Below are 113,242 nucleotides of genomic sequence, written 5' to 3'. Positions count from 1 at the left end.
GAGCTGCGGCTGCACCCCGAGGAACCACGCCCCGGCGAGCACGGCTCCGATCGCGACGAGCGCGACGACGAACGAGAGGCGGTTGCGGTTCACTTCGACTGCTCCTGGGTGTACTTGCCGTCGAACGCCCGTTCCCCGAGGTGGACCTGGACCGTCGCGGTGTACCCGCCGGAGTCCTCCTGCAACGCGACCGACGTGATGGTCGAGTCGGCGTAGCCCTTGAGCTGCGACAGACGAGCCGTCCAGTCGGGTACCGAGGGGATGGTCGGACTCGACACGGTCAGCTGCATCGATGCGACACGGGCCTTCTCGAGCGGGACCGCCGACTGTGCGAACGCCGTGGTGACGTCAGCGGAGTCGATGGTCATCGAGGTGATGGCGACGCCGGCCGGCAGCACATTCTTGAGCTGGGACAGCGTGCCGTTCCAGTCGATCTCCGTCGACCCCCCGACGGTTCGTGCCGCCTCCAGGAGCTGACTGTCCTGTTCGACCTGCCGGACGTCGGAGAAACGTTGCTGCTGCTGCAGCAACGACGCCGTCTCGGCCTGCGCCGCGGTCAGTGACGATGCGGTGTCCAGCTGGTGGACCGCCGCTGCGCCGACGCCGAGTGCCGCGGCGGCCGCCGTGATGAGGACACCGAGCCACGCACGACGCGCGACGCCCCGTTCACGACGGTCGACGTGGACCTCGGAGGGCAGGAGGTCGACGCGGGGTTCACGACCGGCGATCGAGACCTGCGCGCCGCGAGCGCTCCGTCGGGGACGCTCCGGCCGTGCCGCACCGACCGCGTCGACGGGTCGCGCTTCTGTGACGGTCATGCTGCTCTGCTCCCTACTGCCAACCCGAAGGCGACCGTGATCGCATCGACGTGGTCGGCGACGTCGCCGGCCGGGATCGACCGCGCGAGTCCGACGCCGTCGAACGCGGCGCCCATCGTGACGGGTAGGCGCGTCTGCTCCGCCAGCGCCTCCCGCATGCCCTGCAGGCGGGTCCCGCCACCGGTCAGCACCACCCGGGTCACGGGTTCCGACGGCCGGGTGTTGACGAAGTAGTTGATCGTGTTCCGCAAGCTCGTCGTGAGTTCGTGGACCGAGGCCGTGATCACCGCGACGGCACGGGCGTCGTCCGGAGTCCGTGCCGATCCGCCGAGCCCGAGGTGGCGCTTCACGGCCTCGGCCTCGTCGAAGGTGATGTCGAGGGTCCCGACCAGCGCGCGGGAGATGTCGTTGCCCCCCATCGGGATGATCCGGACGAACTGCGGGATCCCGTCAGTCGCGATGACCACGCTGGTGGTGTCCGCGCCGAGCTGCACCACCGCCGCGGTTCCCGGGACACCCTGGCGCCCGAGCAGGACACGGGTGAGCGCGAACGGGATCATGTCGACCCCGATCGGGTTGAGTCCCGCGAGCTGCACCGCCTTGACGTTCGCCAGCACGGCGTCCTTGATGGCTGCGATCAGGAGCCCGTGGACGACGGGGCCGTTCTCGCTCTCCCCCTCGGACACGGGGTAGAAGTCCAGGATGGCGTCGCCGACCGGCACCGGGAGCATCTCCTGCACCTGGAACGGGAGGCTCTCGCGGATCTGTGCCATCGGGGCGAGGGGCACCGTGAGGTCTCGGGAGAGCACCCGTTGGTTCCCCATCCCCAGAACGACGTTCTTCGAGCGGAACCGCCCCGTCGACCACAGCTCGCGGAGGGTGGCCGCGACGGTGTTCGGTTCGAGGACCTCGCCACGGCTCACCGCGTCCTGCGGAGTGGGGACCTCCGCGAAGCGCACCACCGTCGGTCGTGCCTTGTCGGCGTCGACGACCTCGACCGCGCGGATCGACGACCCCGCGATGTCGAGGCCCACGATGCTCTTGCCCATGATGCTGCTTTCGTTGGAGGTGGAGTGGTGGTCGCTCAGGCGACCCCGAGGACCTGGAGGTACCCGGTCCAGAGGAGGTCCCCGAAGACGATCCCGAGCCATGCCCCCACCAGCATCGACGGCCCGAACGGCAGCCCGCCGCGCCAACGTGCACGGCCGGCGAGGAGGAGCGCGATCGCGACGGTACCGCCCACCAGGAACGCACCGAAAGCACCCACTGCGAGGGGTCCCCATCCGAGGTACGCGAGGACGAGGCCGAGGACCACGGCCAGTTTGACGTCGCCGAGGCCCATGCCGCCGGGGACCGCCAGCGCGAGACCGAGGTAGAGGGCACCGGAACCGAGGGCACCGATCGCCGCACGACCGAGAGCGGACCAGTCGCCGTCGGCAGCACTCGCGACGACGAGGAGCACCGTGAGGACGATCCCGGACGGGTAGACGATCGCGTTCGGGAGCGTGTGGGTGGCGATGTCGATCAGGGTGAGTGCGACGCTGATCGCCATCAGGTACAACAACGCGACGAGGATCACGACCTGCGCCACGGTGTCCTGTGCCGTCCCCGCAGGAGAGCGGCCCACGACCACGAAGGCGGTGAGCCCGAACAGGACCGCGGTGACGAGTTCGACGGCGGGGTACCGCGCGGAGATCGGCGCGGAACAGTCACGGCACCGTCCGCGCAGGACGAGCCAGGAGAGCACCGGGACGTTGTCGCGGCGTCGGATCGTGTGTCGGCACGCCGGACAAGCGCTCGGTGGCGAGACCACGGACTGGCCCGCCGGCACGCGGTGCACCACGACGTTGAGGAACGAGCCGATGAGCAGTCCGAACACGGCGGAGAGTGCGGGGAGTGCGGGCCCGAGCGCCTGGAGACCGGTCATCGGCACGCACCACCGGTCGTGGTCGCGCACGAGCCGCCGGCGGTGTACGCGGCCTGGACCTCGACCTGCGTCGTGACCCCGTACGAGGTCGACACCGGCTGCAGGAACTTCGGGGGTGCCGTCGTCAGCAGGCGCTGGTCGTAGACGTAGTTCTTCGAGAACCCGGTGTTGCCGGTCGTCGCGACCGCCCCTCGCCAGTTCTGCGCGATCGAACCGATGACCTTGAGGGTGCCGAGCTTCGAGCCGATGTCGTAGTTCTGGTTCCAGAACGTCCCCGCGTTGCTCGCGATCGCCGCCGACACGGTGATCGATTCGCCCGGAGACCGGTTCAGCAGACCCACGCCCGAGCTGTTGCAGCGCGAGGTGTCCGCCACGTACCCGACACCCCACTGGTAGGTCGTCGGGTACGAGGTGCAGCGGGCGGGGTTGGAGATCTCGACGGCGTTCTGGCCGACGAGCCCGAGCACGTCGTTCGTGGCGCTGACGTAGGTGATGTCGTCGGTGACCCACACGGTCCCGGATGCCGCGATCGTCATCGCACCGCTGAACGCCCCGCTGACGAAGACGTCTCCCGCCGTGCAGCTGTACGTGTCGGAAGCCGAACCCGTCTGGTACGAGGAACCCGACGATCCTCCGTTGATCCACTCGCCTGCGGCCGGGAACCCCTGCCCGTTGCTGAACGGCTGGTTGCTCGTGTTCGTCGCCGAACCGTTCGACCGCACGGTGACCGTGGTGGTGCAGTACGTGTTCGTGTACTTCGACGGGAAGGCCGCACCCCAGGCGTTCACGTTGTTCGACGCGGACGGGATGTCCTGCACGTACATCAGGTTCGAGGGGAGGGTCGGGATGGTGGCTCCGGCGGAACTCTGCAGATCCGAGACCGCCCCGCACAGCGCTGCGGCCTTCGCCGGGTCGTCCGCGGCGAGGACCGCCCCGCTCGAGCTGTTGACCTTGATCTGCGTGGCCCGGGACCACGGCGACCACACGGTCATCTTGCCGTTCCCGAGGAACTTCACGCGGGTCGGTCCGGTGTACATGCAGCCAGGCCGCGGAACGGTCGTGGGGAGGTCGGTCCGCGTCTCCTGCGACATGTTCGTGTTCAGCGCGGGCAGACCGAGGTACGGGACCGCGGTCGCTGCACCGCCGTTGAACGTCCCCGCGCAGGTGCCGCTCGACGGGCGCACGGTCGTGTCGTGCTGTTCGACCGACCCGTTGAACACCGTCGAGCACGCCGAGGTGAAGACGTCGTTGGTCCGGATCGGCCCGTTCAGGGTGTCGGTGCCGGCGAACTGCACCGCCGTGCACTTCCCGGCGACCGATTGCCACTGGTAGGCGGTCGTGCAATCGGTCCCGGTGAGCGCGGGGTTCGAGGACTCGTAGTTGGTGAAGTAGAGGTAGTTGATGAAGCCGTCGCCCTTGAGGTTGGCCACGAGCGACCGGACACTTCCCCCGGCCTTCCCGGTGACACGGACCCGCAGGACGCCCTTGCCGGAGTAGTCGGAGTTGTCGACCTCGTAGCGGAACCACTGGTCGCTCGAGCCGACGACCGGTGCCCAGTCCGAGCCGGAGTTGGTGAACGCGATGTTCTTGTCGGCGTTGACGAAGGTCGACCCACTCGACTTGCTGAACTGGGCGTTCGCGTTGCCGTAGAGCGCGTAGCCGTTGTCGTTCGAGAGCTTCGACTGGTAGTCGGCGAGTCCCGCGTACGCGGCCGCCATCGCGTTCTGGAAGTTGCGGTCCGACGCGGCCTTGACCGCCCCCGAGGTGGAGACGGCGATCATCGTCGCGACGAGCAGCATCATGACGGTGCCGAAGATGAGCACGTTGCCGAGGACCATGCCGCGCTCGTCGCGCTGGGCCCGCGCGAGGACCGCGCTGATGCGACGGATCATGATGAACCCGCTCCGATGCTGGTGCCGTAGACGACGTTGAAGAGGTACAGGGTGTTCTGCACGTGGGTGTTGCCGCTCGCACCGGCGGTGGTGGAACCGAGTTCCAGGTTCACGCGGACGGCTCGCACGTTGCCCAACTGCGCGGTCGCCAGTGTTCCGTCCGGCTGGGTCGCGAGTGTCTTGCCGTCGGCTCCGAGGTACGAGAACAGCGCGACACCGTCGCTCGTCGGCGAGGCGATCGGACCACCCACCACCAGGCTCCGCGCCGGGGTCTGGGTCGTCGCCGGGAAGGAGTAGAAGCCGTTCGTCGCCGTGCCGTCCCACTGGTCCACGACGAGGCGTTTCGCGTCGTTCAGTGAGTAGCGGATCTGCACGGGCTTGTCAGTGCTGTTGCCGTCGAGGTTGATGTACGCGAAGAACACCACCTGCGTCGGGGCCGCCCGGGTGACCGCAGCGGCGTAGGTGCCGTCCGACTTCGGCAACAGACTCGCGGCGTGCACGTAGCGCGTGATGGAGTTCATCGCGATCGACGCCGTCCGAGCGTTCTGGTCGGAGGACGTGTTCGTCACCCCCGCGCGCAGGGTGGCCGTGAAGAACCCGCCCACCGCGACGAGGATGATCATCGACACGCTGACCGCGACGAGCAGTTCGGACAGCGAGATCCCCGCCTGCTCGCGGTGGAGGCGTCGGAGGGCCCGCATCACGACGTCTGCCCGCGAGGGTCGAGGGTCAGGGTGTTGTCGTAGTTGATGAGCACCAGCGCGGTCTTCTGGTTCACCATGCCGTTGGTCACGGGCTTCACGTTCGAGGCCTTCGACGCGATCTCGTTCTTCGTCGTCGACCCGAACGTCGTTCCGGAGTAGAGCGTCCACGTACCGAAGGGCAGGGCGATGGTCGCGGTGTCCCCGGTCGAAACCGGGAACCTCATCGTCATGCCGGCGGCGCAGCCGGGGTCACCGGCGGCCGGGTTCGCCGACGAGACGGCAGTGATGTAGCGGTCCTTCACGCCGGTCACGGTCGCGACGCCCATCATCACGGAGGCCGACGACGGCTTCCCGGGAGCAGTGGCCACCGACGGCGGGCTCACACCGATCGCGTTGGCGGCGTTCGGTGTCGACCAGGACGAGGGGTTGGGACTGAGGCAGCTCGTCGCACTCCCGGTGCTGTTGGAGTACGGGCCGGCGTAGACCGTGTAGCCCGAGGCGAACGGGAACACCGGCAACGACGGCCGTGAACTCGAGGTGACGTTGAGCGAGGTGCTGGCCAGGTCCCACGGCTTGACGACGTCCAGCCCACCGGCAGTGCTCGACAGCGTCGTGGGCATGTTGGTCGGGATCATCGCCTTGGAGCCGGCTGCGTACTGCAGGGTCAGCTGGCTCGACTGGTCGTACACGAACGGGACCGGCGAGCTCGCGCCGGCGGTCACCGAGATCGGCGATTGCACGGACGGCTGCTGCTGGTTCGTGTCGATGCCGCCGGTGACGCTCGCAGAGACCGCGTAGTCGCCCTGCGACACGTTCACCGCGTACGAGCAGCCCTGTGCGTCAGTCGGGAGGACCGCCGCCGTCAGCGCTGCACCGCCACCGCCGCCGACGGGGGTGATCGTGATCCCGACACCCTCGTAGGGCGCTCCCGAAGCGGTGGTGACCGAGATGATCACGGTGCCGTACCCGGGATCGGTGACCGCGTCGCTCGGCGCGATCGCTGACGAGACCGATGTGGTGCTGGAACCGCCCCGCGGGTTCGGCCAGGTCACGGTCTCGACGACGCTCTTGTAGGCGAGCTTGCCGTTCGACGTCCCGCACGCGCCGGTCGCGCCGTCGCTCTGCACCCAGCTGACCTTCCGGTCGATGGCGTACTCGACGCCTCCGATGGTCTTCGTGTTGTCCGGACCGGCCTTGCTGAGGACGCGGAAGATCCCCCCGGTGGAGGCGGCCGCGGTCTGGCGGAGGGTGTCGATGTCCTGCGAGGCGAGGGCGACCGCGGTCTCGCGACCGCGATTGGTCTGCGTGAGCTGGAGGCTGTTCGCGATGCCGTAGGCGATCCCGATCGACATGACCGCGAACACCATCATGGCGACCATGACCTCGATGATGGAGAAGCCGGCTTCGGCGTCGTGCCGGTACAGCCGGTCGTGCAGTCGCTGGAACATGGTCACCTCCTCCTCGTCATGTGAGCAAACGAAGGGCGACCTGCCAACCGACAGGTCGCCCTCCTGGTGCGGACTACGCCGCGCCGCAGGCCTTCTCGACGACCGAGGTCGACTCGGTGATGCGGAAGGTCTTGCCCGTGGCCGACGTCTCCTGGATGCAGAACGTCGTGGCGCCGCTCACGGGGGTGGCGCCGTACTTCAGGTCCTTGGTGTTGTCGCTGACCGTCAGCCCGTACTTGCCGAGCTCGGTGGTGTCGGCGACCAGCTTCTGTCCGGTGGTGCTGCCGTCCGGGAGCTTGCCGCTTTCCGTCTGGTAGGCGATGACCGCGGTCTTCGCGTTCGCGAGGTCGCTCTTGACGGCCGAGTCCTTCGCGTTGTTCTGCACGTTCAGGTACACCGGGATGGCGATGGCGGCGAGGATGCCGATGATGATGACGACGACGAGGAGCTCGATGAGCGTGAAGCCCTTCTCCTTGTCCTCGAGGAGACCCTTGCGGCGAGCGTCGAGCTTGCCCATGAGAGCGAAGTACATGGTGGTTCCGTTCTTGGGGGAATGCGATGGGAGAATGTGCCGGGGAGTGCTCCGCCGCCGCTGACAAGAGTATTCAGCGGCGATTCGAGGCGGAATCCCGAGAACGGGGGGTCCGAGCCCTCGGAATTGCCCCCAGTAACGGGGGCGTCCCCTCGCGTTCCACCCCCGCACGAGGGGCGGCCCTTACTTCACCAACGACGTGATCTGGAAGATCGGCAGGTAGAGCGCGATGATCATGCCACCCACGACGACGCCCAGGAACGCAATGAGGAGCGGCTCGATCAGGGCAGTCAGCGACTCGGTCGTCGACTCGACTTCGGAGTCGTAGAAGACCGCTATCTTCTCGAGCATGATCTCCAGCGAACCGGCGTCCTCGCCGACGGCGACCATTTGCGAGACCATTGCCGGGAAAATGCTTTCCCGGGCCAACGGCGCGGCAATTGATTCGCCTTTTCGGACGTCTTCCGCAACGCGCTCGAGTGCTTTCTGGACCACGAAGTTGTTCGATACCTGGCCGACGATGGACAAGGCCTGCAGGATGGGGACGCCAGCGCCGATCATGTTCGAGAAGTTCCGCGCGAACCGCGCGATGACGATCTTGCGGGTCAGTCCCCCGAACACCGGCAGGCGGAGCATGATCGGGTCGCGGAAGCTCCGGAAGCGATCCGTGTTCTTGTTCGCCCGGAACCACAGCCAGCCGACGATCACGGCGACAGCGAGGACCGGTGCGAGCCAGCGCATCGCCTGCGACAGGGTCACCAGGACCTGCGTCGGCAACGGCAGCTGACCGCCGAGCGACGAGAACATGTCCTGGAAGATCGGGACGATGAAGATGAGCATGATCACGACGGCGGCGAGTGACATGCACAGCACGACCACCGGGTAGGTCATCGCCGACTTGATCGTCGAGCGGAGCTTGTGCTCCTTCTCGAAGTTCGTCGCGATGGAGTCCATGGCCTGGTCGAGGAACCCGCCGGTCTCCCCCGCACGGATCATGTTGATCATGATCGGCGGGAAGTCGACCGGGTACTTCGCGACGGCGTCGGAGAACGAGACGCCGCGCTCCACGTCGTCGCGGACCTTGCCGAGGATGTCCTTGAGCTTCTTGTTCTCGGTCTGGTCGGACAGGATCGTGAGGGCCCGCAGGAGCGAGAGCCCCGAGGTGAGCATCGTCGAGGCCTGCCGCGACATGATCGCGAGGTCCTTGAGCCCGACGCCCTTCTCGAACCCGGGGATCTTGATCTCGGTCTGCAGCCCGGTGCCGGCCTTCGCCTCGGTGATCGCGATCGGGGAGACGCCCATCCCCCGGAGACGCTGGACGACGGCCCCTTCGGACGCGGCGTCGAGGCGGCCCTTCACGAGCTTGCCGGCGCCGTCACGCCCGCGGTAGTCGAACGCGAGTGACATCAGTAACCTCCGGAGAACTTGTCGCCGAAGTCGATGCCGCTGGCGGCGATCGCGGCGGCCGAGGAGTCGGACGGGGACTCGACGCGCTGGACGAGCCGGTCGAAGCCCTCTTCGTCGTGCACCTTCTCCATCGCGGCCTTGCGCGAGATGGTGCCGACGTTGACCAGTTCGGCGAGGTTCTGGTCCATGGTGTGCATGCCGAGGTCACGGCCGGCCTGCATGGCAGAGGTGATCTGGTACGTCTTGCCCTCGCGGATGAGGTTGCCGATGGCCGGGGTGATCGTCATGATCTCGGTGGCGACGACCCGGCCGACGCCGTTGGCCTTCGGGACGAGGGTCTGGCAGACGACACCCTGCAGGGTGGCCGCGAGCTGGGTGCGGATCTGCCCCTGCTGGTGCGGCGGGAAGACGTCGATGACGCGGTCGATCGTGCCGGGTGCGCTCTGCGTGTGCAGGGTGGCGAACACCAGGTGGCCGGTCTCGGCAGCGGTGAGCGCGACGGAGATGGTCTCGAGGTCGCGGAGCTCACCGATCAGGATGACGTCGGGGTCCTGCCGCAGCACGTGCTTGAGCGCGGAGGCGAAAGAGCGGGTGTCGGCGCCGACCTCGCGCTGGTTGATGATCGACCGCTTGTGGTCGTGCATGAACTCGATCGGGTCCTCGACCGTCACGATGTGGTCAGCACGGCTCTCGTTGACCAGGTCGATGAGCGCGGCGAGCGTGGTCGACTTGCCCGAGCCGGTCGGGCCGGTGACGAGGACCAGGCCACGGGGCAGGCCGGCGAAGTCACCGACGTGCGCGGGGATCCCGAGCTGCTTGAGCGTCTTGATCCTGGTGGGGATGATGCGGAACGCCGCACCCCAGTTGGCGCGCTGCTGGTAGTAGTTCACACGGAAGCGGTACTCCGGCGACAGCGAGTACGCGAAGTCGAGCTCCTGGTCGTGGTCGAACTGCCCGGCCTGTTCGACGGACAGCAGCGTCTTGAGTGCCGCGATGACCTTGCCACGCGACCACGCGCCTCCGGGCACGGCCGGCCGGAGCGAGCCGTCAACGCGGACGGTGGGCGGGGCGTCGGCCGTGACGTGCAGGTCGGAGGCCCCCTGGTAGACGACCTGCGCCAGTGCCGTGATGAGGTCGGGGTCGGCGACCTCACGCGCGTGCCGGGCGAAGTCGATGTCACCAGCCGACGCAGCGGCGGGGGCGGGAACCGGAGCCGGTGCCACCGGTGCGGCGTGGTGGGCGCCGCTGTACGACATGGCCGGCAGCTGCTGGGTCGTCGGCTCGGCGTACCCGTAGGTGGCGGTCGACGACGGCACCGCGGCGGGCGGCGTCGCAGGAGCGGTGGCGGACTGCGCCACGGGCGCGGCGACCGGACCACCCACGGACCCGGTGACCGGGCTGGCCACGGGCGTGCCGGTGGGCGCGGGCCACTGCGCCGAGTCGTCCGTCAGGTCGTAGACCTGCTCGGGCGGGGCGGCAGCGGCCGCGGCCAGACGCGCGGCACGGCGGGAGCCGACCTCGGCGCCGGGGGTGCCGGGGTGCCATCCGGCGACGGGTTCGTCGCCGGGCATGGTGATGTCGTACACGGAGTCGGTCATCTGCTCGTCCTGTTCCCCGGTCACGCGACGACGCGCAGGATCTCGTCAACGCTCGTCATGCCGAGCTTGACCTTCTCGAAGCCGTCCTGGCGGAGCGTGAGCATGCCCTGCTGCTGGGCGACGCGACTGATCTCCGCGCTCGAGGCGCGACCGACGGCGAGCCGCTCGATCTCCTCGGTCACGGTCATGACCTCATGCAGCGCGATGCGCCCGCGGTACCCCGTGTTGGAGCACACCGCGCAGCCGACCGGGGCGAAGAACGCGGGCATCTCGTCGCCGGGGGCCAGGAACCCGAGCGCCTGGAGCTGCTCGATCTCGTACACGGCTGGCGCCTTGCACCGGTCGCACAGCCGGCGTGCGAGTCGCTGGGCGACGACGGAGTCGAGGGCGGATCCGACCAGGAACGGCTCGATGTCCATCTCGGTCAGGCGGGTCACGGCCGACGGCGCGTCGTTGGTGTGCAGGGTCGAGAGCACGAGGTGCCCGGTGAGCGACGCCTCGATCGCGATCTGGGCGGTCTCGTGGTCGCGGATCTCGCCGAGCAGCACGACGTCGGGGTCGGACCGGAGGATCGAGCGGAGCGCGGACGCGAACGTCAGGCCGGCCTTCGGGTTGACCTGCACCTGGTTGATGCCGGCCATCCGGTACTCGACCGGGTCCTCCACCGTGATGACGTTGATCTCGGGCTTCGCCACGGCGTTGAGGGTCGTGTACAGCGTCGTCGACTTGCCCGAACCGGTGGGACCGGTGACCAGGATCATGCCGTACGGCTTCGAGTAGGACCGCTGGTACGCCTGGAAGTTCTGCTCGAGGAGGTTGAGGTCCTTGAGGGTCAGCGAGGTGTTCGTGTTGTCGAGGATCCGCATGACGACCTTCTCGCCCCACACGGTGGGCAGCGTCGCGACGCGGAGGTCGATCTGCCGGCCGCCGTGCCGCACCGACATGCGGCCGTCCTGCGGCTTGCGACGTTCGGCGATGTCGATGTCGCTCATGATCTTCAGACGGCTGATCACACCGTTCTGGATGTTCTTCGGCGCCGGCGCCATCTCGTGCAGCACGCCGTCGATGCGGTACCGGATCCGGACCTCGTGCTCGCCCGGCTCGATGTGGATGTCGGATGCGTGGTCCTGGATGGCCTGCGACACGAGCAGGTTCACGAAGCGGACGATCGGGACGTCGTCGAGGGCACCGTCGGCGATGTCGACCTGCGCATTCGAGGTCGTCGACGCTTCTTCTTCCAGCGACGACGTGAGGTCGTTCAGTTCGTCGTCGGCGCGCAGGTACCGGTCGAGGGCAGCGACGAGGTCGCGCTCCTCGACCTGCAGCGGCTTGATCGTGCGGCCCGAGGCGGTGCGGGCGTCGTCGATCGCGAGCACGTTCGTGGGGTTCACCATCGCGAGGATGAGGAGGTCGCCCTCGAACCCGACACCGAGCACGCCGTGGCGACGGCAGAGTGCGGCCGGCAGGATCGACACGGCGGTGCCGTCGACCGGGTAGTCGCTGAGCGGCACGGTGCGCGAGTTGTTCGACGCGGCCCGCGCCGTGATGAACTGGGCCTCGCTCACGACGCCCTGGTCGACCAGGCCCCGGATCGCGCGCTCGTCGAGGTCCTCGTCGCCCGTCATCGCATCGAGGTGCTCGATCGGAAGCGCGCCGTTCAGGATGAGGATCTCGGACAGGGTCGCCATGAGTCCCGTGCCTCCTTGGACTCGCGCACGGCGAGACGTCGTCGGGTGATGCACCACCAGGGATGTGGCGCCCGACCACGCTACTTCTGGCGCCCTCGCCGACCGCAGTCCCAGAAAGAGGGGGCGGAGGGGGTCTGGCTGCACCCAGAACTGGGGTCCACGACCCGTTCGGCCCCGGTCAGAGGGACAACGCGGCCGTGACGTGGACCTCGCCCCGGGCGAATCCGAGGCGCTCGTAGATCCGGGCCGCGCCGCTCGGGTTCTCGGTGTCGACGTCCAGCACCGCAGCCGACAGCCCGTCCGCTCGCATCGCCGCGAGTGCAGCGCCGAGCACGAGCGGCGCCAAGCCGCGACCACGCGCCGAACGGACGACCCCCACCCAGTGCACGGAGCCGAACGCCCGTCCGCGTGCGGCGAACCCGTCCGGATCGACCTCGACGACGGCGAACGCGAGCACGTTGCCCAGGGGATCGACCACGAGTCGGGACAGGTCGAGCCGACTCTTCGGCGCGGTGAGGAAGCCCCGCCAGTCGGACGCGACCATCGGCTGCGAGCCCCAGTGGTCGCGGAAGGCGTCGTTCTTGGCGGCTCGCATCGGCTCGATGTCGTCCGGGGCCGCTCGACGGAGGACCAGATCATCAGGGAACGCGGGTATCGGGAGGTCGTCGACGGCATGGTCGGCGAAGACGAGCTCCATCTCGACCCAGTGCCGGACCGGCCGGAACCCGAGCCGCTCGGCGAGGGCGAGGACGGGAGCACCGGAGCGGCCTCCGACGTCGAGGGTCGCGGGAAGGTCGATGTCGAGCGCGGCGAGCCGTTGCCGCGCTCGACCGACCTGCCAGGCGAGGAGCCGGCGCCCGACGCCACGGCTCCGGTACCGGGGGTGGACGGCACCGCCGAGCACCGCCCGTGCCGCGGTGACCCGCGAAGGGACGTCGATGACGATGCCGTAGGCCTGCACACGTCCATCAGCATCGACGCCGACGACCGTGTCCTGATCGACGATGAGGCCTTCGGTGGACAACGAGCGGTCGAGGTCCGCTGTGGAGGGACGGGCACGAGGATCGTCGAGTGCGGCGGCAGCGACTGCGACCGCGTGCATGCCCACCAGGTCGTCACGCGACCCCGGGCGGAAGACGATGCCGCTCACGGGTGACGGCAGCTCGAGCTGGGTCGGGGCGGGGATCCGTTCGCGCAGCGTTGCCATCACCCCACCCTGCCATGCGGGTCGGACAGCGCGGCACCGCGGAATCCCTCTCGACGCACACCCCCACCCGGGCACATGATGAGTCATGGACATCACGAGCGTGACCGTGGGGTTGCCCGTCACCGACATCGAGGCGTCCTGCCTCTGGTACGGCGCGGTCTTCGAGCGCACCGAGCCGGATCTCGAGCCCGAGGACGGCGTCGCCGAGTACGAGGTCGGCGGCATCTGGATCCAGCTCTACGTCGACGAACAGGCCGAGGAGAACCCGGTCAGCGTCCGCTTCGGCGTCGACGACGTCGCCGCGCAGCACGCACGCATCGGCGCGCTCGGCATCGACATCGGCCCCGTCGAGTGCGTCGACGGGGCGGTCGACTGGTTCGACGTCCGCGACCCCGACGGCAACGTGCTGAGCCTGTTCTCGCTGGTCGACGAGACCGGTCGCGGTTCCGGCCGCGACAACGGCGCGGGCCGCGCGCTCTAGCCGCGACCCCACGGCGGACGGGAGGCCCGTGGCGGCCCCGCACCGCGCCTCCAGGCCGTCACCTGGTGACGACACGACGAAGGCCCCGCCTCCTTGCGGGGACGGGGCCTTCATGGGATCACATCAGGCTCAGTTGTACGTGCCCGGCGTGAAGTCGTCCGACGAGAAGCTGTCGAAGTCGACGAAGCTCAGGTCGGCGTCCGAGAACGACGAGTCGTCGGCGAAGATGCGGTTGGGGTACCGCTCCGCCTTCGCCTCTTCGGTCGCGTTCACGTCCACGTCACGGTACCGGCTGAGGCCCGTCCCGGCGGGGATGAGCTTACCGATGATGACGTTCTCCTTGAGGCCGACGAGGTGGTCCTGCTTGCCCTCCATGGCCGCCTGCGTGAGCACGCGGGTGGTCTCCTGGAAGGAAGCGGCGGACAGCCACGACTCGGTCGCGAGGGACGCCTTCGTGATGCCCATGACCTCCTGGCGAGCCGAGGCGGTCTTGCGACCCTCCTGCAGCGCCGCACGGTTCAGCGCGTTGTAGCGCGACCGGTCGACGAGCTCACCCGGCAGCAGGTCGGTGTCGCCATGGTCGACGACGGTGACCTTGCGGAGCATCTGGCGGACGATGACCTCGATGTGCTTGTCGTGGATCGGCACACCCTGCGAGCCGTAGACGTCCTGCACACCGTTGACCAGGTGCTTCTGGACCTCTCGGACACCCTTGACCCGGAGGACTTCCTTCGGGTCGACGGTGCCGGCGATGAACTGCTCGCCGAGCTCGACGTGCTGGTTGTCCTCGATGAGGAGCGTCGCACGCTTGAGCACCGGGTAGATGAACGGCTCGTCGCCGTTGTCCGGCGTGAGGATGATCCGACGACCCTTGTCCGTGTCCTCGACCACGACGCGGCCGGGGGCCTCGGCGATCGGGGACGCGCCCTTGGGGGTACGCGCCTCGAAGAGCTCCGTGACACGCGGCAGACCCTGGGTGATGTCGTCGGCCGAGGCCGAACCACCCGTGTGGAAGGTACGCATCGTCAGCTGGGTACCGGGCTCACCGATGGACTGGGCGGCGATGATGCCGACCGCCTCGCCGATGTCGACGAGGTTGCCCGTGGCGAGCGAACGGCCGTAGCACTTCGCGCAGACACCGACGGCGGACTCGCAGGTCAGGACCGAGCGCACCTTGATGCTCTCGACACCGGCCGCGAGCAGCTTGTCGATCAGCACGTCACCGACGTCCTCACCGGCCTCTGCCACGACCGTGCCCTGTGCGTCCACGGCCTCGGTGGCCAGGGTGCGGGAGTACACGGTGTTCTCGACGCGCGGGTCGCGGACGAGCTTGCCGTCGGCGTCCACGGTCGCGATCGGCAGCTCGAGGCCACGCGTCGTGCCGCAGTCGTCCTCGCGGATGATGACGTCCTGCGACACGTCCACGAGACGACGGGTGAGGTACCCGGAGTCCGCGGTACGGAGCGCGGTGTCGGCAAGACCCTTACGAGCACCGTGGGTGGCGATGAAGTACTCCGCCACGGTCAGGCCCTCGCGGTACGAGTTGATGATCGGGCGGGCGATGATCTCGCCCTTCGGGTTGTTCACCAGACCACGCATACCGGCGATGTTGCGGACCTGGAGCCAGTTACCACGAGCACCGGACGACACCATGCGGTTGATGGTGTTGTCGACCGGGAAGTTGTCGCGCATCTCCTGCGCGATCTCGTTCGTGGCCTCGGTCCAGATCTTGATCAGGTCGGCACGACGCTCGGAGTCGGTGATCAGACCCTTGTCGAACTCGCCCTGCACCTTGGCGGCCTGGACCTCGTAGCCCGCGATGATCTCCTTCTTGCGAGGAGGCGTCACGACGTCCGACAGGGCGACGGTCACACCGGAGCGGGTGCCCCAGTAGAAGCCGGCGTCCTTGATCCGGTCCAGCGCAGCGGCCGTCTCGGTCTTGGAGTAGCGCTCGGCGAGGTCGTTGACGATCGCGGAGAGCACGCCCTTGTCCGTGACCTTCTGGACGAACGGGTAGTTCGCCGGCAGGGTCTCGTTGAAGAGCGCACGGCCCAGGGTCGTCTCGAGCAGCACGGTGTCGCCCTGCTCGTAGCCCTCGGGTGCTTCACCCTCGGCGAAGTGGACACCCGTCATGCGGATCTTCACCATCGCGTTGAGGTGCAGCGTGTGCTGGTCGTTCGCCAGGATCGCCTCGGCCACCGACGAGAACGCACGGCCCTCGCCCACGGCGCCCTCGCGGACGGTCGTGAGGTGGTGCAGACCGATGATCATGTCCTGTGCGGGCAGGGTCACCGGGCGGCCGTCGGACGGCTTCAGGATGTTGTTCGAGGCGAGCATCAGGATGCGGGCCTCGGCCTGGGCCTCGACCGACAGCGGCAGGTGCACGGCCATCTGGTCGCCGTCGAAGTCCGCGTTGAACGCAGCACACACGAGCGGGTGGAGCTGGATGGCCTTGCCCTCGACGAGCTGCGGCTCGAACGCCTGGATGCCCAGACGGTGCAGCGTCGGCGCACGGTTCAGCAGGACGGGGCGCTCGCGGATGATCTCCTCGAGCACGTCCCACACCTGCGGACGCGAACGCTCGACCATGCGCTTGGCCGACTTGATGTTCTGCGCGTGCGACAGGTCGATGAGGCGCTTGATGACGAACGGCTTGAAGAGCTCCAGCGCCATCTGCTTGGGCAGACCGCACTGGTGCAGCTTCAGCTGCGGGCCGACGATGATGACCGAACGGCCCGAGTAGTCGACACGCTTGCCGAGCAGGTTCTGGCGGAAACGACCCTGCTTGCCCTTGAGCATGTCGCTCAGGGACTTCAGCGCGCGGTTGCCGGTACCCGTGACCGGACGTCCACGACGACCGTTGTCGAACAGCGCGTCGACCGCTTCCTGCAGCATGCGCTTCTCGTTGTTCACGATGATCTCGGGGGCACCGAGGTCGAGCAGGCGGCGGAGACGGTTGTTGCGGTTGATCACACGACGGTAGAGGTCGTTGAGGTCCGACGTGGCGAAACGGCCACCGTCGAGCTGCACCATCGGGCGCAGCTCCGGCGGGATGACCGGCACGACGCCGAGCACCATCGCGGCCGGCGAGTTGCCGGTGGCGAGGAAGGAGCTGACGACGCGCAGACGCTTGATCGCGCGGATCTTCTTCTGGCCCTTGCCCTCGGCGATCTGCAGACGCAGTGCCTCGGCCTCGGCGGCCAGGTCGAACGCCTCGAGCCGGAGCTTGATCGCCTCGGCGCCCATGTAGGCGTCGAAGTAGATCCCGAACCGGTCCTGGAGCTCGTGGAAGACGGCGTCCTCGGGCTTGAGGTCGCCCACCTTGAGGTTGCGGAAGTCCTCCCACACACGCTCGAGACGGGTGATGTCCTCGTCGAACGACTTGCGGACCTGGGACATCTCCTTCTCGGCGGTGTCCTTGGTGCGGCGCTTGACGTCGGCCTTCGCACCCTCTTCCTCAAGGGCTGCGAGGTCGTCCTCGAGCTTCTTGAGGCGGTCGGCGATGATCGAGTCGCGCTGGCCCTCGAGGGTCTTGATCTCGAGACGCATCTCGTTCTCGAGACCCGGCATGTCCGCGTGACGGCCCTCTTCATCGATGTCGATGATCATGTACGCCGCGAAGTAGATGACCTTCTCGAGGTCCTTCGGCGCCATGTCGAGGAGGTACCCGAGGCGCGACGGGACGCCCTTGAAGTACCAGATGTGCGTGACGGGGGCAGCGAGCTCGATGTGGCCCATGCGCTCACGACGGACCGAGGACTTGGTGACCTCGACGCCGCAGCGCTCGCAGACGATGCCCTTGAACCGGACACGCTTGTACTTGCCGCAGGCGCACTCCCAGTCGCGGGAAGGACCGAAGATCTGCTCGCCGAACAGACCGTCCTTCTCGGGCTTCAGGGTGCGGTAGTTGATGGTCTCCGGCTTCTTGACCTCGCCGTACGACCACTGACGGATGTCCTCGGCGGTCGCGAGGCCGATCCGAATGGCGTCAAAGGAAGTTGCTTCGAGCAATGTTCTTCTCTCTTGCTGATTCAGGCTTCGATGTACGGGCGGGATCAGATGTCGTCGACAGAGGACGACTCGAACCGCGAGGAGATGTTGATGCCCAGCTCCTCCGCAGCGCGGAAGACCTCGTCATCGTTGTCGCGCAGGCTGACCGCCTGGCCGTCGGCCGAGAGGACCTCGACGTTCAGGCAGAGCGACTGCATCTCCTTCATGAGGACCTTGAAGGACTCGGGGATGCCGGGTTCCTGGATGTTCTCGCCCTTGACGATCGCCTCGTAGACCTTCACGCGGCCGAGGATGTCGTCGGACTTGATCGTCAGGAGCTCCTGGAGGGCGTAGGCGGCGCCGTACGCTTCGAGCGCCCACACCTCCATCTCACCGAATCGCTGTCCACCGAACTGCGCCTTACCACCCAGCGGCTGCTGCGTGATCATCGAGTACGGACCGGTCGAACGCGCGTGGATCTTGTCGTCGACCAGGTGGTGCAGCTTGAGGATGTACATGTAGCCGACCGAGACGGGCTCCGGGAACGGCTCGCCGGAGCGGCCGTCGAAGAGCTGCGCCTTGCCGGACGAGCCGATCAGGCGCTCGCCATCGCGGTTCGGGAGGGTCGAGTCGAGGAGGCCCTCGATCTCACGCTCGTACGCACCGTCGAACACCGGGGTGGCGACCTTGGTGCCGGGCTCGGCGCTGTGCGCTGCCTCCGGCAGGTTCTCGGCCCAGTCCTGGATGCCCTCGACGTTCCAGCCCTGCTTGGCGAGCCACCCGAGGTGGATCTCGAGCACCTGGCCGAAGTTCATGCGGCCGGGGACGCCGAGCGGGTTGAGGACGATGTCGACGGGGGTGCCGTCGGCGAGGAACGGCATGTCCTCGACCGGGAGGATGGTCGAGATGACGCCCTTGTTGCCGTGACGACCGGCGAGCTTGTCACCCGCGGTGATCTTGCGCTTCTGGGCGATGTAGACGACCACGCGCTGGTTGACGCCCGAGCCGAGCTCGTCGTCGCCGTCCTGCGCGTCGAACACCTTGACGCCGATGATCGTGCCCTCTTCACCGTGGGGCACCTTGAGCGAGGTGTCGCGGACTTCGCGCGACTTCTCGTTGAAGATGGCACGGAGCAGACGCTCCTCGGCACTCAGCTCGGTCTCGCCCTTCGGCGTGACCTTGCCGACGAGGATGTCGCCGGGGCGGACCTCGGCACCGATGCGGATGATGCCACGCTCGTCGAGGTCGGCCAGCAGGTCCGGGCTGACGTTGGGGAGGTCACGGGTGATCTCCTCCTTGCCGAGCTTGGTGTCGCGGGCGTCGACCTCGTACTCCTCGATGTGGATCGAGGAGAGCGTGTCGTCCTTGATGAGGTTCTGCGACAGGATCATCGCGTCCTCGTAGTTGTAGCCCTCCCACGGCATGAACGCGACGAGGAGGTTCTTGCCGAGCGCGAGCTCGCCGTTCTCCGTCGCGGGACCGTCGGCGATGACCTCGCCCTGCTCCACGCGCTCGCCTGCGGAGACGATGACGCGGTGGTTGTAGCTCGTGCCCTGGTTGGAGCGGTCGAACTTGCGCAGGTAGTAGGTCTGCGTGCCGCCCTCGTCGAGCTGCAGGGTGACGGCGTCGGCCGAGACCTCGGAGACGACACCGGCCTTGTCGGCGGTGACGACGTCGCCGGCGTCGATGGCCGTGTAGCCCTCCATGCCGGTGCCGACGAGCGGCGACTCGGAACGGAGCAGCGGGACGGCCTGACGCTGCATGTTCGCACCCATGAGGGCGCGGTTCGCGTCGTCGTGCTCGAGGAACGGGATGAGCGACGTCGCGACCGACACCATCTGGCGCGGGGAGACGTCCATGTAGTCGACCTCGTCCTTGGCGACGAGTTCGACCTCGCCACCCTTCTTGCGGACGAGCACCTTGTCGTCGGCGAAGTGGAAGTCGTTCGTCAGCGGGGCGTTGGCCTGCGCGACGACGAAGTCGTCCTCTTCCGAAGCGGTGAGGTAGTCGATGGTCTTCGTGACCTCGCCGTTGACGACGCGACGGTACGGGGTCTCGATGAAGCCGAAGGAGTTGATCCGACCGAACGACGCGAGCGAACCGATCAGGCCGATGTTCGGGCCTTCCGGGGTCTCGATCGGGCACATGCGGCCGTAGTGCGACGGGTGGACGTCACGGACCTCGACGCCGGCACGTTCACGGGACAGACCACCCGGGCCGAGGGCCGAGAGACGACGCTTGTGCGTCAGGCCCGCGAGCGGGTTGTTCTGGTCCATGAACTGCGACAGCTGGGACGTTCCGAAGAACTCCTTGATCGCGGCGACGACCGGACGCACGTTGATGAGCGTCTGGGGCGTGATCGCCTCGATGTCCTGCGTGGTCATGCGCTCGCGGACGACGCGCTCCATGCGGGACAGACCCGTGCGGACCTGGTTCTGGATGAGCTCGCCGACGGCGCGGATGCGACGGTTGCCGAAGTGGTCGATGTCGTCCACGTCGAGGCGCAGCTGCACCGGCTCGCCGTCACGGACGCCGTCGATCGTGGTGCGCTCAGCGTGCAGCGACACCAGGTACTTGATCGTCGCGACGATGTCCTTGACGGTGAGCACCGAGTCGGACAGCGGGGCGTCCATGCCGAGCTTGCGGTTGACCTTGTAGCGGCCGACCTTCGCCAGGTCGTAGCGCTTCGGGTTGAAGTAGAAGTTGTCGAGGAGCGCACGCGCGGCCTCGGCAGCGACCTGCTCGCCCGGACGGAGCTTGCGGTAGATGTCCTTGAGCGCCTCTTCCTTCGTGAGGACGGCGTCCTTCTCGAGGGTCGACTCGATCGACGCGAAGCCCTGGAACTCGTCCATGATCTCCTCGCTCGTCAGGCCGAGGGCCTTGAGGAAGACGGTCACGGACTGCTTGCGCTTGCGGTCGATGCGCACGCCCACCTGGTCGCGCTTGTCGATCTCGAACTCGAGCCAGGCACCACGCGACGGGATGATCCGCGCCGAGTAGATGTCCTTGTCGGAGGTCTTCTCCTGCTGGCGCTCGAAGTACACGCCGGGCGAACGGACGAGCTGCGACACGACGACGCGCTCGGTGCCGTTGATGATGAACGTGCCGCGTTCGGTCATGAGCGGGAAGTCGCCCATGAAGACCGTCTGCGTCTTGATCTCACCCGTCATGTGGTTCATGAACTCGGCGTTGACGTACAACGGAGCGGCGTAGGTCTTGCCGCGCTCCTTGCAGTCGTCAATCGAGTACTTCGGGTCTTCGAGCTCCGGCGCGGTGAACGAGAGCTGCATGGTCTCGCCGAGGTCCTCGATCGGGGAGATCTCCTCGAAGATCTCCTCGAGCCCCGAGTGCAGCGCGAGGTCGGTACGACCCTGCTCCTGCCCTTCGGCGAGGCGGGCCTTCCAGACGTCGTTGCCGACGAGCCAGTCGAAGCTCTCCGTCTGGAGTGCGAGCAGATCAGGAACCGTGAGGGTGTCCGTGATCTTGGCGAACGAGAGTCGCGAGTGGTTGCGACCGTTCTTGGGGTTGGTGGATGCGTTGGGCGCAGCAGCCAAGGGTGTGACCTCCGGTAGGCCCCGTCGGGCCGACACTGACGAGCAGTGTGTAGGTGAGTGGATTGATCGCTCGGCGAACCCTGAGATGCAAGCCCTGCGACCACGCCGACGCGTGCCTGACGCGGAACGTCGGTGCACGTGTGGGATGATCTCCGTGAGCGGTACCCGCCGCCATATACGGGTCCGGCTGCACCAGGGCGAGATGAGTCTGTACATCTCAGAACTCGGTGGTTCTGAAGACTCTGCGTCGACCGCAATATGACGACACGGATGCCAGGGAGCGCGAACTGTCATCATAGTTCGCTCCGTGGCGCGCTGTCCAGTCCCGGCTTGACCGGATTCGGCAGTGGCGTGTATAAGCCGCCACACGCCGCTTCCATTCCCAGCTCAGCCGGGTCCCTGCTCAGCCGGGTCCCTGCTCAGCCGGGTTCCTGCTCAGCCGGGTCCCTGCTCAGCCCAGACGCTCGCGCTCGACGCGATCCGCGCCTCCCGGGCCGCCCGGCAGTCCGGCCAGCGCACGGAACGCGTCCTCCGGGCGACGCGTGCGGACGAACGTGACCCGGCCTCGGTCGTCCGTGAGCTCGATCCCGAGCCCCGGGGTGAGGATGAGCGCACGCACGCCGCGACGGATCCGCAGGCCGACGCCACCGTAGGTGGCCGCGTCCGCCTCGACCAGGCGGACGTCGGTGATCCGCCGGCGCGGGATGCGCCGCGGCGGGAGCGGACGGAAGTGCAGGGTCACGTGCCGCTCGGTGACGGTGAACCCGGCACGGGCGAGCAGGAGCAGCGACCCGAGGGCGACGGCGAGCAGGGCCGGCACCAGCAGGGCGACCTCCGGCGCGTCCCCCGGCCAGCCGAGCACGGCGGCGGACAGGCCGGCGCCGCCGACGAGCAGCGCCGTGCCGACGACCCGCATCCAGGTGGGTGCCGTCTCGCGGTCGGCGTGGAACGGCAAGGAGGAACGGGACGGCCGGGAAGCGCGGGACGGCCGGGAGGCCCGGATCACCCGGGTCGGTCGGGTGCCGGCCCGGCGGGCGTCCGGGGTGGTGGAACGAGCGGTGGGCACGCTCATGGTGTCGGCGGTCATGACGGAGGTCTCCTGCGGCGGATCAGCAGTGGTGCACTCGTCATCGGGTGCGGTGCGTTCGACGGCCAGCGCGCGCGGGTGGCCGGAGGGGTGACGCGCAGCAGCACGCCGACGACGCGCACGCTCGAGCGGTGGGGGCGCTCACGGGCACGTCGTGGTCACGGTGTCCGGGCGGACGCGTGGTGTGTGGGGCACACACGCATCGACGCTCTGGCGTCGTGACGACAGGCGCCAACGGTACGCAACGAGTCTTGGTGTCCGCTGGTTGTCCATGTGTACGCATTCACGTGTCCGCAGTGCGTCACCCGGGAACGACGGTGTGCTGCTGACGGTCAGCGCAGGACGCGGGCGACGGCCTCGGCGCGGGTCCGGACCCCGAGCTTCGCGAACACCTGGTTCACGTACGACTTCACGGTCGGCACCGTCAGGAACAGCTCGGCGGCGATCTGGGGGTTCGTCCGGCCGTCCGCGATGCGCTCGAGGACGTCCACTTCGCGCGGGGTGAGGTCCGGGAACCGGGCACCGAGCGACGGACCGGCATCGTGGAACGCAGGCGCAGCGGCAGCGGCACCAGCGGCGAGGCGCGCCACCAGCCGCGCCCCCACGGTCGCGTCGAAGGTCGACTGCCCGGCGGCCACCGCGCGCACCGCGGTCGCGATCTCCGCCCGCCCGGCGTCCTTCGTCAGGTAGCCGCGTGCTCCCGCCCGCAGCGCGGTGACGATGGAGTCGTCGTCGGCGTAGGTCGTCAGCACCAGGACCGCCACCCCGGGGTGCTCGGCGACGATCCGCTCGGTGGCGGTCGGCCCGTCGACCCCCGGCATCCGCAGGTCCATCAGGACGACGTCGGGTACGTGCCGGTCGACGGCGGCGATCGCCTCGGCACCGTCCGTCGCCTGCCCGACGACCTGCAGGTCGGGCACGAGTGACAGCACCGTGACCAGGCCGTCGCGGACGATGGCCTGGTCGTCGACCACGAGCACCCGGATCGTCATGAGCGGTCGTCCTCGGCGACGACCGCAGCGTCCGCGGTCTCCGCATCGACCGAACCGTCGACGGGCAGGTGCATGGCGACGACGAACTCGTCGTCGGAACGCTCGGCCTCCACCGTGGCCTCGCTGCCGAGTTCCGCGAACCGCTCGCGCATCCCGAGCACCCCCTGTCCACCGCTCGGCAGCGGGTTGGCCACGACGACGTCCACGGCCTCGCCGTCCCGGATCACGGACAGGGACACGGGGCGGCCGGGAGCGTGCCTGCGGGCGTTGCTGAGGGCCTCCCGGACGACCTGGACCACGGCGGCCCGGTGGTCGTCATCGAGGACCGCCAGGGTCGCGTCGCCCTGCACGACGACCTCGCCGCCGAACGAGCGGTGCGCGTCGAGCAGGGCCGTCAGGCCCGACGCGTGGTCGGCGGACGGACTGGAGGCACGGGTCCGCTCCGGCTGGTCGGGCTGCGGTTGGTCACGGAGCGCGTGCACCGCACGCCGCGCCTCGGCCAGGCCGTCCGCGGCCAGCGCGCGGGCCTCGCCGGCTCGGCGGGTGGCCTCGTCGACGCGGCCGGCCTCGAGCAGGGCCTCGACCGCGTCGAGCTGCAGCACCAGGCCGCCGAGCGAGTGGGCGAGGACGTCGTGGATGTCCCGGGACGCCCGCGACCGGTCGGCGAGGAGCCGTGCGCGCTGCTGCTGCCGCTCGGTCTCGCGAGCCTGCGCCGTCGTGATCCGGACCTGCCGACGACCGAAGCCGACGAGCACGCCGAGCAGCAGCCCGCCGCTCACCCCGAGGACGAACTGCACCGACGTCTGCTCGAGCGTCGCGGTGACGGCGACCACCACGACGGCGGCGAGCGCGGCGACCGCAGCCGTCCAGACCGGCAGGCGGAGGTCGGCGGCGAGGACGACGAGCCCGACGATCACCGGGACGACCAGGAGCGAGTCGGTCGGCACCACGGTGCAGGATCCGGCGGCGATCATCACGCCGGCTGCGGCGACGAGCACACGGGGCGTGCGTGCCCCTTCGCGGACGGCCCAGGCGGCGAGCGCCACGGCCCCGAGGACCCAGACCCACGCGGGGTGGTGGAGCAGGAGGCCGTTCCGCACGAACCAGAAGGCGACCACGGCGATCCCGACGGCGTTGAGCCCCCAGGAGACGACCGAGCGGGACCGGACCCCGGCGGGATCGGTCCGGTCCGGGTCGGTCGGCAGGCTCACCGCACCATCATGCCGCGGCCGGCGCCCTGGCGACGGTCGCCGCCGGTGTCCGCGCCTCCCCGGGGGATGCGCTGGTCGACGACCAGGGCGCGGGCGGCGCGGTTCAGGGCGAGCACGAGCAGGACCGTGCCGGTCGAGGTGAGCAAGTGCGCACCGAGGTGGCCGCCGAGCACGTCGAGCCCGATGCGGGCGGCGATGAGGACGATCCAGAGGCCGGCGCCGAGCCAGCCCGTGCGGGACTGCAGGGTGCGCCCCTCGTCGTCCGGCGTCGTGACGGTGCGGAACCGGGTCATGGCCCCCATCGCGAGGCCGACGCCGACGGTGAGCAGGGCCTCGAGGCCGAGGAACACGACGTCGGTGGTGGTGACGGTCGTCGTGGTCTGTGCGAGGACGACCGCGCCGACGACCGCCATGACGAGGGGGCCCCGCCAGATCCGCGCCGGGTCGAGGGACCGCCAGGTCGCCTGTCGGTACGCCAGGAAGCCGACGAGGGCGAGGCCGATGAGCACGTTCGCGAGGAGTTGGACCGACATGGTGTGCCTTTCGAGGTGGTCCGGCGGCGTTCCGCGACCGGTGAGATCAGCCTCGTTCCGGGCGCTCCGCTGGCACACCAACCACGGGTGGGGGCGCGGGTGGTGATCGCGGTGGTGTTCCATTGACGGCATGGCTGATGCGTTCGACGGGTTCCGGATCGGTGCGGGGTACTCGGTGGTGGAGCCGGACCGGCACCGACCGGGGTCCTTCACCCTGGTGGTGGACGGCACACCGCAGTCGCACGTGGACCTCGAGGACCCGACGCACCTGGCGTTCGAGTACATCCGGCGGATCGGGCACGCGATCGACCTGCTGCCGGACGGCCCGATCACGGCACTGCACCTGGGCGCCGGCGCCCTCACCCTGCCCCGGTACGTCGCGGTGACCCGCCCGGGTTCGCGGCAGCAGGTGATCGAGCTCGAGCGCGACCTGGTCGAGCACGTGCGCGAGGCCCTGCCGTTCCCCCGCGGCGCGTCGATCCGGGTGCGGTACGGCGACGCCCGGGAGGTCCTCGGCAAGCTGCCCGCCGGACTTCGCGGCACCGTGGACCTGGCGGTGGTGGACGTCTTCGGCGGTTCGCAGATCCCCGCCCACGTGACGAGCGTCGAGTTCTACCGCGAGGTCGCCGCGTTCCTGTCGCCGACGGGCATCGTCGCGGTGAACGTGGCCGACGGCGCCGGGTTGGCCTTCGCCCGCGGGCAGGCGTCGACGCTGCAGTCGGTGCTGCCGTCGGTCGCCGCGGTCGCGGACACCGGCATGCTCAAGGGCCGGCGGTTCGGCAACATCGTGCTGCTCGGGTCGCCGACCGACCTGCCGGCGGCGGACATGCCCAGGCGGTACTCGTCCGACCCGATGCCGGCCAAGGTCGTGCACGGTGCGGAGCTCCGGTCGTTCATCGCCGGGGCGCCGATCGTCACCGACCAGACGGCGGTCGCGTCGCCCGAGCCGAACCGGAGCGTGTTCGGGGGCTGACGCCCGCCCGAGGGCGTCGCCGGGGACGGACTTCGGGCACTCGGCGGGTCCGGCTGTCAGGATGGTCTGAACGACCGCGCAGGTGCGCGACCGAGCGATGGGAACCCTGATGACGAACGACGACCGGAACGACCAGGACCGGACGGGCGACGGCCAGGCGCCGCGCTGGGGCGACGCCCCGCAGCAGCAGCCCGACGCCGGTGCCCCGCGGTACGGCGAGCGGGTGGACCCGGCGCCGACCTCGACCCCGCAGTACGGCGAGCAGTACGGGCAGGGCCAGCAGCAGTACGGCCAGCAGCAGTACGGCCAGCCGTCGAGCACGCCGAGCTGGAACGACCAGCAGCGCCACGACCAGGGCCAGCACCACGACCAGCAGCCGTACGCCGCCGCGCCCGCGCACTCCGGTGCCCCGGCCTGGCAGAGCCACGACGAGCCGAAGCCCAAGAAGAAGACCCTCGGTGTGGTGGCGTTCGTCCTCGGACTCGCCGCGCTCGTCATCGGGGTCATCGGCGGGTACGTGATGGGATCGGCGCTCGCCAACAGCGACGCGATCAACAACCTCGTGCCGAGCAGTGGTGCCACCCCTGACCAGCAGGAGCTGCAGCGTCAGCTCATGAACGACCCGGCCGTCATCTCGCAGATCGGTGTCGGTGCGGTGATCGCCGGCGTCGCAGCGATCCTCGGGCTCTGGGCGCTCGTGCAGGGCATCATCGCCGCGGTGACCAAGCGTGGTCGCGGCTGGGGCATCTTCGCGATCATCCTGGCCGTCGTCGCCACGATCGCGACGCTCGTCACCTACGTCGGCGTGGCCGCTGCCGCCGCGGTGGGCGCCAACTCCTGATCGACCACTCCGAACGGCCCGTCGCGCTCCGGCACGGCGGGCCGTTCGTCGTCCCGGGGGCAGGCGCGGACGGCGGCACCCGCGCAACCTGAGCGCGTCGCACCGACCGCTCCCGGGAGACCGCGGCTACCCTCGAACCGATGTCCCTCCCGCCCGACGACCGCCAGCAGCCCGACCCGTCCGACCGTTCCCGTGAACCGCGCCACGCGGCTCCCGTGACGGCCGGAGTCAGCCCGGGCAGCACCTTCGCGCCCATCAGCCTGCGACCCGCGGTCGACGTCGACGCCGTGCACCAGCGGCTCCGTGACCTCGGCCAGAGCCGCAGCACCGACGCCCTCGCCGAACGGGCCGAGCTCCTCCGCCTGCTCGGTCGTCTGGACGAGTCGCTCGTCATCGCCGAAGAGGTGTTCCGCCTGGCGATGTTCACCGGGGAGCGCCAGGACAAGGTCGCTGCGCGGATCCGCCGTGCGCACGTCCTGCACGACCTCGGGCGGCACGACCGCGCCGCCGCCGAGGCCGCCATGGCCCGCGACACCGCCGCGACCGAAGAGTGGCCGGAACTCGAGGGCGCCGCGGCCGAGATCGAGGGCTGGTCGCTGTTCGAGAACGACCGCTTCGACGAGGCCCGCGCCGCACTCTCGCGGGCGTACCAGGCCTTCCGGCAGGCGGGGGCGCCGTCCGAGCGCACCGACGCCTTGCGCACCGCGGTCGAGGCCGCCATGCGGGCATCGATCACGAACCCGGCGGAACCGTCCGACCGGCCCCGGACGGCCCGCGAAGTCGCCGCCCGCCGCGCCGAGGACGACGAACCCACCACCCGTGTCGCCGAGCCGGTGAAGCAGGTCCCGCCGATCCGCCGCCGCGTGCTCGGTGCACCCGACGCCGCCCGGACCGAGGCCGACGACATCTGGGGCCGGATCGCGGCCCGGGCAGCGAAGAAGGGCCAGGCCGACCCGCGCGCCGAGCAGTGACGGCGCTCGAGACCGTCCGTGTCCGCGCGGAGGCGCTCATCGCCGAACACCTCGGCGCCGGGACCTGGGCGTTCGGGTTCGACCACGCCAAGACCCGCGCCGGCCAGTGCGACTTCGCGCGGAAGCGGATCACGGTGAGCCGCCACCTGGCCACCCGGTTCTCCGACGACGACGTCGAACAGGTCCTGCTGCACGAGGTCGCGCACGCACTCGCCGGCGCCCGGGCGGCACACGGACCGAAGTGGAAGCGCACCGCCGCGTCGATCGGGTACACCGGCTCCCGGCTGCACGACGGGCCGATCGCCAGCGAGCTCGCCCCCTGGATCGGCACCTGCCCCGCGGGGCACGAGCACTTCCGGTACCGCACGCCCACCCGTCCCCTGGCCTGCGCCCGCTGTTCCCGGCGGTTCGATGCCCGGAACGTCATCACGTGGCGGCGCCGGACCGCGGACGACGACGCGGCCACGATGGCGTCGACTACCGCATGAGGGGCCCGACGCACGGAGGCGCGCCGGTAACCCGTTAGCCTGGGCGGATGCACACGGGGCAGCACATCCGCACGGACGCCGGTTCCTCCTGGTTCTTCGACGCCGGACGGATCGCTCTCGACTTCGCGCACACGGGTGGCTTCGCCGACGACCCCGCCGGACGCCGACCGCGGTCGCAGCTCGGGGAACTGCTCGCGAGTCCGGCCGACCTGGACGAGTGGCTCAGCGAGCACACCGAGCCGATCGACGTCGGTGCCAGTGCCCGCGAGCTGCAGGACGCCCGTGCCCTGCGTGCCGCGATCGCCCGGCTCGCCGTGGCCGCCGCCCCCGCGCCGGCGAGCACCGCCGCGGAACGCACCGCCGTGGCGGCGGGCCTGCGTGCCGGAGCCGGCCGCACGCGCCCCGCGCCCGACGACATCGACACCGTCAACCTGTTCGCCGCCCTGCCGGACGTGCCCCCGAGCCTCCCGGGTGGCCGACGCCGCGCCGGAGCGAACCGGGTCCGCCTGGCGCAGGCCCTGTCGAGCGTCGCGCGCGACGCCGTCGCGCTCTTCACCGAGGTCGGCTTCGACGACGTCGAGGCCGACGGCCGGCCGACGCGGCTGAGCCGGTGCTCGGCCGAGGACTGCGGCCTCGTGTTCTACGACTCGTCGCGCGGTGGGACCCGGCGCTGGTGCTCGATGCAGCGGTGCGGCAACCGGGCGAAGGTCCGGGCGCACCGCGCCCGCCGCGCCGCGGAGTGAGCACGACCTGAGCACTGGGCGACCACGTCCGTCGCGTGATCCGGACGGTGTGGGGTCCGGGGGCGGTCGCGACACCCCGCTCACCTTCGCCGAGCGGTCACCAACCGTCGCCCGACGGCGTCGCAACCGTCAGGTTGCGACCATCCGACGCGTAGCAAGCGACGAGTCGCGACCAGCCACCGGCCGGGAGGCGCGTGGTGGCGCCGCCACGGGCCTCCTGTCCGCCTTCCGCGAGCGGTCACGACACCCCGCCCACTTCGGCCGAGCGGTCGCCGACCGTCTGCTGGCGGCGTCCCAGCCGACAGGTCGTGACCACCCGACGCACGCACGCACGAGCGGCGACCGGCCAGGACCACGACATGTCGAATAAAAAGATTCGGTCGGCCGAATCCTCTGGCAGGATCGTTGCATGACCGACACTGCCAGCCCCCGGCTCGACGAGCGCCCATCCGGTGCCCCGCGTCGTCGTGCAGCCGGGCTCACCCTGCTCGGACCGGCCTTCGTCGCGGCCATCGCGTACGTCGACCCGGGCAACGTCGCCGCCAACCTGACGGCCGGCGCCGAGTACGGGTACCTGCTGCTCTGGGTGCTCGTGGCCGCGAACGCCAGCGCCGTGGTGGTGCAGTACCTGTCCGCCAAGCTCGGGGTGGTGACGGGCAAGTCGCTGCCCGAACACCTCGGCCTGCGGATGCGGCGCACCCCGCGCCTGCTGTTCTGGGGCCAGGCCGAGATCGTCGCCGCCGCGACCGACATCGCCGAGGTCATCGGCGGCGCGCTCGCGCTCTACCTGCTCTTCGACCTGCCGCTCGTGGTCGGCGGGATCATCACCGGGATCGTCTCGATGCTCCTGCTGACCCTGCACAGCCGCCGGGGCACGCGCCTGTTCGAGACCGTGGTGACGGCGATGCTCGCGATCCTGACGGTGGGCTTCTGCGCCGGGCTGCTGTTCGCCCGGGTCACACCGGCCGACCTTGTCGCCGGGCTCGTGCCGCGGTTCGAGGGCGCCGGGTCGGTGCTGCTCGCCGCCTCGATGCTCGGCGCGACCGTGATGCCGCACGCGGTGTACCTGCACTCGGCGCTCGCCCGGGACCGCCACGGGGACGTGCCCGCCGGGCCGGAGCGTCGCCGGGTGCTCGTCGCGACCCGGTGGGACGTCGGGCTCGCGCTGATCGTCGCGGGCGGGGTGAACATCGCGATGCTCGTCCTCGCCGCGGCCACCCTGCCGGGCGTCGAGGGCACCGACTCCATCCCGGGTGCGCAGCGCGCCATCGCCGAGAACGTCGGCCCGGTCGTCGGGGTGCTCTTCGCCGTGGGCCTGCTCGCGTCCGGCCTGGCCTCGACCTCGGTGGGCTGCATGGCCGGCGCGGAGATCATGAAGGGCCTGTTGCACGTGCGGATCCCGCTCGTGGCCCGGCGCGCGATCACCCTGGTGCCCGCGATCGTGCTGCTCGCGCTGAACGCCGACGCGACGATGCTGCTCGTCGTCAGTCAGGTGGTGCTGAGCTTCGGGATCGCCTTCGCGATCGTCCCCCTGGTGGTCTACACGTCGCGACGGAGCGTGATGGGGACCGACGTGAACGCCGCGACCACCCGCGTGGTGGCGTGGGTGATCGCGGCGGTCATCGTGGCGCTCAACGTCGCACTGGTCGTGCTCACCCTGACCGGCTGAGGCGCAGCCGGTCAGGGACGGGCGGTCGTCAGTCGACGACCTGGACGTCCTTCCAGAACGCGACGTAGCCCGAGTAGTCCTTGCCGACGCGGTCGAACGACGACGGGATCGGCGTCGGGTACGACCACGCGCGGTCCTGCAGCGCCTGTCCGTCGACGTTCACCGTGAAGTACTGGGTGTCGCCCTTCCACGGGCAGTGGTACTGGGTGGGGCTCTCGGTGAAGAGCTCGGTCTTCACGCTCGACGGCGGGAAGTACCAGTTGCCCTCGATCTTGATGAGGTCCTCTTCGGGGGCCTCCGCGATCACCGTGTCGCCGACGACTGCCTTCATGGCGTTGCTCCTTCGCTCGCTGGTTCCGTGACGGGGCGAACGCTACGCGCGCTCCCCCGATTCCCGCAGGACGGTCAGGTCGGCGCCCGCGTCGAGCGCCGCGTGCACCTCGTCACGGCTCAGGACGGCGGCTCCCTCGGAGGCGCTGACCAGGTGCCGCACTGCGCGGCGCAGCCCCGTGTACGCCGCGCAGGCCGCGGCGGCCTCGGGTGAGGTGTGATCGATGCCGACCTCGGCGAGCGCGTCGACGACGGCTCCGGCGGCGAGCAGGTCCTCGACGGCGAAGTCGGGTGCGTCGGCGACGTCGACGGACTCACCCGCCGCCTCGGCCGCGTCGTCGAGGGCTGCGGTGTGGTGCAGCCCGGCGGCCACGATCGCGACGACGCACCGGTCACCGCGTGCGGCCTGGAGGCCCGTCACCCGTTCCGCGACCACCGCCGCGTTGCCGAGGTGGCCGAGCACGACCTCCGGACCCTGCGGCAGCTGGGCGGTCACGTTCCGCAGCGCGCGCCGCTGTGCTGCGGCGTCGGAGGTCGCCGGCAGGGCGTCGACCCAGACGAGCAAGTGGGCGCCGTGGGCGATCCGCGCCGCACCTCCGGGACCCCACGCGAACCGGACCTGGTACTTCTCCTGGGTGCGTTCTGCCACGTCCGTCACGATAGCCGCCCGGGCGATGCTGTCCCTCTCCACAGGGTCGGCGTCCGACCGGGTTCCGCCAGGGTCGGCGACCCTAGGATGCATGGTCATGGAGATCGCCCCCGTGCCCACCCTGACCGGCGACCGTGTGACGCTCGAGCCCCTCGGGCAGGAGCACGCGGAAGACCTGCGGGCGGCGGTCGCGGACGGCGATCTGTGGCGCACCTGGTACACCTCGGTGCCCGCCCCTGCACAGGTCGAGGCCGAGATCGACCGGCGGCTCGCCGAGCACGAGGCCGGCCGCATGGTGCCCTTCGCCGTGCGGGACCGCCCGACCGGCCGGGTGGTGGGTGCGACGACCTTCATGAACATCGACTCGGGCAACCGCCGTGTCGAGATCGGCAGCACCTTCCTGGCCAGGTCCGCGCAGCGTTCGGGGATCAACACCGAGTCGAAGCTGCTCATGCTGTCGCACGCGTTCGAGGCGTGGCAGTGCATCGCGGTCGAGTTCCGCACGCACTGGCACAACCTGCAGTCCCGGGCGGCCATCGCGGGCCTCGGCGCCAAGCAGGACGGTGTGCTCCGGAACCACGCGATCGGCCGCGACGGCACCCTGCGCGACACCGTGGTGTTCTCGGTGATCGCGTCGGAGTGGCCGGCGGTCCGCCTCTCGCTGGCCGAGCGGCTCCGGCGGCACGACCGCGCCGAGGGGTCCCGCCGTCGGTCGGCCCGGCACGCCTGAGTCGTCTCGCCTGCGTCGTCTCGCCTGCGTCGTCTCGCCTGACCGGGCGCCGTCGCTCACCGGGCCACGGCGCACCGTCCAGCCCGCGGGCGTAGCGTCACCGCCATGCACGTCGGCCTCCGGATCGTCCTCGATGCACCGGTCGACGCCGTGCGCGATGCCCTGCTGTCCCCGTCCGTGATGGTGGCGGTGACGAAGCCGTTCCTGGCGTACCGCTCGCGCGACCCCCGGGGGTTCCCCGAGCGCTGGGAGCCCGGGCACCCGCACCCGATCACCGCGGACGCCTTCGGGCTGGTGCCGAGCGGCGACACGCACGTCGACCTCGACCTGTACGAGGTACAGGGGGTCCCCGTGCAGCGCGACAACGGCGGCGGCACGTCCGGGTTGTTCGGGCGGATGACGATGTCACACCGGATGGCCGTCGTCCCCGCACCGGGAGGCCGCACCCTGCTGCTCGACCGCCTGACCTACCGGATGCGACCGGCCGTCCTCGGGCTCGCCCTGTGGCCCGGCATGTGGGTCATCTGGCAGTGGCGGGCGTTCCGGATGCGCGCCCTCGCGCCCACCTGGCGGACCGACGGCGAGTGACGTGACGCGGGTCGGGCCTCCCGTCCACCGCGGAGCGGGCGTAGCCTCGACCACGTGAGCCAGACGCGCCCCCAGGAGCCGACGACCGACGACCGCGTGCGCAGCACGCTGGCGACGACGGATTGGCGGCGGATGACGTTCGACCTGTACCGCCGCGTCCGCGCCACCCCGGACCCCCAGACGGCGCACGCGCTCTGGCGCGAGACCCGGGACGCGATGTTCGCGGAGCACCCGGCATCGCCGCTGCTCGACGAGGACGCCCGCGACTTCGAGTCCCTGCCGGTGCCGGACTACGACCCCGCGTGGCGGTTCCAGGTGCGCATCGAGGCCACGGAGCCCGCCGAGTTCGACTTCGAGACCGGCACCGACGGCATCGTCCACTTCGACCGGCTCGGCCTCGTGCGGGTCCCCGGGGTCGGCACGCTCGACGTCTGGAAGCACGGCGGCTACGCGGGCGGGGTGTTCGTCCCGGTCAAGGACGCCAGCGCCGGCAAGGCCCGCGGCACCTACGGCGGCGGACGCTACCTGCTCGACACCATCAAGGGCTCGGACCTGGGCGGCGACGACCTCGGGTCGCTCGTGCTCGACTTCAACTTCGCCTACAACCCGTCGTGCGCGTACGACCCGGCGTGGGCGTGCCCGCTCGCGCCTCCGGGCAACACCGTGCCGGTCCCGATCCCCGTCGGCGAGCAGTACGACTTCTAGGGTGGAACGCATGACAGGACTCGTCGCCCTCGACGTCGGTGGCCGCGTGCCGCCGTTCGAGCAGGTCCGATCGCAGATCGCCGCGCAGATCACCGCCGGGTACCTGGTGGACGGCGAACGGCTGCCGAGCGTCCGAGGGCTGGCGGACGAGCTCGGGCTCGCCGCCGGCACCGTCGCGAAGGCCTACCAGCTGCTCGAGGAGGCCGGGCTCGTGCACACCGCACGGGGCGCCGGCACCCGTGTGGTGCGACCGGCGGAGGTACCGGACGCCGTGGCCGAGGCCGCTCGCGCCCTGGCCGCTGCGGCCCGCTCGGCGGGGCTGTCGGCCGACCAGGCGGCGACCGCGTTGCGGGAGGCCTGGCCGGCGTAGCGCTGGCGGGCGCGGCTGGCTGGCTGGCGCTTCCGGGCGTACCTGGTCGTTCCGGGCGTACCCGGTCGGAAGTTCTGACCCGGTACGCCCGATTCGACCAGGCATCGCAGGCGTTCTGGGAAGAACCGTTCCGAGCGCTCAGCAGTGCTCGTACACGTACGTGTCGTCCTCCGGGGTCACCAGGTCACGGTCACGCAGGATCGTCATGGCCGGACGGCTCCCCAGCCCGCAGACCGACGCCCACGAGCCCTCGAGGGTGTCCGAGTACTCGACGTCGATGACCCGTCCGCCGTAGGCCTTCGTGTACGCGGCGCACTCCCGGTACTGCACGCACTCCTCGGCGAGGACGAAGTCGAACCCGGTCTGCTTCCTACCGGACGCCCCGAGCTGCGGGGTGTTCTTCTGCCCGACGGCCAGGCCGTGCCGGTGCCCCTCGGCGACGAGCGACTTCGCGAGCGCCAGGTTGCCGGCGCGGGTGAGCCGCTTGCCGCTCCGGGTCCACGAGTCGAGGTTGTCGAACTCCACCGCGTCGAACCCGCGGTCACCGCAGCGGGCGACGGTCTTCGCGAGCACCTTCGTGATCAGGGCACGCTTGGCCGCGGTCCGGGTGTCGAGGAGCATCTCGTCCGGCCACCCCGGGTCCGACACCGGTTTGCCCGCACGATCGCGGAGGATCGCCGACGGGTACGACTTCTTCCACGTGCTGGCGGCCTCGGGCTGCGTCTGGAACCCGTTGACGTAGCAGATGTTGTACTTGCCCTTCGCCGGGCGGTCGGTGCTGTCGCGCTCGACGATCGTCACGCCGGAGGGCGGGGTGTACCCGCCGCCGAGCTGGTAGTCCACGCGACCCGAGGTCGGCAGGTTGCGGTAGCTCCCGGCTGCGCTGGTCGTGGCGGCCTCGGCGCAGCCGGCGGTGCCGAGGACGGCCACCAGGGCCATCGCGGTGGTCAACAGGACGGATCGCGTGCGCACCCCGGAATCCTCGCACGCCACGGGCGAACGACCCCGCCCTCGCCGTTCCGGGGATGTGCACGCTATGCTGGTCGTACTCGAGGCGCCGATCGCCTCGTGCGTCGTACGGACGCCCCGAACTCCCGACCAGCTGTCTCCAGACTCCGGTCGATGATCGAGCACCTCACGAAGGTGCCCAGGCTTCTCTGCTGCGGCGACTGCGCCAGCCACATCCGTTGGCGCGCATCCCGCCCGCGCGCTGCCTCAGAGCGCGCCCACAGCCGGACTGCTCCGGCTCGAAAGGTCACCATGACCACCGAAGACATCCGTTTCTCCGACCTCGGCGTCCCCACGCCGATGGTCTCCGTCCTCGCCGACCAGGGCAAGGACATGGCGTTCCCCATCCAGGCGGACACCCTCCCGGACTCCCTGCAGGGCAAGGACGTCCTCGGCCGCGGCCGCACCGGCTCCGGCAAGACCATCGCCTTCGCGATCCCGCTCGTCGCCCGCCTCGCCGCCAGCGGCCGCAAGCGCCGCGCCGGCCGCCCCCGCGCCCTGGTGCTCGCGCCGACCCGTGAGCTCGCGACGCAGATCGACGTCGCCCTCGCCCCGCTCGCCAAGGCCATGGGCCTCAACACCACGACCATCTTCGGTGGCGTCGGTCAGGGTCGCCAGGTCGACGCCCTGCGCGGCGGCGTCGACGTCGTGGTCGCCTGCCCGGGTCGCCTCGCCGACCTCATGCAGCAGGGCCACGTGAACCTGGGCGACATCGAGGTCACCGTCCTCGACGAGGCCGACCACATGGCCGACATGGGCTTCCTGCCCGGCGTGACCAAGATCATGCAGGCGACGCCCGAGAACGGGCAGCGACTGCTGTTCTCCGCCACGCTCGACAACGGCGTGGACAAGCTCGTCAAGAAGTTCCTGCACAACCCGGTGATGCACTCCGTCGACGAGGCGAACAGCCCCGTCGAGGCGATGACCCACCACCTGTTCGAGGTCGCCGACGCCGACGCGAAGAAGCACCTCGTGAGCGCCCTCGCCTCGGGCAACGGTCGCCGCATCCTCTTCATGCGCACGAAGCACCACGCCAAGCGCCTGGCCAAGCAGCTCAGCAGCCAGGGGATCCCGGCCGTCGACCTGCAGGGCAACCTGTCGCAGGGTGCCCGTGAGCGCAACCTCGCGAAGTTCTCCTCCGGCGAGGCCCTGGTGCTCGTCGCCACCGACGTCGCCGCCCGCGGTGTGCACGTCGACAACGTCGAGCTCGTCGTGCACGTCGACCCGCCCACCGAGCACAAGGCGTACCTGCACCGCTCGGGCCGCACGGCGCGTGCCGGTTCGTCCGGTGACGTCGTCACGGTGACGATGCCCGCCGAGCGTCGCGACGTCGCGCAGATGATGCGTGCTGCCGCGATCAAGGTCACCCCGCAGCACGTCACGGCGACCTCCCCGGCCGTCACCGCGCTCGTCGGCGAGGTCGCTCCGATCCGCCACGTCGCCGAGGAGCAGCCCACCCAGCAGCGTCAGCCCAAGCAGCGCTCGGCCGAGTCCGCCGGTGACGGCGGCGGTCGTCGCCGTGGTCGCGGCGGTCGGTCTGGAGGCGCGGCGCAGCCCGCGCGCTCCGGCTCGGCTGGCGAGTCCGCCGGTTCGGCCGGGGGCCGTCAGGGCCGTCCGGCCCGTGGCGCGCGGACCGAGGGTGCCGGGCGCTCCGGTGCCGCGGCCGCCGGTTCGACCGGTGGTCGCCGCAGCGGCGGCAACCGTCGCTCGGGCAGCAGCGACGTCGTGCGCGGCGGCTCGTCGGCCGTGTGGTCGTCCGAGGGCGGCTACGCCGCGGGTCGGTCCGGCAACGAGTCGGGCGGCAACCGTCGTGGTGGCTCGCGCCGCGCCTCCCGTCCGGCCGGCGCTGCCGACCGCCACTGACCTGCGCGGTCTGAGTCCGCAAGACACCGGTGTTCACGTTTCGAACCCCCGCATCCCGGGGTGTGTTCCGTGAACACCGGTGTTCCGCGTCGGGGCTCGGGCGAACCTTGGCGGGGGCTGGGGGTGAGGGACTCCGACGGGCGTACGGTCTCACTCACCGGATGCCGCGCAAGCGGCTGACGGGGAACACGTCCGCTTCTGGAAGGAGTGCCTATGGCTGGCATCGATGACATCAAGAACGCCGCTGAGAAGGCGTCAGGCAAGGTCAAGGAAGCCACCGGCAATGCGACCGGTAACGACCGGCTGAAGGCCGAAGGCCAGACCGACCAGGGCAAGGCCTCGGCGAAGCAGGGCGTCACCGACGTCAAGGACGCCGCGCACGGCGTCGCCGACAGCTTCAAGGACGACAAGCACTAAGCCGGTTCGCGACCGCGCTGCGAAGCCCCCGGATCCGATCGGATCCGGGGGCTTCGTCGTGCGCACGGCGTGGACACCCCGGTCGGGTTAGTGCAGGGCGCCGACCGATGCCAGGCCGGCACGGAGCAGTGCGCCGCGGCCGCCTTCCATCTCGTCGGCGACGGCGTCGGACGCGGCTTCCATCGGGCTCATCCACGTGAGCTCGAGGGCGTCCTGCCGGGGTTCGCACGTCCCCGTGACGGGAACGACGTACGCCAGCGAGATCGCGTGCTGCCGCTCGTCGGTGTACACCGAGGCGCCGGGCAGCGGGAAGTACTCGGCCACGGTGAACGGCGTGGGGCTCGAGGGCAGCTGCGGGAACGCCATCGGCCCGAGGTCCTTCTCCAGGTGGCGGAACAGTGCGGTGCGGATCGACTCGCCGAACATCACGCGACCGGACACCAGGGTGCGGGCGATCGAACCGCTCGGGGAGACACGCAGCAGCACGCCGACCTCGGTCACGACGCCGAGGCCGTCGGTGCGGACGGGGACCGCCTCGACGTAGCAGATCGGCAGACGACGGCGGACGTTCGCGAGCTCCTCGTCGGACAGCCAGCCGGAGTCGGGATCGGGGGTGCGCAGCGAGGACATGCACCGTGTCTACCAGGCACGGCGGCGAGTTCGGCGGAAGGCGCGGGGGTTGGGGATGGTTACCGTTGTCCACATGATCGATGCGGACCTGGTGCAGTGGACACGGAGTGCCCCGGACCGGCGGGGGACACCCCTGCTCGTGGCGATGCACGGGGTGGGGTCGAACGAGCACGACCTGCTCGGGCTCGCCCCCGCGCTGCCGCCTGCGTGGACCGTCGCGTCGCTCCGGGCGCCGACGGCGTGGGGGCCCGGCTTCAGCTGGTACCCACTCGGCACGCCCGGCTCCCTAGCGCCGGAGGCGGTCGACGCCGTCGCCGCCGAGGTGCTCGACTGGATCGACTCCGTCGCCGCCGACCACCCGCGGATCGGCCTGCTCGGGTTCTCGCAGGGCGGCTCGATGGCGCTCCAGCTCCTGCGCGCCCGGCCCGCGGCGTTCGCGTTCGCGGTGTCGCTGTCGGGGTTCGTCGTGCCGGGCGTCTCGGACTCGCGGGACGAGGCCGTGTCGGCCGTGCGGCCGCGGGTGTTCCTCGGGCACGGCGACATCGACCCGGTGATCCCGCCCGAGGCCACCGCCCGGACGCAGGCGTGGGCCGCAGCCCACACCGACGTGACCGACCGCACCTACGCGGGCCTGCCGCACGCCGTGTCGACGGCGGAACTGGCCGACGTGGCGGCCTTCGTCGACGCCGGGTAGGCGCACGACGACGGACCGGAGGCCCGGTGCCAGCTGGCACCGGGCCTCCTGTCCGTTACGCGGTGACGTCCGTCAGTCGGCGAGGATCTGGAGCAGGTCCTTGCGGAGCTGGTCCACCTTGGCCGTGGCGGCCTTGGCCTGTTCCTCGGTCGCGGTGCTGCGGTACATCTGCAGGACGCCCATGGTCTTCCGGAGCGCCTCGAAGAACTCGCGCTGGGCGTCCGGGATACCCGGGGCCCCGTCGAGTGCCGCAGCGATCTCGTCGGCCTTGGCCTCGGTCTCGGCCTTGCCGGCGTCGGTGAGCTCGAAGAGCGTCTTGCGGCCGTCGCCCGACGAGACCACGAGGTCTTCGTCGACGAGCTGCTGGAGCGTCGGGTAGACCGAGCCGGGGCTCGGCTTCCAGGCGCCGCCGGTGCGCTCGGCGATGGTCTTGATCACGGCGTACCCGTTCTGCGGGCCCTCGGCCAGCAGACCGAGGATCGCGAGGCGGACGTCACCGCGGCGACGGCGTTCGCGGCCGAAACCGGGCCCGCCGAAACCGGGGCCGAAGCCCATGCCCGGACCGAAGCCGGGGCCGAACCCGCGGCCACCGAAGCCGCGGCCGCCGTGGTCGTGGTCACCGCGGTCACGGCCGGGGAAGCCGGCGCCGTGGTGCTGCCGCGCGCCGCCGAAGCGGGGGCCGCGCGGGCCGAACCCGCGCTGGTCGCGGGGGGACGTGTTGCTGTCGTCGTCATACGAGGGGCGCATGAGGAGTCCTTTCATCGTGCTGAGTCGGCTCGCGATCGGTCTGACCTGATCGTCTTCGTCGTATCGCGATGTGTTCACGATAGGTCGTTAACTATCGTTCCGTCAAGGGGTACGCGCGCCCGGCCTGCTGTCGGTGGTGGGGGGCAGGATGGGACGGACCATGACGGACGTCTTCGAGCGCTTCTCCCCCGCGACCACCGAGTGGTTCCGCGGCGCCTTCGACGCACCGACGCCGGCGCAGGCCGGGGCGTGGGACGCCATCTCGACCGGGCAGCACGCACTCGTGATCGCCCCGACCGGCTCCGGCAAGACCCTGGCGTCGTTCCTGTGGTCGATCGACCGACTCATCAGCGCGACGGACCGTCCGCCGGCGAAGCAGCGCACGCGGGTGCTCTACGTCTCGCCGCTCAAGGCCCTCGGCGTCGACGTCGAGCGCAACCTGCGGAGCCCGCTCGTCGGCATCACCCAGACCGCTCGGCGCCTCGGCACCGAACCGCCGGACGTCACGGTCGGGGTCCGCAGCGGCGACACCCCGTCGTCCGACCGCCAGAAGCTCCTGCGCCAGCCGCCGGACATCCTCATCACCACGCCCGAGTCGCTCTACCTGATGCTCACCTCTCAGGCGCGCGAGACCCTGGTCAACGTCGACACGGTCATCGTGGACGAGGTCCACGCGGTCGCCTCGACCAAGCGCGGCGCGCACCTGGCCGTGTCGCTCGAGCGCCTCGACGACCTGCTCGACAAGCCCGTGCAGCGTATCGGGCTGTCGGCGACCGTCCGCCCGCCGGAAGAGGTCGCGCGGTTCCTCGGCGGCCGTGCACCGGTGACGATCATCGCGCCGCCCGCGCAGAAGACCTTCGACCTGCGGGTCGTCGTGCCCGTCGACGACATGACCGAGCTCGGGGCGCCGCCGGTCGGCGCGGACGCGTCCGAGTCGCCGACGAACGGGTCGATCTGGCCGCACGTCGAAGAACGTGTCGTCGACCTGATCGAGGAACACCGCTCGACCATCGTGTTCGCGAACTCGCGGCGGCTGGCCGAACGGCTCACGGCGCGGCTCAACGAGATCCACGAGGAACGCGTGCTCGCCGCCGCCGGTGACGGCGTGCTGGTGCCGGCTGGGGCGTCCCCGGACGACGACGGGCTCCCCGCGGCGCGGGGCCGACCGCAGTCACCGGCCCGCACCTCGGCGCACGCCGTCGCACCCCAGGGGGCCAAGCGACCGCCGGCGCAGCTGATCGGCGGGTCCGGGCAGACGGGTGGCGGGGGCTCGGACGCCTCGGTCCCGGTGCTCGCCCGCGCACACCACGGCTCGGTGTCGAAGGACCAGCGCGCGATCATCGAGGACGACCTGAAGTCCGGTCGGCTGCGGTGCGTCGTCGCGACGAGTTCACTCGAGCTCGGCATCGACATGGGCGAGGTCGACCTGGTCGTCCAGGTCGAGGCGCCGCCGTCGGTCGCGAGCGGCCTGCAGCGCGTCGGTCGCGCCGGCCACCAGGTGGGTGAGATCTCCCGCGGCGTGCTGTTCCCGAAGCACCGGGCCGACCTGGTCAACAGCGCGGTCACGGTCGAGCGGATGGTCACGGGTCAGATCGAGTCGATCTCGGTGCCGGCGAACCCGCTCGACGTCCTGGCGCAGCACACCGTGGCCGCCGGGGCGATCGACACCCTCGACGTCGAGCACTGGTTCGAGCTCGTGCGGCGGAGCGCCCCGTTCAGCGGTCTGCCCCGATCGGCGTTCGAGGCGACGCTCGACCTGGTCACGGGCCGGTACCCGAGCGACGAGTTCGCCGAACTCCGGCCACGGCTGGTCTGGGACCGCGTGCACGGCACCCTGACCGGGCGCCCCGGTGCGCAGCGACTCGCGGTGACGAGCGGCGGGACGATCCCCGACCGCGGCATGTTCGGCGTCTTCATGGTCGGCGAGAAGGCGTCCCGCGTCGGCGAGCTCGACGAGGAGATGGTCTACGAGTCGCGCGTGGGCGACGTCTTCGCCCTCGGTGCGACGAGCTGGCGGATCGAGGAGATCACCCACGACCGCGTCGTCGTGAGCCCGGCGTTCGGGCAGCCCGGACGTGTGCCGTTCTGGAAGGGCGACGGCATCGGCCGGCCCGCCGAGCTCGGCCGGGCGACCGGTGCGTTCGTGCGCGAGGTCGAGGGCGCCTCGGACGAGGACGCCCGCGCCCGCGTCGCCGCCGGTGGACTGGACGAGCGCGCCGTCACCAACCTGCTGACCTTCCTGCGCGACCAGCGCGCGGCCACCGGTCACGTGCCGAACGACACCACGCTCGTCATCGAGCGGTTCCGTGACGAGCTCGGGGACTGGCGGCTCATCCTGCACTCGCCCTACGGCATGCAGGTGCACGCGCCGTGGGCACTGGCCGTCGCCGCACGGCTGCGCGAACGGCACGGCATCGACGGTGACGCGATGGCGGCCGACGACGGCATCGTCGTCCGCATCCCGGAGACCGATGCCGAGCCGCCGGGTGCCGACCTGTTCGTGTTCGAGCGCGACGACCTCGAAGCCCTGGTCACGGACGAGGTCGGCGGCTCGGCACTGTTCGCCGCGCGGTTCCGCGAGTGCGCGGCGCGCGCCCTGCTGCTGCCCCGACGGAACCCCGGGCAGCGGTCGCCGCTCTGGCAGCAGCGGCAGCGGGCCTCGCAGCTGCTCGAGGTCGCGCAGAAGTACCCGACGTTCCCGATCGTGCTCGAGACCGTGCGCGAGGTGCTGCAGGACGTCTACGACGTGCCCGCGCTGCTCGGGATCGCCGACGACATCGCCGGACGCCGGATCCGCCTGGTCGAGACGGAGACCGAGCAGCCGTCGCCGTTCGCCCGCTCGATCCTGTTCGGGTACGTCGCGGCCTTCATGTACGAGGGCGACACCCCGCTCGCCGAACGCCGGGCAGCGGCCCTGTCGCTCGACTCGACGCTGCTCGGCGAGCTGCTCGGACGTGCGGAGCTGCGCGAGCTGCTCGACCCGGCGGTCATCGCCTCGGTGGAGCGCGACCTGCAGCGGCTCTCGCCGGACCGCCGTGCCCGTGACGCCGAGGGGCTCGTGGACGTGCTGCGGCTCGTCGGCGCGCTCGACCTCGACGAAGCGGTCGACCGGAGCTGGCTCGCCGACACCGCCGACCGTCCAGCGGCCACCGCCGAACTGCGCAGCACGCTGCAGGTCCTCGAGCGTGACCGCCGGGTGCTCTCGTTCTCGCACGCCGGGGCGACGCGCTGGGCCGTGATCGAGGACGCCGCCCGTCTGCGGGACGCCCTCGGGGTCCCGCTGCCCATCGGTGTGCCCACGGCGTTCGTCGAGCCCGTGGCCGACCCCCTCGGTGACCTGATCGGACGCTACGCCCGATCGCACGGGCCGTTCTCCGCGCACGAAGCCGCCGGGCGACTCGGTCTGGGCATCGCCGTCGTGCAGGACACCCTGCGCCGACTCGTCGCCGACCGCCGGGTGGTGGAGGGCGAGTTCCGCCCCGACCGCCAGGGTGCCGAGTGGTGCGACGCCGAGGTCCTGCGCCGGATCCGCACGAAGTCCCTCGCAGCGCTGCGGCACGAGGTCGAACCGGTCTCGCCGGACACCCTCGCCCGGTTCCTGCCCGCGTGGCAGCACGTGCAGACCCCCGGGACCGGCGGTGGGCTCCGCGGCGTCGACGGCGTCCTGCAGGTGATCGACCAGCTCGCCGGGGTCGCCCTGCCCGCCAGCGCCTGGGAGACCCTGGTGCTGCCGTCGCGCGTGACCGACTACTCGACGAGCATGCTCGACGAACTCACCGCCACCGGCGAGGTCCTGTGGTCCGGCGGTGGCACCCTGCCGGGCAATGACGGCTGGGTTCGCCTGCACCTGGCCGACACCGCGGCGACGACGCTCGCCGAGCCCTCCGGCGACGAGACGACCGAGCTGCAGCGGGACGTGCTCGGGGCCTTGGCGGGCGGTGGCGCGTACTTCTTCCGGCAGTTGGGCCAGGCCGTGGGCAGCAGTGACGACCAGGCGCTCACCACCGCGCTGTGGGACCTGGTCTGGGCGGGGCAGATCACGAACGACACGTTCGCCCCGCTGCGCTCGATGCTCGGCGGCAAGGCGAAGAGCTCGAGTGCTCCGCGTGCTCGGGCCTACCGCGGCCGTCGGCGTCCGACGATGCCGACACAGTCCGGGCCGCCGTCGGTCGGGGGCCGGTGGTCCTTGCTGCCGCTGGCCGAGTCCGACTCGACCGTGCGGGCGGCCGCGACCGCCGAACAGCTGCTCGAACGCTACGGCGTCGTCACCCGCGGTGCCGTGCAGGTCGAGGGCGTCCGGGGTGGTTTCGCCGGGGTGTACCGGGTGCTCTCGCGCTTCGAGGAGTCCGGCCGGGCTCGTCGCGGGTACTTCGTCGAGGGGCTCGGTGCCGCTCAGTTCGCCACCGGCCCGACCGTCGACCGGCTGCGCACCTACGCCCGCGAACTCGGCGACGACGAGCGCGACGATCCGGACCGGAAGCGCGAGGCGCTCACGCTCGCCGCGACGGACCCGGCGAACCCGTTCGGGGCCTCGTTGCCGTGGCCGACGGGCGACGCCGATCCAGGCGTCGGGGCTGACGATGCCGCCGGGGCCGAGAGCACCCTCGGCAGCGGTGCGGCGAGCGGCGCGAAGACCACTCGGGGCCACCGGCCGGGGCGGAAGGCGGGCGCCCTCGTGACGACCGTCGACGGCAAGCTCACCGTGTACGTCGAGCGCGGTGGCAAGTCGGTGCTGACCTTCACCGACGACGCCGCCGACCTCGCTGCCGCGGCCGCCTCCATCGCCGGCATCGTCCGGACCGGGCTGCGCAAGCTCTCGGTCGAACGGGTCGACGGGGACTTCGTGCTCGAGACGCCGCTCGGCGGCGCACTCCGGGCCGCGGGGTTCACGGCGACCCCGCAGGGGCTGCGGCTCCGTGTGTGAGGCGAGCCGCGCCTCCCGGCAGCGCAGCGACCACGTGCCGGAAGTGCCCCGTGCCGTCCGGACGAGTTGCGGGCGCCCGTCGGAGGTGACCCGTGCCTGAAGGCGACACCGTCTACCGGGCGGCTCGCCGCCTGCACACGGCGCTGGCGGGCAAGGTCCTGACGAAGAGCGACTTCCGGGTCCCCGCGTTCGCGACGCTCGACCTGGTCGGCCGCACCGTCGACGAGGTCGTCCCCCGCGGCAAGCACCTGCTGCACCGGATCGGCGACCTGACCGTGCACTCGCACCTGAAGATGGAGGGTCGGTGGGACGTCTACGCGCCCGGTGACCGCTGGCGACGGCCGGCCCACCAGGCCCGGGCGATCCTGGACGCCGAGGGGGTCTCCACCGTCGGCTTCGCGCTCGGGGTGCTCGAGGTCGTCCCCCGCGACCAGGAGTCCGAGGTCGTCGGACACCTGGGGCCCGACCTGCTCGGCCCCGACTGGGACGCCGACCTGGCGCTCGCCAACCTGACCGAGGACCCCGAGCGCCCGGTCGGGCTGGCGCTGCTCGACCAGCGGGTGCTCGCCGGGCTCGGCAACGTGTACCGGAACGAACTCTGCTTCCTGCGCGGTGTGCTGCCGACGCGTCCGGTCGGGCAGGTGCCGGACCCGGCGCGGACGATCACGCTCGCCAGCCGACTGATCCTGGCGAACCGCGACCGCAGTGCCCGCGTCACCACCGGTGTCGACCGTCCGGGACGACGGTTCTGGGTCTACGGCCGTGCCGGCAAACCGTGTCTGCGGTGCGGGACCCCGATCCGGCACGGCGAACTCGGCGACTCGGAACTCACCCTGCGCGACACGTACTGGTGTCCGCGCTGTCAGACCTGACGCGCGGGGTGCAGGCGCGACGAGGCGGTCGCACGGACGGCGTCGGTGACCCGTTCGAGGAGCGGTGACGCCAGGTTCCAGCGCTGCCACCACAGCGCCACGTCCGCGTGCCGGCCCGGGGCCAGCTCGACCAGGACACCGCGGTCGATCGCCTCGAGGCACTGCGCCTCGGGCAGCAGCCCCCACCCGAACCCGAGCGTGACCGCACGGGCGAAGTCGGCAGAGGTCGGGACGAAGTGGCGCGGGCCTCCGGGAGCGTGTCCGAGGACCTGCCGCAGGTACCCCTGCTGCAGGTCGTCGTCGCGGTCGTAGTCGACGAGCGGGACCTCGTCGAGCCGCCGGAGCATCCGCCGCTCGGTGCCGGTGTCGCCGAGGTAACGGGCGACGAACGCCGGGGACGCCACCGCCCGGTACCGGTCGATGCCGAGCGGCACCGACGAGCAGCCCTGCACCGGATCCGCCTCGGCCGTCACGGCACCCATCACCGTGCCGGCGCGGAGCAGTTCGGCGGTGCGGTCCTGGTCCTCGCGGTGCAGGTCGAAGACCACCTCGGTGTCGGCTCGGACGAGGGCGAGGGCGTCGAGGAACCAGGTGCCGAGCGAGTCGGCGTTCACGGCCAGCGGGATCGACGGCACCACCGATGATCCACCGCCGAGCGCTCGGGAGGTCTCCTCGTCGAGCAGCCGGACCTGCCGTGCGTGCCGGAGCACCACTGCGCCGTCCGCGGTCGGGCGCACCGGGGTGGTGCGCTGGAGCAGGACCCGGCCGACCTGCTGCTCCATGGACTTGATCCGCTGCGAGACCGCCGACGGGGTGATCGCCAGCGCGCGGGCCGCCGCGTCGAGCGTGCCGTGGTCGACGGCGGCGAGCAGCGTCTCGAGGTGCTCGCGCTGGAACCGGACCATGCAGCTGAGCTTACGGTGCTGCAGGAACGTGAGCTGTACTGCACCGGCGCCTGGCTCTAGCGTCGGAGCGTGACCGCGCTCCTGCCCCTGCTCTCCGGCCTCGGCACCGGACTCGCACTGATCGTCGCGATCGGTGTGCAGAACACCTACCTGTTGCGCCTGGCCGTGAGCGCCGGAGTCCGGGTGGTGGCCGCTGCCGTCGTGGTGTGCGCCGCTTCGGATGCGCTGCTCATCGTCGCCGGGGTGCTCGGGGTCGGGGCCGTGGTCGAACGGTTCCCCGTGGCGCTCCTGGTGGTCCGGTTCGTCGGGGCCGCGTTCCTGCTCACGTACGGGGTGCTCGCGGCGCGGCGTGCGCTGCGACCCTCGGGGGACGCGATGCGGGTGGCCGACGAAGCGACCGACGACGGTGTGATGGGTGCCGACGCGGACGCGGGGATCGACGCGACCACCGGCACGACGGTAGCGGCGGGGCGGACGCGCACCGCGCCTCCCGGCCAGGTGGTGACCATGCGGACGGCGGTGCTGACCATGCTCGTCTTCACGTGGGCGAACCCGCACGTCTACCTGGACACGCTGGTGTTCCTCGGGTCGGTGGCGAACCAGCAGGGTGCGGACGACCGGTGGCTCTGGACGATCGGTGCCGTCACGGCGAGCTGCCTGTGGTTCGGGGCGCTCGGGTTCGGCGGACGCCTGCTGCGGCCGCTGTTCGAGAAGCCGCTGACCTGGCGGGTGTTCGACGGCCTGGTCGCCGTCGTGATGCTCGCGTTCGGCGTGCTCCTGCTCGTCGGCGCGTAGCGACGCGGAGCCGCGCGGCGGCGGCGCGGCGCGGCGGCGGCGCGGCGGACAGGCGGGCAGCAAAACACCGGTGTCCACACGTCGAACCGCGTTGTGCGGGTGTGCAACGTGCGAACACCGGTGTCTTGCGGAACCGCCCTACTGCATGCGCTGGCCGACGCGGCTGTGGCGACGGCTGTAGCCGAAGTAGATGACGAAGCCGATGGCCAGCCAGACGACGAACCGGAGCCAGGTCTCGACCTCGAGGTTCAGCATCAGCCAGAAGCACAGCACCGCCGAGATGATCGGCAGCACCGGCGACCACGGCACCCGGAAGGCCCGCGGGGCGTCGGGCCGCGAACGACGCAGCACGACGATGCCGATCGACACCAGGACGAACGCGGACAGCGTGCCGATGTTGATCATGCCCTCGAGCTTGTCGACCGCGGTGAACCCGGCCAGCAGCGCCACGACGACACCGGCGACGACCTGCACGCGCACCGGGGTCTGCGTCTTCGGGTTGGTCTTCGAGAACCAGCGGGGCAGCAGGCCGTCACGACTCATCGAGAAGACGATGCGGGACAGGCCGAGCAGCAGCACCATGACGACGGTGGTCAGACCGATCAGGGACCCGATGGCGATGATGCCGGCGGCCCACGGCAGCCCGACGATGTCGAACGCCGACGCCAGGGACGGCGCCTTCTCCTCTGCCAGGCGCTGGTACGAGACCATGCCGGTGATGACGATGCTGACACCGACGTAGAGCAGGGTCACGATGCCGAGGCCGATGAAGATGCCGCGGGGCAGGGTCTTCTGCGGGTTCTCGGTCTCCTCCGCGCTGGTGGCGACGACGTCGAAGCCGATGAAGGCGAAGAACACCAGGGACGCCGCGGCGAGCAGGCCGAAGACCCCGTACTGGGCGGGCTCGGCACCGGTGAACCAGGACACGAGCGACTGGGTCCAGACGCTGCCCTCGGCGCCCTTGGCCGGCTCGGCCGGCGGGATGAACGGCGTGAAGTTCGCGGCCTTGACGAAGAACGCGCCGGCGACGATGACGAACACGACGATCGCGACCTTGATGACGGTGATGACCGCCGACACCCGCGACGACAGGCGGGTGCCGAAGGCGAGGAGCACCGTGAAGATCCCGACGATGAGCACCGGACCCCAGGTGAAGGGGATCGGGCCGAGCTGGATCGTGCTCGGCAGGGTGATGCCGAAGACGTCGAACGCGGTGCTGAGGTAGATGCCCCAGTACTTCGCGATGACGGCACTGGCGGTGAGGGTCTCGAGGATGAGGTCCCAGCCCACGATCCAGGCGAGCAGCTCACCCATCGTGGCGTACGTGAACGTGTACGCGGAGCCGGCGACGGGGATCGTCGACGCGAACTCGGCGTAGCACATGATCGCCAGGCCGCAGGTGACGGCGGCGAGCAGGAAGGAGATGATGACGCCGGGCCCTGCGAAGTTCGCGGCGGCGTTCGCGCCGACCGAGAAGATGCCGGCGCCGACGGCGACCGCGATCCCCATCGCGGCGATGTCGAACGTCTTCAGGGAGCGTTTCAGGGACCTGCCCTGCTCCTCGGAGTCGGCCAGGGAGGCCTCGATCGACTTGATGCGGAGCTTCGTTGCCATGGGGTGGATCCCGTCATCGGCTGGCGGCGGACCTCGGAAGGGTACTGGTGTACCACTGTGTCACGCAAAGCGTCCGCCCGGACGGTGGCCCGGTCCGGCGACGGCCAGGAGGCGCGGCACCGGCCCGGCAGCCACCGCTCGGTCGGCTGACGGGTGCGTCCAGTGCCGCGGTCGCGTCAGCGGCCGGCGCGCCAGTCCGCCAGGAACCGGGCGCCGGCCTCGTCGTGGATCACGCCGTCGGGCGCGGTGAGCACCGGGTACGGCGTGGCCGGCACCCCGTCGGCGGGACGGACGTCGACGTGCGCGACCTCGTGGCCGTGGGCGTGCAGCCAGTCCGCCATGGCGTAGTCGCTGCGGGAGTCCCCCACGGTGCGCCAGGTGACCGGGAGCTCGCCGTCCTGCCCGAGGAGCTCGAGCGAGCGCTCGGCCCCGAGGTCCTTGCCGCTGCGGTCGGACTCGACGTCGGTCGAGATGATCGTGGGGTCGATGCGCCACTGCACGGCACCGTCGGCGTCGGGTCGGACGTCGTCGAGTCGGCGGACACCGAGCCCGCGACGCTCGAGCGCGGCCATGGCCTTCGCGTCGAACTCCGGTTGGCGGGCCAGGTAGGTGGCGTTCGGCACCTCGACGCGCTGCTCGATCGACACCATGGCGCGCTTCGTCTCGTCGAAGAACACCAGGTCGGCGTACTCGTCGCGGACCAGCTCGCGCATCTCGTCGGCGTAGTCCCGCGGCAGCGCGAGGTCCTCGGCGACCGTCAGTTCACCCATGCCGCCGTCGTACTGCGGACCGATCGAGCACCACACGGCGCCCTTCTCGCAGACCGCATGGACCCGCCCGCCCTCGGCGAGGCCACCGGCGAGCAGCGGGCCGACGACCTCGGAGCGGATGAACGCGTCGCTGCGCCCGGTGTTGAACACGATCGGGATGCCCTCGGCGGCGAGCGCGACGAGGTCCGCGACGATGCTCGGGATCGCGATGGTGCGGGAGACCGGGCTGGCGATGGGTCCGTCGACGTCGAGCAGGAGACCGAGGCGGGGTGCGTTCACCCGCTCATCCTCTCGCAGTCAGCTGCTGGGCGAGGCGATCCGGCTCCGGACGCGGTCGATCAGGGCTCCGAGGGCCGCCGGGGCGGGGACGTGTCCCTGCCCGGGCACCTCGGCGTACTCCGAACCGGGCACCGCGTCGACGAGGGCGCGGGCCGCACGACGCATCCACTCGAGTCCGTCGCCACCGGCACCGACGAGCACCGGCACACCCACGGCGGCAGCGACCCGCTCGGGCACGGCGAGGCCGTTCAGCACCCGGACCTCGCGGCTGAGCACGTGGGCGTCGACGACCAGGGAGCGCCAGAGCGACCCCTTGAGCCGCAGTGCCGTGACCTGGCCCATCGGGACCCCGAGCACCTGGGTCAGGAAGCCGCGGACGGCCTGGGCCCGCCGGCCGGCACCGACGTGTTCGTCGAGCAGGTCGGCGAACACCACGTCGTCGGCGTGCGGGTCGACCGAGGCGCGGTACGGCGGTTCCCACAGGACGGCGCCGTCGACGGGCAGTCCGGTGGCGAGCCCGTGCAGGACGACACCGGCGCCGACGCAGATGCCGACGGCGGTGGTCGGTGCGCCGATGCTCTCGACGACGGCGCGCAGGTCGTCGACCTCGCGCTCGATGGCCCACGTCGCCGAGTCACCGCTTGCACCGCGGCCACGGCGGTCGTAGGTCACCACGCGGTGCGTCGAGCCGAGCTCGGCGACCACGCGGTCGAGGTACGGGGTCCCCCGGTGGTCGAAGGCACCGCCCACGACGACGACCGCCGGCCCGTCCCCTGCCTCGGAGACGGCGATGGTGGTGCCGTCGGAGGAGACGACCGTTCGGTCGACTGGAGGGAGCATGGGGTCCTTTGCGAGCTGTCGACGGCGATGCGTCGGGCCTCGGAGGGGACCGTGCGGATTACCGGTCCTCCGAGTGTCGCAGGCGTGCGAGTCCGTGTCTCCCCCCGCTTCCAGGGGCAGAACCCCACGCTCGACACCGTGGTGGTCGCCGTGTCATGCTGTTTGAGCACACCTGTACTCAACACTCACCGCCGCTGCAACGGGGAACCATGACACTCATCGCCATCGTCGCCTGCGAGATCGCCTTCTGGGTCGCGATCCTCGGCGGCCTGACCACCCGGTACCTGCTGCGACGGCCGCGGTCGGGAGCGGCGATGCTCGTCGCAGCGCCCGTGATCGATGTCGTGCTGCTCGCGGTCGTCACGGGCGACCTGCTCGGCGGTGGGACCGCGTCGTGGCACCACGGACTCGCGGCGATCTACATCGGCTTCTCGGTCGCGTACGGGCACCGGATGATCGCGTGGGCGGACGTCCGGTTCACGCACCGGTTCGCCGGCGGTCCGGCACCGGAACGCCTGAGCGGACGGCGGTACACGGCCCGGTGCTGGGGCGACGTGCTGCGGACCGCGCTCGCCGTGCTGATCGCCGGCGGGATCATCGGCGGACTCGTCCTCGTCGTCGGGGACCCGGAGCGCACGAACGAACTGCAGGGCACGGTCGCGCTGCTCGGGGTGGTGCTGGGCGTCGAACTGCTGTGGGCGATCAGCTACACGATCTGGCCACGCCGGGCCACCTCCGCAGCCGCGAGCCCGGCCGGAGCAGCGAGCCGGCCGTAGGCTGACCCGGTGTCCCGCCGTGTCGACCTCGAGGAACGGGGATCCCTGGTGGCCGCGGCCTGCCTGCGGATCCTGGAGCGGGACGGCCTGAGCGCGCTGTCGGTGCGGAACGTCGCGGACGAGGCCGGCATCGCTCCCGCATCACTCCGCCGTGTGTTCCCGACGCAGGACGCCCTGCGCGAGCACTGCCTGATGATCATCGAGGAACGGGTCACCGCTCGGCTCGCCGCCCTGCGTTCGACGGGTCGGGCGCTCGCACTGGACGTCCTCGCCCAGGTGCTGCCGCTCGACGCCGAGCGCACGACCGAGATCCTGGCTCAGGTGCAGCTCGGCGTGCTCGCGCGCACCGACGAACACCTGGCCGCGAGCGCCCGACGCCTGAACGACGGGGTCAGCCGGGTGTGCACCCGGGCGCTGGAGATCCTGCGTGAGGACGGCAGCTTCGGCGCCGGTCGCGACCTGACCGACGAGGCGGACCGGCTGCACGCGCTGATCGACGGGCTGGCGATCGAGCACACGTGGGACCCGACGGCACGTGCGCCGGAGCGGGTCCTGGCGCTCGTCGAACTGCACGTGGACAGCCTGCGCGGCGCGATCGCCTGACGGCTGCACGCTGCCGACTGCTGGCTGCCGCCTGCCGCCTGCCGCCTGCCGCCTGCCAGCTCAGCGATCCCGGTAGACCTCGCGCCGGTGCCCGGCGTCGACGACCACCACGACGAGCTTGCCGTCGTCGATCCGGTAGATCAGTCGGTAGTCCCCCGAGCGGACTCGCCACCCGGGCCGGTTCACGAGCTTGCGTGCGGCGGGCGGCCGGGGGTGCTCGGCGAGGATGGCGAGGAGCCCCTCGATCCGCCGCCGCCCGTCGAGCGGGAGCTTGCGGATGACGCGTTGCGCGGCCGGGATGACCTCGACCGAGTACGTCACCCGAGGCCGAGTTCGCGCTTGAGGTCGTCCCACTCGACGTTCTCGCCACCGATGCGGGCGCTCTCGGCGACGGCTTCGTCGTAGGCGACCAGGTCGTCCAGGTCCTCTGCCGCCTCGAGCAACCGGTCGAGGACGGCCGCATCGACCACGGCGGCGACGCGCTTGTTGCGCCGGGTCAGGTACACGGGTTCGTGTCGGGCGTCGTCGATGATCGACGCCAGACGGCCACGGGCTTCGGAGATCGACACTTCGTTCACCTGTACATTCTAGAGCGTTTTGTACAAGTCAGACGAGTGCCGTGGTGCCGACCGACTCTCGTTCGAGCAGGGACCGCTTGACGTCGAGCCCCCACGCGAAGCCCCCGAGCGTGCCGTCCGAGCGCAGCACGCGGTGGCACGGGACGAAGAGCGCCGGGGCGTTCCGGGCGCACACGCTCGCCGCCGCCCGCACGGCGTCGGGCCGGCCCATCGCCGCCGCGAACCCGGTGTAGGTCAGGGTGCCGCCGGCGGGGATCCGGCGGAGCTGGCGCCACCCCTCGGTGAAGAGCTCGGTGCCGAACTGCCGGACCGGTACCTGCATGGCGTGCTCGACCTCGCCCGAGTAGAAGGCGTCGACGGCCTCGGCCGAGGCGACCACGCCGTCGAGCACGCGGTCGGGGCGGTGACGGTCGGCCAGGCGGGCGAGGATCCGCTCGACGGAGTCGGTCCACCCGGAGGCGAGGACCCTGCCCTCGGCGTCCTCGAGCACGGTGAACGGCCCGTCGGGGGTGTCCAGGGTCTGGATGGTTGCGTCGGTCATCGGTCGTCCTTCCGGGGGTCCTCGGGGGCACGGGTTGCACGGGCGCCGGCGGTCGCGGTCATCGCGCGGTCGATGATCGGTCGCCAGCAGTGCATCGTGAGGTAGCTCCGCCAGGGGGCCACCTGCTCCGACCATAGGGAGAGCTCACGCGCCGTACCGGGCAGCCCGAGTTCCTGTGCACCGTTCCGCACCGCGAGGTCGCTGTGGAGGACGATGTCGGGGTGGTGCCGGACCCGGAGCGCGACGTAGTCGGCGGTCCACGGCCCGATGCCCTTCACGGCGAGGAGTCCGTCGCGCAGGTCACCGAGGGACTGCCCACCGTCCACCACCAGGGACCCGTCGGCGAGCGCAGCAGCCACCCGCAGGATCGTGTCGACGCGAGCGGCCGGCCCGCGCAGGACCTCGTGCCCGCGTTCGGCGATCACCACCGCCGACGGGAACAGCAGCCCGCCGGGCCGGATGGCGTCCGGCACCGTCGCTCCGAGTGCGGCCACGAGCCGGGTCTGCGCGGTGCGCGCCGCGGCCACCGAGACCTGCTGCCCGATCAGGGTGCGGAAGACGATCTCGTGCGCGTCCACCGCGCCGGGGAGCCGGAGACCGGGCACTCGTGCGACGGGTCCGGCGAGCTCGGGCACGGCTCCGAGGACGGCGTCGACGGCGACCGGGTCGGCGTCGAGGTCGAACAGCGCCCGGACCCGCGCCACGAGGGACGGCAGGTCGGAGAGGTCGGAGACCCGCACGCGCAGGTCGATCCCGGTGCCCCGCCCGGCCACGTCGGGGACGGCGGCCGATGCGCTGAACCAGCCCGGGCCTCCAGGCAGGTCGACCAGCCGCCCGTACGACGTGACCCGGCCGGCGGGGTCGGCGTCCACCTGCTCCGTGCCCGGCAGGGCGTGCAGCGCGTGCCAGTCGAGCAGGCCCTGCGCGTCGAAGGGTGCCCGGGCCGGCAGGTGGACGTGCAGTGCGCCGTCACCGACGGAGCCGCCGGTGGCGACGTCGCCTCGCCCGGACCGGCGTGCGCGGAGTTCGGTCGGGGTGACGGCGAAGACCTCGCGCACGGTGTCGTTGAACTGTCGGACGCTGGCGAACCCCGCGGCGAACGCGACGTCGGCCACGGGCAGGTCGGACGAGGTGAGCAGGGTCCGCGCGGTCTGCGCCCGGTGCGCCCGGCTGAGCGCCTTCGGCCCGGCACCCAGCTCGGCCGTCATGATGCGGTTGAGCTGCCGCTCCGAGTAGCCCACGCGTGCGGCGAGCCCGGGGACACCGTCGCGCTCGACGACACCGTCGAGGACGAGTCGCATCGCCCGGCCGGCGACGTCCTCGCGCAGGTCCCACTCGGGGCTGCCGGGGGTCGCCTCGGGCAGGCAGCGCTTGCAGGCGCGGAAGCCGGCCAGGTGCGCTGCGGCGCTCGTGCGGTAGAAGGTGACGCCCGAGGCCTTCGGCGTGCGGGCCGGGCAGCTGGGCCGGCAGTAGATGCCGGTGGAGTGCACGGCGGTGACGAACTGGCCGTCGAAGCGCGCGTCGCGCGAGGCGACGGCGCGGTGCCGTTCGGCGTGCAGCGCGTCGGGCTGCGCGTCGGAGTCCGGGCTGGTCATGGGCTCAGCCTGACATGCGCCGCCGACGCCGACTGGCGGGAATCGGACGGAGCAGTGCACGGCCGGGCGGGCCACGACGCCGGCGTCTCGTCGAGACGCCGCCACGCGCGCGAGACGCCGCCCGATTCCGCGGCGTTCCGCCGGGAACACGGCGTCCCGGCAACACGACGGCGTGTCACCGCAGGTGGACGGAGCAGTACGGGGCCGGGAGGCCCGGCTAGCGTTGGCCGCGTGACTCCCGCAGACGACGTGGCCGGTCTCGGCGACCGGGCCGGTCTCGACGACCTGCCGTTCCGCACCGAGGTCGAGGTCGCGCTGCTGCTCGTCTCGCCGCGGCACCGGTACGAGGGGCGCCCGGCCGACGGTGCACGGCCGGTGGGCGCGGACGATCCGGACGAATCACGCGACCGGATCGAGCTGCGGGCCGGGCTGGGCATCGTCGGCGACCGGTACTTCGCGGCCCGCGCGCACGTGCACGCGTCCGTCACCCTGATCGGGCTGGAGGGGCTCGAAGCCGTCGGCCAGGCGATCGGTGCCACCGTCGACCCCGCTGCGACCCGGCGGAACGTGTTCCTGCGGGGTGCCGACGTCGAGGCCCTGCGGGGCGAGTCGTTCTCGTTGGAGAGCGTGACCCCGGACGCCGGTAGCGGGCCGGTCCGGTTCCGTGGCTACCGTGCGGCGAACCCCTGCGCCTGGATGGACCACGAGGTGGCCCCCGGGGCGTTCCGGGCGATGCGCGGCCGGGGCGGCGTGCGGTGCGACCCGGAGTCCGACGGTGTACTCACCCTCGGACCTGCGGTGCTCCGCACGGCCCGCCCCGTGGCGCTCGCCTGACGCGGTCGCGCCGCGACAGGACGAGCGTCCTGCGCCGGCCGAGACTCGGCTCGGCGGACACACCGTCGGCGTCCGGGGGCGCATCGTGTCCGGCAGGCCGAGACCCGGCTCGGCGTCGAGACGCTCGGCGGCGCGGTGCTCAGGCGGTGAGGGCGCTCTCGATCGCGTCGACGAACGCCGGCAGGTCGTCCGGGGTGCGGGAGGTGATGAAGCCGCCGTCGACCTGGACCTCCTGGTCGACCCACTCGGCTCCGGCGTTGCGCAGGTCGGTCTGCAGCGACGGGAACGACGTGACGGTCTTGCCGGACAGCACGCCCGCCTCGACGAGGGTCCACGGGCCGTGGCAGATCGCCGCGACCGGCTTGCTCGCCTCGGCGAAGGCCTGTACGAGCGTCGCTGCACGGGACTCCTGGCGCAGGGTGTCGGCGTTGATCGTGCCGCCGGGGATCACGAGTGCATCGAAGTCCTTGGCGTCGACACTGGCGATGGTGGTGTCCGGCTCGAGCGTCTGCCCCGGGTCCTTGTCGCCGACCAGCGTCTGGATCGTGCCGGTCTCCTTCGCCGCCACGGTCACCGAGGCACCGCGCTCACGCAGCTGCTCGGTGGGGACGACGATCTCGTCCTGCTCCACGCCGTAGTTCGTCGTGATGACGAGGACCTTCTTGCCGTCGAGGGTTGCCATGATCGCTCCTTCCGCGGCCCGGTCGTTCCGGCCACACACCCGAGGGTCGTCGGCGTCGGCTGGGTAGGCGCGCAGGGGCGGCTCGGGGTCCGGTCGGGTGGTCGCAACTCCCCGCTCACGTCCGCCGGGCGGTCGCAAGGCGTCGGCTGGCGGCGGCGCAGCCGACGGTTCCTGACCACTCGGCGCGGGCCGGGCGGGGTGTCCGGACCGGCGGGCGAGGCGTCGTGGACGCGCCCGCCGTCGGCCTGGAGGCACGGTGCGGGCCGGCCACGGGCCTCCAGGCCGCCATCCGGCCGGTCGCAACTCCCCGCTCACGTCCGCCGGGCGGTCGCAAAGCGTCGGCTGGCGGCGGCGCAGCCGACGGTTCCCGACCACTCGGCGCGGGCCGAGCGGGGTGTCCGGACCGGCCGGCCGGCGGACGCGGGCGGGCAGGACGGGCGCCGCGCTCAGCCGTGGATGCGGAAGGCGTCGCCGTCGGGCTCGACGGTCAGGCCGTCGTACCCGTGGACCCGGTGCAGGCCGGCCGTCACCGGGTGATCGAGGGGACCCACGACGACCGTGGTCGCGCCGGAGGCGATGGCGGACTCGAGTCCGGCGGGGGCGTCCTCGAACGCCACGCACTCGGCCGGGTCGACGCCGAGCAGAGCGGCACCGCGCAGGTAGCCGTCGGGGTGGGGCTTGCCGTGCTCGACGTCCTCCGAGGGCACGAAGGCCGCGGGCACGGCGAACCCGGCGGCCGCCATCCGACCCGCGGCGAGGTCGCGCGGGGCGCTGGTGACGAGCGCCACCGGGACGTCGAGCTCGACGAGTCGCTGCACGAAGGCGACGGCACCGGGGATCTCGAGGATGCCCTCGGTGCTCGCGGTCTCCTCGGCGACGAGCTCCGCCGCGATCCGCTGCTGCTCGGCGAGGGGCAGGTCGGGCAGGAAGCGCCGCAGGGTGTCGATCGCCTGCCGCCCGTGCGAGAACGCGAGGATCTCGTCGGGGTCGATGCCGTTCGCGTTCCCGAACCGGGTCCAGGTCGCCTCGACCACCGCGGTCGAGTCGACGAGGGTCCCGTCCATGTCGAAGAGGACCCCGGACGCCACGATGTCGATCACGCGCCCGACCCTAGCTCACGGGCCCGACCGTCCCGCGGTCCGCGCGCGAGCGGTGTCAGCGCACCCGCGGCGCCAGCGCAGGCGGTGTCAGCGCGGGCGGGGTCAGCGCGCCCGGACGTACCGGGTGAGCAGCACGCCGTCGGTGCCGAGCAGCACGTGGGCCGGTCGCATCCGCCGGAGTTCCGGCGACGACCCCCGGGCGATGCGCGGCCCCTCCCCGCCCTCGAGCGACGGGTCGATCGTCAGGGTCAGCTCGTCGACGGCGTCCGCGGCGATGAGTGCCCCGAGGAACGACGGCCCGCCCTCGCAGTGGATCGTCCCGAGGCCACGGTCGGCCAACAGCCCTCGGATCCGTCCGGCGTCCACCGAGTCCGGGTCGTCGTCCGCGCTGCAGGGCACGACGTCGGCGACCTCGGCGAGCGCCCGGCCCGTCGGCGAACCGGCCGCCGTCGCCGACGTCAGGACGATCGGGCGCACCGGCGCCTCGGTGAACACCCGAGACCCCGGGTCGAGCGACAGCGACCCGGTGACGATCGCGAACACGGGGTGGTCCGGCATGCCGTGGGCCCGCCGCCAGGCGACGTCGGTGTCGTGCAGGACCATCGGCCCGTAGCCCTCGTCACGGACGGTGCCGGCGGCGACGAGCACGACGTCGGCCACCCGCCGGAGCAGGTCGAAGACGCGCAGGTCGTCGTCGCCGCCGAGCGCCCCGGACACCCCGGCAGCCGAGGCCGAACCGTCCAGCGTCGCGACGAAGTTGACCCGGAGCCAGGGGTCGCCGGCGTCGGCGGTGTAGCGCTCGAGCAGGTCGTCGTCGGACAGGTCCGCGATCGACGGGGGCAGGACGTTCACGTGTTGTGCCTCGATTCCACCGGGGTGCGCCATCCGAGCGTGGCCTCGACCATGCGCATCGCGTCGACGCTCTCGGCGACGTCGTGCATGCGGACGATCCGGGCGCCGAGCATCGCGCTCACGGTCGCGACCGCGAGCGATCCGGAGAGCCGTTCACCGCGGGGGCGCCCGAGCGACTCCCCCACGAAGTCCTTGTTGGACACCGCGGCGAGGACCGGGTAGCCGAGCGCGACGACCTCGGGCAGCCGACGGGTGAGCTCGAGGGTGTGCACGGTGTTCTTGTGCAGGTCGTGGCCGGGGTCGACGATGATCCGCGACTCGGGGATGCCCGCGGCGAGCGCCCGGTCGACCCGTTCGCGCAGGAACGCGACGACCTCGCCCGCGATGTCGCCGTACTGCGGCGGTGCCGGCAGGGGCCGTCGGGGTTCGGCGAGCGAGTGCGTGATGACGACGGTGGCGTCGGAGTCGGCGACCACGGCGGCCATCCGCGGGTCGGACAGGCCGGTGGTGTCGTTGACGACGGTCGCCCCGGCTGCGATCGCCGCCGCGGCGACCTCGGGACGGAAGGTGTCGACGCTGATGACGACGTCGGACTGCTGGGCGAGCTGCTCGACGACGGGCACGACACGGTCGATCTCGTCGGACGCGGGCAGTTCCGGACCGGGGGCGAACTTCACGCCGCCGATGTCGACCCAGTCGGCACCCTGCTCGGCGGCGCGCACCGAGGCGGCGACGGCCCGGTCGAGCTCGAAGGTGGCGCCGCGGTCGTGGAACGAGTCGGGCGTGCGGTTCACGATCGCCATGACGGCGATGCGGTGGTCGAAGTCGATGGTGCGGCGGCCGAACGTCCGGACCGGGTGGCGCAGGTCCGGCACGACCCAGCCGGGTCCGGCCGCCTGGAGGCCCGTCATGCGTCCGCCCCGGCACTCGCATCCTGCCCGGCATCCGTCGCACGCCCCGCGCCGATGAGCGCGATCGCCTCGGCCCGTCCCGCGGCTTCGGCCAGCGAACCGGTCGCCGCCACCGTCACGGTCGTCGAACCGGTCTGGCGCTCCCCACGTGTCGTGACGCACTGGTGCTGCGCGTCGAGGACCACCAGGACGCCCTCGGCGCCGAGCCCCTCGGCGATGGTCGCGGCGACCTGTTCGCCGAGCCGCTCCTGCAGCTGCGGGCGGGAGGCCACCGCGTCGAGCACCCGTGCCAGCGTGCCGAGCCCGATGAGCCGGTCGCCCGGCGCGTACGCCAGGTGCGCGACCCCGAGGAACGGCAGCAGGTGGTGCTCGCAGACGGAGCGGAACTTCACGTCCCGGACGATGACGAGCCGACCGCGCTCACCGTCCTCGGCGTGCACCGTGCCGTCCCGGGCGATGGCGACCGCGTCGGTGCCGATCCCGGAGAAGAACTCGGCGTACGAGTCGGCGACACGGGCGGGGGTGCGGGTGAGTTCCGGGCGGTCGGGATCCTCGCCGATGGCGAGCAGCAGCTCGCGGACGGCGGCCTCCACACGGGCGCGGTCCATGGGTGACGTCACCCGCTCATCCAACACCAGCCATGGCCGGAGAACGCGGGCAGACGCCCAGCGCGAGGTGCGCGATCCGCGTGGAACGGGCCTCCCGGCGGTCGCAACCTGTGAGACCGGTGTGACACGCCCGAAACCCAGCGTCCTTTAAACTCTCGTGGTGAGCGCCCCGCAGACCGACACCACGCCCCGGAACCGCTTCGCGACCGGCCTCGATCGATTCTTCTCCATCACGCAACGCGGATCGTCGATCCCCCGCGAGGTCCGCGGTGGCCTCGTCTCGTTCGTGACGATGGCGTACATCGTGATCCTGAACCCCCTCATCCTCGGTGGGTTCAGCGCCGACCAGGCCGCCAAGGACGTCTCGGGCGGATGGCTCGAGAACGCTCAGGTGGCCGCGGCGACCGGCCTCGTCGCCGGCGTCATGACCATCGCGATGGGCATCATCGCGAACCTGCCGTTCGGCATCGCCGCGGGGCTCGGGATCAACTCGTTCCTCGCCGTCAGTGTCGTGCAGCAGGTCACCTGGGCCGAGGCGATGGGCCTGGTCGTCATCAACGGTGTGATCATCGTGATCCTCGCGTTGACCGGCATCCGGACGATGATCTTCACCGCCGTCCCGGCCCAGCTCAAGGCGGCCATCACCGTCGGCATCGGCCTGTTCATCGCGTTCATCGGGCTCGTCGACTCCGGCTTCGTGCGGTCCTCCGGGCTCGCGTCGCCGCCGCTGCAGCTCGGCGAGGACGGCTCCGTCGGCGCCCTGCCGACCATCGTCTTCCTGATCGGCCTGATCATCATCGGCACGCTCATGGCCCGCCGGGTCAAGGGTGCGCTGCTCATCGGCATCGTCGCGACCACGATCATCGCGATCATCCTGCAGGCGATCTTCCAGGTGCCGACCTCGGTCGACTCGAAGACCGGCTGGAACCTCAACGCCCCCGGCCTGCCGAGCGCACTGTTCGCCGTGCCGGACCTGTCGCTCGTCGGTCACGCCGACGTCTTCGGCGCCTTCACCCGCATCGGCCCGCTCGCCGCGTCGATGCTCGTCTTCACCCTCGTCTTCACGAACTTCTTCGACGCCATGGGCACCATGACCGGTCTGGCCAAGGCCGCCGGTGTCGCGAAGCCGGACGGCACGTTCCCCCGCCTGAAGTCGGCGCTCGTCGTCGAGGGCGTCGGCGCGATCGCCGGTGGTGGCGCGTCGGTGTCGTCGAACACCGTCTTCATCGACTCGGCCTCCGGCATCGGCGAGGGCGCCCGCACGGGCATGGCCTCGGTCGTCACCGGCCTGCTGTTCCTGGCGTCGATGTTCCTCACGCCGCTCACCCAGGTCGTCCCGCTCGAGGTCGCCGCCGCCGGGCTCGTCGTCGTCGGGGCGCTCATGGTCGCGCAGGTCGCGGACATCTCGTGGTCGGACTTCGGCTCGGCCCTGCCGGCCTTCCTGACGATCGTCGTCATGCCGCTGACCTACTCGATCGCGAACGGCATCGGCGCCGGCTTCATCAGCTGGGTGCTCATCAAGCTGCTGTCCGGCCGTGGCCGTGAGGTCTCGTGGCTGCTCTACGTCGTCGCCGCGGGCTTCCTGCTGTACTTCGCGCGGGGGCCGCTGGAGGCGCTGCTCGGCGTCGGCTGAGCCATTCGTTCGGGCCTTCCTGGGCCGGTTCGCTCGGGCCTGGCGCAAGACGCCGTCGTGTCATCGAGACGCCGCCGAATCCGGCGGCGTCTCGACGTTTCCGGGGCGTCTTCCGCAGGACGCCGGCGTCTTCGCCGGCTGGCGTCAGCCGCGTCGGCCGCGTCGGCCGCGTCGGCCGCGTCGGCCTGGAGGCCCGTGGTCAGTCCGGCAGGTCGCTCGGCGTGGCCTCGTGGTGGCGCTGGTCCTGGGTGCGACGGTCTTCCTTCATGCCCGCCTCGAACAGGTGGCGGCGGCCCTGCACGAGCTCGTCGCGCGCGGTGCGCTCGAGCTCCTTGGCGAGGGCGTAGTAGCCGTCGTCGTAGTCCTCGACGATCTGGAACGTCCAGCGGCCCGCGATGACGTTGCGGCCCACGAGCTCGGTGTCGATGCGCTCGGCGAGTTCGGTGTGCCCGGCCTTCCGCAGCTGCTCGACCGCCTCACCGAGGTTCAGATCAGCGGTGCCGGTCAGGCGGTGGAACCCGTAGAGCAGGCCGCGCGCGTGCTCGATGACCTCGACCGCGGCGGACAGGCTGCCGAGCGCCTCGACCGTGGCCTCGGACACCCCCTCGGGAACCTGGTGCTGCGCGTCGGGGCCCTGTGCGTCGTTCGTCATGGGTCCCGTCTACACGACGGCTGCTGCGTCGTTCGAGGGTTCGTCCGCGACCCGCCGTGGTCGACAACCGTCGGTTGCGACGTCGGAGGTCGACACCTACCATTCGAACACACGTTCGAACGAGGAGACCCGATGATGATCACCGACACGGCTGCCACGGTGTGGTGGTCCGGAGGCACACCGACCCGCCTGGTGTGGGCAGGGCAGCGGTGGCGGGTGAGCGACACCCCGACCCGACTGACCGTCACACGGGCCGAACTGCCCACCGCCATCACCCACGCGCCGGAGCGGACCGTGGGATGGCGATTCCAGGCGACCAGCGACCTCGACGGCGAGTCGCTGGTGGTCGACATCGTGCCGCAGGGCTCCGGCTGGGGCGTGGCCCGGACGTGGACGTGATCGCCGCGGACCGCTACCGTCCGGACATGGACAGGTGGGTCGCGCTGCTGCGCGGGGTCAACGTGAACGGCATCACGATCAGGAGCGCGGACCTGGCGGAGCTCTTCCGGGAGCTCGGGTTCGACGATGTCCGGACCGTGCTCGCCTCGGGCAACGTCATGTTCAGCGCCGACGCGCCCGCCGAGCCGCTGAAGACGTCGATCGAGCAGGGGCTGCGCGACCGGTTCGGGTACGACGCCTGGATCGTGCTCGTCCGGCACGACGCCCTCGCGGCCGTGGTCGACGACTTTCCCTTCGAGCATGCCGACGAACGGCACGACTACGTCGTGTTCGGGTCCGACGACGGTGCGCTCGACGCCTTGATCGAGGATCTCGAACTCGATGACTCGGTCGAACGGATCGCACGCGGAGCCGGCGTCGTCTACTGGTCCTGCCCGAAGGGCTCGAGCACCGACACCGTGTTCGCGAAGCGGGCCGGCGCCGCACGCTTCAAGCGCACGACGACGACCCGCAACACGAACACCCTGCGGAAGCTCCTGTGACGCTCGTGCACTCGAAGCGAGCCGAGACTCACGCCCACGGACGATCCGGACGTCCCTGACCGCCCGAAGTGTCCGCTGGGCCGAGTCTCCGCCGACGCCGGGGTGGCTCAGGCCTGCGGCGGCTGCCCGTTGCTCGCCATGGTGCCGCCGTCCACGGGCAGGACCGCACCCGTGATGAACGAGGCCGCGTCGCTTGCCAGGAACAGGATCGCCTCGGCGACCTCGGCAGAGCGACCCCCGCGGCCGAGGGCGATGCGCTCGGTGAACTTCGACTGCAGGGCCTCGTCCTCCGCCTGCTCCTGGGTCAGGTCGGTCCAGATGAGCCCCGGAGCGACGGCGTTCACGCGCACGCCGAACTGCCCGTTGTCGAGTGCAGCGGCCTTGGTGAAGTTCGTCACGCCACCCTTCGCCGCGTTGTACGGACTCATCCGCCAGTCGGCATCCTCACCGGAGACCGACGAGGTGTTGACGATCGACCCCTTCGTCTCGCGGAGGAACGGCAGGGCCGCCCGGGTGCCGTAGAACACACCGGACAGATCGGTCTCGATGACCCGGCGCCACTCGTCCGTGCTGATGTCGGTGATGTCGCCCGAGCTGAAGGTCCCGGCGTTGTTCACCAGGACGTCGACCCGGTCGAACCGGTCGATCGCCGCGTCGACGACGGTCTGCCAGTCGTCGGGGCTCGCTACATCGGCGTGCAGCGCCACCACCCGGTGGGTGGGCAGCGAGTCCCCGACCGCGCGCACCTTCTCGTCGACGCTGTCGGTCAGGACGACCGACGCGCCCTCGTCGATGAACGCCCGCGCGGTCGCCTCGCCGATACCGGACCCCGCGCCCGTGACGATCGCGACCTTGCCCTCGAACCGGTTGCCCATGATGTCTCCTCTCGTTGCACGAACCGTGCCCGGGGAGACGCCATCGACCCGAGGGGCACGGCAGACCACGGTGCCCGGGGCCGACTGGACGCGTTCGGAGGCGCCAGGAACGCCCCGGGATGCAGGTCGCCCCGGCCCCGCGAGGCGGAACCGGGGCGACGTGCGACTGCAGCGCAGGTACCGGCGTCAGCCGGTCGAGTCGTCGAGGTCGAAGTCGCGCTCCAGGGAGATCGTCGGGATCGACGCGGTGATGACCGAGCCGTCGGCCCGCAGCGTGCCCTGGATGTCGCTCGTGGTCGGGGCGTGCCCGGACATCCGCGGCCCGTGGTGCGGCAGCGGCACCACGGTGGGCTCCCCCGCCTCGATGTCCCACTGCTGGTTGTGCACCCACACCGTGAAGCCCGAACCGGTCTCGACCGTGAGCGTCATGGCTTCCTGCTCCAGGTCCACCCGGACCCGCGATCCGCGCACCGTCAGCCGGTAGGACAGACGGTCCCAGTGCTTCGGCAGCCGCGGGTTGAAGGTCATCCGACCACCGTGGTCGCGCATGCCACCGAAGCCGTTGACGAGCGCACCCCAGATGCCACCGGTCGACGCGATGTGCACGCCGTCCGAGGTGTTGCCGTGCAGGTCCGCCAGGTCGACGTAGAGCGCGGTCTGGAAGTACTGGTCGGCGAGGTCGTGGTACCCGACCTCGGCCGCCATGATCGACTGCACGACCGCGGACAGCGTCGAGTCACCGGTGGTGAGCGCGTCGTAGTAGTCGAAGTCGCGACGCTTCTCGGCCGCCGTGAACTCGTGCCCCTGCAGGAACAGCGCGAGCACGACGTCGGCCTGCTTGAGCACCTGGAACCGGTAGATCACCAGCGGGTGGTAGTGGAGCAGCAGCGGGCGCTTGGACTCCGGGGTGTTCTCGAGGTCCCAGAGTTCCTTGTCGAGGAACTGGGCGTCCTGCGGGTGGATGCCGCGGTGCGGGTCGAAGGGGATCTCCATCGACTCGGCGGCGTGCTCCCACTCGACGAGCTCGTCGGGCTGCAGACCGGTCCGGCGCACCATGCGGTCGTACTCTTCGGCGTCGTCGGCAGCGAGCTCGCGACAGGCGTTGACGGCGAACCACAGGTTCGCCCGCGCCATCACGTTCGTGTAGAGGTTGTCGTCGACGACGGTCGTGTACTCGTCCGGCCCGGTGACGCCGTCGATGTGGAACTTCTTGTCGCCGTTCGACCGCCAGAACCCGAGGTCGGCCCAGAGCCGGGCGGTCTCGACGAGCACGTCGATGGCTCCGCGCTTCAGGAACTCGCGGTCGCCCGAGGCCCGCACGTACTGCATGAGCGCATGCGAGATGTCAGCGTCGATGTGGTACTGCGCGGTGCCGGCGGCGTAGTAGGCGCTGGACTCTTCGCCGTTGATCGTCCGCCACGGGAACAGGGCGCCGCGCTGGTTCAGCTCGCGGGCCCGAGCCCGCGCCGCGTCGAGCATGTTGTAGCGGAAGCGCAGGGCGTTCCGGGCGACGATCGGCGCCGTGTACGACAGGAACGGCAGGACGTAGATCTCCATGTCCCAGAAGTAGTGGCCGCCGTAGCCGGACCCGGTGACGCCCTTCGCGGCGATGCCGTGGCCGTCGGTGCGGGCGGTGGCCTGCGCGAGCTGGAACAGGTTCCAGCGGACGGCCTGCTGGATCGCGGGCTGGCCGGCGATCTCGACGTCGCTGCGGGCCCAGTAGTCGTCGAGCCACTCGCGCTGCTTCGCGAAGGTCTCGTCGACGTTCTCGGCGTGCGCGCGGTCGAGCGTGCGGTCGCAGCGGTCGGCGAGCTCGCGCACGGGCACCCCGCGGGAGGTGTGGTAGACCACGTGCTTCACGAGCCGGATGGGCTGCCCCGCGCGGGCCTGCACCCGGTAGACGTGCTTCGCCAGGTCGTCGTCGATCGACGACGACTCGTCCCAGCTGTTCTCGGTCTCGATGTGGTGCTCGACGCCGACGCAGATCGTCATGCCGGAGCTGGACGCCTGGTACCCGAGGACCGAACGGCCGCCGGTGCTGCGCTTGAGCTTCGGCACGAGCACCCGCTCGGTGAACGCCTCGGCCTTGCGGGGGTCGAAGGCGTTCGCCGCGGCCCGCATGCCGGCGTGGTACTCGTCCTGCACGTCCTGGCGGTTGAGGATCTGACTGGACAGCAGGATCGAGGCGTCCGCGTCGAGCACGGTGACCTCGTAGTCGATGACGGCGAGGTGCCGGTCGGTGAACGACACGAGCCGACGCGCCCGGATGAGCACCCGCTTGCCGGACGGCGTCGACCACTCGGTCTCGCGGAACAGGTAGCCGCCGCGGAACTCCAGCCTGCGCGTGTGCCGGAGGATGTCGGCCTCGGCCAGCACGAGCGGCTCGTCGTCGACGTAGAGGCGGATGACCTTGGCGTCGGGCGCGTTGATGATCGTCTGCCCGGTCTTCGCGAAGCCGAAGGCGTCTTCCGCGTGCCGGATCGGCCAGGTCTCGTGGAACCCGTTGATGTACGTGCCGTACTGCACGCCGCCACGGCCTTCGTCGAGGTTGCCGCGCAGGCCGAGGTACCCGTTGCCGACGGCGAAGTTCGTCTCTGCGACGCCCTGCTCGTCGGGGGTGTACTCGGTCTCGACGAGTGCCCACTCGTCGATCGGGTAGCGGACGCGGTCGAGGGGGTCCGAGGTGATGGGGTTCATGCTGCTCCGTGGGAAGGGAGGGAGGTGGGTGCGTCGGTGCGGCCGGCAGGCAGGGAGTGTCCGGCCGGGTGGCCTACGTCGTGCTGGTGGCCGGTGCGGGCAGCTCGTCGATGAGTTCGGCGAGGTCGGACACCACGACGTCGGCACCGTGCTCGCGCAGGGCGTCCGCCCCGGCGCCGCGGTCGACACCGACGACGAGACCGAACGAACCGTTGCGGCCGGCTTCGACCCCGCTGGTAGCGTCCTCGACCACGACGCACTCGGCGGCGGTGAGCCCGAACCGGGTTGCCGCGTCGAGGTAGGTGTCGGGCGCGGGCTTGCCGGTCAGGCCGTCCTGGCGCGCGACGAGCCCGTCGACGACCACCGGGAACCGGTCGAGGATGCCCGCCGTCCGGAGCACCGAGGTGGCGTTCGCCGAGCTCGAGACGACCGCGACGGACAGTCCGGCGGCGATCGCGGCGGTCAGGAACCGCAGCGACCCCGGGTAGGGCTCGACGCCGTGCTCGTCGAGTTCCGCGGTGAACTCCGCGTTCTTCCGGTTGCCGAGCCCACACACGGAGTCGGTGTCGGGTGCGTCGTCGGGGGTGCCCTGCGGCAGCTCGATGCCGCGCGACTCGAGCAGCGAACGCACGCCGTCGTAGCGGGGCTTGCCGTCGATGTAGGTGAAGTAGTCCTGCTCGGTGTACGGCGCGACACCGTGTGCGGCCAGGTACGGCGTGAACAGCCGGCTCCAGGCGCGCATGTGGACGTCGGCGGTCGGGGTGAGCACGCCGTCGAGGTCGAACAGGAGTGCGCGCTGATCACTGAGTCGCGCGGGCGTGCGCTGGTCCTGCGTCGTCATCTGCGGTCCTCCGGGGACTGGTGGTGGACGAATGGCTCCCGCCGAGTCTAGGACCGCTCCAGTCGGCACGTCCGGAGGCGCTGCGCCCTGTGGAGGGTGTTCACCCGCACCTCGGTGTGGAGGAGCACGGTGACCACGATCCACCTGTGAGTGCTCGGAGACACGCACCGGCACGCTGACCCGGACGAAAGGCACCACCATGACCAGCGACACCACGGCCGCACCCCACGACGGTACGCAGTCGAAGCTCCGCCAGGCGATCACCGGCCCGCTGCTGTACCTCTTCATCCTCGGCGACGTGCTCGGCGCCGGCATCTACGCCCTGATGGGGACCCTGTCGAAGGACGTCGGCGGCGCGCTCTGGGCACCGCTCGTCCTCGCGCTGCTGCTGGCCCTGCTCACCGCGGGTTCCTACGCAGAGCTCGTCACGAAGTACCCGAAGGCCGGTGGCGCCGCGGTCTTCGCCGAGCGCGCGTACAAGTCGCCGATCGTCTCGTTCCTGGTCGGCTTCAGCATGCTCGCGGCCGGTGTCACGAGCGCCGCCGGACTGTCGCTCGCCTTCGCCGGCGACTACCTCGGCACCTTCGTCGACCTGCCGCCGGTCCCCACAGCGATCGTCTTCCTCGCCCTGATCGCGTGTCTGAACGCCCGGGGCATCTCCGACTCGCTCAAGAGCAACGTCGTGATGACGATCATCGAGGTGTCCGGCCTCGTCATCGTGATCGTCGTCGTCGCGGTGATGCTCGGCGGTGGCGGCGGTGAGGTCTCGCGCATCGGGGAGTTCCCTGCCGATGCGAACCCGGCGCTCGCGACCCTGAGCGCAGCGATCGTCGCCTACTACTCGTTCGTCGGCTTCGAGACCTCTGCGAACATCGCGGAAGAGGTCCGCGAACCCCGCCGCGTGTACCCGAAGGCCCTGTTCGGCGCCCTCGCCACGGCCGGCGTCGTCTACGTCCTCGTCGCACTCGCGAGTTCCATCGCCCTCCCCGCCTCGGAGTTGTCCGAGTCCAGCGGCCCGCTGCTCGCGGTCGTCTCCGCCACCGGCGTCCCGATCCCCGACTGGGTCTTCAGCCTCATCGCCCTGGTCGCCGTCGCGAACGGCGCGCTGCTCACGATGATCATGTCGAGCCGCGTGACCTACGGCATGGCCGAGCAGCGGCTCCTGCCCGCCCTGCTCGCGAAGGTCCTGCCGAACCGCAAGACCCCGTGGACCGCGATCGTCGCCACCACGATCGTCGCGATGCTCCTGACCCTGGTGGGCGACGTGGGCGTGCTGGCCGAGACCGTCGTGCTCCTGCTGCTCTTCGTGTTCATCAGCACGAACGTCGCCGTCCTGGTGCTCCGCCGCGACCACGTCGAGCACGACCACTTCCGGGTCTGGACGTTCGTCCCGGTGCTCGGGGTGCTGTCGTGCATCCTGCTGCTCACGCAGCAGAGCGGACAGGTCTGGCTCTACGCCGCGATCCTGCTCGCCGTCGGCGTGGTCCTGTACTTCGTCGCCCGGTTCACCGGGCGCCGTTCCGGACGCGACCACGAGGCGGGCGTGATCCACTGACGTCGCGCACCACGGGCCTCCAGGCAGACCGTCTGGAGGCCCGTGGTGCGTCCGCCGGTCCGCCCGGGTGATCAGCGCAGGTCGCGCACCCAGGCCTCGATCGCGTCCGAGATCTGCTGGCGGGCATCAGCACGGCTGATGGTCGCCGTGCGGTCGCCTGGCTGGTCGCCGTAGGCGCCGAAGTCGGCGTGGTTCGAGCCCTGGATCTCGGTCATGGTGGCGGTCGACGGCAGCTTGTCCCGCGCGGCGTCGACCTTGGCCGGGGTCGACAGACCGTCACGCGAACCGGAGACGCTCAGCACGTCGATGTAGGAGCGGCTGATGTCGTTCGCGCAGTAGCTGCCGAGCAGCAGCAGGCCGTCGGCGTCCTGGGCGAGCTGGCACGCGCGGACCCCGCCGAGGGAGTGCCCGCCGACCGCCCAGCGGGTGACGGAGGGTGCGTGGGCCTCGAACGTCGCGAGGGGCCGCGTGTCGAAGAACGCGAGGTTCAGCGTCGGCTTCGTGATGACCACCGTCGTGCCGTTGGCGACCATCTGCCGGAACGTGGCCATGTAGGCGTACGGGTCGACCTTCGCGCCGGGGATGAAGACGATCCCGACCCCGTCGGCCTGGCCGGTCGGGGTCATCACCACCGAGTCACCGGCGTCCCGGACCGCGATCCGGTCGTCGCGCCAGACCTGCAGGGCGGCGCTGCGGGTGCCCTGCATCACGATGTGCGCCCAGACGAGGAACACCACCGCGATCAGCACGACGACGGCGACGATCCAGGTGGTCCAGCGCAGCGCTCGGTTCATGTGGCCACCGTACGGCGTATCCGGACGGCGGCGTTCGCTTCGTGAGCAGGAATGGTCGGGTGCGACGTGCACACCCGACCATTCCTGCTCACGATGTCGCCCGGGAAGGGCGACCGGGACGCGCTACTTGATGGCGGCGCGGATCTCGGCGGCTGCTGCGCCGACGTCCGAGGCGCTGTAGATCGCGCTGCCGGCGACGGCGATGCGGGCACCGGCCTCCTGCACCGAGGCGACCGAGGACGCGTTCACGCCGCCCGCGATCGAGAACGGGACGCCCGACTCCTTACCGGCGTCGAGCAGCGTCGAGAACGTGAAGCCCTCTTCGGCCTGCTCGTCGAGCCCGGCGTGGACCTCGACGAACTCGGCGCCGAGTGCGACGACCTCGCGGGCACGGGCGGCCTTGTCGGAGACGCCGATCAGGTCGACGACGATGCCCTTGCCGTGCTTCTTCGCGGCCTTGACGGCACCGACGATCGTCGAGTCGCCGGCGACACCGAGGACGGTGACCAGGTCGGCACCGGCCGAGAAGGCGATGTCGGCTTCGAGCTCACCGGCGTCCATGGTCTTGAGGTCGGCGAACACGATCTTGTCGGGGTGTGCTTCCTTGATCGCGGTGACGGCGGACAGGCCGGCGCTCTTGATCAGGGGCGTGCCGAGCTCGAGGACGTCGACGTGCGGCGCGGCCGCGGCGGCGAGCTCGAGGGCGGCTTCGGTGGTCAGGGTGTCCATGGCGAACTGGAGCTGCATGGGTGTGCCTTTCATTCGAGGTTGGCGTGACGGGGCCAGAGGTCGTCGGCGGACTGCCCGCCTCGGGTCCACAGGGCGTGGAACACGGCGTCGCCCACCAGGGCGACCGCCTGTTCGAAGAGGCCACCGGCGTACTGGGCCGAGGCGGTGCCGGAGCGGTCGGTCTTCGTCGCGGCGGGCAGCACGATCGTGACGTCCGCCAGCTCGGAGAGCGGGGAGTCGTCGGTGGTCGAGAGCGCCACGACGGATGCGCCGACCTCGTGCGCGGTGCGCGCGGCCTGCACGATGCCGGTGGTCGTACCGGAGCCGCTCGCGACGAGGAGCAGGTCACCCGGACGGATGGCCGGGGTGGTGACCTCGCCGACGACGTGCGCGTCGAGGCCGAGGTGCATGAGGCGCATCGCGGTCATGCGGAGGGCGAGTCCGGAGCGACCGGCGCCGTGGACGAACACCCGGTCGGCGCCCTCGATCAGGTCGAGTGCGCGCTGGGCCGGGGCATCGTCGAGGCGGGCCGCCAGGTCGCCGACCTCGCGGACGACCAGGTCGAGCGCTGCGGAGACGGTGGTTGCTGCCATGCCCTCGATCCTTCCGTCGCGCGCCTCGGCACGCCGCTACCCGCCCCGGCAGGGACCCCATCCCATCGGGTGGGCCCGTCCGCTCGGGTGGGACGGGTACCGTCGCGTCCATGGACGCATCGGTCGACACCCTGGAGGCCCGGGGCGGCTCCGCCATCCGGCTCGCGGCCGCCGAGCACGCCCGCACGGTCGCCGAGCAGGCGGACCGGCACGCGCTGACCCTCGAGTCCGTCCTCGCCGTGCTCCGGTCGTCGCGGGTCACCGACGCGGCCGCCAGGGCCGAGGCCGTCGAGATCGCCTCGGCCGCCCTCGTCGACCTGCGCACCGTGACCGATCAGCAGCGGAGCACCCTGCTCGAACCCGTCACCGGCGCGTTCTCGCGGTTGCGCGCCGACCTGCGGCCGCTCGTGCGCTTCGGGGACCTCGACGTGCAGTTCGTCGAGCCGCCGGCCACCGGCCGTGCGCTCCCGGGCGACGTCGCCCACGCGGCCCGGGCGATCGTCCGGACCGCGGTGCTCGCCCTGGTCGACGACGGTGCGGCGAAGCGGGTGCGCATCCAGTGGGACTGCGACGGCCGGAACCTGCTCATGCAGCTCCGCGACGACGGCTCCGGCACCCTCGACGTGCACGACGACGCCATGCGGCCGATCGCGGAGCGGGTCGTCACGCTCGACGGGCGGGTGCAGGTCGCGAGCACGCCCGGCTGGGGGTCCGTGCTCGACATCTCGCTGCCGCTCGACCCGCGGCCGACCGAGGTGGACGGGGTCAACGACGGTGACCTGACCCCGCGTGAGCGCGACGTGCTGCGGCTCGTGGCGACGGGAGTGGGCAACCGGGAGATCGCGGAGGGGCTCGGCATCAGCGTCAACACCGTGAAGTACCACGTGGCGAACCTGCTCCGGAAGCACGGCGCCCGGACCCGGGCCGAGCTCGCGGCGTTCAGCTCCCGGGCGTGAACCGACGGGACCGCGACGAGGCGTCCCGACGAGATCGCGACGACGGGTACCGCCGACGTCATCGGAGTTCACCGATCCGCATCTCGTCCACGCCCCGACAGCGGCGGTCCCCTACGCTCCGGGGGCGAAGCGGTACCCCATGCCGGACTCCGTCACCAGGTAGCGCGGGTGCGCGGGGTCGGGCTCCAGCTTCCGCCGCAGCTGCGCCATGTACAGCCGCAGGTACCCGGAGTCGTTGCCGTGCGTCGGCCCCCAGACCTCGGTCAACAGCATCTCGCGGGTCATCAGGCGGTCGGGGTTCGTGACCAGGACCTCGAGCAGGCGCCACTCGGTGGGCGTCAGGCGGATCGCCGGACCCTCGGCCGGGGTGACCTGCTTCGCCACGAGGTCGACGAGCAGCGGTCCGATCGCGATCGTCGGGGTCTCCTCCGACGCCACCACCCGCCGCCGTCCGAGTGCCCGCAGCCGGGCGAGGAGCTCGTCCATCTGGAACGGCTTCGTCACGTAGTCGTCGGCACCGGCGTCGAGCGCGTCGACCTTGTCGGACGAGTCGGTGCGCCCGGAGAGCACGAGGACCGGCACCTGCGACCAGGCCCGGACGCCCTCGAGCACCCCGATGCCGTCGAGCCGGGGCATGCCGAGGTCGAGCAGCACCAGGTCGGGGCGCTCGGTGATGACGGCGTCGATCGCCTCGCGCCCGTCCCGAGCCGTGACGACGTCGTACCCGCGCGCCGAGAGCGTCACCGAGAGCGCGCGGACGAGCTGCGCGTCGTCGTCAGCGATCAGGACCTTCATCGGATCTCCACTCCCACGTGCCCGGCGATCGGCAGCCGCACCACGACGGTGAGCCCACCGCCCGGGGTGTCGTCGACCTCGATCGTGCCGCCCATGCCCTCGGTGAACCCACGCGCCAGGGCCAGGCCGAGCCCGAGGCCGGTCTCGTTGTCGGTGTCACCGAGTCGCTGGAACGGCTGGAACACCTCGTCGCGGCGGTCCTCGGGGATGCCGGGGCCGTGGTCGGCCACGCGGAGTTCCACCCCGCCGGCGAACGCGCTCGCGGCGACCCGGACGTGTGTGCCGTCCGGGGCGTACCGGGCGGCGTTGGCGAGCAGGTTCACGACGACGCGCTGCAGCAGGACCGGGTCGGCGAGCACCGGTGGCAGATCCGCGGGCAGGTCGAGGTCGACGTCGTCCGGGCCGAGCTCCAGCTCGTCGAGCGCGGGGGCGACCACCGTCTCGAGCGCGATCGCCGCCGGGGTGACCGCGAGGACACCGGCCTGGACCCGACTGACGTCCAACAGGTCTGCCAACAGCACCGCCAGCTGACCGAGGCTCTCGTCGGCGGTCGCGAGCAGCGCCTCCCGGTCGGCCCGTGACAGGTCGATGTCGGGCGCACGCAGCGTCTGCACGGCGGCGGAGGCCGCGGCGATGGGGCGGCGCACGTCGTGGCCGACGGCCGCGAGCAGCGCGCTCCGGACCCGGTCGGCGGCGGCGATGCGCTCGGCGCCGACGGCGGTGCGTGTCAGTTCGCGGTGCTCGACGGCGGCGTCGAGCTGCTGCTCGACGACCCGCAGCAGCCGGCGCTGGGTCGGGTCGTCGGGCGCACCGGCGAACTCGAGCACGGCACCGGACGCCAGCGTCGTCGACGCGTCCGGCGTCGCACCGAACTCGCCCGAGGTCGCCGGCACCTCGTCGCCCTGGCGGATCCGGACCCCGGCGAAGCCGAAGGCCTCTCGTGTGCGGTCGAGCAGGGCCTGCAGGGCGTCGTCGCCGCGGAGCACGCTGCCGGCGATGCCCATCAGGAGCCCGGACTCGGCCGAGGCCCGACGGGCAGCGCGTGACCGCCGAGCGGACCGGTCGACCACGAAGCTGACCAGCACCGCACTGATCACGTACATGACCAGGGCGAACAGGTGCCACGGCTGCTGGACGGTGACCATGTAGAGGGGTTGCACGAAGAAGTAGTCGAGGCTCAGCCCGGACAGCACGGCCGTGAACACCGCCGGCCACATCCCGCCCACGAGCGCCACGACCAGGACGAGTAGTTGGTACGCCAGCACGTCCACCGTGATGGCGTCCGGGTCGCTGCCGATCGACAGCACCCAGGTGAGCAGCGGCCCGACCAGGACCGACAGCACGAACGCGGCGACCACCCGGCCGCGGGACAGGCTGCCGCCGAGCTTGGGCAGGGTGATCCCGCCGCCGGCGCGCTCGTGCGTGACGACGTGCACGTCGATGTCGCCGGACTCGCGGATCACGGTGTTGCCGATCCCCGGACCGGTCATGGCGGCCGCGAGCCGACTGCGGCGACTGACCCCGATCACGATCTGGGTGGCGTCGATCGACCGCGCGAACCGCACCAGCGTGCTCGGCACGTCGTCGCCGACGACCTGGTGGTACGTCCCACCGAGTTGCTCGAGCAGGGTCCGCTGCTTGCCGAGCGCGCCGGGGTGCCGGACGCGCAGGCCGTCGTTCGTCGTCACGTGCACGGCGGCGAGTTCACCACCGGCGCTGCGGGCGGCGATGCGGGCGCCGCGGCGCAGCAGGGTCTCGCCCTCGGGGCCACCGGTCAGGGCGACGAGCACGCGCTCCCGGGTCTCCCACCGGTGCTCGATACCGTGCTCGGCGCGGTAGGCCTTGAGCGCGTCGTCGACCTCGTCGGCGAGCCAGAGCAGGGCGATCTCGCGCAGTGCGGTGAGGTTGCCGAGGCGGAAGTAGTTCGACAGCGCGGCGTCGATCCGGGCCGCCGGGTAGACGAGCCCGTCGGAGAGCCGTTCGCGCAGCGCTGCCGGGGCCAGGTCGACGACCTCGATCTGGTCGGCCGCACGCACCACGGCGTCGGGGACGGTCTCGCGCTGCACGGTGCCGGTGATCTCGCGGACCACGTCGCCGAGGGACTGCATGTGCTGCACGTTGACGGTCGAGATGACGTCGATGCCGGCGTCCCGCAGCGCTTCGACGTCCTGCCAGCGCTTCTCGTTCGGGCTCCCCGGGGCGTTCGTGTGCGCGAGTTCGTCGACCAGCGCGACCTCGGGTGCCCGGGCGATGACGGCGTCGAGGTCGAGGTCGTCGAGGTCGACACCCCGGTGCGAGACGGTGCGGCGGGGCACGACCTCGAGCCCGTTCACCAGTGCTGCGGTGGCGGCGCGCTCGTGCGTCTCGACGACGGCGACGACCACGTCGCGACCCTCGTCGAGCAACCGACGCCCCTCTTCGAGCATCGTGTAGGTCTTGCCGACACCGGGCGCCGCACCGAGCAGGACCCGCAGCTTCCCGCGCTTCACGTGCTCATCCTCTCGCGTGCGGGGGTCGGTCTCCGCAAGACACCGGTGTTCACCTGTCGCACCGCGGTCTGCGGGTGTTCGACGCGCGAGCACCGGTGTTCTGCGGAGGGGTCACCCACGCTCAGGACGCCTTCGCCAGCGCCAGGTTCAGCGCGAGCACGTTCACCACGGGCTCACCGAGGAACCCGAGCTGCCGGGACTCGGTGTGCGACGCCACCAGTTGCCGCACGGTGTCGGCGGGCAGGCCGCGTGCCGAGGCCACACGGGCCACCTGCTGGGACGCGTAGGCGGGGCTGATGTCCGGGTCGAGGCCCGAACCGGATGCGGTCACGGCGTCGGCAGGCACCTGCGCGGCGGAGACCCCGTCGGCCTTCGCCAGCGCCGCACGACGCTCCTCGACGGCCTTGAGCAGGTCGGCGTTGTTCGGCCCGAGGTTCGAGCCGGACGACGCTCCGGCGTCGTAGCCGTCGCCGGCGGCGGACGGCCGCGACTGGAACCAGCGGTCGGCCTGCTTGCCCGTGAACGACTGCCCGATCAACGAGGAACCGACGACCTTGCCGGACGAGTCCGTGACCATCGAGCCGTTGGCCTGGTCGTGGAACGCCGCCTGGCCGACGCCCCAGACGGCGAGCGGGTACCCGACGCCCAGGACGACGGTGGCGACGAGGGTGAGGCGGATGGCCACACCGGCGGAACGGAAGGTGGAACGTGCAGATGCCATGACTAGAACCCCGGGATGAGACCGACCACGAGGTCGATCAGTTTGATGCCGATGAAGGGGACGACCACGCCGCCCAGCCCGTAGACGAGCAGGTTGCGGCCGAGGATCGACGACGCTGCGGCCGCGCGGTACTTGACGCCACGCAGGGACAGCGGGATGAGCGCGACGATGACGAGCGCGTTGAAGACGACCGCCGACAGGATCGCGGACGACGGGCTGTGCAGCGCCATGATGTTGAGCGCCGCGAGCCCCGGGAACGCGAGCTGGAACATCGCCGGGATGATCGCGAAGTACTTCGCGACGTCGTTGGCGATGGAGAAGGTGGTCAGGGCGCCGCGGGTGATGAGCAGCTGCTTGCCGATGCGGACGACGTCGATGAGCTTGGTCGGGTCGGAGTCGAGGTCGACCATGTTGCCAGCCTCCTTCGCCGCCGTCGTGCCGGTGTTCATCGCGACGCCGACGTCCGCCTGTGCCAGGGCCGGGGCGTCGTTGGTGCCGTCACCGGTCATGGCGACGAGGTTGCCGCCCTCCTGCTCGCGCTTGATGTACGCGAGCTTGTCCTCCGGGGTGGCCTCGGCGAGGAAGTCGTCGACGCCGGCCTCGTGGGCGATGGCAGCCGCGGTGCGGGGGTTGTCGCCCGTGATCATCACCGTGCGGATGCCCATCGACCTGAGCTCGGCGAACCGCGACGCCATGCCGTCCTTCACGACGTCCTTCAGGTGCACGACACCGAGCAGCGTGACCGCACCGGTCGACGAGCGACGCCCGACGACGAGCGGGGTGCCGCCCTGGTCGGAGATCTCCGCGACGGTCGCGTCGATGGCCGACACCAAACCGGCTTCGGTGGTGTCCGCCCAGGCGAGCACTGCCGCGGCAGCGCCCTTCCGGATCTGCGACCCGTCCGACAGGTCGAGACCGGACATGCGTGTCTGCGCCGTGAACGGCACCTCGACGGCACCGTCGGGCAGACCGACGGCGGCTCCGTCTGCACGCGCCAGGTCGACGATCGAGCGTCCTTCCGGCGTGCTGTCGGCGGCACTCGACAGTGCCGCGGCCTCCAGCAGTTCGGCTGTCGTCACGCCCGGCACCGGCACCACGCGGGACGCCCGGCGGTTGCCGTACGTGATCGTGCCGGTCTTGTCGAGCAGCAGCGTCGTGATGTCGCCGGCGGCCTCGACCGCGCGGCCCGACATCGCCAGCACGTTGTGCTGCACGAGCCGGTCCATGCCGGCGATGCCGATCGCGGAGAGCAGCGCTCCGATGGTGGTCGGGATGAGGCAGACGAGCAGGGCGATGAGCACCGGCACGCTGACCGTCGCACCGACGAGTCCCGCGATGGGCTGCATCGTCAGGCAGACGATCACGAAGACGATCGACAACGAGGCGAGCAGGATGTTCAGCGCGATCTCGTTCGGCGTCTTCTGCCGTGCCGCACCCTCGACCAGGCGGATCATCCGGTCGATGAAGGTCTCACCCGGCGTCGAGGTGATGCGCACCACGATCCGGTCCGACAGCACCCGTGTGCCGCCGGTGACGGCACTGCGGTCACCGCCGGACTCGCGGATGACCGGTGCGGACTCACCCGTGACGGCCGACTCGTCGACCGACGCGATGCCGTCGACGACGTCGCCGTCGCCCGGGATGACCTCGCCGGCGACGACCACGACCACGTCGCCCTTGGCCAGGTCGACGGACGCGACCTCCTCGGTCTCGTTGCCGGTCGCGGCCGCGTCGGTCGTCGCGTACCCGAGGACCCGGCGGGCGCTCGTGGTCGAGCGGGTCTTCCGCAGGGTGTCGGCTTGCGCCTTGCCGCGGCCCTCGGCCACCGACTCCGCCAGGTTCGCGAAGACGACGGTGAGCCAGAGCCAGACGGCGATGGCGATCGTGAACGCGGACGGCTCGACGACGGCGGCCGCCGTTGTCAGCGCTGCGCCGACCTCGACGATGAACATGACGGGGTTCCGCCACATGAGTCGCGGATCGAGTTTCCGCAGGGCGCCCGGGAGGCCCGCCACCAGTTGGCGGGGTCCGAATGCGGACGAGCGGGTGGCCGGTTCCACGGCGGTGCGCGGTTCCGACTCCGTGGTCACGGGGGTGGTCATGACAGTCCTTCTGCGAGCGGACCCAGTGCGAGCACCGGGAAGTAGGTGAGTGCGGTGACGATGACGGCGACGCCGCCGAGCAGCCCGATGAACAGCGGGCGGTGGGTGGGCAGCGTGCCGGCGGTCTCCGGCACCCGGTCCTGCGCGGCGAGGGACCCGGCGAGCGCCAGGACGAACACCATCGGCACGAAGCGGCCGAGCAGCATCACGACTCCGAGCGAGGAGTTCATCCACGTGGTGTTCGCGGTGAGCCCGCCGAAGGCCGAGCCGTTGTTGTTCGCACCCGAGGTGAAGGCGTAGAGCAGCTCGGTCAGCCCGTGGTTGCCGGGGTTGAAGATCGACGTCCCGAGCACCTGCTCGCGGACCCCGGGGATCACGAGCGAGAGCCCGGTGGCCAGGAGCACGAGCGTCGGCGTGACGAGGATGTACAGCGCTGCGAAGGTCATCTCCTTGGCGCGGATCTTCTTGCCGAGGTACTCCGGGGTGCGACCGACGAGCAGGCCACCGATGAACACCGTGATGACGGCGAGCACGAGCATGCCGTACAGGCCGGAGCCGACGCCGCCGGGGGTGACCTCGCCCAGCATCATGTTGACGAGCGCCATCATCCCGCCGATCGGGGTGTAGCTGTCGTGCATCGCGTTGACGGCACCGGTGGACGTCGAGGTGGTCGCGGTCGAGAAGAGCGTGGAACCGAGGATGCCGAAGCGGCTCTCCTTGCCCTCCATCGCGGCCCCGGCGGCGTGCGTGGCGACACCGCCCCCGGCGAGCTCGGCGATCGACATGACCGACAGCGACACGAGGAAGATCGCGCCCATCACGGCGAGGATCGCGTAGCCCTGGCGGTCGTCGCCGACCAGCCGCCCGAACGTGCGCGGCAGCGAGAACGGGATGACGAGCATCAGGAAGATCTCGACGAGGTTCGTCCACGCCTGCGGGTTCTCGAACGGGTGCGCCGAGTTGGCGTTGAAGTAGCCGCCACCGTTCGTGCCGAGTTCCTTGATCGCCTCCTGCGAGGCGACGAACCCGTCGGGGATGTGCTGCGTGCCACCGATGAGCGTGGTGACGTCGGTACCGCTTCCCCACGACTGGACGACCCCGCCGGCGACGAGCACGATCGCGAAGACGAACGCCCCGGGCAGGAGCAGTCGGCCGAGACCGCGGACGATGTCCACCCACACGTTGCCGAGCGTGCCGGACTTGCGACGGGCGAACCCGCGCACCAGGGCCACGGCGACCGAGAGACCGACGGCCGCGGACAGGAAGTTCTGCACCGCCAGGCCGGCCATCTGCACCGTGTAGCCGACGGTGACCTCGGGCGAGTACGACTGCCAGTTCGTGTTCGCGACGAACGACGCCGCGGTGTTGAACGCGAGCGAGGGTCCGACGGCGGGCAGCCCGAGGTCGCCGGGCAGGATGACCTGGATGCGCTGCAGCAGGTAGACGAGCAAGAGCCCGGCGACGCTGAACAGCAGCACACCGCGCAGGTACACGGGCCAGGACTGCTCGGCGTCCGGGTCGACCCCGATCAGCCGGTAGACCCCGCGCTCGACCCGGTTGTGCCGGACGGGCGTGAAGACCTTCGCCATCCAGTCACCGAGCGGGCGGTGCGCGACGACGAGCAGCAGGACGAGGGTGGCGACCTGGGCGATGCCCGCCCAGACGTCCGCGGCGCCCACTAGAACCGCTCCGGACGCACGAGCGCCCAGACGAGGTACACGACTGCGGCGATGCCGAGGACGGCGGCCGCGATGGTGATGCCGATCACAGCCGTTCCACCCCCTTGGCGATCAGTGCCACCACGCCGAACACGGCGAGGACACCGGCGACGACGAACACGTCGAACACGAGGGACTCCAGAAGGTCTGCGGTGTCCGCGCCGGGTGACGCGGACCGGCACCACTTGTGGTGCCGAACCGATGCTGGGTCCTGCGCCGCGCCTCCAGTCCGCTCCTAACGGATCCCTGACGCCGCCCTGGCGGACGCATGCACGCTCCTAACGCCTGTGGAGAGCGCTCGATCCCGTGACGCGGATCCTGGTAGGGTTTCGGCATCACGATCGGCCCGCTCGCCTCACGGCTCGGGCCGATTTTCTTGTCTCGGGGGGCGCATGGAGTACGTGAAGCCGTGGCTCTCGATCGGTGAGCAGATCGAGAAGCTGGCTTCCAAGGGAGTCCGCATCGGTGATCGGGGCGTCGCGGGCTCGGTGCTGCGCGAAGTCGGTTACTACCGCCTCACCGGATACCTCTATCCCTTCCGTGAATCCTCGTTCGACATCGACGACGACGGCCGTCGGCACGTAGAGGTCCAGGACCGGTACCGAGCAGGGACGGAACTCGCCGCAGCCGAAGCACTCATCGCCTTCGATCGGATTATCCGGCTCCTGGTGATCGAAGGTGTCGAGCGGATCGAGGTGGCCGTTCGGACCCAGGTCGGCCACGTCCTCGGAGAGCATGCCCCCTTCGCTCACGAAGACGGATCACTCTTCACCGAGGCGTTCACCGCACACCGAGCAGATGCGTCCGATGGCTCCAGCCCGCACACTGCTTGGCTGCAGCGCGTCCGCGAACGGCAGGATTCCTCGGATGAATCGTTCGTTGCCCACTTCCGCACCAAGTACGACGACCGGATGCCCATCTGGGCACTCACCGAAATCCTCGAGCTGGGACACCTGGCTCGGCTGTACGGCGGTCTCCGGAACGACGTCGCCACCCGGATCGCCCGAGAGTTCGGCGTCCCGACCAAGAAGACGATGCTGAGCTGGCTCGCCTCGGTCAACTACGTCCGGAACGTCGCAGCACACCATGCGCGTCTGTTCAACCGGAAGTTGGTCGTGGTCCCGAAACGCCCGAGGTCCGGTGCGGTACCGCTCCTCGCACATCTTTCGGGAACCGATGCGCCGAAGCAGTTCGGTGTCTACAACACCTTGGCGGTGATGGCCTACCTGCTCAGGTCGATCCCGTCCGACCACGACTGGGCCGAGCGCGTGGCCGCTCTCCTCGAGTCCTTCCCGAGCAACGAACACCTCGATCTCGCGTCGATGGGAGTCGGCGCCGGTTGGCTGGACCACGCGCTCTGGACAGGTCGCCACTGATCACGGTGGGCCACGCGTGCCGGCCGCGCGCAACCGGTCAGCGAGGTCTGCCACGGCCTCGACGAGCTCCTCCGGACCCGCGACGACGAAGTCGACCGCAAGTCCTGACACCACGCCAGCGAGCCCGTCCCACGACCACGATCCGAGGGTGACGCGGGCCCGGCCGTCCTCGAGCTGCTCGACCACGGCATCATCGGGCAGGTACGGCGTGATCCTCCGTGCATCGTCCGCCGTCGTGGTCACCGAACCGGTGCACGGCCACACGTCGTCGACCACCGACCCCTTGAACCGCGCAGCGACGAACGCGGCGGCGTCACCTCCGGGGATCGGGGTCGGCGTGAACGGGACACGGGTCCGCATCCGCGGCGTGATCCGGTCGATGCGGTGCGTCCGCCAGTCGTCGCGGTCGAGGTCCCGGTCGAGCAGGTACCAGCGACCGTTCCGGGCGACGACGGCGTGCGGTTCGACCCGGTGCGGGGTCTCGTCGTCGCCGTACCCGAAACGGAACACCTCCTGCAGGTGGACGGCCTCGCTCACCGCCACCAGGACCTCCGGATCGGTCAGGCTCCGGCTCGTCGCGGTCACGGCCTGCACCGCGTCGACCCGGGACCGCAGCCGCGCGGGCATCACCTGTCGAACGGTCGCGAGGGCACGGGCCGCCGACTCGGCGACGTCCGCCCCCGATGCCGGGGCCACGGCGAGTGCCAGGGCGATCGCCACCGCCTGGTCGTCGTCGAAGAGCAGCGGGGGCAGGTCGGAGCCCGCCTCGAGCCGGTAGCCCCCGGCCGGCCCGCGGAGTGCCTCGACCCGGTACCCGAGGCCGCGCAGCCGATCCACGTCGCGGCGGACGGTGCGGGGACTGACCTCGAGCCGTCCGGCGAGCTCGTCGCCCGGCCAGTCGCGGTGCACCTGGAGCAGGGAGAGCAGCGCGAGCATCCGTACGGAGGGTCCGGCCATGGCGTCCATCTTCGTTCGAGAAGCGGACACGATCTGACCGCATTGACCGACATCCTCGTCCCATGAGCATCGAAACGACAACCCACCTCAACTTCGACGGCGACGCCCGCGCGGCGCTCGACTTCTACGCATCGGTCTTCGGCGGCGAGGTCACCGCCGCCACCTACGGCCAGATGGGCGCCCTGGACGACCCGGCCTGGGCGGACCGGATCGTGTTCGGTCAGGTCTCCACGGCCGCCGGCTTCCGCGTCATGGCCTTCGACGTCTGGCCCGGGCAGCCCTACGACCAGGGATCGAACGCCTTCTACGTGTTCGTGCACGGTGACGACACGGCCGAGATCGAGCGGTACTGGGCCGCACTGTCCGAGGGCGCCGAGATCCGGCAGCCCCTGGAACCCTCGGCCTGGGCTCCGTTGGCCGGGCAGCTGCGTGACCGCTTCGGCGTGGTCTGGCAGCTCGACGTCGCCCCGGCTGGCGACTAGTCGGTCCTGACGGTCGCGGTCAGCGCGTCGGCGTCCACGTCGACACGGTGACCGCGGCCGTCACCGTCGTCGGCTCGAACACGGTGTCCGCCGCGACGTGGTGGTGGCTCGGCCCCATGTGCACGACGTCGTGGACGTCCTCCGCCGACAGCTCCATCGTCCACGTCAGGTCTTCGGAGGACCGCAGCACGAACGACGGCGTCAAGGAGTCGTGCAGCCGCCGTTCCTTCTCCGGGTCCACGCTGATCGTCGCCTCGGCGAGCTCCGCAAGGTGCCCGGTCCGCGGGGTCACCACCGCGAGTACGCCGTCCGGGTGCAGCACGCGGGCGTACTCGCTCTGGTTGCGGGGTGCGAAGACGTCGAGCACGACCGCGGCAGCGCCGTCGACGACCGGGAGGCGCTCGGTCACGTCCCCGACGACGGCCCCCGCACGCTCGTGGGCGCGTGCCGCACGCCGGATCGCGACGGCCGACAGGTCCAAGGCGACCCCCAGTCGTCGAGTCGGCTGACGGCCGACAGGTGCAAGCGTGTCCGGCGCGACCCCGAGCCTCCCGTCCGCCGCGCGCAGCGCATGCGCCAGGTAGGTCCCCGGGCCCGAACCGACGTCCAGCACGATGCCGGGCGCGGTGGCGTCCGCGACGATCGCGGCGAGCGCCCGCTCGACGGGCGCGTAGTGCCCGCGCCCCAGGAACCGCAGCCGCGCGTCCACCATCTCCGGGGTGTCCGCGGTGAGTGCGCGCCGCTTCGCGGGCAGGAGCGTCAGGTGGCCCTGCTTCGCCTCGTCGAACCGGTGACCGTTCGGGCAGCCGACCTGGCCGCCGTCGACGCGGCCGAGCGGCTCGGCGCACACGGGGCAGGCGAGCATCGGCAGCAGGTCGTCACGCACCGGCCCAGCGTACGGGCCTCGGTAACCTGACCGGATGTCGCTGCAGCAACTCTTCGGCCTCGACGGCCGCACCGCACTCGTGACGGGAGGCAGCTCCGGCATCGGCCGAGCGATCGCCACCGCACTCGCCGACGCGGGTGCCCACGTCCTCGTCGCCGCCCGGACGTCCGCGACCATCGACGCCACCGTCGCCGGCATCCGCCAGGCGGGCCGCTCGGCCGACGGCATCGTCGCGGACCTGTCCTCCCGCGCTGGAGCACACGCACTCGCAGACACCGCCGGAGACGTCGACGTCCTGGTGAACTCCGCCGGGATCAACCTGCGCCCGCCGATGCCGGAACTCGACGAGGCCACCTGGGACGCCACGATGGCCGTCAACCTGGACGCGCCGTTCGTGCTCGGGCAGCGGCTCGCACCCGGCATGGCGGCCCGTGGGTACGGGCGGATCGTGTCGATCAGTTCGCAGCAGGCCCACCGCCCCTTCGCCGCCAGCGGCGCGTACGGGGTCTCCAAGGCCGGCCTGGAGGCACTGGCCCGGTCCCAGGCAGAGGCCTGGTCCGCGCAGGGGGTCACCTCCAACGTCCTCGTCCCCGGTTTCGTGCGCACCCCGCTCAACGAGCGACTCGGGTCCGACCCGGCGACGGTGGCGGCCCTCGCCGCGCGGACGCTGGTCGGCCGGAACGGGGTCGCGTCGGACTTCGCCGCGGCGGCGGTGTTCCTCGCCGGACCCGGGTCGGCCTACGTCACCGGGCAGTCGATCGCGGTCGACGGCGGGTTCTCCGTCCACTGAGCGACGTGGCACTGGCAGGGCCTGCCTGCACCGGGGTCTGGCTGGCAGGATCGAGGGCGTGAAGACACTGGAGTTGCCACAGACAGACCTCACCGCCTCCGACGTCGTCGTCGGACTGATGCGGATCAACGACATGAGCGACGAGGACATCCGTTCGCTCTACAGCGCCTCGCGCGACGCGGGCGTGAACATGTTCGACCACGCCGCGGTGTACGGCGAATGGCACGGCTGCGAGCAGCGGTTCGGCGCGGCGGTCACGCTGTCGCCCGCGGAACGTGCCGAGATCGTGCTGCAGACCAAGGTCGGCATCCGACCGACGCCGAAGGGCGCCTACTTCGACTTCTCCTACGAGCACATCCTCGAGTCCGTGCACGAGTCGCTCGAGGCGCTGCAGACCGAGTACGTCGACGTCCTGCTGCTGCACCGCCCCGACGCCCTGGTCGAGCCGGAAGAGGTCGCGAAGGCCTTCGACGAGCTGCACGCCTCCGGCAAGGTCCACCACTTCGGCGTCTCCAACCACACCCCCGGCCAGGTCGACCTGCTCAAGAAGCACGTCCGCCAGCCGCTCGCGTTCAACCAGGTGCAGCTGAGCATCACCCACGCCAACGTCATCTCGCAGGGCCTCACCGCGAACATGGGTGGCCTCGACCAGTCGGTCGACCGCGACAACGACATCCTCAACTACTCGCGGATCAACGACATCACGCTCCAGGCCTGGTCGCCGTTCCAGAAGGGCTTCTTCGACGGCGTCTTCCTGGGCGACCGCGAGCAGTACGCCGAGCTGAACGACGTGCTCGAGGAGGTCGCCGCCGCACACGGGGTCACCCCGACCGGCATCGCGGTCGCGTGGATCACCCGCCACCCCGCGCACTTCCAGGTCGTCCTCGGCACGACGAACCCGCAGCGCGTGCGGGACTCGGCCGCCGGCTCGGACGTCGAGCTGTCGCGCGAGGAGTGGTACCGGATCTTCACCGCGGCCGGACACACCGTTCCCTGAGCAGGAACGGCCCGGTCGGGTCGGGCAGGGTGGGGTCGTGCTCCACGACCTCGCCTTGCCCGTCCGTCTGACCCCACGCTCCTGCGAACTGACGCTGCGGACGCCACGGAAGCGGACCTCGACGCACTCATGACCCTGTTGTCCGACGACCCGATCAGCGCCGCGCGCGGTGACGTCGCCGCACCGGAGGGCGCTCCGGCGGCGTTGGGAGTGCCCTGACGCGTTGGGTGACCGACGTCGCTGCGCCGGCCCTCGGGACCCCGCTCGTGCAACTCACGTCGGACGCTGCACGGACCGATGCGCACCGCTTCTACGAGCGCCTCGGCTTCACCGGCTCGCACATCGGGTTCAAGTACCGGGTCCTCGACCCTTCCGCCATCCCGCCTGATATGTCACACTGAGACCAGTCGCCCCATCGAGGTGGGTGCGGAAGTGATCCCCGGGAGATCCTGCGGTATAGCGGGGCCCGGGGATTCGCGCGTTCACCGGCGGTGTTCGTGGACGCTCAGCACATGGTCCAGCTGCTCGAGGTACGCCGTCTCGCCTCGCCGAGCCAGCGCGACCACGCCGCAGACCGCATCCGCCGCCCAGAGAAGTGGCTCGCGGCCACCCGGTAGGTGCTCGAACACCAATCCGTGAACCAGCTTGCGTGATCGCAAGGCGTCGAGGTGCGCACGATCGTTCCGGTCTGAGGGTCCGCGAGATTCGAGGACGACACGGTCAACACCGCTCGCGCGGAGTTCCATGATCAAGTGCTCAAGAGCCAGACGGCGACGGCGCTCGCTCCGGACGGATCGGTCAGTCACGCTCACGACTCCGACGGCTGTGAACGGATGGTCACACAGCATCTCGACGATCCCTGTGCGGTGCCGGGCGTCGCTCTCGGACCAGTGCAGCTTCCGCGCCGATCGTGGCTTGATGGCGTGGAGCGAGTCCCGGAACCGCTCAGCGTCGCTGTCGGCAACTGTCACCGCCCCGAGGATGTACGCGCCGGGGTCACGTGCGTCTCCGGGCTCGGATTCGTCCACGTAGGCCGTCGGTACCATTCCGGAATACTACCGGCTGAATGGGACGCGCGGCCGCTTCGACCAGGCGCGCGCTAGTCGTCGGACGCGGAGTCGGCAGACCTCGGCGTCGGCACGTTCACGTCGACCGGGGACACCCCGGCGGGGTCCGCGGAGGCACCGCCCACGACGTCGAACGAGATCCCGAGCATCGCCGGGTCCTCGTCGAGTTCGAGCCCGTCCTGACGGACCTGGTCCTCCGGGATTGCACGGCCACCAGACGGGTCCCACGAGTTCGCGATCGACATGCGCACGAGCATGCCCGAGCCGCTTGGCAATCGCCCAAGAAACCCCGGAGGAACCCCGGAACGGTCAGATGTCGTCCGGGTGGAGCCGCTCGCCTGCGTGCGGACGCCGGAACACCGGGCCGCCGCCGGCCTCGTCCTCGTCGTGGTGGCTGACGGGCGAGACGCTCGGGTCGGCGGAGTCGTCGCCGACGTCGGCGCCGCGGTCCTCCTCCATCTCGAGCTCGGACTCGTCACTGCCGTCCACGGGGATGGACCGGCCCTGCTGTTCGGGATCGAACGGTGCGCTCATCGACATGGGGCGAGCATGCTCCCGCTCGGTGAACGCCGGGTCAACGCTGTCCGTCGGCCGCGATGAGTTCGAGCTGCGTCAGCGCCAGGTCGGTGCCGGCAGTGAACGTGAACGACGAACCCCCGCCGAGGATCCGGAACACGCGGGTCTGGCCGGCCCACGTGAACTCGGCGCCGTCGACCGCGGTGACGTCGTCGTCCAGGGCGACCTGCCACGAGTAGGACCCCGGCGACGCGACCGTCACGGTGTACAGCGAGGCGGCGGGGCACGACACGTCGAAGGACACGGACTCCCCCGCCGCGAGCGCCGTGACGGAGCGGCCGGTGTCGTCCGTCAGTGCCGAGACCCCGACGGGCAGGACGTCCACCGGGGCGTCCCGGTAGCCGTGCACGTCGGAGGCCGAGACGGGCCGGGTGTCCGCCGCCCATCCCTGCGGTTCGTCGGACAGCGTGAACTCGATCCGTGACGCGGCCACGACCACGCTGTGCGGGATGGTGACCGAGGTCCAGGGCGAGCCGTCGACCGTCACCGACGCGACGTACGCGCCTGCGGAATCCGGCGCGACCTCGATGACCGTGGCCGCGCCTCCAGGCTGCCGCAGCACCGTCCTGCGGACCGACGGCGGCACGAGCACGTAGGTGCCGGTCGACGGCGCCAGCGGGTACAGGCCGATGGTCGCGAAGACGTACCAGGCGCTCATCTCACCGTTGTCCTCGTCGCCGGGGTAGCCCTGGCCGAGGTCGGACCCGACGAACAGGCGCTCGAGCGATTCGCGGACGATGTGGTGCGCGTCGTCGTGGCGCCCGGTGAACATCGGGAAGAAGGGGATGTGGTGCGCGGGCTGGTTCGACAGCCCGAGCATGCCCATCCGGACGTCGCGGGCCTCGGTCATCTCGTGGATCGGGAACCCGTACGAGCCGGACCGCGCCAGGCTGCCGGTCTCGGGGGTCGCGAAGAACGCGTCGAGGGCCGCGTCGAACCGCTCGGGGCCGCCGTGCAGGTCGACGATGCCGGCTCCGTCGTGCGGAGCCGTGAACGCGGTGCCCCAGGCATTCGTCTCGGTGTAGTCGTCGCCCCAGTCGCGCGGGTCGAACTCGGTGCCGACCCGCCACGAGCCGTCCGGGTCGCGGCCGATGAAGAACCCGCGCTCGGAGTCGAAGACGTGCCGGTACTGCAGCGACCGGCGGGCGAACCACTCGGCCTCGGCTTCGTACCGGGACAGGTGGGCCGGCGTCCGCGCCCGTGACGCGAGCAGGCCCGCCATGACGGCCAGACCCCAGTCGTTGATGGCCGCGTCCAGGGTCCAGGACATCCCCTCGTGGGTCGCCGTGTCGACGTGGCCACGGAAGGCGCCCGGGAGGCTCCCCTTGCGTCCGACGCGCTCGTCACGGGGCGGGACGGTCGCGTTCCGCACCGCGCTCCGGTACGCCTCGCCCAGGTCGAAGCCGCGCACGCCCTTCACGGCGAGGTCGGCGAACACGGTGTCACTCGTGGTGCCGGTCATGCAGTCCTCGGCGCCGGGGGCACTCCAGCGGGGCGTCCATCCGCCGTCGTGGTGGTGCTCGACGAAGCCCTGCGCGAGCTCGCCCGCGGTCTCGGGGGTCAGGAGTCCGAGGAGCGGCCAGGCCGTGCGGTAGGTGTCCCAGAAGCCGTTCGTGGTGGTGAACGCGCCCTCGACGATCTCCGGCCCGGGCTCGTCGCGGATCGGTTCCGCCAGGACGTCGCCGTAGGGTGAGCGGTGTCGCGGGGTGCCGGTCAGGGCGGTCTCCCCGGCCCGGTTCGGGTAGAGGAACAACCGGTACAGGCCGGAGTACAGGCTCGTCAGCTGGTCGGGGGTCGCGCCGTCGAAGGACAGCGTCGCGAGCTTCTCGGTCCACAGCGCCTCGGCACGGGAGCGCATGGCGTCGTACGAGCCGGCGTCGTCGAGGTTCGCACGGGCGTCCTCGATCGAGACGGTCGAGATGCCGAGCAGGACGTCGACCGGGCCGTCCGCGCCCCCGGCCTCACCCACGGACAGCCAGCCGCGCAGCTCGTGCTCGCCGATCGTCGTGTGGTCGGCGGTGACCCCCGCGACCCGCAGGTGCACGTGGTGCGGCGGGGTGCCTGGCCGGTCGTCGAGGACGGCCTCGACCACGGCGGTGCGGTCCGTGACCGTCACGGAGACGTCGGACACCCGGCCGTGGTGGTCGAGCACGACGCTGCGGGCGCCGGTGAACCGGAACCCGAGGGCGAACTCCCCCGCAGTCAGCTCGGCCGTCACAGCGTGCTCGAGGGCGACCCGGTAGCGGTGCGGGCCGTCCTGCTCGTCCTCGTGGTCGAACCCGAGCGCGCGGGCATCCCGGTCCACGTCGGGCGTCTCGAGTGGCGAGGGCATCACCTGGAACACCCCGCGGTCGCCCATCCACGGCGACGGGATATGACTCGTGGCGAAGGCCTGGATCGCCGGGCGGAGTCGTCCCTGGTCGTCGATCCGGTCGTGTTCCTGGTACGCGTACGGCCAGCGGTTGCTCGAGGCGTCCGTCATCGGCAGCCCGAACACGCCGCCGTGCGGGACACCGACGAGCGGGGCGTTGTTGCCGCGGGAGAACCGGGAGGATGCCTGGGTGCCACGGGTCGTCCGGACGTGGCCGAGCGGGGTCGTCGGGGTCGGACGCGCGGGACCGATCCGGACGGCGTCGAGCCAGCCGCGCAGTGCGGGACGCTCGCCGTCGGTGGCCGTGGCCGGCGCGTCGGAGCCGAGCCGGGCCTCCAGGCGGTCGACGACCAGCCCCGCGAACGGCGTGAGGTCGACCGCGCGCCGGTTCCACTGGTCCACCCACTGCTTGCGGGCCGCGTCCTGCACGTCCGGGGTGACCGCGTCGCCGTACTGGTCGCGGACCGCGGCGTGGTCACGCAGCCGCGAGCCGTCGGTGAAGACGACGTCGAGGGCGAAGGCCGTGGCGTCCCAGAAGTGCGGCAGGTCTGCTTCCGTCGGTTCCGACGCCCCGTCGGGCAGGGTCCGCTCGGGGAACCAGACCCAGGAGAGCTCGTCGCCGGTGGCGATGGTGCGTCCGGTGAAGCCGGGGACGATCGCCTCGGCCACCGGCGCGCCCGCTGGTCGTTCGACGAGCCAGCCCTCTGCAGACCCGAAGCCGACACCGTTCCGAGCGGCCACGGCCGTCGTCGGACCACCGCTCCGTTGCAGTTCTCGCACAGGGCGAGCCTATTTGCTCCAGGGACTGGACGAAAACCCCGGCGTGTCAGTGCCGGTCGTCAGTGCGCGTCGTCAGTCCTTGTTGTGTCCCGGGGCGCTGCCGGAATTGCCGGGAGCGGTGTCCGACGTGGTGTCGACCGCGCCCGTGCCGTCCTGCGGCTCCTGCACCGGGTTCGAGGCCGGGGTGCTCGGCTCCGGTCCGACGGGCGGGTCCTGCGTGGGCTGCTCCGGCTGGGTCGGTTCGCTCGGCTGCTCGCTGGGTTCCTCGGCGGGCTGCGACGGCTGCTGCTCCTGTGAGGGCTGCTGCTCGGCCGGTTCGCTCGGCTGCTGTTCCTCGCCCGGGTCCTCGGACGGCTGCTGCTCGGTCGGGGCGGTCGACGTGGTGTCCGTCGGGGCCGGGGTGCCGTCGTCGTCGCCGTTGAGGGCGAACACCGCGACCCCGATGCCGATGAGCACCAGGACGATCACGATGACCGCGGCGATGAGCGGTCCGCGCTTCTTCTTCTCCGGCTGGTCCTCCGGCTGGTCCCCCCGGACCGGGCGGGGCGCGACCGGCGGCGGGGTCGGCCCGCTCGGGCCCGATGCGCCTCGGTCGTTCGCCTGGGCGCCGAGGACGGTCGTCGAGACGTCGTCGGCTGGGTTCGGGCGCTGGGTGTCCAGGACGCGGGTGGCGTCGTCGCCCGGACGCGCGCCGCCGTTCGGCAGCTCGCTCGCCGGCATCGCCTGTGTCCGGTCGTCGGCGTTCGCCGCAGCGGCGGCACCAGCCGCGGCACCCGCTGCGCCGGCAGCCGCAGCGGTCACCGCACCGGGCATCCCGGGCAGGAGCTGCGTGGCGTTCGTCGGCTCGTCGCGGCCCAGCGCGCGCAGGCGCTCGGCCGCCTCGGCTGCCGTCGGTCGCTCCGCCGGGTCCTGCGCCGTCATCACGTGCAGCAGGGTGCGCCAGGCCGTGGGCAGCTGCCGGTCGATCTCGGGCGAACGGGTCAGCCGGGCGGTGGCCGACTCGACCGCACTGCCCGGGAACGGCTGACGGCCGGTCATGCACTCGAGCAGCACGAGGCCGAGCGAGTAGACGTCGGCCTTGCCGGTGATCTCCTTCGCCAGGACCTGCTCCGGGGCCAGGTACGCGGCCGTCCCCATCACGGTCCCCGTCCCCGTCACCCGAGAGGCGTCGCGGAGCAGGGCGATCCCGAAGTCGGCGAGCTTGACGTGCCGACCGTCGCTCTCGAGCAGGACGTTCGCGGGCTTCACGTCACGGTGGACGATGCCCTGCGCGTGCACGGCGGCCAGACCGTCGGCGACCTGCGCACCCAGGCGGGCGGCGGTCGCGGGGTCGAGCGGGCCCTCGCGCAGACGGGTCGCCAGGTCACTGCCCGGCACGAGTTCCATGACGAGGTACGAGTCGCCGTCGATGTCGTCGAGTGCGGCGTCGTAGAGCGTGACGAGCTCGGGGGCCCGCAGCGTCGCGAGGGTCTGGATCTCTGCCTCGGCGCGGGCGCGCTCACCGCGGTCGACGGGGCCGATGCGGAACACCTTGACCGCGACCTCGCGGCCGAGTTGCTCGTCGACCGCCCGGTACACGGACGCCATGCCACCGTGTCCGAGCGTGCCCGTGACGCGGTACCTGCCGCCGAAGACCCGTTCTTCCATGCCCGGCAACCTACCGGTCGCGGCTGACGGCGCTCTGCCGTTGGCGCACGGCGGCGCGGGACGGTGGCGGCGGCGGGGCGGGCGGGGTGGCGCCCGGAGACTCGGTGAGCAGAAGACGTCGGGTGCGGGCGAACGACCCGACGCCTTCTGCTCACGAAGTGATGCGGTCGACGTCCGGCGCGGGCTCGGCACCGTGGTGGAGCGCCGTCAGGTACAACCGGTGCGCCGTGATCACGAGGGCGAGCCAGGCGAGTCCGAGCGCCCACGCCGCCAGGACGTCCGTCAGCCAGTGGTGCCCGAGGAACACCCGCGACGCCCCGACCGACAGCACGAACAGGGTGCCCACGACGATCGTCCACACCCGGGTGACGACGCGCGACTGCCGCAGGAGCAGCAGGTACACGATGGTGCCCACGATCACCGTGGAGTTGAGCGTGTGACCGGACGGGAACGACGGCGACGTCTCGTAGGGCGGCACCGCGTCGGACAGCGGCGGACGGGCGCGACCGATGAGGTCCTTGCCCGCGATCGTCATGAGCAGCGAGCCACCGCTCGCCGCCACGAGGAGCACCAGCGGCGTCCACGCACGACGCTGGATCGTGAAGCCGACCAGGAACCCGAGCGCGACGATCGGCATCCCGATCGTGCCGGCGATGTCCGTCCACCACGTGACGAGGGTGTCGGCCGTGGGTGATCGGAGCGTGAGGGCCCAGTCGAGGACCGGTCGGTCGAGCACCGCGACGTCGTCGGCTTCCCGGACGGCGTCGTAGACCTCGGAGGCGATCCACGTGGCGAGGACGGCGACGCCCAGACCGATGGCGAGGGTCAGCAGCAGCACCGGCATGGCGCCGAAGCGCTTGCCGAGCGCAGTCCACGCAGCGGCGACGCTGCGGCCGACGCGGGAGCGCCAGCGGGTCAGGTCGACTTCGCCGACGGTGCGGTCGGCGGCGTCCCCGCGTTCGGTGTGCATCCGTCCACCCTGCCCGACCCCGCCGTGAGCCGTCCCGGCTGCTTCAGTCCTTCGCCTCCGAGTACGCCCCGACCACCCCGACCGACAGCGGGAACGTCACCGGGAAGTCCTGGAACAACAGCCGTCCGGCGTCGACGGCGGCCTCCTCGATCTGCCGCGCCACCCACTCCGCGTGCTCCTCCGGAGCGTGCACCACGATCTCGTCGTGTACGAAGAACACCAGGTGCGGCCCGTCCGTCACGGCTCCGGGGAACCGCGCGAGCAGCCGCGAGCGCAGGGACCCCATCCACGCGAGTGCCCACTCGGCCGCGGTCCCCTGCACCACGAAGTTCCGGGTGAACCGCCCCCAGCTCCGGGCACGGGACTCGACCGCGCGCTGCATCGCCGGGGTCCCCTCGACCGTGTACGCCTGGTTCCGGGCCTCGAACCACGAGTCCTCGGGTACCGGTGACGTCCGCCCGAGCAGCGTCGTCACCGGCTCGCCGCGCTCCCCCGCACGCGCGGCCCGTTCCACCATGTCGAGCGCCTGCGGGAACGCCCGGACCAGGCGTGGCACGAGCCGACCGCCTTCGCCCTGGGTCGCCCCGTACATCGCACCGAGCATCGCCACCTTGGCTTGCTGCCGGGTCTCGACCGCACCCGAGGCCACCACGCCGTCGTACAGGTCGCGTCCGTCGCCGGCCGCGGCCATCGCCCGGTCGCCGGACATCGCGGCGAGCACCCGGGGCTCCAGCTGCGCGGCGTCCGCCACGACGAGCTTCCACCCAGGGTCGGCGATGACCGCGCCGCGGATGCCCTTCGGCAGCTGCATCGCTCCCCCGCCGTCGGCCCCCCAGCGCCCGGTGACGACACCGCCGACGACGTACTTCGGGTGGAACCGTCCGTCGCGGATCCAGTCGTCGAGCCAGGTCCAGCCGTTGGCGGTGAGCAGTCGCGCCAGGCGCTTGTACTCGAGCAGCGGCTCGATGACGGGGTGCTCGATCTCCTGCAGCTCCCACTTCCGCGTGCTCGTGACCATCAGCCCGGCCCGGCGCAGCGACTTCAGGACGTCGGCAGGTGAGTCCGGGTTGAGCCCGGGGTCGTCGAGGCGCTCGCGCACGACGGCGGCGATCTCCTCGAGGCGTCGCGGCCGCACCCCGTAGGGCACGCGCGGCCCGAGGGCGTCCTCCAGCAGCCGCTCGTGCACGTCGGCACGCCACGGCAGCCCGGCGTGCAGCATCTCGGCCGCCACGAGCGCCCCGGCCGACTCCGCGGTGAGCAGCAGGCGGAGCGCACCCGGAGCGCTCGACCCCGCCAGTGCGGCGAGTTGGGCGCGGAACTCCGCCACCGGATCGACCTCGTCGTCGGGCGCAGCGGCGGTGAACAGGGCGTCGTCGAAGAGCTGGGCCTGCGTCGGTCGGACCACGCGGGGTTCGGCGACCGGGGCGTCCAGGGCGTCGGGCGGCGCAGCGGCGAGCGCGGATCCCCGTGCAGCGAGCGCGGCCCGCAGGACACGACGACCGAGGCGCAGGTCGACGCAACGTCCGACACGCCCGCCAGCGGCGAGCACGGCCGGGTACCAGCGCGCGGTGTCGTCCCACACCCAGCGCACGCCCGGTGCGTCGTGGGCCGCGACGAAGGCCGGGAGGCCCGGTTCGTCCAGGCGGACCGGCTCACCCCCGGCGGTCCCCGCGTCGGTCAGGGGCGTCGCGAGGACGCCGCCTTCGACGCGGCGGAGGACGAGGTGCACGACACGATCATGCCGTGCCCCACCGACCCCGACGCACCAGGGCCGGATCGGGTGTCACTCGCCGGGTCGGACCGCCGCGGTGTCGGCGACGTCGATGCGGACGTCGCCGTCCTCGGCACGGGAGACCTCGACCCGGGGATCGGCGTCGTGCTCGTCGGATCCGGACATGCGGCGGAACGTGTCCTGTCGGCGTTCCTCGAACGTCATGTCGACGCCGTCGTCGAGGTGGTCGTGGTCGGGCTTCGTCATGCCGTGCACGGTACGCGGCCGGGGCTGCGGGTGGTCACGCGACCGGTGCGGAGCCGGTCCGCTCGGTCCAGTGCCCACCGCTCGCCCACCGGTCGAGCACGGCCGCGCGCAACCTACCGGACGGCGCCGCGGACCGAGCGGTCGCCAGCGGCACCCCGAAGACGAACTTCGCGACGCTGGCGTCCCCCTCGGTCGCGTCGTGCTCCCCCGGCGGGACGAGACGGAAGCGCCGGGCGAAGCGCACGAGGTTGGCATCGGGACCGAGCGCGGCCGGCAGCCCCGGATCGAGCATCCAGGAGCGGCACTGCCACCGGTCGGCAGCGAGCTCCGGCGCGAGGCCGCGCAGGACCTCGGGCGCGCGGGCGAACGAGCGGTCGCAGGCCACCGGGTCGAGCGGCCCGGTCTCCGGCACGTGCACACCCCAGGCCGGTGTCCCGTTCGCCAGGTGGTCGCCGAGTTCGAACTGGAGGCGCCCCACGGCCACCACACGCCCGGTCACCACGGCGACGAGCCACTCCACCCCGGTGCCGTGCAGCCCGTAGCGCCCGAGCTTGCGGTCGACGTCGGCGACGGAGGCCTCGGCGAGCGCGCGCGGGAGGCCCCGCTCCGCGAGGGCGTCGGCGCTCTCCGGCACCGCGGCGCGGAGCGCCGCCACCAGCAGCGCGTCCCGCTCCGCGGACCCGGCGTCGGCGACGGTGGCGGCCAGTTCGGCCGCCACCGTCGCGGAGTCGTCCGGTGACCCCACGGCGGCGGCGAGGACCGCGACGGACGCGGGACGGGCCTCCAGGCCGGGGGTCGCGGTGGTCACTTCAGACCGGACGACGCGAGCCCGTCCATCACCCGACGCTGCAGCACGACGAACATGATGAGGACCGGCGCCATCGCCATCAGGCTGGCGGCCATCAGCACCGGGTAGTCGATCGTGCGGTCACTCGACAGCGTCGCGAGGCCGGCGGCGAGCGGCATGTCCTCGGCGCGGGTGGAGACCACGAGCGGCCAGAGCAGCTCGTTCCACGACCACAGCACGGTCGTGATCGCGAGCACACTGATCGAGGGACGGGCCAGGGGCAGCATGATCCGCCAGAACGTCTGGAACGGGTTCGCGCCGTCCATCCGCGCTGCTTCTTCGAGCTCGGGCGGCATGTTCAGGAACGCGGTCCGCATCAGGAACGTGCCGAAGGCACTGAACAGCCCGGGCGCGACGATCCCCATCAGGGTGTCGAGCCAGCCGAGCCCCTGCACGATCTGGTACTGCGAGATCAGGTAGACCTGCGAGGGCACGAGCAGGATCGACAGCACGATCGCGAGCAGAGCCGCCCGTCCGCGGAACCGCATCCGGGCGAAGGCGTACCCGGCGAGCGTGCACAGGACGATCTGCGCGAGCGTGCGGATGATCGTGACGTACACCGAGGTGCCGAGCTGGCTGAGGAACGGGAGTCGTTCGAAGACCTGCGCGTAGTTCTGCCACTGCAGCTCCCCCGGCCAGAAGACCGGCGTGACGGACTGCACCTGCGCGTTCGTGGACAGCGACATGATGATCTGCCACAGGAACGGGAACGCCATCGCGAACCCGCCGACGCCGAGCACGACGTGGATCCACCAGTGGCTGCCGCCGCGACGGCCGGGCCGGCGTGCGGCCCGAGGAGGTGTGACGGTGGCGGTCATCCCTGCACCCACTTCCGTTGGACACGGAACTGCACGAGCGTGACGATGCCGATGAGCAGGAAGATCACCATGGCGATCGCGGCCGCGAAGCCCTTGTCGTTGTCGATGAACCCGGCGCTGTAGAAGTAGAAGACGAGCGACATCGTCTTCGGGATCACCGGGTTGGTGCTGCCGAGGATCGCGTACAGCAGGTCGAAGAGCTGGAAGCTCGAGATCGTCGTGACGATCACCACGAAGAAGATGCTCGGGCTGAGCAACGGCACGGTCACCGAGCGGAACTGCCGCCACCGGCTCGCGCCGTCGAGCTCCGCTGCCTCGTAGAGCTCCGGCGGGATGTCCTTGAGCCCGGCGCCGAGGATGATCATCGAGAACCCGAGGGACGACCAGAGGCCGACCAGGCTCACCGCGATCAGGGCGAAGCCCGGGGTCGAGATCCAGTACGGGCCGTCGATGCCGAAGTTCCCGAGGAACCAGTTCACGATGCCGTAGTCGCCGTTGTACATGATGCGCCAGACCAGGGCGATCGCCGCGGGCATGGCGACGTACGGCAGGAAGAAGAGCACCCGGTAGAACTGGGCGAACCGCAGCCCCGGGGTGTTCAGCAGACTGGCGAGCCACACCGCGATCGGGATCCCGGCGAGGACGATCACGGTGTAGATCACCGTGTTGAGCAGCGACTGGTAGAGCTGCGGGTCACCGACGAGCCGGACGTAGTTGGCGACGCCGGTGAACGTGGCGCCCCCGAAGACACCCCAGCTGGTGAACGAGTACCAGAACGTCTGGATGATCGGCCAGATGTAGAACGTGCCGACGCCGACGAGCAAGGGGAGCACGAAGAGCCACGGCCACCAGCCGTCGGTCCGTCGTGGTGCTCGACCGCCGCCGGGTCGCGGCGCGGGGCCGCCCCGCCCGGACGAACGTGTCGTCCGGGCGGGGGTGACTGCGGCCGGGGGCCGCTCGGTGTTGATCGTCACGCGCGGGTCCTACTTTTCCTTGGCGAGGGCGGCGTCCATCTTCTGTGCGAGGTCCTCTGCCACCTGGTCGACGGGCTTCGACCCGTCGAAGGCACTCGGCAGCAGGGTGGTCTCGAGGGTGTTCCAGGCGGCGGTGTTCTTCGACACCGGCAGCGGCTTCGCGTAGTCCACCGCGTCGAGGAACACCTGCAGGTCGGCGTCGGGCATCGTCTTCGTGAAGGCACTCTGCGTGCCCTCGTACGCCGGGATGACCGCGCCCATGTCGCCCTGCTGCTGCTGCGCCGTCTTGCCCGCGAGGTAGACCTGCAGCGCCTGGGCGGCGGCCTTGTCCTTGCTCGCCTCGGACACGACGTTCGAGACACCGTGGATGACGGTCGCCTGCTCCTTGCCCTTCGGCAGCGGGTAGGCGACGACGTCCTTCTCGAGCTCGGTGCCGGTCAGCGCGGAGCGGAACCAGCTGCCGCCCTGGTACATCGCGAGCTTGCCCGAGGTGAACCACTGGTCGGCCGTCGTGTCGGTGAGCTGCTTGATCGAGGGCGATGCCCCCGAGTCGATCAGGTCGGTCCAGAACTGCAGGCCGTCCTCGGAGGCCTTCGTGGCGTACTCGGACTCGGTGCCGTCCGCGTTCACGACGGATCCCCCGGCCTGCAGGATCGTGTTGTAGTAGGTCGTCTGGCCGTCCATGCCGCCGGCTGCCCCGTAGGCACCCTTCGCCTTCAGCTTCTCGGACAGCTCGGCGCCGGTCTGCTGGAAGTCGTCCCAGGTCCAGTCCTTGGACGGCAGGTCCATGCCTGCCTGCTCGAACAGTGACCTGTTGACCCAGACACCGATGGTGTCGAAGTCCTTCGGCACGCCGTACTGGGTGTCGTCGTACGTGTACAGGTCGTTGAGCGCGCTCGAGTACTTCGACGCGTCGATGTCACCCGACTCGACCTCGCCGGTGATCGGCGCGAGCTTGCCGTTGGCCGCGTACAGCTGGAAGTTCGGGCCGTTCATCCAGAACAGGTCGGGCAGGGTGTCGCTCGAGCCCTGGGTCTGCAGCTTCGTCCAGTAGTTGGCGTACGGCGTGACGTCGACGCTGACCTTGATGTCCGGGTACTCCTCGTTGAAGCCCTTCAGGTTGGCCTTGATCGCCTTGACCTGGTTCTCGTCCCAGACGGCGTAGGTCAGGGACGCCTTGGTGTCCTTCGGCGCCGCTTCGTAGTCGCCACCGGAGTCGGACGCCCCGGACGACGAGGAGCAGCCGGCCAGGAGTGCGGCCGCGCCGAGGGCGGCGACGGCGCCGAGGAGGACGCGGCGCACGCCGGTTCCTCGGGTGGGGATGTGTGCGGTCATCGGGGTGTCCTTTCGCACGGCCGTCAGGAGCCGACGGTCTGGGCGGGATGCGGGGTGGAGGGGGTGGAACGGGTGAAGTGCGCGATGGTGTCGGCCGGCAGTGGGGGGACGTCGATGGGGACGGACCCGTTGCGGAGCGAGCGCGTGGCCAGCGCGCCGGCGGCGACCGCGGCACGGGCCGCGATCGGGGAGAGCTCCGACGGTTCGCCGAACGCGACGGACCGCAGGAACTCGGTCATGGTGAGCAGGTCGGCGTCGGCGTGACCGTCCTCGACGCCGTCGATCGGGTACTCGCGGTCCCCCGCCGTGTCCCATCCCCGGCGGTGCGTCCAGACCTTCACGACGCCACCACCGGTGTCGCCGATGTTCTCGAGGCGTCCCTCGGTGCCGATGACGGTGTAGTTCCGCCAGTAGTCCGGGGTGAAGTGGCACTGCTCGTAGCTGGCCTGCACCCCGTTGTCGAGCGTCATCATCACCATCGAGACGTCCTCGACGTCGACGACGGGGTTCAGCCCGGTCTGGGCGAGCGGCGGCCAGTTGTCGTGGGAGAACCAGTCCCCCATGAGCTCGCCGCTGCGGTCGCGCCGGTCGGTGACGTCGCCGTAGACCGACAGCGACCCCATGCCGACGACCCGGGCGGTGTCACCCCCGCCGAGCGCGTGGATGACGTCGAGGTCGTGGCTCGCCTTCTGCAGCAGCAGGGAGTTCACCTTGCTGCGGTCGGCGTGCCAGTCCTTGAAGTAGTAGTCACCGCCGTTGCCGACGAAGTGCCGGCACCAGACGGCCTTGACCTGGCCGATCTCGCCGCGGGCCACGATTTCGCGCATCAGGCGGACGACGGCGGCGTGCCGGAAGTTGTGCCCGACGTACAGCGGCGTGCCGGTCTCCGCCGCGGTGTTCAGGACGGCGTCGGCGTCCTCGACCGTGATGGCCAGCGGCTTCTCGAGGTAGACGGCGATGCCCGCGCGGAGCAGGTCGATCGCGATCTCGGCGTGGGTCCAGTCCGGCGTGGTGACGATGGCCGCGTCGACGTGGCCGGTGAGGTCACGGTGGTGTTCGACCACCAGGGCGTCCGGGTACTCGTCGTGCCCACGATCGCGGCCGGCCGCGGTGACGTCCGCGACGGCCACCACCCGGGCGTGCAGCGACGGGTCGTCGGCAGTTGCCTCGGCCACGTGGCGCGCGATGGCGGACCGCTGGCCCATCCCGATCACCGCGACGCGGAGTCCTGCGTTGTCAGCGCCCATGCTCATCGCTCCCTTGCGTGAATGTGACGCCCATGATGCCGAATCGATCATGAATGCACAATAGGCGCTCACAGATCGCTCACGCATCCGTGCCGGGGAGGGTTTTACACGATCGAAACGTCCGGACCGTTCCGGGGTGGCCGCAGGGGGCGCTCAGTCGGCGACGACGAGCTCCACGCCGGCGCTGGCCAGGTCGGCGGCGAACGAGGCCGGCACCGGCCGGTCGGTGACCAGGACGTCGATGCGGTCGAGCGGGCAGATCCGGGCGAAGGTCGACCGTTCGATCTTGGTCGAGTCGGCGACCACGACGACCCGTCGCCCGACGGAGGCGAAGTGGCGGCTGACCTCGGCCTCGCCCTCGTGCATGGTCGTCGCACCGTACTGGCCGGTGAGCCCGTCGACGCCGAGCACCACGAGGTCGAGGGCGAACTCGTCCAGGGTGTCCCGGACGAGCGGCCCGACGAGCTCGTAGGACTGCCGCCGCGCCACACCACCGGTGACCACGATCTTCACGTTGGCGCGGACGGACAGCTCGTACCCGACGTTCAGGGCGTTCGTCACGATCGTGATGCCGAACTCGCCGTCGGCGCGGATGAACCGCTCGCTCTTGCCGAGTTCACGCGCGACCTCGGTCGTGGTCGTCCCGCCGTTGAGCCCGACGGTCTCCCCCGGCTGCACCAACCGGGCGGCCGCGCGGGCGATCGCCGTCTTCGCCTCGGCCTGCCGGGCGATCTTGTACTGCAGCGGGAGCTCGTACCCGGCGCCGAGTGCTGCCGCTCCCCCGTGCGTGCGCGTGACGAGCCGCTGGTCAGCGAGGGTCGCGAGGTCACGGCGGGCCGTGGCGGCGGAGATCCCGAGCAGCTCCCCGATCTCGGCGATCGACACGTTGCCGCGTTCGCTCACCAGTTCGAGCAGGGCGTTCAGCCGCTGTTGGGGGGTCATGACGGTCATCCTACGGCGTCACCACCGTCGCACGGTGATCGGAAATGACGTTTTCCCCTTCCCTTGCGCACGATCGCTCGCTACGCTTCCTGATCATCGATCACCCGGATCGATCCGGACCCGGAAGGCTCCCATGACCGACACCTTCGTGAGCGCTGAACTGGCCTCGCAGCCGGAGACCTGGCGTGCAGCCGCCGCGCTCCTGCCGACCTTCGCCGATGCGCTCCCCCAGCCGGGCGAGCGCGTGGCCGTGATCGGCTGCGGCACGAGCTGGTTCATCGCCATGAGCTACGCCGTCGCGCGTGAGCAGGCGGGCCTCGGCGTGACCGATGCCTTCGCCGGGTCCGAGTACCCGGCGTCCCGCGAGTACGACCGCGTGCTCATGATCAGCCGCTCGGGCACGACGACCGAGATCGTCGACCTACTGCAGGCCCTGCCGTCCCAGCGGACCGTCCTGATCACGGCGGTCGCCGACAGCCCCGCCGCGGCCGTCGCCGACCAGGTGGTCGCCCTGCCCTTCGCCGACGAGCGCTCGGTCGTCCAGACCCGCTTCGCGACCACGACGCTCGCGCTGCTGCGGGCGTCCATCGGTGACGACGTCGACGCCCTCGCAGCCCAGGCGGAGACCGCGCTGACGGTGCCCATCGACGACCTGCTCGACGCCGAGCAGGTCTCGTTCGTCGGTCGTGGGGCCGCCGTCGGCCTGACGTTCGAAGCCGCGCTGAAGACGCGTGAGGCGGCGCAGTTCTGGGCCGAGTCCTACCCGGCGATGGACTACCGGCACGGTCCCATCGCGATCGCCCAGCCCGGCCGGCTCGTCTGGTCGCTCGGCACTGCGCCCGAGGGCCTGGCCGACGAGGTCGCCGCCACCGGTGCTCGCTTCGTCCAGCACGACCTCGACCCGATCGCCGGACTCGTCGTCGTGCACCGGTTCGCCGTCGCCCTGGCCGAGGGACGCGGGCTCGACCCGGACAACCCCCGGTCGCTCACCCGGTCAGTCATCCTCACCTGATGGGTGGCGCAGGCGCGGTGCTCGGGGTCGACGTCGGCGGCACGGGCATCAAGACCCGGCTGACGACGGCCGACGGACTCGTCCTCGACGAGACCCGGGTACCGACGCCGCGCGACGACCCGGACGCGGGGCGCCTCGCCGCCGTCGTCGCCGAACTGGCCGCACAGGCCACGCGACGCGCGCCGCTCGGAGCCATCGGGGTGGTGACCCCCGGCGTCGTCGACGAGACCCGCGGCACCGTGGACCTGTCCGTCAACCTCGGATGGCGCGACGTCCCGGTACGTGATCTCGTCCGCGCCGAGCTCCTGCGGCAGGGGATCGACGTGCCGCTCGCCTTCGGCCACGACGTCCGCGCCGGCGCCCTGGCCGAGGTCCGGGCCGGTGACCCGGCGCTCTCGCAGGGGTCGGTCTCGTTCGTGCCGGTCGGCACCGGGCTCGCGAGCGCCCTGGTGGTCGACGGCGTCGTCGTGTCCGGCGGTGGCTGGGCGGGGGAGATCGGGCAGGTCCGGATCCAGACCGGTCCGCACGCGGGCCACCGTGTCGAGGAGATCGCGTCCGCCGGGGGAGTCGCACGTCGTTCCGGCGCTCCGTCCGCGCACGCCGCCATGCTCCTGGTCCGCCAGGGCGACCCCGCAGCCCGTGCGGTCTGGGACGACTGCGTCGCGGTCCTGGCCGATGCACTCGCCTGGACCACCGCGGTCGCCGGGGTCCACACGATCATCGTCGGCGGGGGACTCGCCGAGTCGGGCGCGCTGCTGCTCGACCCGCTGCGCGACGCCGTCACGGAGCGTCTGCAGGGCGTCCGTGCCCCCGTCATCGTTCCCGCCCGGCACGGCGACGCAGCCGGCGCCATCGGAGCAGGGATCCTCGCACGCGCGCTGCTCGAGACCGAGACCGGGGTCCTGCTGTGACCACCCTCGTCCGGGCCCATCGCATCGTCACGGCCCAGGCAGACCTGCACGACGGCTGGCTCGTCATCGGTGACGACGACACCGTGCTGGCGACCGGCACCGGGTCCCCGATGCGCACGGACACCGCCGTCACCGTCGACGGCGCGATCGTGCCCGGGTTCGTCGACCTGCACGCCCACGGGGCGCTCGGACACGACTTCTCCGTGTGCTCCGCCGAGGACGCCCGTGCCGCCGCTGCACACCACCGGTCACGGGGCACGACCGCCCTGGTCGGATCCATCGCCACGGGCCAGCGCGCGGACACCGTGGCGGCTCTCGCCCGGCTCCGGCCGCTCGTCGCGGACGGCACGCTCGCCGGCCTGCACCTGGAGGGGCCGTGGCTCGCGCCCGCCCGTCGCGGGGCGCACCGCGTGGACCTGCTGCACGCCCCGGACCCCGCCGAGGTCGACGCCTACTGCGACGCCGCGGGTGGCGCCCTGCGGATCGTCACGCTCGCGCCGGAGTTGCCGGGTGCACTCGACGTCGTCGCCCGTTTCGTCGAAGCCGGGGTCGTCGTCGCCATCGGCCACACCGACGCCACCGCCGAGCAGACCCGCCGTGCGATCGACGCCGGAGCCTCGCTCGTCACCCACCTGTTCAACGGGATGCCCCCGCTGCACCACCGTGCGCCCGGGCCGGTCGGGGTCGCGCTCTCCGACGACCGTGTGCTGCTCGAGTGCATCGTCGACGGCCACCACCTCGACCCCGTGGCGGTCACCCTCGTGCAGCGCAGTGCTCCGGGCCGGATGGTCCTGGTCTCCGACGCCATGGCCGCGACCGGCTGCCCCGACGGCGCGTACACGGTCGCCGGCTCGGCGGTGACCGTCCGCGACGGGCTCGCCGTGCTCGCCGATGGTTCGTCGCTGGCGGGCAGCACGATCACGGTCGCCGACGCCGTCCGCCGCCTGCTCGACGCGGGGACCGACCTACCCGAGGTCGTCGCGGCGTCCGCGGGGCGTGCGGCACACCTGCTCGGGGCTCCGGCACCACTCAGCGTGGGCGCCCCCGCCGACCTGGTCGTGCTCGACCCGGAGCGCGGCAGCGTCCGAGCCCTGCCGACGGCGGTGGTCGCATGATCCTCGTCGTCACCCCGAACCCGGCCGTCGACGTGACCTACCGGGTCGCCGAACAGCGCATCGGCGAGACCCAGCGCGTGCTCGAGGTCCAGCGGCGCCCCGGCGGCAAGGGCCTGAACGTCGGGCGGGTCCTCGCCGCCACCGGCACGCCGACCCACGCCGTGCTACCCCTCGGCGGCGACGGCGGGCACTGGATCACCCACGCCCTCGACGACCTCGGGCTCGTCCACACCGACGTCGCCGTCCGTGGTGAGACCCGCACGACCGTGACGGTGGTGGACGACCTCGCCCACCCGACGATGTTCGGCGAGCCCGGCCCCGTGCTCAGCCCAGCCGAGTGGGACACGGTCACCGCCGCGGTCGAGACGCTCCTCGACGGTGGTGTCGGTGCCGGCGGTGCCGACGGTGCCGCCGATGCCCTGCCCGCAGCTGCCCTGGTCGTGTCGGGCTCCCTGCCCCGCGACACCGATCCCACGGTCATCGCCCGCTGGGTCACCGCCGCTCGACGTCGCCGTGTGCTCTCGGTGGTCGACTGCTCGGGCACGGCGCTGCTGGCGGCCGCCTCGGCCGGGGCGACGGTCTGCAAGCCCAACCGCGAGGAACTGCTCGAGGCCACGGGCACCGACGACGAGCGCTCGGGGGCACTCCGGCTCCTCGGACTCGGCGCGACGGTCGTCGTGGTGTCTCGCGGATCCGACGGCATCGCCGCCCACACCGCCGAGCACGTGCTCGAGGTGCCGGCGGTCCCCGGGGTCTCGGGCAACCCGACCGGCGCGGGTGACGCAGCGACCGCCGGGCTCGTGCGTGTCCTCGTCGGCGCTCGCAGCGTCCCGGCCCCCGACGACGCCACCCTGCTCCGAGCCCTGCGGTCCGCCGCCGCACACGGGGCCGCCGCCGTCCTCCAACCGGTGGCCGGCGCGGTCGACCCGGCAGACGTCCACCGCTTCCTGTCCACCCAGCCCGCTCCCGCCCACGACCGAACGAGGACCCCCGCATGATCACCGACCTCGCCCTCACCGGCCTGCTCGACACCGCCCGAACGGCACGCCGCGGGGTCGGTGCGTTCAACGTGGTGCTGCTCGAGCACGCCGAGGCGATCGTGTCCGGCGCCGAGCTGGCCGGGCTGCCGGTGATCCTGCAGATCAGCGAGAACTGCGTCCGGTACCACGGCGGCCTCGCACCGATCACGACCGCGACCCAGGCGGTCGCACGTGCCGCCGACGTCGAGGTCCTCGTGCACCTCGACCACATCGAGGATCCCGAGCTGGTCGCGGCCGGGGTCGAACTCGGCGTGGACTCGGTCATGTACGACGGTTCACACCTGGACTTCACCGCCAACGTGGCAGCGACCCGCGAGCTCGCCGCTCGGTGTCACGCCGCGGGTGTCGGGATCGAGGCCGAGCTCGGCGAGGTCGGCGGCAAAGACGGTGTGCACGCCCCCGGCGTCCGCACCGATCCGACCGACGCCGCCGCGTTCGTGGCCGACACCGGGGTCGATGCCCTGGCGGTCGCGGTGGGGACCTCGCACGCGATGCAGACCCGCGAGGCCTCGGTGGACCGCGACCTGGTCGAGCGCCTCCGTGCCGCGGTGCCGGTGCCGCTCGTGCTGCACGGGTCCTCGGGCCTGTCCGACGATGAACTCCGCGGCGCCGTGCACGCGGGGATGACGAAGATCAACATCTCGACGCACCTGAACGGCCTGTTCACCCGTGCGCTCCGCACCGTGCTCGACGAGCGACCGGAGGTCGTCGACCCGCGCAAGTACGTGTCGGCGGGCCGGGACGCCATCGCCACCGAGACGGCGCGACTGCTGACGCTCCTGCACGCCTGACGCGCGAGCACGCGCGAGCACGCGCGCACGCGACCACGACGCTCAGCAGAGCGGGACGTTCACCGCGAGCCCGCCCATCGCGGTCTCCTTGTACTTCGACGACATGTCCGCCCCGGTCTGCCGCATCGTCTCGACGACCTGGTCGAGCGACACGTGGTGCACCCCGTCGCCGCGCAGGGCCATGCGGGCGGCGTTGATCGCCTTGTTCGCCGCGATCGCGTTCCGCTCGATGCACGGGATCTGCACCAGGCCGCCGATCGGGTCGCAGGTCAGCCCGAGGTTGTGCTCCATCGCGATCTCGGCGGCGTTCTCGACCTGCTCCGGCGTACCCCCGAGGACCTCGGCGAGCCCCGCAGCCGCCATCGACGCCGCGGATCCGACCTCGCCCTGGCAGCCGACCTCGGCGCCGGAGATCGACGCCCGTTCCTTGTAGATCGACCCGATCGCCCCGGCGGTGAGCAGGAACCGCACGACGGCATCGTCGCGTTCGGCGGCGGGAGCGTCGGCGACCGTGGGCACGTACGTGAGCGCGTAGTACAGCACCGCGGGGATGATGCCGGCTGCGCCGTTCGTCGGGGCGGTGACGACGCGGCCTCCGGTGGCGTTCTCCTCGTTGACCGCCATGGCGACGAGGTTCACCCACTCCATCGCGAACAGCGGGTCGTGGTCGGGGTCCTCGCGGGTGAGCTGCTCGTGCCAGGTGGCGGCGCGACGGCGGACGTCGAGCCCGCCGGGCAGGCACCCGCCCCTGCGGACGGACCGGTCGACGCACGACTCCATCACGCCGTGGATGCCCAGCAGTCCGGACCGGATCTCGGCGTCCGTCCGAGTGACGGCCTCGTTCGCCAGGGCGACGCCGCTGATCGGCAGGCCTGAACCGGCACACGCGGCGAGCAGCTCGGCGCCGCTCGAGAACGGGTGGGGCACGGCGTCGTCGACCGGGATCGCGGCACCGGCGACGGCCGCCGACGCGTCCGTCGCCGGCTCGGCCGCCTCGTCCCGCGCAATGAACCCGCCACCGATCGAGTAGTAGGTCTCGTCGGCCAGATCGGTCCCGTCGGCGTCACGGGCGCGCAGCCGCATGGCGTTCGGGTGCCGGGGCAGCATCGTCAGGGGGTGCAGGACGATGTCGGCGAGGCGGAACGGCACGCTCGCACCGCCGTCGAGCCGCAGGACACCGTCGCGCTCCAGCGCGTCGAGCGCGAGGACCATGGCATCGGGGTCGACGGTCTCCGGGTGCGACCCCATGAGCCCGGCGACGACGGCACCGAGGGTACCGTGACCCTGCCCGGTCGACGCGAGGGACCCGTACAGGTCGACCACCACGGACGTGACGGGCAGGCCACGGACGAGCGTGGCGAACTCGGCACCGGCCCGCATCGGGCCGACGGTGTGCGAGCTCGAGGGGCCGACACCGACGCTGAACAGATCGAAGACGGAGACCGGCACGCCGCCACACTAACCCGTCCGGACGGACCGGTGCTCAGCGCCGAGGCTCGGACCGCTCAGCGCCGCCGACCACCCTCGGGCGGCATCACGAACCACAGCACGACGTACGCGATCCACAGCGGCCCGGGGAAGAAGCTCAGGATGACCCAGACCACCCGGACCAGGGTGCGGGACAGGTTGAAGCGATCGGCGAGACCGGCGCAGACGCCGGCCAGCAGACGACCGTTGCGGGGACGGGAGAGTGTGCTCATACCGACGACGCTACGCAACGCCGTCGGTCCAGCGCATCCGGGACGCACCCCGACCGTGGTGGGGGAAACCCCCTGACCAGCCCTGAGCGACGCTGGGATCAGGGGATCAGGACGATCTTGCCGCGGGTGTGGCCCTGCTCGAGCTCCTCGAAGGCGTCCTGCACGCGGTCGAGCGGGTAGGTCGCGGCGACGGGTACCTCGATCGCGCCGTTCGCGACCTCGAGTGCGAGCGCCCCGAGGATCTCCGGGTCGGCGGTGTCCGCGCTGCCCGAGGCCTTCGCCCCGACCTCGGCGGCCTCGTCGAACGCGATGATCGTCTCGATGCGGTCGACCGGCACCCCGAGGGCGATGCCGAGCCGGACGTACTCGGCACCGTGGGTGTCGATCACGGCGTCGATGCCGTTCGTCGCGAGTTCGGTGATGCGCTCCTGCAGCCCGTCGCCGTACGCGACCGGCCGTGCGCGCTTGGAACGGAGCCACTCGTGGTTCGCCTCGGACGCGACGGCGATGACGTCGATGCCCTCGTTCGCGAGCAGCTGGGTGACGAAGCCGCCGACCCCGCCGGCGGCACCGGACACCACGACGGTCTCGCCCGGACGCGGGTCGACCGCACGCACGGCTGCGGCCGCGGTCGTCGCGATGACGTCGAGGCCACCCGCCACGGTCCAGTCGAGCAGGCGTGGCTTCTGGACGACCTGGACGGCCGGCACGGACACGTACTCGGCCTGGCTCGCGCGGTCCCACGACCAGCCGATGACCTCTTCGCCCTCGTCGACGCCATCGACCTCGGCTCCGACGGCCACCACGATGCCGGCGAAGTCGGTGCCCTGTCCGGACGGCAGGTCGCCGCCGAACGCACCCTGGCGGATGGCCGACTCACCGGGGTTGATGCCCGCGGCGCGGACGCGGACGAGCACCCGCCCGGGGGTCACCTCGGGAACGGGCACCTCGGCCACGTGCAGGACCGACCGGTCACCCCACTCGTCGAAGCGGACAGCGCGCATGGTCTCCGGGATCTCAGTCATCGGCACCGACGCTACCCCGGAGCAGGGCACCCGGTCTGGATGGACCGCTCCATCCCTGCGAGGACGCGAAAGGGAGAGGGTGCGAGACTGAGGGCATGCCCATCCTGAACAAGGACATGCAGGTCTGCATGTCGCTGGCCGCGCGACCGAGCAACATCGGCACCCGGTTCCACAACTTCCTGTACGACGAGCTCGGCCTCAACTTCCTGTACAAGGCGTTCACCACGACCGACCTGCCCGGTGCCGTCGCCGGCATCCGTGCGCTCGGCATCCGCGGTTGCTCGGTGTCGATGCCCTTCAAGGAGGCGATCATCCCGCTGGTCGACCACATCGAGGACTCCGCCGCCGCGATCCAGTCGGTCAACACGGTCGTGAACGACGACGGCGTGCTCACCGCGTCGAACACGGACTACGAGGCGATCGCCGCTCTGCTCGGGTCCCACGAGGTCGACCCGGCTTCGCGTGTGCTGCTCCGCGGCTCGGGCGGCATGGCCAAGGCCGTCACGGCGGCGTTCCGCGGCGCCGGCTTCGACCGGTTGACGGTCGTCGCCCGCAACGAACAGACCGGCCCGGCCCTCGCATCGCAGTACGGGTACGAGTGGGTGGCCGACGAGCGTGAGGCGGGAGAGACCGACCTGGTCGTCAACGTCACCCCGCTCGGCATGCGCGGCGACCAGCAGGACGCACTCGCCTTCGCACCGGAACGGATCAAAGCTGCCCACACCGTCTTCGACGTGGTCGCGTTCCCGTCGGAGACCCCGCTCGTCCGTGCTGGGCGAGACGCCGGCAAGCACGTCGTCACCGGCGCCGAGGTCATCGCCCTGCAGGCGGCGCGCCAGTTCGAGCGGTACACGGGCGTCGTCCTGACCGACGACCAGGTGGCGCGGGCCAGCGAGTTCTCGCGCGCCGAGTAGTCGACGCACCCACAGGGCGGACGGGAGGCCCGTGGCGACGCCGCCACGGGCCTCCCGTCCGTCTCGTGGGGCGTCTCAGGCGTTCGCCGCGCGCCCGACGGCCACCCACTCGAGCCGGCGGAGCGTCTCGCGGTTGCGGATCCAGATGAGCGGCTGCATGAGGAAGTCGGGCACGTACGACCCCGGCCCGGCCACCGCGTTCTCGGTGATCGTGACCTTGCAGCCGTGCCGGTGCGGTTCGACCGTCAGCTCGACGCGGGCCTCGCCGATGGGCCAGCCCTTCGGCTGGATGACCATGCGGTGCGGCGGCTCCCACACCAGCGACGTCGTGACGTCGTTGATGACGATCGGCCACGCGCCGAACGAGTGGTGCAGGTGGGTACCGACCTGCGGCCAGCCGGACTCCTCCTTGCGCATGCGCGAGGCCCCGACCACCCAGGTCGTGTAGAGCCAACCGTCGCCGAGCACGTCGAAGACGGCTTCGGGACGGCAGTGCAGGATGCGGACGTTCTTCGCCATGGTGATCAGCCTTCCGGGGTGAGGTCGACGTCCTCCGGCAAGCCGAAGGTGTGCCGGAGTGCGCTCTTCGCCGCGTGCCACCCGGCCATGCCGTGCACGCCGGGGCCCGGGGCGGAGGACTCGGAGCACAGGTACATGCCACCGCCCATCCGCCACGGGTCGCTGGACAGGACGGGGCGCTTGACGAGCTGCCAGAAGCTCGCGGCACCGGCGGCGATGTCGCCACCGACGTAGTTCGGGTTGTACTCGCCCATCTGCACGGCGGTGCGGGAACTCGACGACAGGATCGTGTCGCGGAACCCCGGCGCGAACCGCTCGATCTGGCGGGTGACGGCCTCGGTCGGGTCGACGTCCGACCCCGCGGGGACGTGCGCGTAGGCCCAGAAGACGTGCTTGCCGGCCGGGGCCCGGGTCGGGTCCACCACGGTCGGCTCCGCCCCGAGCACGTACGGGCGTTCGGCGTGCTGCCCGTGCGCCACCGCCCGTTCGGCCGCCGCGATCTCCTGGCGGGTACCGCCGATGTGCACGGTCCCGGCCTTCCGCAGCGACTCGTTGGTCCACGGCACCGGGTCGGACAGCGCGAAGTCGACCTTCGCCGCCGCGTTGCCGAACCGGAAGCGACGCAGTGCCCCACGCTTCGGGGTCGGGATCTGCTTGCCCGCGATCCGGAGCATGCCCGGCACGCTCGTGTCGAACAGCACCGCCTTCGCCGGGGCGAGGTCACCCAGCGACCGGACCTCCTGCCCGGTGACGATGCGGCCGCCGTGCGCGACGAGGTCGGCGGCGAGCGCGTCGACGATCGCCTGGCTGCCGCCGATCGGCACCGGCCAGCCGCGGGCGTGCGCGTACGAGCCGAGTGACAGTGCCGCCGCCGCGGTGGAGAGGGAGGGCAGGTGCTGGATCGAGTGCGCGGCGACGCCGGACACCATCGCCGGGGCGGCCTCGCCGCGGAAACGCAGGTTCCACGCGGCGGTGCCCTGCTCGAGCGCCCGCAGGCCGAAGCGCAGGACCGTCAGTGGGTGCCGCGGCACGTGCAGCAGCGCGTCGGTGGCGAAGTCGGCGACCTGGTCGGCGTTGTTCGACAGCGGCGCCATCAGCTGCTTGAAGGCCGGCCCGTCCACCCCCAGCTCGGCGGCGGTGCGGTCGAGGTCCCGGTAGGCGATGCCGGCACGGCCGCCGTCGAGCGGGTGGCCGTACTGCACCTCGGGCAGGCGGAGTTCGATGCGCTCCTCCATGCGGAACAGCCGGAAGAACTCCGACTGCAGGGCCATCGGGTGCACGGCGGAGCAGACGTCGTGCAGGAAGCCGGGCAGGGTGAGCTCGGCCGTGCGGGCGCCGCCGCCGATCGTGTCGTTCCGTTCGACGACCTCGACCGACAGGCCGGCGCGGGCGAGCGTCACCGCTGCCGCGAGCCCGTTCGGTCCCGCTCCGACGACCACCGCATCAACCATGCACCGAGCCTAGGGACTCGTGACTGCGTGTGGTGTCGGTCAGGTGCGCGAGGTGTCGGGATCAGCCGGGTCGGACTCGTCCTGGTCGCCGTCGGCGTCGTCCGGTTCGTCGGCGTCGACCGGGGTCGATCCGACGGGGTGCTCGGCGAGCAGCTCGGCGAAGTCCTCGTCGAGCATCTGCTGCAACCGGTCGTCGCGGCCGATCTCGTAGTCGTCCGCCGGGCGCTGCGCCCAGCCCAGCCGACCGACGACGGTGGTGCCGATGTCGTCCCAGGCGCGCGCCCGGGCGGTCAGCACGATGCCGTCGACGAAGTGCTGGTCGTCGCGCCGCTTGTCGAGCATGGTGGCGAGCTGCTCGTACGTGGCCTCGCGCATCCGGAGCTTCAGGTCGTCGCCCCGCCGGTAGTCGTGCTGGTGGCGGGAGCGGCCCTTCTGCTTGCTCGAGGTGGAGCGGATCTCCCGCATGCGTGCGGCGTCGCCCCGCTGTTCCTCGGCCATGCGGTGGAGTTCCTCGCGCGTGGCCTCGGCGATGAGCGCGTGGTCGAAGTACCCCTGGTCACGCAGGGCGTTCGTGATGATGCGGTTGGCCACCGCGATGGTGACGGCGGCCTTCGCGATGAGGAAGCCCTCGTCGACCGCCCGCTTCAGTTCGACCTGGCTGATGGGTCGATCGCGCACGTCGGGGTTGCGTCGTCCGAACAAGGCCATGCTCCGACGATACCGGCGACCGGTGTCGGTCGGCCTGCACGAGGGCGGCGGGCGTCAGAGCAGCAGGCCGTACACCGCGACGTCGACACGCTCGGGGCCGAGGGGCAGCGCGCCGCGCAGGGTGCCCTCGTGCGCGAAGCCGAGCCGCTCGGCGAGCCCCCGGCTCCGCGCGTTGTCGACCGCCGTCCGGATCTCCATCCGCGCGGACCCGCGCGCCCGGGCGACCCCGATCAGCACGGTGGCGGCCCGCCGGACGACACCACGGCCCTCCTGTCCGGCGTCCACCCAGTAGCCGAGCGATGCCTGGCCCAGGTACGGGTCGAACGTCAGCGAGGCCACCCCGACGATGCGGTCGTCCGCGCGGATGACGCAGGGCAGCGCGCGGTCCATCGCGAACTGCCCGAGCAGCCGCTCGGTGTGCAGGGCGATGGCCTCGCGGGTCTGGGGGTCCCAGGCCCAGGGCTCGGCGGCCCGGAGACGATCGGTGTTGGCGTGCACGAGTGCGAGCACCGGGTCGATCGTCGTCAGGTCGCGCAGCGTCAGCGTGTAGCCGTCACCGAGGTCGCGTCCGAACGTCGTCACCGCTCCGACACTAGGCAGCCCTGCCTGTCACTCGTACCGGAGCGCCTCGATCGGGTTCTGCCGTGCCGCTCGTCGTGCCGGCAGGGTGCCCGCCAGGAACGCGATGAACATCACGACGAGGATGATCGTGGCGACGGACCCCGGCGCGAACTGCATGATCTGCAGCCCCGGCAGGTCCTTGAGGAGCGTGCCGGCCAGGACGTTCGAGATCCCGGTGCCGAGCAGGATCGCGACCCCGGCGCCGATGGCGCTGCCGAGGAACCCGATGAACACCGCCTCGAGCGAGAACAGCGTGTAGACCCTGCCGCCGCCCATGCCCATCGCCTTCATCAGGCCGATCTCGCGGGTGCGCTCCTGCACGCTCATGAGCAGGGTGTTGATGATGCCGAAGCCGGCGGCGACGAGCGCGATCACGGCGAAGGCGTTCAGGACCCCGACGATGCCGCTGATCACGGTCTGGAACTGGCCGAGCTGGTCCTGGATCGTCTGGCCGAGGAACCCGTCGTCAGCCAGGGACTTCTTGACCGTCGTGACGGAGGCGTCGGCGTCGAGCGTCGCGGTGGCGCTGGCGTAGGACGTCGCGATCGAGTCGGGCTTGCCGATCTCCTGCGCGGCCTGCATGGCGTCGGTCAGTGCGGCGTTCGCCCCGGCACCGCTGCCGAACAGCGACTCGTTCTGCACCCCGACGACGGTGGCGGTGAGCGTGTGCGGCTTGCCCTGGTAGTCGTCGACGGCGAACGTGAGCTCCTTGCCGACGGCGGCCGAGGCGCTGCCGAGAC

The 113,242-nt window shown here is 71.3% G+C and carries 109 protein-coding genes (2 of these 109 running past the window's edge); 36 read left to right on the top strand and 73 right to left on the bottom strand.

Annotated features, from left to right (window positions below; genetic code table 11):
* The 12 genes from DEJ35_RS00850 to DEJ35_RS00795 all read right to left on the bottom strand — a co-directional run.
* On the bottom strand, positions 1–93 hold the beginning of the coding sequence (locus DEJ35_RS00850) for a type 4a pilus biogenesis protein PilO (RefSeq protein WP_110859492.1). Its footprint begins 585 nt before the window's first position; 93 of the gene's 678 nt are visible here — the first part of the coding sequence; the start codon lies at positions 91–93; its stop codon lies beyond the left edge, outside the window.
* Positions 90–818, bottom strand: a complete 729-nt coding sequence (locus DEJ35_RS00845; protein WP_110859491.1) for a hypothetical protein — start codon at positions 816–818, stop codon at positions 90–92. The genes DEJ35_RS00850 and DEJ35_RS00845 overlap by 4 nt, the downstream gene beginning before the upstream one ends.
* On the bottom strand, positions 815–1,867 hold the full coding sequence (gene pilM, locus DEJ35_RS00840) for a type IV pilus assembly protein PilM (RefSeq protein ID WP_110859490.1): 1,053 nt from the start codon (positions 1,865–1,867) through the stop codon (positions 815–817). Before pilM ends, DEJ35_RS00845 begins: the two co-directional genes overlap by 4 nt.
* A gap of 35 nt (positions 1,868–1,902) precedes the next feature.
* The gene (locus DEJ35_RS00835) at positions 1,903–2,745 is read right to left on the bottom strand and encodes an A24 family peptidase (protein ID WP_110859566.1); all 843 of its coding nucleotides are present in this window, start codon (positions 2,743–2,745) and stop codon (positions 1,903–1,905) included.
* Positions 2,742–4,637 (bottom strand): hypothetical protein, encoded by a 1,896-nt coding sequence (locus tag DEJ35_RS00830; RefSeq protein WP_110859489.1) that lies wholly within the window; start codon positions 4,635–4,637, stop codon positions 2,742–2,744. Before DEJ35_RS00830 ends, DEJ35_RS00835 begins: the two co-directional genes overlap by 4 nt.
* The gene (locus DEJ35_RS00825) at positions 4,634–5,338 is read right to left on the bottom strand and encodes a PilW family protein (RefSeq protein WP_027466743.1); all 705 of its coding nucleotides are present in this window, start codon (positions 5,336–5,338) and stop codon (positions 4,634–4,636) included. The genes DEJ35_RS00830 and DEJ35_RS00825 overlap by 4 nt, the downstream gene beginning before the upstream one ends.
* Positions 5,338–6,789, bottom strand: a complete 1,452-nt coding sequence (locus DEJ35_RS00820) for a prepilin-type N-terminal cleavage/methylation domain-containing protein (RefSeq protein ID WP_146238509.1) — start codon at positions 6,787–6,789, stop codon at positions 5,338–5,340. The genes DEJ35_RS00825 and DEJ35_RS00820 overlap by 1 nt, the downstream gene beginning before the upstream one ends.
* Before the next feature lie 73 nt (positions 6,790–6,862).
* Positions 6,863–7,321, bottom strand: a complete 459-nt coding sequence (locus tag DEJ35_RS17645) for a prepilin-type N-terminal cleavage/methylation domain-containing protein (protein ID WP_309146760.1) — start codon at positions 7,319–7,321, stop codon at positions 6,863–6,865.
* A 183-nt stretch (positions 7,322–7,504) separates the two neighbouring features.
* Entirely contained in the window at positions 7,505–8,728 is a 1,224-nt protein-coding gene (locus DEJ35_RS00810) for a type II secretion system F family protein (RefSeq protein ID WP_111191878.1), read from the bottom strand.
* On the bottom strand, positions 8,728–10,326 hold the full coding sequence (locus tag DEJ35_RS00805) for a type IV pilus twitching motility protein PilT (RefSeq protein WP_309147141.1): 1,599 nt from the start codon (positions 10,324–10,326) through the stop codon (positions 8,728–8,730). Before DEJ35_RS00805 ends, DEJ35_RS00810 begins: the two co-directional genes overlap by 1 nt.
* A gap of 20 nt (positions 10,327–10,346) precedes the next feature.
* The gene (locus DEJ35_RS00800) at positions 10,347–12,014 is read right to left on the bottom strand and encodes a GspE/PulE family protein (RefSeq protein ID WP_110859486.1); all 1,668 of its coding nucleotides are present in this window, start codon (positions 12,012–12,014) and stop codon (positions 10,347–10,349) included.
* 178 nt (positions 12,015–12,192) lie between these two features.
* Positions 12,193–13,221, bottom strand: coding sequence for a GNAT family N-acetyltransferase (locus DEJ35_RS00795; protein ID WP_181435460.1), 1,029 nt, complete (start codon positions 13,219–13,221; stop codon positions 12,193–12,195).
* A gap of 85 nt (positions 13,222–13,306) precedes the next feature.
* Here DEJ35_RS00795 and DEJ35_RS00790 point away from each other — a divergent pair, with 85 nt between their 5' ends.
* Positions 13,307–13,702 (top strand): VOC family protein, encoded by a 396-nt coding sequence (locus DEJ35_RS00790; RefSeq protein WP_017885546.1) that lies wholly within the window; start codon positions 13,307–13,309, stop codon positions 13,700–13,702.
* Positions 13,703–13,831: 129 nt separating this feature from the next.
* Here DEJ35_RS00790 and rpoC read toward each other — a convergent pair whose 3' ends face one another.
* From rpoC to DEJ35_RS00755, 6 genes are all read right to left on the bottom strand, one after another.
* Complete coding sequence (rpoC, locus tag DEJ35_RS00785; protein ID WP_111191875.1) at positions 13,832–17,713, bottom strand: DNA-directed RNA polymerase subunit beta'; 3,882 nt, start codon at positions 17,711–17,713, stop codon at positions 13,832–13,834.
* 44 nt (positions 17,714–17,757) lie between these two features.
* Complete coding sequence (gene rpoB, locus DEJ35_RS00780) at positions 17,758–21,246, bottom strand: DNA-directed RNA polymerase subunit beta (protein WP_110859483.1); 3,489 nt, start codon at positions 21,244–21,246, stop codon at positions 17,758–17,760.
* A gap of 451 nt (positions 21,247–21,697) precedes the next feature.
* Entirely contained in the window at positions 21,698–22,333 is a 636-nt protein-coding gene (locus DEJ35_RS00775) for a hypothetical protein (RefSeq protein ID WP_111090909.1), read from the bottom strand.
* Positions 22,334–22,665: 332 nt separating this feature from the next.
* Positions 22,666–23,325, bottom strand: coding sequence for a response regulator transcription factor (locus tag DEJ35_RS00765; protein ID WP_111090908.1), 660 nt, complete (start codon positions 23,323–23,325; stop codon positions 22,666–22,668).
* Complete coding sequence (locus DEJ35_RS00760; RefSeq protein WP_110859480.1) at positions 23,322–24,536, bottom strand: sensor histidine kinase; 1,215 nt, start codon at positions 24,534–24,536, stop codon at positions 23,322–23,324. Before DEJ35_RS00760 ends, DEJ35_RS00765 begins: the two co-directional genes overlap by 4 nt.
* Positions 24,533–25,069, bottom strand: coding sequence for a hypothetical protein (locus DEJ35_RS00755; RefSeq protein WP_110859479.1), 537 nt, complete (start codon positions 25,067–25,069; stop codon positions 24,533–24,535). Before DEJ35_RS00755 ends, DEJ35_RS00760 begins: the two co-directional genes overlap by 4 nt.
* A 130-nt stretch (positions 25,070–25,199) precedes the next feature.
* Between DEJ35_RS00755 and DEJ35_RS00750 the strand changes: the two genes are divergently transcribed.
* From DEJ35_RS00750 to DEJ35_RS00725, 6 genes are all read left to right on the top strand, one after another.
* Entirely contained in the window at positions 25,200–26,042 is an 843-nt protein-coding gene (locus DEJ35_RS00750; RefSeq protein WP_110859478.1) for a spermidine synthase, read from the top strand.
* Positions 26,043–26,151: 109 nt separating this feature from the next.
* On the top strand, positions 26,152–26,883 hold the full coding sequence (locus DEJ35_RS00745; RefSeq protein ID WP_146244722.1) for a DUF308 domain-containing protein: 732 nt from the start codon (positions 26,152–26,154) through the stop codon (positions 26,881–26,883).
* 140 nt (positions 26,884–27,023) lie between these two features.
* Positions 27,024–27,854 (top strand): hypothetical protein, encoded by an 831-nt coding sequence (locus DEJ35_RS00740; protein ID WP_110859476.1) that lies wholly within the window; start codon positions 27,024–27,026, stop codon positions 27,852–27,854.
* Positions 27,851–28,342 carry a SprT-like domain-containing protein gene (locus DEJ35_RS00735; protein WP_110859475.1) on the top strand — a complete coding sequence of 164 codons (492 nt, stop codon included), beginning with the start codon at positions 27,851–27,853 and terminating at the stop codon, positions 28,340–28,342. Before DEJ35_RS00740 ends, DEJ35_RS00735 begins: the two co-directional genes overlap by 4 nt.
* 47 nt (positions 28,343–28,389) lie before the next feature.
* Entirely contained in the window at positions 28,390–29,085 is a 696-nt protein-coding gene (locus tag DEJ35_RS00730; protein WP_110859474.1) for a CGNR zinc finger domain-containing protein, read from the top strand.
* A 409-nt stretch (positions 29,086–29,494) separates the two neighbouring features.
* Positions 29,495–30,754 (top strand): Nramp family divalent metal transporter, encoded by a 1,260-nt coding sequence (locus tag DEJ35_RS00725; RefSeq protein ID WP_111191874.1) that lies wholly within the window; start codon positions 29,495–29,497, stop codon positions 30,752–30,754.
* 28 nt (positions 30,755–30,782) lie between these two features.
* Here DEJ35_RS00725 and DEJ35_RS00720 read toward each other — a convergent pair whose 3' ends face one another.
* Positions 30,783–31,085 (bottom strand): DUF427 domain-containing protein, encoded by a 303-nt coding sequence (locus DEJ35_RS00720; RefSeq protein ID WP_110859472.1) that lies wholly within the window; start codon positions 31,083–31,085, stop codon positions 30,783–30,785.
* A gap of 42 nt (positions 31,086–31,127) precedes the next feature.
* Positions 31,128–31,733, bottom strand: coding sequence for a hypothetical protein (locus DEJ35_RS00715; protein WP_258378390.1), 606 nt, complete (start codon positions 31,731–31,733; stop codon positions 31,128–31,130).
* 91 nt (positions 31,734–31,824) lie between these two features.
* Here DEJ35_RS00715 and DEJ35_RS00710 point away from each other — a divergent pair, with 91 nt between their 5' ends.
* The 4 genes from DEJ35_RS00710 to DEJ35_RS00695 all read left to right on the top strand — a co-directional run bounded on the left by DEJ35_RS00710 (position 31,825) and on the right by DEJ35_RS00695 (position 34,126).
* Positions 31,825–32,463, top strand: coding sequence for a GNAT family N-acetyltransferase (locus DEJ35_RS00710; protein WP_027466757.1), 639 nt, complete (start codon positions 31,825–31,827; stop codon positions 32,461–32,463).
* A 105-nt stretch (positions 32,464–32,568) separates the two neighbouring features.
* Positions 32,569–33,051 carry a hypothetical protein gene (locus DEJ35_RS00705; RefSeq protein WP_110859471.1) on the top strand — a complete coding sequence of 161 codons (483 nt, stop codon included), beginning with the start codon at positions 32,569–32,571 and terminating at the stop codon, positions 33,049–33,051.
* Between the two features lie 132 nt (positions 33,052–33,183).
* Positions 33,184–33,756, top strand: coding sequence for a DUF1684 domain-containing protein (locus DEJ35_RS00700; protein ID WP_111191902.1), 573 nt, complete (start codon positions 33,184–33,186; stop codon positions 33,754–33,756).
* A 10-nt stretch (positions 33,757–33,766) separates the two neighbouring features.
* Positions 33,767–34,126, top strand: coding sequence for a GntR family transcriptional regulator (locus DEJ35_RS00695; RefSeq protein ID WP_111191901.1), 360 nt, complete (start codon positions 33,767–33,769; stop codon positions 34,124–34,126).
* 138 nt (positions 34,127–34,264) lie between these two features.
* Here DEJ35_RS00695 and DEJ35_RS00690 read toward each other — a convergent pair whose 3' ends face one another.
* Positions 34,265–35,098, bottom strand: coding sequence for an endo alpha-1,4 polygalactosaminidase (locus DEJ35_RS00690; RefSeq protein ID WP_111191873.1), 834 nt, complete (start codon positions 35,096–35,098; stop codon positions 34,265–34,267).
* A gap of 288 nt (positions 35,099–35,386) precedes the next feature.
* On the opposite strand from DEJ35_RS00690, the gene DEJ35_RS00685 reads away from it, so the two are divergent.
* Positions 35,387–36,997, top strand: a complete 1,611-nt coding sequence (locus DEJ35_RS00685; protein ID WP_110859468.1) for a DEAD/DEAH box helicase — start codon at positions 35,387–35,389, stop codon at positions 36,995–36,997.
* A 213-nt stretch (positions 36,998–37,210) separates the two neighbouring features.
* Positions 37,211–37,414 (top strand): CsbD family protein, encoded by a 204-nt coding sequence (locus DEJ35_RS00680; protein WP_110859467.1) that lies wholly within the window; start codon positions 37,211–37,213, stop codon positions 37,412–37,414.
* Between the two features lie 87 nt (positions 37,415–37,501).
* Here DEJ35_RS00680 and DEJ35_RS00675 read toward each other — a convergent pair whose 3' ends face one another.
* Positions 37,502–38,044, bottom strand: coding sequence for an NUDIX hydrolase family protein (locus DEJ35_RS00675; RefSeq protein ID WP_110859466.1), 543 nt, complete (start codon positions 38,042–38,044; stop codon positions 37,502–37,504).
* 73 nt (positions 38,045–38,117) lie between these two features.
* Between DEJ35_RS00675 and DEJ35_RS00670 the strand changes: the two genes are divergently transcribed.
* Entirely contained in the window at positions 38,118–38,738 is a 621-nt protein-coding gene (locus DEJ35_RS00670; protein ID WP_110859465.1) for an alpha/beta hydrolase, read from the top strand.
* A gap of 72 nt (positions 38,739–38,810) precedes the next feature.
* On the opposite strand, the gene DEJ35_RS00665 is transcribed toward DEJ35_RS00670, so the two are convergent.
* Positions 38,811–39,485, bottom strand: coding sequence for a PadR family transcriptional regulator (locus DEJ35_RS00665; RefSeq protein ID WP_027466765.1), 675 nt, complete (start codon positions 39,483–39,485; stop codon positions 38,811–38,813).
* A 160-nt stretch (positions 39,486–39,645) separates the two neighbouring features.
* On the opposite strand from DEJ35_RS00665, the gene DEJ35_RS00660 reads away from it, so the two are divergent.
* Positions 39,646–44,409 carry a DEAD/DEAH box helicase gene (locus tag DEJ35_RS00660; protein ID WP_111191872.1) on the top strand — a complete coding sequence of 1,588 codons (4,764 nt, stop codon included), beginning with the start codon at positions 39,646–39,648 and terminating at the stop codon, positions 44,407–44,409.
* Positions 44,410–44,501: 92 nt separating this feature from the next.
* Positions 44,502–45,281, top strand: coding sequence for an Fpg/Nei family DNA glycosylase (locus DEJ35_RS00655; RefSeq protein ID WP_110859462.1), 780 nt, complete (start codon positions 44,502–44,504; stop codon positions 45,279–45,281).
* Here DEJ35_RS00655 and DEJ35_RS00650 read toward each other — a convergent pair.
* Positions 45,272–46,186 carry a LysR family transcriptional regulator ArgP gene (locus DEJ35_RS00650; RefSeq protein ID WP_111191871.1) on the bottom strand — a complete coding sequence of 305 codons (915 nt, stop codon included), beginning with the start codon at positions 46,184–46,186 and terminating at the stop codon, positions 45,272–45,274. The genes DEJ35_RS00655 and DEJ35_RS00650 overlap by 10 nt on opposite strands.
* Positions 46,187–46,255: 69 nt before the next feature.
* On the opposite strand from DEJ35_RS00650, the gene DEJ35_RS00645 reads away from it, so the two are divergent.
* On the top strand, positions 46,256–46,981 hold the full coding sequence (locus tag DEJ35_RS00645; RefSeq protein WP_111191870.1) for a LysE/ArgO family amino acid transporter: 726 nt from the start codon (positions 46,256–46,258) through the stop codon (positions 46,979–46,981).
* Positions 46,982–47,119: 138 nt separating this feature from the next.
* Here DEJ35_RS00645 and DEJ35_RS00640 read toward each other — a convergent pair whose 3' ends face one another.
* From DEJ35_RS00640 to DEJ35_RS00630, 3 genes are all read right to left on the bottom strand, one after another.
* Positions 47,120–48,595: an APC family permease gene (locus DEJ35_RS00640; RefSeq protein ID WP_110859459.1), complete on the bottom strand. Its 1,476-nt coding sequence runs from the start codon at positions 48,593–48,595 to the stop codon at positions 47,120–47,122.
* A gap of 176 nt (positions 48,596–48,771) precedes the next feature.
* The gene (locus DEJ35_RS00635) at positions 48,772–49,644 is read right to left on the bottom strand and encodes a hypothetical protein (protein ID WP_110859458.1); all 873 of its coding nucleotides are present in this window, start codon (positions 49,642–49,644) and stop codon (positions 48,772–48,774) included.
* A gap of 18 nt (positions 49,645–49,662) precedes the next feature.
* Positions 49,663–50,484: an alpha/beta fold hydrolase gene (locus tag DEJ35_RS00630; RefSeq protein WP_110859457.1), complete on the bottom strand. Its 822-nt coding sequence runs from the start codon at positions 50,482–50,484 to the stop codon at positions 49,663–49,665.
* A 209-nt stretch (positions 50,485–50,693) separates the two neighbouring features.
* Between DEJ35_RS00630 and DEJ35_RS00625 the strand changes: the two genes are divergently transcribed.
* Both DEJ35_RS00625 and DEJ35_RS00620 read left to right on the top strand, forming a co-directional pair.
* Positions 50,694–51,260, top strand: a complete 567-nt coding sequence (locus DEJ35_RS00625) for a hypothetical protein (protein ID WP_111123191.1) — start codon at positions 50,694–50,696, stop codon at positions 51,258–51,260.
* A 9-nt stretch (positions 51,261–51,269) separates the two neighbouring features.
* A complete protein-coding gene (locus tag DEJ35_RS00620; RefSeq protein ID WP_111123190.1) occupies positions 51,270–51,863 on the top strand; it encodes a TetR/AcrR family transcriptional regulator in 594 nt (197 codons plus the stop codon).
* 60 nt (positions 51,864–51,923) lie between these two features.
* Here DEJ35_RS00620 and DEJ35_RS00615 read toward each other — a convergent pair whose 3' ends face one another.
* The 4 genes from DEJ35_RS00615 to DEJ35_RS00600 are packed head-to-tail and all read right to left on the bottom strand — an operon-like array spanning position 51,924 to position 54,577.
* Positions 51,924–52,184: a type II toxin-antitoxin system RelE/ParE family toxin gene (locus DEJ35_RS00615; RefSeq protein ID WP_017885834.1), complete on the bottom strand. Its 261-nt coding sequence runs from the start codon at positions 52,182–52,184 to the stop codon at positions 51,924–51,926.
* Positions 52,181–52,441, bottom strand: a complete 261-nt coding sequence (locus DEJ35_RS00610; protein WP_258376278.1) for a type II toxin-antitoxin system Phd/YefM family antitoxin — start codon at positions 52,439–52,441, stop codon at positions 52,181–52,183. Before DEJ35_RS00610 ends, DEJ35_RS00615 begins: the two co-directional genes overlap by 4 nt.
* 28 nt (positions 52,442–52,469) lie before the next feature.
* On the bottom strand, positions 52,470–52,982 hold the full coding sequence (locus DEJ35_RS00605) for a methylated-DNA--[protein]-cysteine S-methyltransferase (protein WP_071245560.1): 513 nt from the start codon (positions 52,980–52,982) through the stop codon (positions 52,470–52,472).
* Complete coding sequence (locus DEJ35_RS00600; protein WP_111191869.1) at positions 52,979–54,577, bottom strand: AlkA N-terminal domain-containing protein; 1,599 nt, start codon at positions 54,575–54,577, stop codon at positions 52,979–52,981. The genes DEJ35_RS00605 and DEJ35_RS00600 overlap by 4 nt, the downstream gene beginning before the upstream one ends.
* A gap of 231 nt (positions 54,578–54,808) precedes the next feature.
* Here DEJ35_RS00600 and DEJ35_RS00595 point away from each other — a divergent pair, with 231 nt between their 5' ends.
* Positions 54,809–55,411, top strand: a complete 603-nt coding sequence (locus DEJ35_RS00595; RefSeq protein ID WP_258369840.1) for a molybdenum cofactor biosysynthesis protein — start codon at positions 54,809–54,811, stop codon at positions 55,409–55,411.
* 139 nt (positions 55,412–55,550) lie between these two features.
* On the opposite strand, the gene DEJ35_RS00590 is transcribed toward DEJ35_RS00595, so the two are convergent.
* From DEJ35_RS00590 to folE, 5 genes are all read right to left on the bottom strand, one after another.
* On the bottom strand, positions 55,551–56,093 hold the full coding sequence (locus DEJ35_RS00590) for a type 1 glutamine amidotransferase domain-containing protein (RefSeq protein ID WP_111191868.1): 543 nt from the start codon (positions 56,091–56,093) through the stop codon (positions 55,551–55,553).
* Between the two features lie 446 nt (positions 56,094–56,539).
* On the bottom strand, positions 56,540–57,193 hold the full coding sequence (locus DEJ35_RS00585; protein WP_111191867.1) for an HAD-IA family hydrolase: 654 nt from the start codon (positions 57,191–57,193) through the stop codon (positions 56,540–56,542).
* A 102-nt stretch (positions 57,194–57,295) separates the two neighbouring features.
* Entirely contained in the window at positions 57,296–58,045 is a 750-nt protein-coding gene (locus DEJ35_RS00580) for a pyrimidine reductase family protein (RefSeq protein ID WP_258376276.1), read from the bottom strand.
* Positions 58,042–58,956 carry a dihydropteroate synthase gene (gene folP / locus DEJ35_RS00575; RefSeq protein ID WP_111123185.1) on the bottom strand — a complete coding sequence of 305 codons (915 nt, stop codon included), beginning with the start codon at positions 58,954–58,956 and terminating at the stop codon, positions 58,042–58,044. Before folP ends, DEJ35_RS00580 begins: the two co-directional genes overlap by 4 nt.
* Complete coding sequence (gene folE / locus DEJ35_RS00570) at positions 58,953–59,564, bottom strand: GTP cyclohydrolase I (RefSeq protein WP_111123184.1); 612 nt, start codon at positions 59,562–59,564, stop codon at positions 58,953–58,955. The genes folP and folE overlap by 4 nt, the downstream gene beginning before the upstream one ends.
* Before the next feature lie 157 nt (positions 59,565–59,721).
* Here folE and DEJ35_RS00565 point away from each other — a divergent pair, with 157 nt between their 5' ends.
* Positions 59,722–61,197 carry an NCS2 family permease gene (locus DEJ35_RS00565; protein ID WP_110892847.1) on the top strand — a complete coding sequence of 492 codons (1,476 nt, stop codon included), beginning with the start codon at positions 59,722–59,724 and terminating at the stop codon, positions 61,195–61,197.
* Between the two features lie 199 nt (positions 61,198–61,396).
* Here the strand turns inward: DEJ35_RS00565 and DEJ35_RS00560 are convergent, their stop codons facing one another.
* Positions 61,397–61,849, bottom strand: coding sequence for a hypothetical protein (locus tag DEJ35_RS00560; RefSeq protein ID WP_017887957.1), 453 nt, complete (start codon positions 61,847–61,849; stop codon positions 61,397–61,399).
* 132 nt (positions 61,850–61,981) lie between these two features.
* Between DEJ35_RS00560 and DEJ35_RS00555 the strand changes: the two genes are divergently transcribed.
* Both DEJ35_RS00555 and DEJ35_RS00550 read left to right on the top strand, forming a co-directional pair.
* A complete protein-coding gene (locus DEJ35_RS00555; protein ID WP_110859447.1) occupies positions 61,982–62,248 on the top strand; it encodes a hypothetical protein in 267 nt (88 codons plus the stop codon).
* 26 nt (positions 62,249–62,274) lie between these two features.
* On the top strand, positions 62,275–62,790 hold the full coding sequence (locus tag DEJ35_RS00550; RefSeq protein WP_111123238.1) for a DUF1697 domain-containing protein: 516 nt from the start codon (positions 62,275–62,277) through the stop codon (positions 62,788–62,790).
* A gap of 107 nt (positions 62,791–62,897) precedes the next feature.
* On the opposite strand, the gene DEJ35_RS00545 is transcribed toward DEJ35_RS00550, so the two are convergent.
* The 3 genes from DEJ35_RS00545 to DEJ35_RS00535 form a co-directional block, all read right to left on the bottom strand.
* Entirely contained in the window at positions 62,898–63,665 is a 768-nt protein-coding gene (locus tag DEJ35_RS00545) for an SDR family NAD(P)-dependent oxidoreductase (protein ID WP_110859446.1), read from the bottom strand.
* A 186-nt stretch (positions 63,666–63,851) separates the two neighbouring features.
* On the bottom strand, positions 63,852–66,362 hold the full coding sequence (locus DEJ35_RS00540; protein ID WP_111123183.1) for a glycoside hydrolase family 65 protein: 2,511 nt from the start codon (positions 66,360–66,362) through the stop codon (positions 63,852–63,854).
* 73 nt (positions 66,363–66,435) lie between these two features.
* Complete coding sequence (locus tag DEJ35_RS00535) at positions 66,436–67,203, bottom strand: HAD family phosphatase (RefSeq protein WP_111123182.1); 768 nt, start codon at positions 67,201–67,203, stop codon at positions 66,436–66,438.
* A 199-nt stretch (positions 67,204–67,402) separates the two neighbouring features.
* On the opposite strand from DEJ35_RS00535, the gene DEJ35_RS00530 reads away from it, so the two are divergent.
* Complete coding sequence (locus DEJ35_RS00530; RefSeq protein WP_111090904.1) at positions 67,403–68,758, top strand: APC family permease; 1,356 nt, start codon at positions 67,403–67,405, stop codon at positions 68,756–68,758.
* A 71-nt stretch (positions 68,759–68,829) separates the two neighbouring features.
* Here the strand turns inward: DEJ35_RS00530 and DEJ35_RS00525 are convergent, their stop codons facing one another.
* The 3 genes from DEJ35_RS00525 to hxlB form a co-directional block, all read right to left on the bottom strand.
* A complete protein-coding gene (locus DEJ35_RS00525; RefSeq protein ID WP_111090903.1) occupies positions 68,830–69,552 on the bottom strand; it encodes an alpha/beta hydrolase in 723 nt (240 codons plus the stop codon).
* Between the two features lie 123 nt (positions 69,553–69,675).
* Positions 69,676–70,299: a 3-hexulose-6-phosphate synthase gene (hxlA, locus tag DEJ35_RS00520; protein ID WP_027466791.1), complete on the bottom strand. Its 624-nt coding sequence runs from the start codon at positions 70,297–70,299 to the stop codon at positions 69,676–69,678.
* An 11-nt stretch (positions 70,300–70,310) separates the two neighbouring features.
* Positions 70,311–70,874 (bottom strand): 6-phospho-3-hexuloisomerase, encoded by a 564-nt coding sequence (hxlB, locus tag DEJ35_RS00515; protein ID WP_071406216.1) that lies wholly within the window; start codon positions 70,872–70,874, stop codon positions 70,311–70,313.
* A 110-nt stretch (positions 70,875–70,984) separates the two neighbouring features.
* On the opposite strand from hxlB, the gene DEJ35_RS00510 reads away from it, so the two are divergent.
* Positions 70,985–71,830, top strand: coding sequence for a LuxR C-terminal-related transcriptional regulator (locus DEJ35_RS00510; RefSeq protein WP_111123181.1), 846 nt, complete (start codon positions 70,985–70,987; stop codon positions 71,828–71,830).
* Positions 71,831–71,941: 111 nt separating this feature from the next.
* Here DEJ35_RS00510 and DEJ35_RS00505 read toward each other — a convergent pair whose 3' ends face one another.
* The 6 genes from DEJ35_RS00505 to DEJ35_RS00480 all read right to left on the bottom strand — a co-directional run bounded on the left by DEJ35_RS00505 (position 71,942) and on the right by DEJ35_RS00480 (position 79,705).
* Positions 71,942–72,625: a response regulator gene (locus tag DEJ35_RS00505; RefSeq protein ID WP_027466795.1), complete on the bottom strand. Its 684-nt coding sequence runs from the start codon at positions 72,623–72,625 to the stop codon at positions 71,942–71,944.
* Entirely contained in the window at positions 72,622–75,114 is a 2,493-nt protein-coding gene (locus DEJ35_RS00500) for an ATP-binding protein (RefSeq protein WP_111056540.1), read from the bottom strand. The genes DEJ35_RS00505 and DEJ35_RS00500 overlap by 4 nt, the downstream gene beginning before the upstream one ends.
* Positions 75,115–75,235: 121 nt before the next feature.
* Positions 75,236–75,835, bottom strand: coding sequence for a K(+)-transporting ATPase subunit C (gene kdpC / locus DEJ35_RS00495; protein ID WP_111123178.1), 600 nt, complete (start codon positions 75,833–75,835; stop codon positions 75,236–75,238).
* Between the two features lie 2 nt (positions 75,836–75,837).
* Positions 75,838–77,937: a potassium-transporting ATPase subunit KdpB gene (kdpB, locus tag DEJ35_RS00490; RefSeq protein WP_111123177.1), complete on the bottom strand. Its 2,100-nt coding sequence runs from the start codon at positions 77,935–77,937 to the stop codon at positions 75,838–75,840.
* The gene (gene kdpA / locus DEJ35_RS00485) at positions 77,934–79,616 is read right to left on the bottom strand and encodes a potassium-transporting ATPase subunit KdpA (protein ID WP_111123176.1); all 1,683 of its coding nucleotides are present in this window, start codon (positions 79,614–79,616) and stop codon (positions 77,934–77,936) included. The genes kdpB and kdpA overlap by 4 nt, the downstream gene beginning before the upstream one ends.
* Positions 79,616–79,705 carry a potassium-transporting ATPase subunit F gene (locus tag DEJ35_RS00480; RefSeq protein WP_017887940.1) on the bottom strand — a complete coding sequence of 30 codons (90 nt, stop codon included), beginning with the start codon at positions 79,703–79,705 and terminating at the stop codon, positions 79,616–79,618. Before DEJ35_RS00480 ends, kdpA begins: the two co-directional genes overlap by 1 nt.
* 342 nt (positions 79,706–80,047) lie before the next feature.
* Between DEJ35_RS00480 and DEJ35_RS00475 the strand changes: the two genes are divergently transcribed.
* A complete protein-coding gene (locus DEJ35_RS00475) occupies positions 80,048–81,031 on the top strand; it encodes an Abi family protein (protein WP_111123175.1) in 984 nt (327 codons plus the stop codon).
* On the opposite strand, the gene DEJ35_RS00470 is transcribed toward DEJ35_RS00475, so the two are convergent.
* Positions 81,032–81,988 carry a YafY family protein gene (locus tag DEJ35_RS00470; RefSeq protein ID WP_111123174.1) on the bottom strand — a complete coding sequence of 319 codons (957 nt, stop codon included), beginning with the start codon at positions 81,986–81,988 and terminating at the stop codon, positions 81,032–81,034.
* Between the two features lie 62 nt (positions 81,989–82,050).
* Between DEJ35_RS00470 and DEJ35_RS00465 the strand changes: the two genes are divergently transcribed.
* On the top strand, positions 82,051–82,470 hold the full coding sequence (locus DEJ35_RS00465) for a VOC family protein (protein WP_110859433.1): 420 nt from the start codon (positions 82,051–82,053) through the stop codon (positions 82,468–82,470).
* Positions 82,471–82,489: 19 nt separating this feature from the next.
* Here the strand turns inward: DEJ35_RS00465 and DEJ35_RS00460 are convergent, their stop codons facing one another.
* Entirely contained in the window at positions 82,490–83,356 is an 867-nt protein-coding gene (locus DEJ35_RS00460; RefSeq protein ID WP_111123173.1) for a putative RNA methyltransferase, read from the bottom strand.
* 34 nt (positions 83,357–83,390) lie between these two features.
* On the opposite strand from DEJ35_RS00460, the gene DEJ35_RS00455 reads away from it, so the two are divergent.
* The 3 genes from DEJ35_RS00455 (at position 83,391) to DEJ35_RS17640 (ending at position 85,544) form a co-directional block, all read left to right on the top strand.
* Entirely contained in the window at positions 83,391–84,146 is a 756-nt protein-coding gene (locus DEJ35_RS00455; RefSeq protein ID WP_110859431.1) for an SDR family NAD(P)-dependent oxidoreductase, read from the top strand.
* Positions 84,147–84,204: 58 nt separating this feature from the next.
* Entirely contained in the window at positions 84,205–85,143 is a 939-nt protein-coding gene (locus DEJ35_RS00450; protein ID WP_110859430.1) for an aldo/keto reductase family oxidoreductase, read from the top strand.
* A gap of 227 nt (positions 85,144–85,370) precedes the next feature.
* Positions 85,371–85,544: a hypothetical protein gene (locus tag DEJ35_RS17640; protein ID WP_309147035.1), complete on the top strand. Its 174-nt coding sequence runs from the start codon at positions 85,371–85,373 to the stop codon at positions 85,542–85,544.
* An 81-nt stretch (positions 85,545–85,625) separates the two neighbouring features.
* Here the strand turns inward: DEJ35_RS17640 and DEJ35_RS00440 are convergent, their stop codons facing one another.
* The 14 genes from DEJ35_RS00440 to DEJ35_RS00375 all read right to left on the bottom strand — a co-directional run bounded on the left by DEJ35_RS00440 (position 85,626) and on the right by DEJ35_RS00375 (position 100,695).
* Positions 85,626–86,171 (bottom strand): hypothetical protein, encoded by a 546-nt coding sequence (locus tag DEJ35_RS00440; protein WP_146238507.1) that lies wholly within the window; start codon positions 86,169–86,171, stop codon positions 85,626–85,628.
* Between the two features lie 71 nt (positions 86,172–86,242).
* Entirely contained in the window at positions 86,243–86,455 is a 213-nt protein-coding gene (locus DEJ35_RS00435) for a hypothetical protein (RefSeq protein ID WP_146238506.1), read from the bottom strand.
* 64 nt (positions 86,456–86,519) lie between these two features.
* A complete protein-coding gene (locus tag DEJ35_RS00430; RefSeq protein WP_111090896.1) occupies positions 86,520–86,750 on the bottom strand; it encodes a hypothetical protein in 231 nt (76 codons plus the stop codon).
* Positions 86,751–86,784: 34 nt separating this feature from the next.
* The gene (locus tag DEJ35_RS00425; protein WP_258370340.1) at positions 86,785–89,937 is read right to left on the bottom strand and encodes a GH92 family glycosyl hydrolase; all 3,153 of its coding nucleotides are present in this window, start codon (positions 89,935–89,937) and stop codon (positions 86,785–86,787) included.
* Positions 89,938–90,009: 72 nt separating this feature from the next.
* Entirely contained in the window at positions 90,010–91,584 is a 1,575-nt protein-coding gene (locus DEJ35_RS00420; protein ID WP_111123172.1) for a serine/threonine-protein kinase, read from the bottom strand.
* 151 nt (positions 91,585–91,735) lie between these two features.
* Positions 91,736–92,554, bottom strand: a complete 819-nt coding sequence (locus tag DEJ35_RS00415; protein WP_110859425.1) for a phosphatase PAP2 family protein — start codon at positions 92,552–92,554, stop codon at positions 91,736–91,738.
* A 43-nt stretch (positions 92,555–92,597) separates the two neighbouring features.
* Positions 92,598–94,283 carry a bifunctional 3'-5' exonuclease/DNA polymerase gene (locus DEJ35_RS00410; protein WP_111124081.1) on the bottom strand — a complete coding sequence of 562 codons (1,686 nt, stop codon included), beginning with the start codon at positions 94,281–94,283 and terminating at the stop codon, positions 92,598–92,600.
* Between the two features lie 54 nt (positions 94,284–94,337).
* Entirely contained in the window at positions 94,338–94,532 is a 195-nt protein-coding gene (locus DEJ35_RS00405) for a hypothetical protein (RefSeq protein WP_017887924.1), read from the bottom strand.
* 34 nt (positions 94,533–94,566) lie between these two features.
* Positions 94,567–95,340 (bottom strand): hypothetical protein, encoded by a 774-nt coding sequence (locus tag DEJ35_RS00400; RefSeq protein ID WP_111124080.1) that lies wholly within the window; start codon positions 95,338–95,340, stop codon positions 94,567–94,569.
* Positions 95,337–96,197 carry a carbohydrate ABC transporter permease gene (locus DEJ35_RS00395; RefSeq protein WP_250893249.1) on the bottom strand — a complete coding sequence of 287 codons (861 nt, stop codon included), beginning with the start codon at positions 96,195–96,197 and terminating at the stop codon, positions 95,337–95,339. The genes DEJ35_RS00400 and DEJ35_RS00395 overlap by 4 nt, the downstream gene beginning before the upstream one ends.
* Entirely contained in the window at positions 96,194–97,171 is a 978-nt protein-coding gene (locus DEJ35_RS00390; protein WP_110859422.1) for a carbohydrate ABC transporter permease, read from the bottom strand. Before DEJ35_RS00390 ends, DEJ35_RS00395 begins: the two co-directional genes overlap by 4 nt.
* A 9-nt stretch (positions 97,172–97,180) precedes the next feature.
* A complete protein-coding gene (locus tag DEJ35_RS00385) occupies positions 97,181–98,506 on the bottom strand; it encodes a sugar ABC transporter substrate-binding protein (protein WP_110859421.1) in 1,326 nt (441 codons plus the stop codon).
* Positions 98,507–98,529: 23 nt separating this feature from the next.
* A complete protein-coding gene (locus DEJ35_RS00380; RefSeq protein ID WP_111091367.1) occupies positions 98,530–99,759 on the bottom strand; it encodes a Gfo/Idh/MocA family protein in 1,230 nt (409 codons plus the stop codon).
* A gap of 147 nt (positions 99,760–99,906) precedes the next feature.
* Positions 99,907–100,695, bottom strand: coding sequence for a DeoR/GlpR family DNA-binding transcription regulator (locus tag DEJ35_RS00375; protein ID WP_181420018.1), 789 nt, complete (start codon positions 100,693–100,695; stop codon positions 99,907–99,909).
* A 133-nt stretch (positions 100,696–100,828) separates the two neighbouring features.
* Here DEJ35_RS00375 and DEJ35_RS00370 point away from each other — a divergent pair, with 133 nt between their 5' ends.
* The 5 genes from DEJ35_RS00370 to DEJ35_RS00350 are packed head-to-tail and all read left to right on the top strand — an operon-like array spanning position 100,829 to position 105,564.
* Positions 100,829–101,707, top strand: coding sequence for an SIS domain-containing protein (locus DEJ35_RS00370; RefSeq protein ID WP_071406232.1), 879 nt, complete (start codon positions 100,829–100,831; stop codon positions 101,705–101,707).
* Positions 101,707–102,618 carry an ROK family protein gene (locus DEJ35_RS00365; protein WP_111124079.1) on the top strand — a complete coding sequence of 304 codons (912 nt, stop codon included), beginning with the start codon at positions 101,707–101,709 and terminating at the stop codon, positions 102,616–102,618. Before DEJ35_RS00370 ends, DEJ35_RS00365 begins: the two co-directional genes overlap by 1 nt.
* Positions 102,615–103,733 carry an N-acetylglucosamine-6-phosphate deacetylase gene (gene nagA, locus DEJ35_RS00360; protein ID WP_111091366.1) on the top strand — a complete coding sequence of 373 codons (1,119 nt, stop codon included), beginning with the start codon at positions 102,615–102,617 and terminating at the stop codon, positions 103,731–103,733. Before DEJ35_RS00365 ends, nagA begins: the two co-directional genes overlap by 4 nt.
* On the top strand, positions 103,730–104,731 hold the full coding sequence (locus tag DEJ35_RS00355; protein ID WP_111091365.1) for a 1-phosphofructokinase family hexose kinase: 1,002 nt from the start codon (positions 103,730–103,732) through the stop codon (positions 104,729–104,731). The genes nagA and DEJ35_RS00355 overlap by 4 nt, the downstream gene beginning before the upstream one ends.
* On the top strand, positions 104,728–105,564 hold the full coding sequence (locus tag DEJ35_RS00350; protein ID WP_111124078.1) for a class II fructose-bisphosphate aldolase: 837 nt from the start codon (positions 104,728–104,730) through the stop codon (positions 105,562–105,564). Before DEJ35_RS00355 ends, DEJ35_RS00350 begins: the two co-directional genes overlap by 4 nt.
* A gap of 42 nt (positions 105,565–105,606) precedes the next feature.
* Here DEJ35_RS00350 and DEJ35_RS00345 read toward each other — a convergent pair whose 3' ends face one another.
* The 3 genes from DEJ35_RS00345 to DEJ35_RS00335 form a co-directional block, all read right to left on the bottom strand.
* Positions 105,607–107,013 carry an L-serine ammonia-lyase gene (locus tag DEJ35_RS00345; protein ID WP_110859414.1) on the bottom strand — a complete coding sequence of 469 codons (1,407 nt, stop codon included), beginning with the start codon at positions 107,011–107,013 and terminating at the stop codon, positions 105,607–105,609.
* A 56-nt stretch (positions 107,014–107,069) separates the two neighbouring features.
* Positions 107,070–107,264, bottom strand: coding sequence for a PspC domain-containing protein (locus DEJ35_RS00340; protein ID WP_027466823.1), 195 nt, complete (start codon positions 107,262–107,264; stop codon positions 107,070–107,072).
* A gap of 98 nt (positions 107,265–107,362) precedes the next feature.
* The gene (locus DEJ35_RS00335; RefSeq protein WP_258369835.1) at positions 107,363–108,289 is read right to left on the bottom strand and encodes an NADP-dependent oxidoreductase; all 927 of its coding nucleotides are present in this window, start codon (positions 108,287–108,289) and stop codon (positions 107,363–107,365) included.
* Positions 108,290–108,384: 95 nt separating this feature from the next.
* On the opposite strand from DEJ35_RS00335, the gene DEJ35_RS00330 reads away from it, so the two are divergent.
* A complete protein-coding gene (locus DEJ35_RS00330; protein ID WP_111124077.1) occupies positions 108,385–109,203 on the top strand; it encodes a shikimate 5-dehydrogenase in 819 nt (272 codons plus the stop codon).
* Positions 109,204–109,278: 75 nt separating this feature from the next.
* Here the strand turns inward: DEJ35_RS00330 and DEJ35_RS00325 are convergent, their stop codons facing one another.
* The 5 genes in view from DEJ35_RS00325 to DEJ35_RS00305 are tightly spaced (at most 54 nt apart) and all read right to left on the bottom strand, a layout consistent with a single transcriptional unit that may run on beyond the window.
* Positions 109,279–109,722 carry an SRPBCC family protein gene (locus DEJ35_RS00325; protein ID WP_110859412.1) on the bottom strand — a complete coding sequence of 148 codons (444 nt, stop codon included), beginning with the start codon at positions 109,720–109,722 and terminating at the stop codon, positions 109,279–109,281.
* 5 nt (positions 109,723–109,727) lie between these two features.
* Entirely contained in the window at positions 109,728–111,173 is a 1,446-nt protein-coding gene (locus DEJ35_RS00320) for an NAD(P)/FAD-dependent oxidoreductase (protein WP_111124076.1), read from the bottom strand.
* Positions 111,174–111,212: 39 nt separating this feature from the next.
* Positions 111,213–111,881, bottom strand: coding sequence for a hypothetical protein (locus DEJ35_RS00315; RefSeq protein ID WP_111124075.1), 669 nt, complete (start codon positions 111,879–111,881; stop codon positions 111,213–111,215).
* Between the two features lie 54 nt (positions 111,882–111,935).
* On the bottom strand, positions 111,936–112,463 hold the full coding sequence (locus DEJ35_RS00310; RefSeq protein ID WP_181430174.1) for a GNAT family N-acetyltransferase: 528 nt from the start codon (positions 112,461–112,463) through the stop codon (positions 111,936–111,938).
* A 27-nt stretch (positions 112,464–112,490) separates the two neighbouring features.
* Positions 112,491–113,242, bottom strand: the 3' portion of a protein-coding gene (locus tag DEJ35_RS00305) for an ABC transporter permease (protein WP_111091360.1). It continues 526 nt past the right edge of the window; the window shows 752 of its 1,278 coding nt (coding positions 527–1,278); its start codon lies beyond the right edge, outside the window; it ends in the stop codon at positions 112,491–112,493.

The sequence above is a fragment of the Curtobacterium sp. MCPF17_051 genome (assembly GCF_003234595.1).
Taxonomy (GTDB): domain Bacteria; phylum Actinomycetota; class Actinomycetes; order Actinomycetales; family Microbacteriaceae; genus Curtobacterium; species Curtobacterium flaccumfaciens.
The sequence above is the reverse complement of the archived record's forward strand: the minus strand, read 5'-3'. Positions and strand labels throughout refer to the sequence as shown.

Coding starts and splice junctions, on each gene's coding strand:
- DEJ35_RS00320 (WP_111124076.1), bottom strand. CDS start 111,173: ATGGTTGATGCGGTGGTCGTCGGAGCGGGACCGAACGGGCTCGCGGCA.
- DEJ35_RS00370 (WP_071406232.1), top strand. CDS start 100,829: ATGACCGACACCTTCGTGAGCGCTGAACTGGCCTCGCAGCCGGAGACC.
- DEJ35_RS00775 (WP_111090909.1), bottom strand. CDS start 22,333: ATGACCGCCGACACCATGAGCGTGCCCACCGCTCGTTCCACCACCCCG.
- DEJ35_RS00540 (WP_111123183.1), bottom strand. CDS start 66,362: ATGAACCCCATCACCTCGGACCCCCTCGACCGCGTCCGCTACCCGATC.
- DEJ35_RS00545 (WP_110859446.1), bottom strand. CDS start 63,665: ATGGGCAACCGGTTCGAGGGCAAGGTCGCGATCGTCACGGGCGCGGGG.
- DEJ35_RS00810 (WP_111191878.1), bottom strand. CDS start 8,728: ATGTCACTCGCGTTCGACTACCGCGGGCGTGACGGCGCCGGCAAGCTC.
- DEJ35_RS00385 (WP_110859421.1), bottom strand. CDS start 98,506: ATGACCGCACACATCCCCACCCGAGGAACCGGCGTGCGCCGCGTCCTC.
- DEJ35_RS00415 (WP_110859425.1), bottom strand. CDS start 92,554: ATGCACACCGAACGCGGGGACGCCGCCGACCGCACCGTCGGCGAAGTC.
- DEJ35_RS00755 (WP_110859479.1), bottom strand. CDS start 25,069: ATGTCGGTCCAACTCCTCGCGAACGTGCTCATCGGCCTCGCCCTCGTC.
- DEJ35_RS00720 (WP_110859472.1), bottom strand. CDS start 31,085: ATGAAGGCAGTCGTCGGCGACACGGTGATCGCGGAGGCCCCCGAAGAG.
- DEJ35_RS00435 (WP_146238506.1), bottom strand. CDS start 86,455: ATGTCGATCGCGAACTCGTGGGACCCGTCTGGTGGCCGTGCAATCCCG.
- kdpC (WP_111123178.1), bottom strand. CDS start 75,835: ATGGCATCTGCACGTTCCACCTTCCGTTCCGCCGGTGTGGCCATCCGC.
- DEJ35_RS00730 (WP_110859474.1), top strand. CDS start 28,390: ATGCACACGGGGCAGCACATCCGCACGGACGCCGGTTCCTCCTGGTTC.
- folP (WP_111123185.1), bottom strand. CDS start 58,956: ATGACGGGCCTCCAGGCGGCCGGACCCGGCTGGGTCGTGCCGGACCTG.
- DEJ35_RS00680 (WP_110859467.1), top strand. CDS start 37,211: ATGGCTGGCATCGATGACATCAAGAACGCCGCTGAGAAGGCGTCAGGC.
- DEJ35_RS00355 (WP_111091365.1), top strand. CDS start 103,730: ATGATCCTCGTCGTCACCCCGAACCCGGCCGTCGACGTGACCTACCGG.
- DEJ35_RS00795 (WP_181435460.1), bottom strand. CDS start 13,221: ATGGCAACGCTGCGCGAACGGATCCCCGCCCCGACCCAGCTCGAGCTG.
- DEJ35_RS00335 (WP_258369835.1), bottom strand. CDS start 108,289: ATGACTGAGATCCCGGAGACCATGCGCGCTGTCCGCTTCGACGAGTGG.
- DEJ35_RS00665 (WP_027466765.1), bottom strand. CDS start 39,485: ATGCGCCCCTCGTATGACGACGACAGCAACACGTCCCCCCGCGACCAG.
- DEJ35_RS00510 (WP_111123181.1), top strand. CDS start 70,985: ATGGACGCATCGGTCGACACCCTGGAGGCCCGGGGCGGCTCCGCCATC.
- DEJ35_RS00640 (WP_110859459.1), bottom strand. CDS start 48,595: ATGGCAACGAAGCTCCGCATCAAGTCGATCGAGGCCTCCCTGGCCGAC.
- DEJ35_RS17645 (WP_309146760.1), bottom strand. CDS start 7,321: ATGTACTTCGCTCTCATGGGCAAGCTCGACGCTCGCCGCAAGGGTCTC.
- DEJ35_RS00745 (WP_146244722.1), top strand. CDS start 26,152: ATGACGAACGACGACCGGAACGACCAGGACCGGACGGGCGACGGCCAG.
- hxlA (WP_027466791.1), bottom strand. CDS start 70,299: ATGCAGCTCCAGTTCGCCATGGACACCCTGACCACCGAAGCCGCCCTC.
- DEJ35_RS00685 (WP_110859468.1), top strand. CDS start 35,387: ATGACCACCGAAGACATCCGTTTCTCCGACCTCGGCGTCCCCACGCCG.
- DEJ35_RS00535 (WP_111123182.1), bottom strand. CDS start 67,203: ATGACGACGCAGGACCAGCGCACGCCCGCGCGACTCAGTGATCAGCGC.
- DEJ35_RS00560 (WP_017887957.1), bottom strand. CDS start 61,849: ATGACGAACGACGCACAGGGCCCCGACGCGCAGCACCAGGTTCCCGAG.
- DEJ35_RS00375 (WP_181420018.1), bottom strand. CDS start 100,695: ATGACCCCCCAACAGCGGCTGAACGCCCTGCTCGAACTGGTGAGCGAA.
- DEJ35_RS00465 (WP_110859433.1), top strand. CDS start 82,051: ATGAGCATCGAAACGACAACCCACCTCAACTTCGACGGCGACGCCCGC.
- folE (WP_111123184.1), bottom strand. CDS start 59,564: ATGGACCGCGCCCGTGTGGAGGCCGCCGTCCGCGAGCTGCTGCTCGCC.
- DEJ35_RS00550 (WP_111123238.1), top strand. CDS start 62,275: ATGGACAGGTGGGTCGCGCTGCTGCGCGGGGTCAACGTGAACGGCATC.
- DEJ35_RS00805 (WP_309147141.1), bottom strand. CDS start 10,326: ATGACCGACTCCGTGTACGACATCACCATGCCCGGCGACGAACCCGTC.
- DEJ35_RS00555 (WP_110859447.1), top strand. CDS start 61,982: ATGATGATCACCGACACGGCTGCCACGGTGTGGTGGTCCGGAGGCACA.
- DEJ35_RS00710 (WP_027466757.1), top strand. CDS start 31,825: ATGGTCATGGAGATCGCCCCCGTGCCCACCCTGACCGGCGACCGTGTG.
- DEJ35_RS00825 (WP_027466743.1), bottom strand. CDS start 5,338: ATGCGGGCCCTCCGACGCCTCCACCGCGAGCAGGCGGGGATCTCGCTG.
- DEJ35_RS00790 (WP_017885546.1), top strand. CDS start 13,307: ATGGACATCACGAGCGTGACCGTGGGGTTGCCCGTCACCGACATCGAG.
- DEJ35_RS00325 (WP_110859412.1), bottom strand. CDS start 109,722: ATGGCGAAGAACGTCCGCATCCTGCACTGCCGTCCCGAAGCCGTCTTC.
- DEJ35_RS00470 (WP_111123174.1), bottom strand. CDS start 81,988: ATGGCCGGACCCTCCGTACGGATGCTCGCGCTGCTCTCCCTGCTCCAG.
- DEJ35_RS00820 (WP_146238509.1), bottom strand. CDS start 6,789: ATGTTCCAGCGACTGCACGACCGGCTGTACCGGCACGACGCCGAAGCC.
- DEJ35_RS00420 (WP_111123172.1), bottom strand. CDS start 91,584: ATGGAAGAACGGGTCTTCGGCGGCAGGTACCGCGTCACGGGCACGCTC.
- DEJ35_RS00830 (WP_110859489.1), bottom strand. CDS start 4,637: ATGATCCGTCGCATCAGCGCGGTCCTCGCGCGGGCCCAGCGCGACGAG.
- DEJ35_RS00430 (WP_111090896.1), bottom strand. CDS start 86,750: ATGTCGATGAGCGCACCGTTCGATCCCGAACAGCAGGGCCGGTCCATC.
- DEJ35_RS00630 (WP_110859457.1), bottom strand. CDS start 50,484: ATGCTCCCTCCAGTCGACCGAACGGTCGTCTCCTCCGACGGCACCACC.
- DEJ35_RS00530 (WP_111090904.1), top strand. CDS start 67,403: ATGACCAGCGACACCACGGCCGCACCCCACGACGGTACGCAGTCGAAG.
- DEJ35_RS00800 (WP_110859486.1), bottom strand. CDS start 12,014: ATGGCGACCCTGTCCGAGATCCTCATCCTGAACGGCGCGCTTCCGATC.
- DEJ35_RS00700 (WP_111191902.1), top strand. CDS start 33,184: ATGACGTTCGACCTGTACCGCCGCGTCCGCGCCACCCCGGACCCCCAG.
- DEJ35_RS00845 (WP_110859491.1), bottom strand. CDS start 818: ATGACCGTCACAGAAGCGCGACCCGTCGACGCGGTCGGTGCGGCACGG.
- DEJ35_RS00740 (WP_110859476.1), top strand. CDS start 27,024: ATGTCCCTCCCGCCCGACGACCGCCAGCAGCCCGACCCGTCCGACCGT.
- DEJ35_RS00525 (WP_111090903.1), bottom strand. CDS start 69,552: ATGAACCGAGCGCTGCGCTGGACCACCTGGATCGTCGCCGTCGTCGTG.
- DEJ35_RS00315 (WP_111124075.1), bottom strand. CDS start 111,881: ATGGCCTTGTTCGGACGACGCAACCCCGACGTGCGCGATCGACCCATC.
- DEJ35_RS00590 (WP_111191868.1), bottom strand. CDS start 56,093: ATGGCAACCCTCGACGGCAAGAAGGTCCTCGTCATCACGACGAACTAC.
- DEJ35_RS00600 (WP_111191869.1), bottom strand. CDS start 54,577: ATGACCAGCCCGGACTCCGACGCGCAGCCCGACGCGCTGCACGCCGAA.
- DEJ35_RS00765 (WP_111090908.1), bottom strand. CDS start 23,325: ATGACGATCCGGGTGCTCGTGGTCGACGACCAGGCCATCGTCCGCGAC.
- DEJ35_RS00695 (WP_111191901.1), top strand. CDS start 33,767: ATGACAGGACTCGTCGCCCTCGACGTCGGTGGCCGCGTGCCGCCGTTC.
- DEJ35_RS00835 (WP_110859566.1), bottom strand. CDS start 2,745: ATGACCGGTCTCCAGGCGCTCGGGCCCGCACTCCCCGCACTCTCCGCC.
- DEJ35_RS00605 (WP_071245560.1), bottom strand. CDS start 52,982: ATGACCGACGCAACCATCCAGACCCTGGACACCCCCGACGGGCCGTTC.
- DEJ35_RS00380 (WP_111091367.1), bottom strand. CDS start 99,759: ATGAGCATGGGCGCTGACAACGCAGGACTCCGCGTCGCGGTGATCGGG.
- DEJ35_RS00475 (WP_111123175.1), top strand. CDS start 80,048: ATGGAGTACGTGAAGCCGTGGCTCTCGATCGGTGAGCAGATCGAGAAG.
- DEJ35_RS00330 (WP_111124077.1), top strand. CDS start 108,385: ATGCCCATCCTGAACAAGGACATGCAGGTCTGCATGTCGCTGGCCGCG.
- DEJ35_RS00725 (WP_111191874.1), top strand. CDS start 29,495: ATGACCGACACTGCCAGCCCCCGGCTCGACGAGCGCCCATCCGGTGCC.
- kdpB (WP_111123177.1), bottom strand. CDS start 77,937: ATGACCACCCCCGTGACCACGGAGTCGGAACCGCGCACCGCCGTGGAA.
- DEJ35_RS00340 (WP_027466823.1), bottom strand. CDS start 107,264: ATGAGCACACTCTCCCGTCCCCGCAACGGTCGTCTGCTGGCCGGCGTC.
- DEJ35_RS00625 (WP_111123191.1), top strand. CDS start 50,694: ATGACACTCATCGCCATCGTCGCCTGCGAGATCGCCTTCTGGGTCGCG.
- DEJ35_RS00350 (WP_111124078.1), top strand. CDS start 104,728: ATGATCACCGACCTCGCCCTCACCGGCCTGCTCGACACCGCCCGAACG.
- DEJ35_RS00705 (WP_110859471.1), top strand. CDS start 32,569: ATGCACGTCGGCCTCCGGATCGTCCTCGATGCACCGGTCGACGCCGTG.
- DEJ35_RS00365 (WP_111124079.1), top strand. CDS start 101,707: ATGGGTGGCGCAGGCGCGGTGCTCGGGGTCGACGTCGGCGGCACGGGC.
- hxlB (WP_071406216.1), bottom strand. CDS start 70,874: ATGGCAGCAACCACCGTCTCCGCAGCGCTCGACCTGGTCGTCCGCGAG.
- DEJ35_RS00750 (WP_110859478.1), top strand. CDS start 25,200: ATGGCTGATGCGTTCGACGGGTTCCGGATCGGTGCGGGGTACTCGGTG.
- DEJ35_RS00405 (WP_017887924.1), bottom strand. CDS start 94,532: ATGACGAAGCCCGACCACGACCACCTCGACGACGGCGTCGACATGACG.
- DEJ35_RS00395 (WP_250893249.1), bottom strand. CDS start 96,197: ATGACCGCCACCGTCACACCTCCTCGGGCCGCACGCCGGCCCGGCCGT.
- DEJ35_RS00505 (WP_027466795.1), bottom strand. CDS start 72,625: ATGAAGGTCCTGATCGCTGACGACGACGCGCAGCTCGTCCGCGCGCTC.
- DEJ35_RS00675 (WP_110859466.1), bottom strand. CDS start 38,044: ATGTCCTCGCTGCGCACCCCCGATCCCGACTCCGGCTGGCTGTCCGAC.
- DEJ35_RS00660 (WP_111191872.1), top strand. CDS start 39,646: ATGACGGACGTCTTCGAGCGCTTCTCCCCCGCGACCACCGAGTGGTTC.
- DEJ35_RS00650 (WP_111191871.1), bottom strand. CDS start 46,186: ATGGTCCGGTTCCAGCGCGAGCACCTCGAGACGCTGCTCGCCGCCGTC.
- DEJ35_RS00670 (WP_110859465.1), top strand. CDS start 38,118: ATGATCGATGCGGACCTGGTGCAGTGGACACGGAGTGCCCCGGACCGG.
- pilM (WP_110859490.1), bottom strand. CDS start 1,867: ATGGGCAAGAGCATCGTGGGCCTCGACATCGCGGGGTCGTCGATCCGC.
- DEJ35_RS00455 (WP_110859431.1), top strand. CDS start 83,391: ATGTCGCTGCAGCAACTCTTCGGCCTCGACGGCCGCACCGCACTCGTG.